Below are 82,046 nucleotides of genomic sequence, written 5' to 3' on the forward strand. Positions count from 1 at the left end.
AACGGTGCCGGTGGTTTTGATCGCGGGGTTGTCGAGCAGGTTGACGACCACCGTTTTACCCTCTGGTGGCTCTGTCAGCAGCGATTCGTAGACGTTGAACACTGCGTCGCGCTCGCCGTCCCGGGCCAGGCTGAAAATCGGCACGGTGGCCTGCACTACCTGGCCAACCTCGGCCTGACGCGCGGTAATCACCCCCGGCGCGTCGGCGACCAACGCGGTGTAGCTCAGTTGCTCACGGGCGTTGGCCAGTTGCGCCTGAGCAGCCGTCAGGGCGCTTTGGCTGCTGCGCAAGGCGGCTTGGGCGGAATCGTACTCGCTTTGGCTGGTATAGCCCTTGGGCAGGAGTTTTTGCTGGCGAACGAATGCGGCGGCGGTCTGTTTGACTCGGGCCTGTTCGGCAACAACCTGCGCCTGAGCCGAGTCGACGTTGGTTTGCAGGTCCTTGGGATCGAGCTTGGCCAGCACTTGTTTGGCCGATACCCGGTCACCGACATCGACTGTACGCTGGATGATCTTACCGGCAACGCGGAATGACAGGTCGGTCTGGACCCGCGCCTGAACATCACCGGTCAGGGTCACCGTCGCCGCGTAATCCGCAGGTTTTACCTCTTGCACGAATACCCGCGGACGGTCCTTTTCGACCGGTTTTTTATCGCCACAGGCGCTCAGCAGGACAAGGAGGCTCAGGCCAACCACTGTTTTCAATCCGGGACCCACCATGCAGACTCCTTTGCGTTGTACGAACGTGCCAATGGCGATACGACTGTGAGCTTAGAACAGGGTTCCAAGGGGGCGCCTCACGGTTTGAAATAAAGCGATCACGCCGCGACCCTTGTAGCAGCTGGCGAAGCCTGCGTTCGGCTGCGCAGCAGTCGTAAATCCGGTTTGCACGGTCTGCCTGATGCACCGTTAGTTCTGATTTTACGACTGCTGCGCAGCCGAACGCAGGCTTCGCCAGCTGCTACAGGGGCACAGTGTTTCCGACAATAAGGCAAACTGGCGAGCCATGCAGCAGGAAGCTTCCCATGCTCAAAACCCTCGCGGTCGCCAATTACCGCTCGATCAATAAATTGGTGATTCCGTTGGGCCGGTTGAACCTGATCACCGGCCCCAACGGCAGTGGTAAATCCAACCTCTACCGCGCGTTGCGCCTGCTGGCGGAAACCGCTCAGGGCGGCGTGGTCAATGCGTTGGCCCGCGAGGGTGGGCTGGATTCGACCTTCTGGGCCGGGCCGGAAAACATCACCCGACGGATGCGTAACGGCGAAGTCCCGATCGAGGCGAGCTTACGGCACGGCGCCAAACGCCTGCGCCTGGGGTTTGCCGGGGAAGATTTCAGCTACTCGATCGCGCTGGGTCTGCCGGAGCCGAGCCTTTCCGAGTTTTCTCTGGACCCGGAAATCAAGAAGGAATGCATCTGGTCCGGCCCGTTCTACCGCCCGGCCAGTCTGCTGGTGGATCGAAACGGCCCGATGATCCGAGCCCGGGCCGATCGCGGCTGGGAGGTGCTGGCCCAACACACGCCGAATTTCGACAGCCTGTTCGATCAGGTCGGCAGCTTTCGCACCTCGCCGGAAGTCCTGCAGCTGCGTGAATTCATCCGCCGCTGGCGGTTCTATGATCACTTTCGCAGCGACGCCGACGCGCCGGTGCGCCAACCGCAATTGGGCACCCGCACGCCGGTGCTGCATCACGACGGTCGGGATCTGGCGGCCGCGTTGCAGACGATCCGCGAAATCGGCGACCCCGAGGCCTTGCAGGCCGCCGTCAGCGACGCCTTCCCTGGCGCGCGATTGAATATCGCGCCACTTCAGGGTGGTCGGTTTGCGATCGAGTTTTACCAGGAAGGATTGTTGCGGCCCTTGTCGGCGGCCGAGCTGTCGGACGGGACGTTGCGCTATTTGCTGCTGGTCGCAGCGCTGCTGACGCCTCGGCCGCCGACGCTGATGGTGTTGAACGAGCCGGAAACCAGTCTGCACCCGGACCTGTTGCCGGCGTTGGCGCGGTTGATTATCCAGGCGTCGGAGCAGTGTCAGGTGTGGGTGGTTTCTCATGCACGGCGGTTGATTTCGGCGTTGCAGGAGGATCCGGAGTGCAATTGCATTGTGCTGGAGAAGAACCTGGGCCAGACCGGGATTGTCGGGCAGCGGATGCTGGATGAGCCGGCGTGGTATTGGCCGGATTGATCGGCGCCTGACAGAACCAATCGCGAGCAAGCTCGCTCCCACCTTTAACCGAGTTCGTTCAGGGAAATACGGTCAATTATGGGAGCGAGCTTGCTCGCGATGAGGACCGGAAGATCGCTGCAAAGGTTAGAGAATCACCCCTGCCACTTCCCACCCTCGACAATCACGCTCTCAGGCTTGGTGTCATCGCTCAGCTCTTTACGCACATATTGGTCATACAGCTTGAGCAAAAACTTCTCTTCACCCAGCTTCGCCAACTCGACATTCACCCAATCACGCAGCTCGATATTGCCCTTCTTCACCGCCGGCGCAATCGGTGCTTCAGCGCCCAACGTCTGGGTCAGCACGCGGTAGCCAGGGTTCTGTTTCGCCCAGCTGAACAGCACCAGATTGTCCTGCGCATACGCATCGCCGCGCCCATTGGCCAGCGCTTGCAGAGATTCGGAGTTTTTCTCGAACTTCAGCAGTTTCCAGTCCGGATGGTTCTTGGTCAGCCAGATATCGGCTGTAGTGCCGGTGGTGACGATGGTGGTGCGGGTCGCCAGGTCATCAAGGTTTTTCACCGAACTGGCCTGCGGCACCAGCGCCTGCACGGCAACTTTGAGGTTCGGGTTGGTGAATTCCACCGCTTCCTTGCGCTCCGGCGTCACCGTCATGTTGGCCAGGATCAGATCAACCTTGTCGCTTTGCAGGAACGGAATACGGCTCGCCGGTTCTACCGCGACGAACTCGACCTTGTTCTCGTCGCCCAGCAAATCCTTGGCAAACTGGCGGCCGATGTCGGTATCGAAACCCACGTAACGCCCGGCTTCATCGACGAAACCAAACGGCGGCTTATCGGTGAAGACACCGACGATCAGCTTGTCCCGTGCTTTGATTTTTTCCAGATAGCTGACACTGGTGGCCGCCGGTTTGGCGGGCTCTTCGGTTTTGTTGCAACCGGCCAGCAACGCGAGGCCGAGCAGCGGGAGTAGCAGCAGAGAAGACTTGGCAGTTTTCATAGCAGTTCCAGTTCCTTTGTTTGAGTCGTTTTGGGTAGTGCGGCGACGTAGGAGAACTTCTCCAGGAACTGCTGCGCTCGTGCGGTTTGCGGGTTCGTAAAGAAAATCTCGGGAGGGTTTTGCTCAAGGATTCGTCCGGCATCCATGAACACAATTCGGTCAGCCACGGCGCGGGCAAACGCCATTTCGTGGGTGACGATCAACAGGGTCATGCCTTCGCGGGCCAGGCCCTGGATGACTTCCAGTACTTCCTTGACCATTTCCGGGTCGAGGGCGGCGGTGACCTCGTCAAAGAGCATGACGTTCGGGTTCATGCACAGCGAACGGACGATGGCGATGCGTTGTTGCTGGCCGCCGGAGAGCTGACGCGGGAAGGCGTCGCGCTTGTCCGAAAGGCCCACTCGCTCAAGTAACGCTTCAGCCTGGGCACGGGCTTCGCGACGGTCGCGTTTCTGCACTTTGACCGGGCCGAGCAGCAGGTTGTCGAGCACGCTCATGTGCGGGAACAGGTGGTAACTCTGGAACACCATGCCGATCTTCTGCCGTACTTCGCGCCAGTCGGTGCCCTTGTCCAGCAACTCGCGCCCGGCAAAATTCAAGCTGCCGCTGTGGGCGACTTCAAGACCGTTGAGGCAACGCAGCAAGGTGCTTTTACCGCAGCCGCTGGGGCCGAGGATGACGATCACTTCGCCTGATTTCACTTGCAGGTCGATGCCGCTGAGCACCTGTTGTTCGCCGAAAAACTTGTTGAAACCCTTGAACTCGATCAATGCGCTCATGCTTGCGTCCAGCGCCGCTCCAGCACGCGCGAGGCGGCCGAGAGCGGGTAGCAGATGAAAAAGAAAAACAGGAACAGTGCGCCGTAGATCAGCACTGATTCGTAGGTGCGTTCGATGATCTGCTGACCGACCTTGATCACGTCAACCACACCGATCAGCACCGCCAGGGAGCTGGTCTTGATGATCCGCGTGTAGACGTTGATGGTCGGTGGCGTCATGCGTTTCAGCGCCTGGGGCAACAGCACGTAGCCGTAGAGTTGCGGGCCGTTCAAGCCGATCGACAACCCCGCTTCACGCTGACCGCGAGGCAACGAATGCAACGCACCGCGCACCACTTCGCCGACTTCGCTGGCGCCCCACAACGACAACACCAGCACTGCGCACCAGAAACTCGGAATGCTCAGACCGAAGAAAATCGGCAGACCAAAGAACAGCAAATACAGCCAGACCAGCACCGGAATTGCGCGGAACAATTCCAGATAAACGCGCAGGATTGCGTTCAGCCATTTCGAGTTCAGCGTGCGCAGCACGCCATAGAGCACGCCGCCAACGGTGCTGATGACGATGCTCAGGAAAGAGATCGACAAGGTTTGCGCAGCGCCCTTGCCCAATTGCGGCAATGACACCCAGAGCAACTCAAGACCCGAACTGGCCATGCTGGAGCCTCCTTTCCAGACGGCTGAGCAGCAGCGACAGCGGCAAAAACAGCAGCACACAGATCAACGTCAGCACGGCGAGCATTTCGTAGGTTTTGTAGTAGAGCGCGATGTAGCTTTTGGTGGTGTAGAGAATCTCCGGCACCGCCACCGCCGAGACCACGGTGGTTTCCTTGAGCAGGAAAATGAAATTGGCGAACAGCGACGGCAGGCTGAGGATGCCGGCTTGCGGCAGGATCACGTAGCGCAGCAATTGTCCGTGGGACAGGCCGATGGAGCGGCCGGACTCAAGCTGCGCCGCAGGCACCGCGTCGACGCCGGCACGCAGCACTTCGGTGAGGTAGGCGCCGCCGAGGAAGGTCATGGTGATGATCGCCGCCGCAAAGCCCGAGACCTTGATGCCCAGCGCCGGCAAGGCGAAGTAGACGAAGAACAGTTGAATCAACAGCGGGGTGTTGCGCGCCAGTTCCACATACAGCCCGACCAGGCGCTGCAAGTAAGGCGTGCGGAACACCAGAATCGTCGCGTTGATCAGCGCCACCAGCAACGACGTACCAATGGCGATAAAGCCGACCTGCAGCGTCACGCCCACGGCTTTAAGAAACGCCGGCAGGGTGCTGAGGATAAATGCGTAATCGAAGTTCATTGAACATCCTGGACGTCGCAGGGTAAGCGACGGTGGTGCAGTCCATGGGCGATGGATAATCACCCGGCAGGCACCGACTTTAAAGGTATAAAAAGAAGAATTTAAATACCGTTAAAGCATATTGATATCACGCAAAAAACTATCCTCCGAATTTGCTGCGGCAGCGGAAGACGACTATTTTTCTTTGCGCTGTAGGAAGGATCTTTTTTTCAGAATACCCCTCCAAGGATGCACAGCTTTTGGCCAGACTCCCCGGCCGAACCATCACAAGGAAGAGAAAATGGCTGACGTAAAAGTGCCACAGCGGCTGGATCCGCAGGACATCGTGAAGTTGTTGATGGCGTTGCGCAGGGCGTTGAAAGCGCGGGTGGCCTGAAACCTTAAAGCAAAAGATCGCAGCCTCGTTTCACTCGACAGCTCCTACAGGGGATACGCTTTTCAATGTAGGAGCTGTCGAGTGAAACGAGGCTGCGATCTTTTGATCCTGGCGCAATAAAAAACGCCGACGCTCTACAAGCCGTCGGCGTTTGAAACCTTGAAGGCGTTTACCTCGCGAATCAGAACGCCGGCAATACCGCGCCGCTGTACTTCTTCTCGATGAATGCTTTCACTTCAGGACTGGTCAACGCCTTGGCCAGCTTCTGGATGGCAACGCTGTCCTTGTTGTCCGGACGAGCCACCAGGAAGTTCACGTAAGGCGAATCTGCACCTTCGATCACCAGCGCGTCTTTAGCCGGGTTCAGACCGGCTTCCAGCGCGTAGTTGGTGTTGATCATGTCCAGGTCGACCTGGTCCAGAACACGCGGCAGCATGGCCGATTCCAGTTCCTTGAACTTGAAGTTGTGCGGGTTCTTGGCAATGTCTTTCGGGGTGGCCAGAGCGTTTTTCGGGTCTTTCAACTCGATCAGGCCGGCCTTCTGCAGCAGGATCAGGGCGCGGCCGCTGTTGCTGCCTTCGTTAGGGATGGCAATGGTTGCGCCGTCTTTCAGCTCAGCCAGGGTTTTGACTTTCTTCGAGTAGCCGCCGAAGGGTTCGACGTGCACGCCGATCACGGTCACCAGGTTAGTGCCTTTCCCTTCATTGAAGCTCTTCAGGTACGGCAGGGTCTGGAAGTAGTTGGCGTCCAGACGCTTCTGGTCAACTTGCACGTTCGGCTGAACGTAGTCGGTGAAGACTTTGATTTCCAGGTCCACGCCTTCTTTGGCGAGGGTTGGTTTGATCAGTTCCAGAATTTCGGCGTGTGGAACCGGGGTCGCCGCAACCACCAGTTTCTCGCCAGCCTGGGCCAGGCCCGCAGTCAGGGCAGCCGCCAATGCGGTGAACAACAGAACCTTTTTCATGCAGTGTCCTTATCGAAAATCACGGTCGTCATCGACGACGGCTTGTTTATTACGAGTGGTTTTTGTAAGTGCTAATGAAGTGCTATCGCTGGCGTGACGCGGACAATACCGGGATTTTTTATTCCCGAACAATATCTTTTATTCACTTTCATATTCCATTTTGTTCATACAGATCGCTACAGCGTCTGCGTCAGGCTTTCGAGCAAATGCTTGAGTGCGGATCGCTCGGCAGCCGTGCCGTTTTTAATCAGCTGAGCAGCTTGTTGCTCGATCTGCACCCATGACGGCGGCGCCTCGGGCAGATTCAAATGCTCCGGCAAAATCTCATCGCCGGTGCTGACCAGCAACGCAAAGTGGATGACGTTTTCCAGCTCCCGGGTGTTGCCCGGCCAACTGTGTTGCTCTAACAAATGCTGCGCGGCTTCGCTGATCAGCGGCACCGGCAGGTCAAGGCGCTGGCTATAGATGCCGAGGAAATATTCGGACAGCGACAGAATATCGCCCACCCGTTCACGCAAGGCCGGCAGTTCGAGCTGGCCTTCGCTGAGGTAGTGATAGAGCCGCTCATGGAATTTTCCAGCGGCCACCGCCTGGGCCAGATCGATACTGGTAGCCGCTACCAGGCGCACGTCCACCGGGCTTGGTTGGTGAGCGCCGACACGCGTGACTTCGTGGTTTTCCAGCGCCGCGAGCAATTTGATCTGGATCGGTAGCGGCAAGTCGCCGATCTCATCCAGGTAGAGTGTCCCGCCGTTGGCAGAACCGAACCAGCCAGCACGACTGCTGGCCGAACCGCTGTAACTGCCAGCGGCATAACCGAACAATTCCGCATCGGCGTAAGTCGGACTGATCGCGCCACAGTTGACCGAGACGAACAACCCGCCACGATCACTCGCGCGATGGATGTGCCGCGCAAGCAATTCCTTGCCGCTGCCGGTTTCGCCACGGATCAATACCGAGATCGAGCGCGGTGCCAGTAGCTCCAGCTCCTGGCGTAGTTGACGGGAACGCGGATCGACAAACACCAGCGCCTTGGCGCGAATGCTCAGGGGGCTTTTTTCTGCGTCGGGGAAGGTCAGCAGCGGCTGACCGAAGGCTTCAAAACTCATGGCAGACTCCCGCCCTAAACCGCCGGAAGACGGGGGGCGTTGTTTTAAAAAACAAAAGCAAAAAAGAAAAGGTTCAAGCGCGGCGCAGGGCGTGGTGTTCCATTCGGTTTTGCAGGCGATAGAGATAAGCAAAACCCTGCTCCCAGCGTTGGTGACCGGACTTCACGTTGATGTGCCCGGCACCCGACAAAATCCCCGCCTCGGCGCCCCAGTGACGTGCCAGTTCCAATGCACGCGGTGCGCTCACGGCGCTGTCGTTGTCGGAGCTGACAACCTGACTCGGGAACGGCAGCAGGTGGGTCGGAATCGGCGCGAAGTTGCGCAGGGCCGGTGCGCAGGCCGGACGTTCGACGTCCGCCGGGGCGACCAGCAAGGCGCCACGAACCTGACGCAAAAACTGCACAGGCGCAGTGGCCGCCCAATGCGCGACAGTGATGCAACCCAGGCTATGGGCGATCAGGATCACCGGCGTGCTGTCGGCGGCAATCGCCTCAGCCAGTGCCGCGACCCAGTCTTCACGACGCGGCGTCAGCCAGTCGGCCTGCTCCACCCGCGCGCTGTTCGGCAGGCTGTTCTGCCAATGGCTTTGCCAATGATCTTCTGGCGATCCTTGCCAGCCCGGCACAATCAGGTAGCGAATTGATTCGTTGCGCATGGGGGGAGCTCTCCTGCTGCGTGTCTGTTCCTGAGCAAGTATAGGGAGGAGAGTTATATTCGTTAAGGAATAAGAAGCTATTTATTAAGACCTATAAGGTATATACAGCAGTTTTGAATAGACAAAAAAAGGGACCGCACCCTGCCAAGGAGACGGCCCCGGAAACTCAAAATCTGCTAGCGCTAATCAACATCACTGGAGGCGATGATTGACTGAAACGGTTATCCAATAAAGGAATATTTAATTACTTTATTAGATCCAAAACGCATATATCAATCAGCGATACAGCAACTATCTAACCATCCTGCTTAGGTCATAACGTACCGCCCCTTTGGGTCAGATTGATGACGGGCGCCTTTGCCGTTTTGAGTTTTCGAGTGCATCGATCATGCCTGAGCGGCATGCACCTCCTGCGGTGCTGTCGTTTCCTTGCGCACAAACCGGTTCGCCCGCCCAAACGTCCCGAAATCATTGAACCGCACACCCATCTCACGCATCACCTTATGCGCCACCGGCACGGTCATCTGACGGATGTAAAACGGTTCCTTGACCACAAAGTGATGGATGCCGTGACTGCTGCCGAAGTTGAAGCAGAACGCCTGCAACGGCCACATCCACCAAGGGTTCAGCACCTGGGTCTGCTGGATCACGTTGCCCGGCTCCACGTCACCGTAGTAGTGCATGTTCGAGCTGACGAAATGCAGGCAAAAGGTACGCAACACGTTTGGCCCGATGATCACCACGGCAGCGATATCGATGACCTGCATCACCGACAAAGTAGTCGCCGACCATTCGATAGGCGTACCCAGCAGATGAGCGATGCCGTTCGCCGCGTGAACGCCGAGAAACATGTACCAAGCCCCCCAATGCACCAGCGCCAGCGGCGCGTAGACCTTCAGCGCGCGCTTGATGATGCTGATCTTGTGAGCCCAGGTCTTGGCCCGCAGCATACGGATGAACGCCGACATCACGTTGTCGCCGACCATCAATAGCCGCGCAAAACCCCAGGGTTCGCCGTTGGTGATGGCGCGCTCTTCCATGTCGGATTCTGTGCCGGAGACTTTGTGGTGATTGAGGTGCAGATGCCGGCGAATCCACGGATTGATCGTGCTCGGCCGCGCCAGCCACACCAGTCCCATCATCAGGTTGTGCGGCACGCGTTGTTTGCGGAAGTACATGCTATGAATCAGGTCGTGTTCCAACTCGTGGGTCAGCGAGGCGAAAAATGCATTGAGCAACAGGCACACCCACCAGGCCATGTGCCCAGTCATGTAGAGCGTCGCCGAGCCAATCATGCCGACCAGCGCGAAGGCCAGAATGCCCGCGCCCAGGGCGTCCTGATGGTTGAGAATCGGGTAGCGCTGACGCAGTTCGACCCCCTTGGCCAGCACCACTTGGCGAATATGCGCTGATCGCTCAGTTGCATTCAGTCGCTGGGGACTTGCAGAAGTACCGTGCATGCTTCCATCCTCTGGTTATTGATGTTCGCATCCTGCCTTGTGAACCCTCGCAAAGCGGTAGCCGTGAACGCCAACCTGTTGACCGGAAGCGCCAATCAGCATGACTGAACCGACCTCCCTCGCCAGCTGGACCCGAGCCCTGCGCAAGCAACTCGATGCCCTGGGCCTCGACAGCACCGCCCTGTGCCAACAGGCGGGGCTCGACCCGCAACTGATGGACGACCCGAACGCCCGTTACCCGTTGTCCGGCACCACGCGCCTGTGGGAAATCGCGGTGCAAGTCAGCGGCGACCCGGCGATTGGTTTGCGGGTATCGCGCTTCGTCAGCCCCACCACGTTTCACGCACTCGGTTATGCGCTGGTGGCCAGCGGCAGTCTGCGAGAAGTGTTCGAACGCATCGTTCGTTATCACCAGGTGGTCAGTGATGCCCTGGACCTGGAACTGACCCGCGCCGAGGACCGCTACCGCTTCCGCCTGAAGATCCCGCCAGGCAATCCGGCCCCGGCCTTCGAGGCCATCGACGCCTTCACGGCGATTTACGTACGCACCTGCCGCAATCGCCTGGGCCGCGATTACGCCCCGCTGGCGGTGTACTTGCGTCGCCCGGAACCGGCGGACCCGCATCAATGGCACAAAGTCTTCCGCTCACCGGTGTACTTCGCCGCCGATGAAGACCGACTGGAATTCGCCGTCGTGGACTTCGACAGCCACCTGGACGACGCCAACCCGGAACTGGCCGAGCACAACGAAGCCGTGCTCAAACGCACCCTCGCCCAACTCAAACCCCTGACCTGGGAACGCAAGGTCCGCGACGCCATTGAGGAGCAATTGCCGGAAGGCGAGCCCAGCGCCGAACACATCGCCCAGGCCTTGCACCTGAGTTTGCGCAGCCTGCAACGGCATCTGGCGGACGAGGGTTACCGGTTCGATACGCTGCTCAACGAGAGTCGCGAGAACCTGGCGCTGCTGCATTTACGCGATCCGCAATGCTCATTGAGCGAGATCAGCTATCTGCTGGGATTTGCGGACACGAGCAGCTTCAGCCGCGCGTTCAAGCGCTGGACCGGGATGACACCGGGGCAGTTTCGGGATGGGTTGCGGTAAAGGATCCGGGAGCTGGATTGTCTGGTCTGGCCTCTTCGCGAGCAGGCTCGCTCCCACAGTTGACCGCATTCCAATGTGGGAGCGAGCTTGCTCGCGATGAGGCCAGACCAGACACTACAGAAACGCCTCAGCGCCCCCGATCCCGCCGCAACAATTTACGCACCCGCTTCACCAGCTCACTCACGGCAAACGGCTTGAGCAGGTAATCATCCTCATGCAACTCCAGGTCGCGCAGGCGATCCTCGATGCCGTCCTTGGTGGTCAGGAACAGCACCGGCGTATCACCGAGCTTGCGGATCTGCTGCAGCAACTGCCATCCATTGAGCCCGGGCAGCATCACGTCGAGGATGATCAGCTCGTATTCGCCAGACTCGATGAAACGACGGCCGTCCATACCGTTGACCGCCACATCGACTGAGTAACTTGCCTCGTTCAGACCTTTAGCCAGGAGTTTGGCCGTCTCAGGTTCGTCTTCCACTAACAGCACACGCATGGCACACCTCGATTGTCGTCATCACAGGCTAGGCGCCTTCGCGTCCAAAGCCCACCACTAACGCCGGGTTTTAGATAATCGCCAACATCCGCAATCGTTGCGCATCCAGAATCTCGATCTCGCCGTACTTGAGATTCACAATCCCCTGCCCCTGCAAGTCCTTGAGAATCTGGTTGGTGGTCTGGCGCGACAGCGAAAGCATCGACGCCAATTGTTCCTGGGGCAGTTGCAACACCCGTCGCGGCGGGTCGATTTCGCCGTAACCCTCGGCGATCATCAGCAAGCGATGAGCCAGTCGAGCTGCGGTTGGCATGAGGCTCAGTTGTTCGAGATTGATGAAGGTCAGGCGCAGTTTCTGGCTCATCAGCAATGCCAGTTGCCGCCAGTACGCCGGTTGTTCATCAAGCAACGTCAGCAGCGCGGTTTGCGAGATGTGCAACAGGACGCAATGACCCAGACCGAACGCATCATGAGTGCGCGGCTGGCCATCAAACAGACAGATTTCGCCGAACCAGTGGGGCGACTCCACCAGGCTCAACAGCGCCTCCTTGCCCTGCTCGCTCACTGCGCCGATCCGCACCGAACCTTCAAGCACCGCGTACAGCCCGCACGGTGGATCGCCGCGCTTGAACAGCCGCTGGCCTGGCGACAACCGCCGCACCCTGGCGGCGGCCAGCAGACTATCCTGTAAGGAAACAGGTAAATGGCTGAACCACTGGCCGCTCATCAGGCGTGGACGCCAGACCTGCATATCCATGAAAACTCCTGGAGATTGTCGCCTGCCTGACAGAGCGAAATGTGGACCCGGGGCATGATCCATCACCCAACAGGAGGAACAACAATGAAAAGCCTCGTCGACCATCTCAGTCAATACGCCGCCTACCACCGTGACCCGCGCAATATTGCCACCCACTTTATCGGTATTCCGCTGATCGTTGTCGCCGTTGCCGTGCTGCTGTCACGGCCCGAGTGGCCGCTGGCCGGGGTTTGGGTGTCACCGGCAGTGCTTTTGGCGTTGGCTTCGGCATGGTTTTATCTGCGACTGGAGTTACGGCTGGGCGTGCTGATGACCGTGTTGCTGGGCCTTTGTGTTTGGCTGGGTCATGTGCTCGCGCAACAAAGCACGCTTGTCTGGCTGGCGAGCGGCATCGGGATGTTTGTGGTGGGTTGGGCGATTCAATTTGTCGGTCATCACTACGAAGGACGCAAACCGGCGTTTGTCGATGATGTGACGGGGTTGATTGTCGGGCCGTTGTTTGTGGTGGTTGAGTTGGCGTTTTTGCTGAGGTTGCGGCATGACCTCAAAGAGCAGATCGAGGCGCGGGTGGGGGGGGTGCGTCTTCGTCAGAAAAACGCTGCGGCGTAAGACGCGTTCGCGAGCAGGCTCGCTCCCACAGGGGAATTGTGAACGACACAAATCACTGTGGGAGCGAGCCTGCTCGCGAAGCTTTTGATCTTAGATGTTGGCGAGCTTCTGCCAGACCTTCGGCTTGAAGAACAGCGTCTCGCCCTTCGCCAACCCGATCAGGCTGTCGTGATCTTTCACCACTTCAGCTTCGATCAATTCGCTCTGGCCTTCGACCTTCAGCGTCACCCGTGTCGTCGCGCCCAGCGGACGAATATCCCGCACCTCGGCCGCGTGGTGATCCTCCAGCTCATGACGCGACAGCGACACTTCGTGAGGACGGAACAGCACATGGTTGTCTTCACCCAGATGCAACCGGTTCGAGTCACCCAGGAAGTGATAAACGAAATCGCTGGCCGGGTTTTCGTAAACGTCGCCCGGTGAGCCGATCTGCTCGATCACCCCCTTGTTCATCACCACGATGCGGTCGGCGACTTCCATCGCTTCTTCCTGGTCGTGAGTCACGAACACCGAGGTCAGGTTGATGTCCTCGTGCAGGCGTGCGAGCCAGCGACGCAGTTCTTTACGGACCTTGGCGTCGAGGGCGCCGAAGGGTTCATCGAGCAGCAAGACTTTCGGTTCAACCGCCAAGGCACGAGCCAAGGCAATACGTTGACGCTGACCGCCGGAGAGTTGTTCCGGGTAGCGATCCGACAGCCAATCCAGTTGCACCATGTTCAGCAGCTCGTGGACTTTCACCGCGATCTGGCTTTCACTCGGGCGCTGGTTTTTCGGCTTCATGCGCAGACCGAACGCGACGTTGTCGAACACGGTCATGTGGCGGAACAGCGCGTAGTGCTGGAACACGAAACCGACGTTGCGATCACGCACATCGTGACCGGAGACGTCTTCACCGTGGAACACGATGTTGCCCTTATCCGGGGTTTCCAGACCGGCGATGATCCGCAGCAGGGTGGTCTTGCCGCAGCCGGACGGGCCGAGCAGCGCCACGAGTTCGCCGCTTTGAATGTCCAGGCTGATGTTGTCCAGCGCCTTGAACGCGTGAAAATTCTTGCTGACGTTACGCACTTCAATCGACATGACTTATTCCTCCGCGGCGCTGGCGCGCAGGCGGTTAATACGGTTTTCGCTCCACTGCTTGAGCAGCAGGATGAAGAGCGCCAGGATCAGCAACAGGCTCGCCACGGCGAACGCGGCCACGTGGTTTTATTCGTTGTAGAGTATCTCGACGTTCATCGGCAGGGTGTTGGTCACCCCGCGAATGTGCCCGGAAACCACCGACACCGCACCGAACTCACCCATGGCCCGCGCCGTACACAGCACCACGCCGTAGATCAGGCCCCATTTGATGTTGGGAACGGTGACGTGCCAGAACATCTGCCAGCCATTGGCCCCGAGCAGGCGCGCGGCCTCTTCTTCCTGAGTGCCTTGCTCCTGCATCAACGGGATCAACTCGCGCGCCACGAACGGCACGGTGACGAAGATCGTCGCCAGCACGATGCCCGGCAACGCGAAGACGATCTGAATGTCGTGGTCCTGCAGCCATGGGCCAAAAATGCCCTGGGCGCCGAACATCAGCACGTAGACCAGACCGGCGATTACCGGCGACACCGAAAACGGCAAGTCGATCAGCGTTACCAGCATGCTCTTGCCGCGGAACGAGTACTTGCTCACGCACCATGCAGCGCTGACACCGAACACCAGGTTCAGCGGCACTGAGATCAGCACGGCGATCACCGTGAGTTTCAGTGCCGACAAAGCGTCGGGTTCGAAGATCGCGGTGAAGAACGCACCGATTCCGAGCTTGAGGCCCTGAGACACCACGATCACCAGCGGCAGCAACAGGAACAGGGCGAACACCAGCCAGCCAAGGCCGATCAGGATTCGCCGCGATGAAGCGCTGCCACGGCGGGCGGCGTTCGAGGAAGCAGCAGCAATAGACGATTGGGACATTTCTGCGCCTCCTTATGGGGTTTCGATGCGTCGTTGCAGCAAGTTGATCAGCAGCAACAGAACGAAGGAAACCACCAGCATCAGTACACCAATGGACGTGGCGCCGGTGTAATCGTACTGGTCGAGTTTGACCATGATCAGCAGCGGCAGAATCTCGGTTTTCATCGGCATGTTGCCGGCAATGAAAATCACCGAACCGTACTCGCCGACCCCGCGGGCAAAGGCCAGCGCGAAACCGGTCAGCCAGGCTGGCAGCAGCGCGGGCACCAGAATATGGCGGAAAACCTGCAACGGTTTTGCACCCAGGCACGCCGCCGCTTCTTCCACTTCACGCGGGATATCAGCCAATACTGGCTGTACCGTACGTACTACGAATGGAAGTGTCACAAAAGTGAGGGCAAGGGTGATACCGAGGGGGGTATACGCGATCTTGAAACCCAGATCCGCTGCAAACTGACCCACCCAACCATTGGGTGCGTATAGCGCAGTCAGCGCGATACCGGCCACGGCAGTGGGCAATGCGAAGGGTAAGTCGATCATCGCATCGATGACTTTGCGTCCAGGGAAGGTATAGCGCACCAGCACCCAGGCCAGCAGCGTGCCGATGATGCCGTTGATGATCGCGGCGTACAGTGCGGTGCCGAAGCTCAGCTTCAATGCCGCCAGCACGCGAGGCGCCGAGATGATCGCCCAGAACTGATCCCAGGTGAGTTGGGCGGCATGGACAAACATCGCCGCCAGTGGAATGAGCACAATCAGGCTGAGGTACACCAAGGTGTAGCCCAGCGTCAGCCCGAAGCCGGGTATGACGGGGGAGATGCGACGCGACATAAAAGTCCTTGGTTGAGAACGCGCAAAGCCTCGAATTGCAATTCGAGGCTCGTTTTATGGCTTATTTCAGGTTATTGCGCCTGATAAATCTGGTCGAACACACCACCGTCGTTGAAGAATTTCGGTTGAGCGGTTTTCCAGCCGCCGAAGTCCTTGTCGATGGTCACCAGGTCCAGTGTCGGGAACTGTTTGGCGTACTTGGCGGCAACATCCTTGTCACGTGGACGATAGAAGTTTTTTGCCGCGATTTCCTGGCCGGCCGGGCTGTACAGGTGCTTGAGGTACGCCTCGGCGATCTCGGTGTTGCCCTTTTTCTCGGCATTCTTGTCGACCATAGCTACCGGAGGTTCGGCGAGGATCGACAGCGAAGGCACGACAATGTCGAACTTGTCTGCGCCACCGTCTTCTTTCAGGGCCAGGAAGGCTTCGTTTTCCCAGGCCAGCAACACGTCACCCTGACCGTTGTTGACGAAGGTAATGGTCGAACCGCGAGCACCGGTGTCCAGCACAGGAACGTGTTTGAACAGGGTTTGCACGTATTCCTTGGCTTTCGCTTCGTTACCGCCATTGGCTTTCAGGCCATAGGCCCACGCCGCGAGGAAGTTCCAGCGTGCGCCGCCAGAGGTTTTCGGGTTCGGGGTGATGACTTCCACGCCGTTCTTGGTCAGGTCGCCCCAGTCCTTGATGCCTTTAGGGTTGCCCTTGCGCACCAGGAACACGATGGTCGAGGTGTAAGGCGTGCTCGCTTCCGGCAGACGCTTCTGCCAATCCGCTGGCAGGGTCTTGCCGAGTTTGGCGATTTCGTCGATGTCACCAGCCAGGGCCAGGGTCACCACGTCGGCACGCAGACCGTCGATCACTGCCCGGCCCTGCTTGCCCGAACCACCGTGGGACTGCTGGATTTTCACGCTGTCGCCAGCGTGGTCTTTCTGCCAGAACTTGACGAATTCGGCGTTGTAGTCCTGATACAGCTCGCGAGTCGGGTCGTACGACACGTTAAGCAGTTCGTAATCCTTGGCAACCGCGGAACCAGCAAAAAGGGCACTGGCCAGGGCGGCCAAAGCGAAATGACGAATCGACGACATGGTGAAAGCTCCTGGAATTCTGATTGTAATGGCTTTTTATGGTCTGGAATCGGGGTTGCCTGTCAAAGATCGCAGCCTTCGGCAGCTCCTACACAAAGCCCCCCGTAGGAGCTGCCGCAGGCTGCGATCTTTTGATCTTTGTTTCAGCTCGGTTTGTTGCTTGGGTTCTGCAACCGGAATTTCTCTTTGCGTTCGATCTGGACCACCTGGGCGTTGTGCACGGTGATTTCCACTGCGCCAAAACGCAGATCGCGCAAGGCGCTCTGGATCTCACGCAAAATGGTTGCCTCGTCCTGCCCGTCAACGCTACGTAGGGATGCGCTCATGGTGCTGCTCCTTCAACTAGAGGTTGCCTGGCAGTGGCGAGACTGCTTGCGGCGTGAGACCAATAGTAGATAAGCGCGGATATTCTTAAAAAGACTATTTAAGAATTTTAATATAACCAAAAGACCGATCAGTGTTGAAGAATCAATGGAGCACGCTTCCAATCCAGCTGCCCTGCCAGCACCGGCCGTCCAAACCAGTACCCCTGCCCCAGATCGCAGCCGTGTTCGAGCAGGAAACCCGCCTGCTCGACCTGCTCGATCCCCTCGGCATGAACCTGCATCCCCATGCTCTGGGCCAGCGCAATGATCACCCGCACAATCGCCGCGTCATCCTCATCCCACGGCAACCCCGCAACGAAGCCCTGATCGATCTTGAGTTTCTGTACCGGCATCCGCTTGAGGCGCAGCAACGACGAATAGCCTGTACCGAAGTCATCGATGGCCAGCCGCACGCCTAATTCACGCAACCTGTGCATCTGCTCCAGCGCGACTTCCGGGTCATCCATCACAGCGCTCTCGGTGACTTCCAGCTCCAGACAGGCAGGATCCAGCCCGGTTTCGTGCAGCACCTTCGCCACCTTCCCAAACAGCTCACGGCGGGCGAACAATCGAGAAGAAACATTCACCGCGACAAACGACAACACCACCCCGGCCTGCTGCCACCGGCACATCTGCTCACACGCCTGGCGCATAACCCAGGCATCAATTTCGGCGATCAGACCGGTGCGCTCGGCAATGGGAATGAATTCTGCCGGCGACACCAAACCCCGCTGTGGATGCTCCCAGCGCACCAATGCCTCGACGCCGATCAGGCGGCTACTCTTGAGGTCGTGAACCGGCTGGTAATAAACCCGCAACTCCTGCTGCTCCAGCGCACGGCGCAATTCGAATGCAGTCTCGACCCGTTGCTGGGCATGGGCGGTCAATTCTTCGGTATAGAGGGCGTAGCCGTTGCGGCCTGCACTTTTGGCCTTGAACAGCGCCGAGTCGGAGTTGCGCAACAGCTGCTCGGCGCTCAAGGCGTCGCCGGGGAACAGGCTGATGCCGACGCTGATATTGACAAACAACTGATGCCCGTCGATCTGGAACGGCTCTTTTAGGCCATCGATGATCCGCTGAGCCAGCGCCGCCGCGTGCACCATTTGCGGACAGCTTTCAGCCAGCACGGCGAACTCGTCACCGCCAAGGCGCGCCAGCGTGATTCCCGGTCCGACCATCGCTTTCAAACGCACGGCCACGCCCTTGAGCAGTTGGTCCCCAATGCTATGCCCGAGGCTGTCGTTGATCATCTTGAAGTGATCAAGATCAATCATCAGTAACGCACAGCCGCGCTTGTGGATCTGTGCCGAAGCGAGGGCCTGCTCGGTGCGGTCGGTGAACAGCAAGCGGTTGGGCAGATCGGTCAGCGGATCGTAGTGAGCCAGATACGTCAGCTCATGTTCGGAGTTCTTGATTGCGCTAATGTCGGAAAACACTGCCACGTAATGGCTGCGCCGCCCCCTCTCGTCGTCAATGACACGGATGGTCTGCCATTGCGGGTAGATCTCGCCGCTTTTGCGGCGGTTCCAGATTTCCCCGCTCCACTCGCCGGTGCTGGTGAGTGTCGCGAACATGGCCTGGTAGAAAGCCGGCGGGTGATGACCGGACTTGAACAGACTGGGGCGCTGGCCGAGCACCTCCTCGCTCTGATAGCCGGTGATGGCCATGAAGGCCCGGTTTACATGGACGATCAACCCTTTGTTGTCGGTGACCAGCACCCCTTCACGGGTGCAATCGAACACCGCGGCAGCCTGACGCAAACGCTCGCGGTCTTCGGTGCGTTCACGCAACTTGGCGCTGATCCCCAGGCAACGAAACAATCGCGCCCGAGCGAGGAAAATCAACCCGGAGCTGAACACCACCCAGGCGTAACCGTTGATCAGTTGCCAGCGCATTAGCTCTGCAGAGCTATCGAAGAAACTGTTCAATAAATGGCCACTGAACTGCAGCCAACCGACGGAAACCAGTAAGTAAAGCAGTGCTGCACGCAAAGCATCGCGATAGGTGGCAGACATTCGGCTGTCCATGTCCCTTCAAAAAGGATGGAATTATAGTTTAAAGAAACATCCAGCCACTCTTATCTGAAAGGGCGACTGGTTTTATCTGTGGGCTAAGTGATAATGCAACGGCTGTTTTTTTCTTTATCGAGGGCCCAATAGACTATGTGGTACGAAGGTTTTCTCGGCTTGTCGCCCTGGTCACTGGTGGCAGTCACCCTGCTGATGACCCACGTGACGATCATCGGCGTCACGGTCTATCTGCATCGTTATTCAGCCCATCGCTCGCTTGAGCTGAATGCCGGCCTGAAACATTTCTTCCGCTTCTGGCTGTGGCTGACCACGGCACAGAACACCCGTGAGTGGACCGCTATCCACCGCAAGCACCACGCCAAATGCGAAACCGTCGATGACCCGCACAGCCCGGTCATCAAGGGCCTGTCCACCGTTCTGCGCAAAGGCGCCGAGCTGTACCGTGCCGAGGCGGAAAACCCCGAAACCCTGCGCATCTATGGCAAGAACTGCCCCGAAGACTGGATCGAACGCAACCTGTACAGCCGTTTCCCGCTGCTGGGCGTGGCGATCATGGGCGTTATCGACCTGTTGCTGTTCGGCACCATCGGCATCACCATCTGGGCCATCCAGATGATGTGGATCCCGGTCTGGGCCGCCGGTGTGGTCAATGGCCTGGGCCATGCCATCGGCTACCGCAACTTCGAATGCCGCGATGCGGCGACCAATCTGGTGCCGTGGGGCATCCTGATCGGCGGCGAAGAACTGCATAACAACCATCACACCTACCCTAATTCGGCAAAACTGTCGGTGAAGAAGTGGGAATTCGATCTCGGCTGGGCCTGGATCCAGGTCTTCAGCTTCCTGCGTCTGGCCAAGGTTCAGCGGGTCGCGCCAATCGCCCATCGGGTCGAAGGCAAAGGCAACCTGGACATGGACACCGCCATGGCGATCCTCAACAACCGCTTCCAGATCATGGCCCAGTACCGCAAATTGGTGATCGCACCGCTGGTCAAACAAGAGCTGGAAAAGGTCGATCACTCGGTCCGTCACCAGTTCCACCGCGCCAAGCGCCTGCTCTCGCGGGAAACCAGCCTGCTGGATGACAAACACCACATACGCATCCAGGCCATGCTCGAACACAGTCAGGCGCTGAAGGTAATTTACGAGAAGCGCCTGGCCTTGCAGCAGATCTGGGTCAAGACCAGCTCAAATGGTCACGACATGCTGGCCGCCATCAAGGATTGGGTACACGAAGCCGAAGCCAGCGGGATTCAATCCTTGCGCGACTTCGCCGATCAATTGAAAACCTACTCCCTGCGCCCCGCCGCCGTCTGACGCCGTTGATCGGTGCGCCCCGTTCGTGGGCGCACCCTTCGGAACTAAGCTCCAAATCCCCTATCTCAAAGACACTTCGCCATCCAGGCGGGCTCTGGTATTGGCCGCTTTCGAACCTCGAGCGGCACACGCCCTTTGAGATTTTGTGTCGATGGTCAATAAAAGCCTACAAGACTCATCCCTCCCGCAGTGGCCCGAGGCCGCGCAAACCCTGCTGGCGCTAATGCATGCACAAGGCGAAGTGGCGCGCCTGAGCGAACGCGAACAGCTATTCAGCGCTCTGCTGGTGAGCGTCAACGCGGTGCTTTGGGCCTTCGACTGGGAATCCCGTCGGGTGCTCTATGTCAGCCCCGCGTATGAACGGATTTTCGGCCGCTCTGCAGGCTTGTTGCTGTCCGACTACAACCATTGGCGCGACAGCATTTACCCCGACGATCTGGACTATGCCGAACGCAGCCTGGGCGAAGTACTGGTCAAAGGCGCCGTTGAAGACCGTGAGTACCGAATCATTGCCGCCGACGGCCAGGTCCGCTGGCTCAGTGACAAGTGCTTCATCAACCGTCAGGCCGAGCCGGGGCAACCATTGATCATCGTCGGCATTGCCGAAGACATTACTGACAAGAAGCAGATGGAAACCGAGCTGCAACGCTTGGCCACCACCGACGTGCTGACCCAGAGCAGCAACCGCCGACACTTCTTCGAATGCGCCCACCGTGAATTCGAACAGGCACGGCACCAAGGCACGCCGCTGGCATTCCTGCTGCTGGACATCGATGACTTCAAAGTAATCAACGATACCTACGGCCACCAGGAAGGCGACAACGTGCTGCAACGAATCGCCGAGAGCGGTCGCGCGGCTTTGCGTCGGGGTGATGTGTTCGGGCGAGTTGGCGGTGAGGAATTCGCAGCAGTGTTTCCCGGCTGTGCGCCAGACATGGCCATGCAAGTGGCCGAGCGCCTGCAACGGGAGATTCAGCGATTGAGTTTCAGCCATGGCGACCAGACGTTCGGCATCACCGTCAGCCAGGGCCTGACCAGCCTTACCGCCGAGGACGAAAGCGTCGACAGCCTGTTTGCCCGCGCGGATGCGGCGATGTACGAAGCCAAACGCCAGGGGAAGAACCGCATCATTTCCAGCTAATGGGCTCGACACAAAACCAATGTGGGAGCGAGCTTGCTCGCGATGACGTACTGACATTCAACATTGATGCTGGCTGACAGTCCGCTATCGCGAGCAAGCTCGCTCCCACAGGTTTTGTGTGATGCCTATTTTTTGCGCAAACGCATCAATTCCGGCAACCCGATCTTGAGCAACCGCGCCGTCCGGCTCTTCGCCAACTCCTCAATGCCCTCATGCTCGGTCAGTCGCGCCAGTTGCGCAGCCATGTTCATCACCAGCGCTTCGCGGGAGTAAACCCCGCCACCGAGCTGGTAGACCGCCGCAATCAGCTCTCGCAGCTCCAGCGGCAGGCGCCAGCGGGTACGCAGCGCCGACCCATAAGCCGCACCGAACTCAGCCAGCGCCTCGCCAACCTCCTCCCACTCATCCAGCTCACCACCGGCCTGCTTCCATTCCTGCAAACACCGCAACAGCGCAAGGTCGCCGAGGCGATGCAGCATGCCGGCGCAATAACAGCGCTCCTGATCCAGATCCAGCAAGCGTGCCAAGGTCCGGCCATACTCGGCGGTGCGCAGCGACAGCTCCCAATAGCGCTCGGCATAATCGGCCAGAAACGGATCGCTGAGTCGGGCACTGCGCTTGAGGGCCAGCCCCAGAATCAGGTTCATGCTTTGCCCGGTGCCGAGGCGGTGCAGCGCCTGGGACAGGGTTTGTACGGCGGCGCCATGGTGCTGGGCCGCGCTGTTGGCGGCGGCGATCAGCACAGCGGTGACTTGCGGATCGGTACGGATCTCGTCATGCAGCAGTGTCAGGTCGAGGCCATTGGGATTGAGGCTGCGTTTGACCGCCAACTGTACGTCGGTCATCAGTGGTGCACCGTCGGCCAGCTCACGTCGACGCTCCAGGTAAACCGCCAACGTCATGCCTGGCGACAGCGAAGGCGTTTCGCAAGACAGCTCTTCACCGGCGTTCAGCAGCAAGTCCTGCAGGCGGTGGGTCAGGCTTCCCATGTTCAGGGGTTTGGTCAGGTACGCCGCCGGCGCCAGGGGCAAGACTTCGCGCACACTGGCGCTGTCGTTGCGGCTGCTCATCAGAATGAACGGCAGCGGTGGATTACGCTTGCGCTGGCGGACATTGCGCAAGACATTCAAACCATCGACGCCGGGCAGCTCCCAGTCGACGATCACCAGGTCATAAGGATTTTCCGCCAACAGTTGCAGCGCTTCCTGACCATCGGCACACAGATCCAGCCGCGCGTCGCAGCGCACATTCAACAAAACCTGCTTGAGCAGGTCGCGGGACCAGGGGTCGGCCTCGGCAATCAGCACACGCGGCGCAGCGGGTAACACCACAGCAGTCATTTACACACTCCAAAGCAGTGCTTGCACCTTAGTCAATGCTGGCCATTCGATACAGCGCATTTGCCATCGATGGGTTCCAGGGACACAAAAAAACCCGCCGAAGCGGGTTTTTTTGTCGATCAGTTCACAAATCGATCAGAGCCTGGAGATCACAGCTCGGAGAAGCACTCTTCGATGATCGCCAGACCTTTGTCCAACTGCTCGTCCGGCGAAGTCAGCGGTACCAGGACGCGCAGAACGTTGCCGTAAGTGCCGCAGGACAGCAGGATCAGACCCTTGTCGCGAGCCTTGGCCACAACGGCGGCTACCGCTGGAGCGTTCGGCTTGTGGCTGTCGCCATCAACGAACAGCTCGACCGCGATCATCGCGCCCAGGGCACGGACTTCGCCGATCACCGGATATTTGGCCTGAATAGCTTTCAGGCCAGTGACCAGACGCTCGCCGACAGCCTTGCAGCGGTCCAACAGGTGCTCTTCTTCGAACACTTCCATCACGGCCAGCGCCGCGGCGCAAGCGATCGGACTACCGGCGTAAGTGCCGCCCAAGCCGCCTGGAGCAATGGCGTCCATGTATTCGGCCTTGCCGCAAACACCGGCCAACGGGAAGCCGCCAGCGATGGATTTGGCGAAGGTGGTCAGGTCGGCAGCAACGCCCATCTGTTCCATGGCGAAGAAGGTGCCGGTACGACCAGCGCCGGTTTGTACTTCGTCAGCGATCAGCAGGATGCCGTGCTGGTCGCACAGCGCGCGCAGACGCTTCATGAACTCTTTAGGCGCGACGTAGAAACCACCTTCGCCCTGAACCGGCTCGATGATGATTGCAGCGATGTCACGCGGCTCGGCGTCGTTCTTGAAGATGCGTTCGATGCTGGCGATCGAATCGTCGATGCTCACACCGTGCAGTTCGTTCGGGTACAGCGCGCGGAAGATGCCGCCTGGCATCAGGCCCATGCCGGCCGAGTAAGGCACGACTTTACCGGTCAGGCCCAGGGTCATCATGGTGCGACCGTGGTAAGCGCCGGTGAACGCGATCACGCCGGCACGGCCAGTGGCGGCACGGGCGATTTTCACGGCGTTTTCGACGGCTTCGGAACCGGTGGTCACCAGCAGGGTTTTCTTGGCGAAATCACCTGGCACTTTGGCGTTGATTTTTTCGCACAGCTCTACGTACGGCTCGTAAGCCAGTACCTGGAAGCAGGTGTGGGTCAGCTTGTTCAACTGCGCGGTCACGGCGGCGATGATTTTCGGGTGCAGGTGACCGGTGTTCAGCACGGCGATACCGCCGGCGAAGTCGATGAACTCGCGACCTTCAACGTCGGTCACGGTGGCGTTCTTCGCGGACTCGGCGAAGATCGGGTGAATCTGGCCAACACCGCGTGGTACAGCGGCTTCGCGGCGTTTCATCAGGGATGCGTTAGTCTTGCTCATAAAGTCCTCATTCACCGCTCATCGGGCGGCGTGGTTCAAGGAAAATGCAGCGGGGAGGCAACTACGGCAGCATGCGATGATCGACTGCCACAGCGTTCCCGGCCACAGAGAAAATTCCGTTTGTTGCACGCAAAGGGACAGCGCTCTCGTGCCCTTTGCGTTTGAAGCAATGCCTGGCCGGGCTTAGATGCCCAGGCAGAGGTATTTGATTTCCAGGTAATCTTCGATGCCGTACTTGGAGCCTTCACGGCCCAGGCCCGACGCCTTGATGCCGCCGAACGGCGCGACTTCGTTGGAGATCAACCCGGTGTTGACGCCGACCATGCCGTATTCCAGGGCTTCAGCCACACGGAACACACGACCCAGGTCGCGAGCATAGAAGTACGAAGCCAGACCGAACTCGGTGTCGTTGGACATCGCGATCACTTCGGCTTCGTCTTTGAAGCGGAACAGTGGCGCCAGTGGACCGAAGGTTTCTTCCTTGGCCACGGCAGCGTTTTTCGGCACGTTGGTCAGGATGGTCGGCTCGAAGAAGTTGCCTTCCATGACCTTGCCACCGGCCAGAACAGTTGCGCCTTTGCTGATCGCGTCAGCAATGTGCTCTTGAACCTTGGCCACGGCTTTTTCGTCGATCAGCGGGCCAGTGGTGGTGCCTTCTTCCAGACCGTTGCCGATCTTGAGTTTGGCCACGGCCACTTTCAGCTTCTCGGCGAACGCGTCGTAGACCGAATCCTGAATGTACAGACGGTTGGCGCAGACGCAGGTCTGGCCGTTGTTGCGGTACTTGGAAATGATCGCGCCTTCGACGGCCTTATCCAGGTCCGCGTCGTCGAACACGATGAACGGCGCGTTGCCGCCCAATTCCAGGGACACTTTCTTGATGTCCTTGGCACATTCAGCCATCAGCTGACGACCAATTTCGGTCGAGCCGGTGAAGGACAGTTTGCGCACGATCGGGTTGCTGGTCAGCTCGCTGCCGATGTCGCCGGCGCTGCCGGACACCACGCTGAACACACCGGCTGGAATGCCGGCACGTTGGGCCAGTTCAGCCAGAGCGAATGCGGAAAACGGAGTTTGCGAAGCAGGCTTGAGCACCATGGTGCAACCGGCGGCCAGGGCCGGGCCGGCTTTACGGGTGATCATCGCGGCCGGGAAGTTCCACGGGGTGATTGCAGCGGTCACGCCGATTGGCTGCTTGATCACGATCAGGCGCTTGTCTGGCTGGTGGCCCGGAATCACGTCACCGTAGACGCGCTTGGCTTCTTCGGCAAACCACTCGATAAAGGAAGCGGCGTAAACGATTTCGCCCTTGGCTTCGGCCAATGGCTTGCCTTGTTCGAGGGTCATCAGGCGAGCCAGGTCGTCCTGGTTCTCGATGATCAGCTCGAACCAGCGACGCAGCTTGTTCGCACGGTCCTTGGCGGTCAGTGCACGCCAGGCCGGCAGCGCTTTGTCAGCGGCTTCGATTGCACGGCGGGTTTCGGCAGCACCCATTTTCGGCACGGTGCCCAGAATTTCGCCCGTTGCCGGGTTGTTGACCTTGATCGTCTGACCATTGTCCGCATCAACCCAAGCGCCATCGATAAAGGCTTGCTGGCGGAACAACTGGGTGTCTTTAAGCTGCATGTCGGCTTTCCTTAACAGCACCGCGGCAAGCGCGGAGCGAATTATGATTGTAGAAAGGCGCCTTATAGGCTGCCGTCAGGGAAATCATTCACCGGGCTGAAGCACATAAATAGCGCACTGATTGAAACTCGTGCGGTTCAGCACCCAGACAAGAGCGTTTGAAATCTCAAACGAATCCTAGGATCAAAGGGGGTAAAGGACAATAGCCTGTTCGAAAAAAAGAACGAAAACGCCGCATTTGCCTAATTTTTCTGATCAACGTAGCAACCGCAGGTTACGCTTTGGAAAAACGCAGGCGATTCAGCAGCATGGACGCCCGCAGTGCATATGAGTATCATGGCGCCCGCATTGCACCAGTAGCTCAGCTGGATAGAGTACTGCCCTCCGAAGGCAGTGGTCGTGGGTTCGAATCCCGCCTGGTGCACCAAACGTAGAAACGAGAAAGCCTCAGATCTTAGGGTCTGGGGCTTTTTTGTGTCCGTCGTTAAAGCCTCAGGACGGGCGCTGGATGCAGTTGTTCGGTTTAACCGAACAACTGAGTCTGAAAAAAACCGCCGAAGCGGTTGTTTACTCAGTCGTCCAATCAAACTCGTCGTATTCATCATCCTCTTCGTCCTCGACCACTTCATCATCAAGAACGTCTTCCTCAAACGCTTCCTCTTCCTGCTTCGCCAGCAGAAACTCCTTACGGCTCTCAGTCACCGCGCGCCGTAATTCCTCGCCCTTCTCGGGGCAGTTGAGCATTTGGGCGATGCGGTCGATTTTTTTCGCCATGGCTTCCTCCAACGCATCGGCTATAGGCCGATAGTGCGCGCTTTCGGGTGTCGATGCCAAATGACTGACCGCTCTGCCTCTCAGTTTTTCTGCAAATCCTTGAGTCTGGCCGTGAGATTTTCCTTGGGAAAGCGTTTGTGCAATGTCGCCATCAGGTCAGCGGCCGCTTGAGCCTGACCAGCCCTTTGCAGGCGGATCACTTCCCTTAATTGATCGTCGATAAACTTTACCGGAGCTATCGCCGGGCGTTTGCTGACCTTCGCTTCGTCAGCCATTTCAGCGCTGATCGATTCGCTCTGCGCGGGGGCGGGGGCGGACATCGCGCCGGCCGGGGCAGCCAACGAGCGGGCAACCGAAGGTGATACCTCTGCGGCTTCTTTTTTGGCGACCGGCGCAGACGCTTTGGGTGCAGTAGCGAAGTCGTAACTCGGCGATTGCTCCTCCGTGCGTTGCACCAGTGCAAGCATCAGGGCCACTCCGACGAGGCTGGCAAATGCAACTTGCCAACGGGGTTTCTGGCAGGTCTGGACCCAGCGTTTCCACAGACCTGGCTTCTGCACAGGGACTTCACGGTGTGCGGCAGTCAGGAGGAACGCGTCGAGATGGGCCGGTGGTTCGTCGGTCGCGTGTTCACGATAGTGCTTCACCACTTCGTCTTCTGGCGTAGGACGGGCGTCAGTCATGTCAGTACCTCCTCGGCCAGCAGCCGACGCAGTTTTTGCTGGGCGTAGCGCAAGCGGCTTTTGACGGTTTCCAGCGGTGTTTCGGTGAGGGTGGCGATCTGCGGCAGGTCGAGATCACCATGGGCGCGCAGCAGGAACACTTCGCGCTGATCAGCGGGCAGGTTTTGCAGGGCCGCTTCGAGGCGCTGGTTGTCGCGGCTCAGGCTCAGCAGTTGTTCGGGATCGGCAGCGTCATCGCTCAGCGCGTGGATCTGTTCGTCATAGCTGTCGTGCAAGGGGTTGTGGATTCCGTGTTTGCGCCAGTGATCGATCAGTCGATTGCGGGCAATCTGGTAGAGCCAGGTACGAAAATTCGCCCGGCCTTGTGGCTGACTGGTGCTGCGGATCAGGCTCAGCCAGGTGTCCTGGTAAACCTCTTCGGCCAGCTCGGACTTGCCGCTCAGGCCGAGCAGGAATCGGTAGAGCCCTTGGCGGTGACGGGCGTACAAAATCTCGAACGCCGGCCCGTCGCCTGCGCGATAACGGGCCAGCAGCGATTCGTCGCTCGATTCAGGAGCAGACATTTCAGTTGTAGCCTCCTTTGAGCGGCTCACTATTCGATGCGGTCGTGGTTCGCAGACTTTGCGCCAACTCCACCAACTGCACGAACTCTGCCCGCAGACCAAATCGATCTTCGCCCCGCGCACCGCGCGCCAAAGCCTCGGTGTCCTTCAGGCTGAAATCGCCGGTATAACGCCCGTCCTTGAGCTGCTGGGAAAACGCCGCCACGGCCGCCGCAAAACGCAGGTCTTCACTGGCTTTGTCGACCTGACCGTTGGCGATCGGCCGCTCGATCAAGCGACTATTCCCACCCTCAGGCGACTGATAGCGCACGCGCAACATCGCCAATTCCCCAGTCTTTTCGGAAACAGCGGCCCCAGGATTGCCATACCGCAACGGCTCCAGCCAGCCCTTCTCGCCCTTGGGCACAATTTCGTACAACGCTGTCACCGTATGCCCTGCGCCGATTTCACCGGCGTCGACTTTGTCGTTGCTGAAATCCTCACGCTTCAACGCACGGTTCTCATACCCCAACAGCCGATATTCACTGACCAGTGCCGGGTTGAACTCCACTTGCAGCTTCACGTTCTTCGCCACAACCGCGAGGGTCGAGCCGAGCTGATCCACCAGCACCTTGCGCGCCTCGCGCAGGTTGTCGATGTAGGCATAGTTGCCGTCGCCGGCATCGGCCAACTGTTCCATCAGGTGTTCATTGTAGTTATCCACACCAAAACCCAATGTGGTCAGGGAAACGCCGGTCTTGCGTTTATCCACAGCCATTTGCTTGAGGCTGTCGAAGTCGCTGATGCCAACGTTGAAGTCGCCATCGGTGGCCAGCAGGATGCGGTTGATGCCCTTGTGGATAAACGCTTGCTGCGCCATCTGATAGGCCAGTTCGATGCCTGACGCTCCGGCGGTTGATCCGCCGGCGGTTAATTGATCGATGGCTGTACGAATTTTCGCTTTGTCGCGTCCGGACGTTGGCTCCAGCACCACACGCGAATCGCCGGCGTAAACCACCAGCGACACCCGATCCTGCTCGCGCAATTGATCGACCAGCAATTTCAGGGTGCTTTTGACCAGCGGCAACCCCTCGCGTCGGTCCATCGAGCCGGACACGTCCACCAGAAACACCAGGTTCGCCGGGGCCAGTTCCGCGACCGCGCGGTCTGTGGCCTTGATGCCGATGCGCAACAATCGGGTATGCGGGTTCCACGGCGACGGCGCCAACTCTGTGGTCACGCCGAAGGGCGAGCCATCGGTGGGCAATGCGTAATCGTAGGGAAAGTAATTGACCATTTCCTCCAGTCGCACCGCACCTTCCGGTGGCAGGCGCCCCTGATTGAGCAAGCGGCGGACGTTGGCGTAAGCACCGGTGTCGACATCGGCGCTGAAGGTCGAGACGGGCGCTTCGGTCACGCTGTGAATCGGGTTATCCGCCAGCGCTTGATACTGTTCCCGCTGCTCATCCCGATATCCCTGCGCAGATGCCTCGCCCGCGGGCAGCGGCGCATAGCTCGGCGCCGGACGCACGCTGCGCTTGGCCATCGAGGAGCCCGCCATGACAGCCTCGCTGCGCACCACGACTTCAGACGGCAGCGCACCTTGAGCCGGTGGCGGAGTCGAGGTGGAATCAGGCTTGGATGAAACGCCGCAACCGGCGATGGCCAGCAGCATCCCGGCGGCGAAACCCTGGGCAACCGGGCGGAGGAAATGCAGAGGGAGGGACATGGGGGCTGACCTCAGGAGGAAATTGATCCATTCATCCTCTGAGACGGACAGCCCCGTCGATTCGGGTTAAGACGGCTGAAAAAATTTCAGCGGTGATAACGCCGCACCACGCTGCTGTTTTTCAGCACATGGCCTTTGATTTTTTCCAGTAGCTGGGCGCGTGTCAGGCCGGCGGGCAAAGCTTCCGGCGCCAGGTCCAGGGCGTAGAGCTGGATGATGTAGTGGTGCGCGCTGTCGCCGACCGGCGGGCAAGGTCCGACATAACCGGTGGTGCCTTTGCTGTTGGTGCCGCCGACGCCTTCAAGGGCGGATTTTGCGCCGACGCCGGCGGCAATCTGATGCGTCGTGGCTTTGATGCCGTAATGCACCCAGTGATCAACGCCTTGGCCTTTTTGGCCATCCGGATCGTGCATGACAATGGCGTAACTGAGGGTGCCCGCCGGGCCGGCGTTCCAATTCAAGGCCGGTGACTGGTTGTGCCCACCACAATTGGGCGCATCGCTGGCGGCAGCCGAGGTGAACAGTCGATCGTCGGTGACACCTGGGATGTTCAGGGTAAAACGCTCCTGGGCCTGCGCCGGAAATTGCACGCAAAGGACGACTGCAACGGCTGCCAGCCAAGGGTTCAGAGAGGTCAATCGGGTCATACCGGAGCACCTTGTGCGGGTGGGGCCGTCGTCGGCGTGCAAACTATAGCCGGACCGTTCATTCGGTGGCAGCGGGAATTGGCTGAACCTCGAGATAAGCGCCAAACTCTTAAGTGAAACGCTTGCCTGGAGAGTGATGATGGCACTGCACCGCGTTGCCAGTTTCGCCGACGTTCCCGAAAACCGTGGCCTGGAAGTGCGGATCGCGGACACCAAAATCCTCCTGCTGCGGGTTGGCGATCAATTGCGTGCCTATCAGGGCGAATGCCCCCACGCCGGCGCGCCGCTGGCCGAGGGTGCGCTGTGTCATGGGCGCCTGATCTGCCCGTGGCACAAGGGAACGTTTCGGATCGAGGACGGCGCGCTATGTGAACCGCCGGCCCTGGACAGCCTCAAGCGATATCCCCTTGAGGTACGCGAAGATGAGGTCTGGGTCGACGACCAGCCGTTACCAGACGGCCACACCCCTCCGGCCGACGATGAGCGGACGTTTGTGATCATCGGCGCCGGCGCCGCAGGCACGGCGTGCGCGGCAGCGTTGCGCGAAAAGGGCTTCGGTGGCCGGGTGCTGTTGATCGACCGTGAAACCGACGCCGGGTACGACCGCACGGTCTTGAGCAAATTCGTGATTGCCGGGGAGATGCCGCCGGAAGAAGTCCCGCCGCTGCGTGATGAAAACTTTTACCGCGAACAGCGCATTGAGCGAATAAACGCTGAAGTGGCGAGCCTGGACGCCGCGAACAAGACGTTGCGCCTGGCTGATGGTCAATCGCTGAGCTACGACGCTGCGCTGCTCGCCACCGGTGGCACACCTAATCCGCTGACGCTGCCTGGCGCCGACCTGCCGCAGGTGTTCGTGCTGCGGTCGAAGGATCAGGCGCAGCGGATTCTGGGCTCGGCAAAACCGGGCCAACGAGTGGTGATCATCGGCGGCAGTTTCATCGCCATGGAATCCGCGTCCTCCCTGCGTCAATACGGCCTGGACGTCACCGTTCTGGCCCGCCACGCAGTGCCTTTCGCCAAACAGTTTGGCGACGCCGTCGGCAAGGCGATTCGTGCCCTGCACGAGGCTAACGGCGTGGTGTTTCATACGGATGGCAATGCAACGCACATCGAAGGAACCGCCAGGGTTGAAGCGGTACGGCTGGACAATGGTCAACGTTTACCGGCGGATCTGGTGTTGGTCGGTATTGGCGTCAGCCCGGCAACCGGCGCATTTACCGGCCTTCCCATGGAAAAAGACCAGTCGCTGAAGGTCGACGGCGGGATGCGCGTGACCGATGGGCTTTGGGCCGCCGGCGATATCGCGACCTTCCCGCTCAACGGCCAGCCCCAACGGATCGAACATTGGCGCCTGGCCCAGCAACATGCACGGATCGCCGCGATGAACATGCTCGGCGGTGACGAGCATTACCTCGACGTGCCTTATTTCTGGACCTGGCACTTCGGTAATAACTACGACTACCTTGGACACGCCGCGACTTGGGATGAGGTCGAGTTCAAAGGTGATCCTGACCATCCGCCTTTCATCGGCCTGTTCGGCAAGGAGGGATTGGTGGTCGCCGCGGTGGCTTGCGATGAAGAACGTGCGATAGCGCTGCTCGCCGAACGGATGAAACAGCCGTTGCCGGTGGATGAGGCGTGGCGGCTGATTCGGGACTTGAATTAACGGCTGCTCCCCCCGTTTCAAACGCCAGACAGCAAAACGCCCGGCGTCTGCGTTGCGCAGACGCCGGGCGTCGGTCTGTAAGCCATGGTTTTACTGGACGGTGACATTCCCGCCGAATTTGCTCATGACAAACCCGACAAACTCTTCGACGGTCATCTTCTGGCCGTTGAAATCCACCTGATTATTGGCGTAGTGCAGTTTGGCGACGATGTTGCTGTCTTCCAGTTTTGCCAACTGCGTACCGACTGCCATGCTGCCAAACATGTCGGCGGTGGCGGTGGCCTGATCGGCGATGAGCTTGGCGTCGGTCTGACCGTCGATTTGCGACTGCACGCTCAGCAGGTCAACGAGCATTGGCTTGGACACTTTCACGTTGACGTCCAGCAGTGCGATCAACTGTTGGGTCAGTTGGTCGGGCGGCAGGTCCATGGATTGTGGTTTGGTCAGGTCGAGCACCAGGTTGGCGCGGCTTTCGCCATTGGGGGTGTTGAACGACAGATTCTCCAAGGCGACCTGCGGGCCGGCGGCCAGCAGTTTCTCCAGGCCGGTTTTGACCTGAGCCTCTTCGGCCGTGGTCAGGATCAGCTCTGGCGCCGGTTCACCCGCAGCGACGGCCTCAGCGGCGGCCCTCTCGTACGGTTGCAGTTTGGTCTGGTAAATCTGCATCAACGACATTGTTGCCGGGATGTCGAGGTTCTTCAGGCTCATGGCCATCTGCGCAGACCCGACAGCCTTGCCGTTCAAGGAAACCTCACCCACCTTGTAATCGGCACGCCCCGAAGCGCTGGTGCCGGATTCCTCGGTCTGGTTCTTCATTTCAAACTTCTTGACACCCAAGACCGACTGCTTGGCGCCGAAGGTGGTCTTGCTGTCGGTCAGCTCGACGGTATTCGAGCCGGTGTAGTAGCCGTAGGTACTTTTTGTCAGGTTGCTGGCCAGGGTCAGACCGTTCAGTTCGACCTTCACCGGCGTCTGATCTTCAGCCACCGTGCTCAGTGTCAGGCTGTCCATGTAGCCGTCGGCCTTGACCTTCTGCGCTTGAGCGCTGGCGGCGACATCGAGGTTCAGCCCGGAGAATTTCAGGCTGGACTTGTCGTCAAGCGCCACGTCCAGCGGCAGCAATTGCAGGGTACCGTTGGTGGCATTGTCGTAACCGATATTGACCACGCCCGTGAGGGGGGACTTGTCCTTGGCAGCGGCGAACCATTTCTCGGTGGTCGGGGTTCTTTCCAGTTCGTAGTGACTGGTGGCCAGGACCGGCAGCCACTTCAGCGACACCAAGCGCGAAAACGGCAGCGGGCCGTGTTCGATGCGATCGACGAACAGCAACTCCACCGGTGCTTCACCGAACATCTCGCCTTCGCCCTTGAGGCGGTAGTGTGCGGTGCTGCTGAACACATGGCACTCCAGCGACACCAGCTCCAGCGATGCCGTGCCGTTGGAACCGACCAGCGCGGCTTGCAGCTCTTTGTTGGCGTCGGCGATCGAGGTGTTCAGCACACCTTCGAGTTTGGTGCCGGTGTACCAGGCACCACCAGCGCTGATTGCACCGATGGCAACGACGATTCCAAGAAGCACGCCTGCAGATTTATTCATGAATGACCCGATCAATGTCCGTTGTTTGAAGGTGTGGTCGTCTTCCCTGAACCCATGACGGGTTACGGTCACGACTGCGATAAAAGTGCGATGGAGATTAGCATCAGGCGCACCAGCCGACCCAATGATTAAAGGTTAAAGAGTGTCTATGGAATGCCGCTGCTTGTGGACAGCTGGCAGGGGGTGAGAGTTTCAGTGCTCATTAGATCGCCTTCGCGAGCAGGCTCGCTCCCACAGGGTGTTGTGATCGACACATAACCCATGTGGGAGTGAGCCTGCTCGCGAAGGTGTCAGGTCAGGCAACATCCCATTCAGGAATACTGAACCTCGATCTCATCAAGCTGATGATCAAAGCTTTTGAGCCGTGCGGTCCATGTATAGACCAGCACTTCGAAGTCGCGATTGATCACCGCCGTGCCGCTTGGGGATTCCGAGCGCGGGTCGCAGAAGTCCAGTTGATAACGTCCGCGGGCCATGGCGTTGGCGACATCGGAGAGTTCACGGGCGTTGTTGAGCCAGTGCCAGCCGTCCTCGGACACTTGCTTGTCCAGCGCCTGGCATTGTTTTTTCAGGGTTTCGAGGCTTTTTTCCAGCGGCGTGCCGGTGAGTTCGCCCATGACTTCCTGGAACGTACGCCCCGGTTGCCAGTAACTGCCCCAGAAATACCGATCGAACACCGTTTCGACACGGCGCAGCGCGACCTTGGTGTCCCAGATCAGCACCAGTGTCTTGCCTTGTTCGAGCTGTCTTTTTTTGATGCGCTGGCCCTGAAGCGAAGCCCAGGCCACCACCACGATTGCCATCACGGCAATCAGCGCTGAAGCACTGTCGAGGAATACCAGCGCCTTGTCGATCTGGTGGGCCAGCATGATGCCGTAGAAATAGGTGGCCGACAGCAACACCAATGCCGCTATAGCGCACCAGAAGCCGGGAGCATAAGGGTTTTTCATTATTGGAATCCCCATGACCAACGCGAGCCTTGATTGATGAGTTCGACGCGCGACCTCATCAAATCAAAGCATAGCAACGGCCTCAGGGTTTGCCGGAGTTCGTGCCTTGCGTTCGTCCGCTTTCCCACCCGCCACCCAAGGCCAGGAACAAATCGATCTGGCTCATGGCAACCTGCGTGCTGGCAGAAGCCAGTTGCGCCCGCACGTCGGTGTAGGTGCGGGTCGCTTGCAAGTCCGCCAGGAACGATGCGCGACCGGCCTGGAAGAAGCGGTGAGTCTGGTCTGCCGCCAGTTGCGCCGATTGCTCGGCGTCGGCCAGTGCGTCGCGACGTTGCAGCAACGCGGAGTACTGGGCCAGGCCGGTTTGGGTTTCGCGGATGGCGTTTAGCACCACGCCATCGAAATGTGCCAGCGCGCCTTGGGTCGTTGCTTCGGCCTCGCGAATGCGTGCGCGGGAGCCGTTGGACGGCACGGTCCAGGTCAACAACGGCCCGAAGCCCCAGCGATTGGTCGCCGGTTTGCCGAGGTTTTCCAGGATGCCGACGGTACCGACGGTCGCGCCGATGCTGATGTCCGGGTACAACTCGCCGGTGGCGATGCCGATGCCGGCAGTCGCGGCAGCCAGTCGTCGCTCGGCTTGTCGCACATCGGGACGGCGCTTGAGCAACATCGCGCCGTCACCGACCGGCAACAATTGAGCAATTTTCGGCAGTTCCGCGCAGTCGCTGGTGCCTGGCGGCAATTGGTCGACAGGTTTGGCCAACAGCATCGACAAGCGGAACAACCCGGCCTGACGCGCGGCCTCATAACGCGGCATGTCGGCGCGCAGGGATTTGAATTGGGTTTGCGAGCGGGTGACCTGGGTTTCGTCACCGCGCCCGGCGTCACGCAGACGCTGGATCAGCGTGGTGCTCTGGGCTTGCAAGTCGAGGGAGTGCTGGGCGATTTCCTGCTCTTCGTTGGCTGCGCAGACTTGGGTGTAGGCCCGAACGACGTCGGCCACCAGAGTGATTCGTGCGGTATCGGCTGCGGCTTGAGTCGCATCGGCATTGGCCTTGGCCGCTTCGATGCCGCGCTGCAACGTGCCAAACAGGTCGAACTGATACGAGGTGGTAATGCCAATGTCGCCGACGTTGGCCACGGGCACTTTCTCCGGTAGCAAGAACGCTTCGCCGGACTCCTGCAATCGCTGGGCGCCCATCTTCACGCCGCCGCTCCAGCCACCGGCCGCTTGAGCTTCATCGACCTGCGCGCGGGCTCGGGAAAGGTTCGCCGCCGCCACGCGTAAATCAGTGTTGGAGGCCATGGCCTGCTCGACCAATTGATCGAGGCGCCGGTCCTGATACAAGCGCCACCAGTCGCCGGGCACCGGTGCCGAGACGACATTTTTGCCGTTCTCCGCCAAGTCGCCCTGCAAGTCTTCACGGTGTACGGCGGCCTCGTCCGGCAAGTGATAATCCGGCCCGACCACCTGACAGGCCGACAGCAACAGGCCTAACCCGGCGATAGCCAAACCCGAGGCCCTGCTCATTTCGCGGGCTCCTGCTGGTGGTCATCCATAATAGAAACCGTCGCCGTGCGACCGGCGATCATGCGGAAATCGGCCGGCACATCATCGAAGGCGATCCGCACCGGAATCCGCTGGGCCAGCCGCACCCAGCTGAACGCCGGATTGACGTTGGGCAGTAGGTTGCTACCGCTGCTGCGGTCGCGGTCTTCGATGCCGGCGACGATGCTTTCCACATGCCCGCGCAGGCGAGCTCGGTCGCCGATCACCCGAATATCGACGCTCTGGCCGACATGAATGCCGTCCAGTTTGGTTTCTTCAAAATAACCGTCGATGTGGAACGAATTGCTGTCCACCACCGACAACACCGGACGCCCGGCGGTGACGAATTCCTGGTTGCGCGGTGCACGGTCGTTGACGTAACCATCCACCGGGCTGCGGATGGTCGAGCGGTCGAGGTTGAGCTGGGCGCTGTCCACCGCCACCTGGGCCTCCATCAACGCCACTTCGGCGCGGGCCACCCGGGACTGGCTCTCTTCCAGTTGCTCACCCGGCACCAGATTGCCGAGGCCACGGTTACGCTTGGCTTCGCGTTGCGCCTGCGCCAGGGTTTCCTGACGGTCGGCGACCGCCGCCTTGGCCTGACGCAGGGCCAGTTTGAAACGGTCCTGATCAATGCTGAACAGCACCTGGCCACGTTTCACTAATTGGTTGTCCCGCACGTCGACTCGCTGGATCAGCCCGGACACGTCCGGTGCGATCTGCACGATATCGGCACGGATGTGGCCGTCCCGGGTCCAGGGCGCGAACATGTAATACATCACCATGCGCCAGACCACGACAACGGCGAAGGTCACGATCAGCAGGGTCAGCACCACGCGACCGAGGGTCAAAAAAGGTTTTTTCATGTCATCAGGTATCGACTGAGTGAGTCCACGGCGCCGAGCAGCACAGCGTAGAGAGCCACGTTAAACAATGCCCGGTGCCAGACCAGACGGTAAAAGTGCAGACGCGTCAGCAACCCGTGCACCAGCAGGAACAACACATACGTAATGCCCATCAGCACCAGCAGCGTGGGCAGAAACACCCCGCTGATATCCAGGTCACCGATCATAAAGGCGCTCCATCGATGCCATGGGGAAGCGGTTCTTCGAGCTCGCCGGTGCCGACGAATTCCACCCCTGGCAGCAGCGACAGGCGCAGGCCGCTCAGGGCGTGCAGCAAATGCAGACGCGCACCTTCATCGCACTCCGTGTTGAGGGCACGGCGGGTGCGGTCCAGGGTCATCAGCAACGGACTCGGCGCCGGCAAACGTTCGCCAGCCTTGAGGCAGGCCTTGAAATACTCACCCACCTCGGCCACCACCTGGTGCAGCAGCGCTTGCGGTACGCCGAGTACTCGCGGTGTATAGGCGAGCAAGTCCAGCAGGTTTAGCGCCACGCGCACTTCCCGCAGGGCGATGCCCGTGTCTTGGCCGGTCATGGCCAGGCGCGGTAGATGCTGCATCAGGCGATCGAGCATCTGCACACCCAAGTGCCGGTGCTCAGACAACGTCGCCGGCTCGGTCAGGCTGACAATGTCGCGCCAGCTGAAACGGGTCAGGCGCTTGGCCGCCAGTTCGGCGCCGAACGGCCGGGCGATCAGGGTCCAGACGAAGGCGAACAACAAGCCCACGGGACCGGCCAGGTTGGAGTTGGCGAAGCTGAGGAAATCCGCGTCGTAGGCGCCCTGAATACTGATGAAGGACGAGGTGTTGACGAGGGTCAGCAGCATGCCCAGATAGAACTGCGGCTTGACCGTCAGGGTGCCGATGCAAATGAACGGCACGGCAAACGCCAGCACCAGCATCGGGAAGTCATGCAGGTTGGGCAGGACCAGAAACAGATAAAGACTGGCGAATAACACCGACATCGCCGTCCAGAAAAAGAACCGGTAGATCTGCGGCGCCGGGTCGTCCATCGAGGCGAAAAAGCTGCATGCCACCGCCGCCAGAATCACCGCGGCGCCACCGTCGGTCCAGCCAAGCAGAATCCACAGCACCGAAGCGACGATGATGGCGGTGACCGTGGACGCCGCCGAATAGAGCATCAGCCCGCGGTCGAGAAACGGCGACAGCCGACCAAGCCGCCAGTGCCGATAGACCGCGCGCCAGCTGTCCTGGCTTTCGCACTGGATGGCGTACTGCAGACTGCGACAGTCCTGCCACACATCGATCCACTCGCCGAGGCGATACAGGGCGTTGGAGAACAGCAGCTGCTTGCGATCATCCAACGCTTCGGCGGACGGTTGCAGTGCTTCGAGTTGATCTTTCAGCGCTTGCCAGCGCTCGAGGTCGGCGTCTTTGTGGTCGAGCCATTCAGTGGTCGCGGCCAGCAGCGGCGCGAACTTATCCACAAGCTCGGGCGTGCGCCGCTCAAGGGCATAGAGCGCGTCTTCGAGGGCGTCGATCACTGGCAGCAGGTGAATCATGCGACCGCGCAGTTCCTTGGTGTTGCGCACCGTTTGCGGCCGCGCGCCTTCGTGGGGCAACTGGCCGATCATCAATTCCAGCGAGTTGAAAGTCGCGACCATCGACGAACGCAGCGCGCTCACTTCGTCCGGCAGCACGTTGCGGCTGAGGAAACGCAGGCTATACGTCGAGGCAGCGGCAAACCATGTGTTCACCGAATCGTTGAACACCGGCGCCAGCCGCCGGGGCCAGAACATGGCGCCGACCACTGCCGCCACCGCGATGCCGAGGAAGATTTCTTCCGTCCGCGCTTCGGCCACGTCCCACACCCCCAACGGGTTATCCACCACCGGCAGGGCGATCAGCGGCAAGGTGTAACCGGCGAGCATCAGGGCGTAACTGTTGGCCGTGCGCAGGTGCAGCGACAGAAACAACAGAATCCCGGTCCACAGCGCGATGACCACCACCAGCACATAGGGGCTCTGGACAAACATCGGCACGAAAAAAACCGCCGCGGCGGCACCGAGAAGGGTGCCGACTGCGCGGTACAGCGCCTTGGAACTGGTAGGGCCAACAAACGGACTGGAAACGATGTAGACCGTGGCCATCGCCCAGTAAGGCCGGGGCATTTGCATGAGCATGGCGATGTACAACGCGATCATCGATGCCGCGAACGTTCGTACACCGTAGAACCAGTCCCGCGCCGGGGGCATGCCGGTCAAAAATCCACTCAAGGGTTGATCACCGGCAGATGATTGGCCGATTCAAAAGCCCTCAGTACCCGCAACGCCGCTTCCAGATCACGCTGATCGATCCCTTCGAGCACTTCATGGCGCAAGCGCACCAGCTCGATTTCGACAGCTTGCACCAATTCACGACCCGTCTCGGTCAGGCTCAGGCATTTGGCGCGCCGGTCATGGGCGTCTTCGGTGCGGCAGACGTAGCCGGCATGACACAACTGATCCAGCAGGCGCACCAGGGACGGGCTCTCCATCCCGGCCGCCTGCGCCACCGTCACCTGCCGCACACCCTCGCCCAAACGCCCGATCATCAACAACGGAACGGCGCAGGCTTCGGAGATTCCATAGTTGACCAGCGTGGTCTGGCAGATCTTCCGCCAATGCCTGGCGGCCACCACCATGGAGCTGCTGATGTTCATCTGGAGAGCGTCGAGGTTCTTCGGCACGAGGGGAAACACACACTGTTAGTTTGCTAACTATCAATATGGCATTTGAAGGGAAAGTTGGTCAAGTTTTGAAACAAATTGGGGGTCATGACCCATGACTAGCTTCGGCAGGAATCACCGTAGCATTCGAAACTGCGTAACGCTTTGCGACCGGACCGAGACTTAACCAATGACTAAACCTCCTGAATCAGAATCTGAAAGCAACCTGGATTCTGCATACTCAAAGCAGTACCGCCATTTCCTGCAAAGGAAAGTGGACGCGGCACGGCTATCACAGCGTCAAGGCCAATACTTCAGCAATGAAGAGATCGAAACTGAATTTGCCGCCAAGCGCGCGCAGGCGGCGGAATAAGAAAGGTCGGAGACTATTAACGTTTCTTGGCTCGGTCGTAAACAGCACTACGTTCACGCTTGCCCACTGCCACCACAGAAACGACTACTCGCTCATCAATAACCTCGTACACCAACCTGTACCCCGATGACCGCAGCTTGATTTTGTAGCAGTCAGGCATTCCATGTAATGAATCTGAGGGCACTCGCGGGAGCTCAAGTCGCTCTGCCAGTTTCTTTTTGAATTGCTCGCGCAATGTATGACCCAGTTTGTCCCACTCCTTGCGTGCGGACGGCAGGAATTCGAGCTTATAGGTCATCCAGATTTACCGGGATCGGCGTTTCATGCCTGCGTGAGCGAACAATTTCCGCCAACTCGAGGTCATCGAGCCGCTCCATCATGGCCTCGAAAACATCGGCCGGGACCATGTAACCCATAACTCGATTGTGATTCAGCACCGCGACAGCCCCACCATGGGCGCCACTCAAGACCGCCGATGGATTTTTCTTCAACTCAGACACACTGACAGCCATGTCGGCCAGAACATTTTGCATAATTAAGACCTCAATTCAGGTCACGATTCTGGTCTATTCACACTTTATGAGCAACATAGAAAAAACCCTGAAATTGGATGTCCACCCAGATTTTTTACCACTCACCAGTTTTTTTTACATTTCGCCATTTTTCTCTCAGATTTTTTTACACCCCCCGCCCCTTCCGCAACAGCACATCCAGCTGATCCACCACCTCCGCCCAATCCGCGTCATCCAGAATGTCGTCACGCAAGAAATCTGCTTGGCTCTTGGACCAGAAGAACGCATCCGCCAAATGCAATTCAGGCTTGAGCGGTGAATGGGTGGCGATGAATTTGTCGATGCTTTCGGCGTCATCAGGCAGGCCGAGTTGTTTGAACAGGTTGGGGAGACTGTGGGTCGGGGATTCCATGGTGGGCTCCTTTGTAATGGCAAAAAATTGGGTGACTGCTGCGCAGTCAATCGCGAGCAAGCTCGCTCCCACAGGAATCGCGTAACCCTGTGGGAGCGAGCTTGCTCGCGATGACGGCGCCACTGACGCCGCAAAAACTACTGACTCAACTCGCACACTTCAGCATGCGGCACCATTTTCAGGAATTCCGGCATGCTCATGTGCACCAGATTGTTGTGGTTACCCGCCTCCAGGTAGATGTCTTTCTGCCGGGTCAGCAGTGGGTCGATGACCATGTCCATGCCATAGGATTCGCCCAACGCAGGCACCGCGCCGCGTTCGCAATCCTGGAACAGATGCGCCAGGGTGCTTTCCCGGGTGATCTGCCATTCGCCACTGCCGCGTACTTTGCTCAAGTCCAGGTGACGGCTCGCTGGCAGCACAGCCATCAGGAAATGACCGTGGTGGTCGTCGAGGATCACCGATTTGGCCACCCGTTCGGCAGGAATACCCGCGACCCGCGCCGTTTCAAGGCTGCTGGCCGAGTGCGGATGGGTGACGATGTCAAATTCGCAGTGAGCCTTATTGAGGCTGTCCTGCACAGTTCTTGCCATACGCATGATGCACCTCGGAGTCCGCAATAACGTTTCGCGGACAATGGTTAAACCTTTTCTCTCCACTAAAAGTCTAGGCCCGCTGGCGCAATCGCGCGGGAAATCTGCCCGCCGGAACAACGTCAACAACTGATCAAAATTCGTACAATTCAGAGCTCAGCTAGACTGTATAAAGAACCATCAATGACTCTCCCGGAGGGTCACGTGAACACTCGTTGTTGTGCAGTTGCGCTGCTGTTGGCCTTGAGCGGATCGGTATTCGCGGAGGACACCGTCGTCTTGCTGGTGCCCAACCCCATCGGGATCTGGCTGATCACGTTCGGCATCGCGTTTCTGATCGCCGAGGCAGCCCTGCCCAATTACGGCGTGATCGGTCTGGGCGGCATTGTAATGTTCGTGATCGGTGCGGTAATTCTGACCAACACCGAGGTGCCGGTTCCGTTGATGATCGGCCTGGGCCTGATCAGTGCCCTGTTGCTGATTTTCCTGCTGATCCACGCCCTCAAAACCCGACCGCGCGAAAACGTCAGTGGCGATGCAGGACTGGTTGGCAGCGTGACCCCGGTGATGTCGCTGACCGGCAATGCCTACAACGGTTGGGTGCACCTGCAAGGAGAAAAGTGGCAAGTGCTCAGCGCCACGCCGCTGCAACCCGGGCAAAGGGTCCGGGTGGTGGCACGCAAGGGATTATTGCTGGAAGTGGCCGCGGCTGACGCGGCGCCGGGTGGAGAATAACCATGGGCCTGCAACTGGGTTTTGCCGCGCTGCTGTTACTGGTGATTGCATTGGCGGGGTCGACCTTCCGCATCCTGCGCGAATACGAGCGCGGGGTAGTGTTCCAGCTCGGGCGCTTCTGGCAGGTCAAAGGCCCTGGTTTGATCCTGCTGATTCCGGTGGTGCAGCAAATGGTTCGCGTCGACTTGCGTACCGTGGTCCTCGACGTGCCGCCACAAGACGTGATCACCCGCGACAACGTCTCGGTCAAGGTCAACGCGGTGCTGTATTTCCGTGTACTCGATCCGCAGAAAGCGATTATTCAGGTCGAAGACTTTCTCATGGCCACCAGCCAATTGGCTCAAACCACGTTGCGGGCGGTGCTCGGTAAACACGAACTTGATGAACTGCTCGCCGAACGTGAGCGGTTGAACATCGACATCCAGCAAGTGCTCGACGCCCAGACCGACGCCTGGGGCATCAAGGTCGCCAACGTCGAGATCAAGCACGTAGACCTCAACGAATCGATGGTCCGCGCCATCGCCAGACAGGCCGAAGCCGAGCGGGAACGCCGGGCCAAAGTCATCCACGCCGAGGGTGAATTGCAGGCCTCGGAAAAACTCATGCAGGCCGCTGAAATGCTCGGGCGCCAGCCTGGGGCCATGCAGTTGCGGTATATGCAGACGTTGAGTTCGATTGCCGGGGACAAGACGTCGACGATCGTCTTTCCGCTGCCGATCGAGTTGCTCAAGGGGATGGCGGATTTGTCGTCCAAAGAGTGACCTTCACCACAGACACCAACGTCCGGTAGCCCCGTCGGAGATTTCCTTCAAGTTGTAGCGGTGTTGGTGAACTTGTTACGGCCCAAACCCAGGTCTAGTCTGGCCTTGTCACTGAAAAAACGGTGACACGGACGTGCAAGTCCGACGAAACTGTTTAGGGCGCAATTGCCATGGCTCATTGCTTTATGGCGGCTGCGCGCAGGAGATCCTCGGATCTGCTGGGTGTCCTAAACAGTCCCGGTCTTGCACACCTGCGCACGGCTGCCACCTAATTCGCGTGCAAACGAACGGTGACGGCTCCCACTTACTGTTTAGGGTATTTCATATGATCAAGGTAACTCCGAATCCTCCAGAGCACTCTGGAACCGATTCCCAAGAAGCTCTCGAAGCCGAAAAACTCAAAGAAGCCGCAGACCGCGCCTTCGCCCACTACTTCCCCCCGACCACCGAAAAACCGCCCAAGCACCGCAAAGGCAACCTCTTCACCGTCGCCCCCGATGTCAACACCGAAACCCTTCTGGCCAACGCCTCCGAAGACCTGCTGTCCATCAGCGCCATCGCTGCCAATCTGGCGGACGATGTGGACGGGACACGGCGCTCCGTAGCCCTGGCGCTCAGCCGCATGGCCGATGGCGTGCAGTTGCTCGTAGAGCGAGCGCTGGATCATTGGGAGGAGTCGGAGATCATGCAGGCTCGGGTCAAGGTTTAGCCGGGTAGGTTTGTGGTGAGTTGACCACCTATATCGCGAGCAAGCTCGCTCCCACAGGGGTTATGTGATCGACACACATCCAATGTGGGAGCGAGCTTGCTCGCGATGAGGCCATCAGCCCCGCAGAGAACTACCGCTCGTGCAACGCCTCGGCCCGCGCCCGAATAATCGGCTTAAGCAGATAGCTCAGCACAGTCTTCTTACCCGTGATGATATCCACCGAAGCCACCATCCCCGGGATGATCAGCAACGGCTTTTCATCCGTCCCCAGGTGGCTGCGATCAGTGCGCAGCTTGATGATGTAGTAAGTGGTTTTCTTGTCTTCGTCGGTAATGGTGTCGGCACCGATCTGTTCAAGCTTGGCCTTCAGCCCACCATAAACGGTGTAGTCATACGCCGTGAACTTCACTGTCGCCTCTTGCCCCGGACGCAGAAACGCAATGTCTTGCGGGCGAATTTTCGCTTCCACCAGCAAGGTGTCATCCAGCGGTACGATTTCTACCAGGTCGCTACCCGGCTGGATTACGCCGCCAATGGTGTTCACCAGCAACTTGTTGACGATGCCACGCACCGGCGATGTCACCAGCGTCCGGCTGACCCGGTCTTCCAGCGCCTTGCCGGTGGCCTGGGCCTTGTTCAGATCAGTGCGTGCCTCATTGAGTTGAGTCAGTGCTTCGCTGCGGAATTTGCCGCGAGTCTCGTCGATCTTGCGCTGCACTTCCTTGATCGCCGACTGGGCGCGAGGAATGGCCAGGGTGGTCGCGTCCAGTTGCCCGCGGGTTTCAACCTCGGCACGCTTGAGTCGCAGCACTTCAACCGGCGATACCGCGCCTTGGGCCACCAACGGCTCGGACATGTCGATTTCCTGACGCTGCAACGCGAGGCCGTTACGGTACTGCGACTGCTTGGAGGTGAACTCGCGCAGCTCTTGCTGACGCTGGATCAACTGCTCCGCCAAACCACCAATCTCATCGTGCAGTTGCTGACGGCGACTGATGTACAGCGACTCCTCGCTGGCCGCCTGACCAGGTACAGCCTTCAGCACGTCAGCGGGGAAGTTCAGCGGACGGTCATCGACTTCCGCGCTCAAGCGCTCTACTCGCAGCAGCATCGACAGCCGATCGGCTTCGGTTTCGCCGACGTTGGAGGCGAATCGCGTGTCGTCCAGGCGAATCAGCGGTGCGCCGGCCTCGACGATCTGCCCTTCGGTCACGAACAACTCAGAGACGATGCCGCCCTCAAGGTTCTGGATTTTCTGGATCTTGGACGACGGAATGGCTTTGCCGTCGCCCTTGGTGACTTCGTCGATCACGGCGAAGTTGGCCCAAAGCATCAGGAACACGAAGAAGCCGATGATCGCCCAGATGGTCAGCCGCACCACACGTGGGGCATCTTCGATCAGCGCTTTGTTGACCTCGGGAAGTGGCTGGCCATGCAGCGAATCGGAGCCTTTGAAATAACGGCCGATCGAATTCTTGAAACCCGACTTAAGCAACACTGATCTGCCCCTTCTTCAACGCTTCCATCACGGCGGCTTTCGGGCCGTCGGCGAGAATCTGCCCGCGGTCGATGACGATCAGACGATCCACCAGCGACAACAGCGAAGCCCGGTGCGTCACCAGCACCACGGTCTTGTTTTCAACCACCGCCGCGAGGCGTTGCTTGAGGCGTTCTTCGCCGGTGTTGTCCATGGCGCTGGTCGGTTCGTCGAGCAGCAGGATCGGCGGGTTGAGCAGCAACGCACGGGCCAGGGCAACGTTCTGGCGCTGACCGCCAGACAGGTTCTGCCCACGCTCGCCGACTTGCAGCTCATAACCTTGCGGGTGCAGACGGGCGAATTCGTGGACGCCGGCCAGTTCGGCAGCTTGCAGCACCATTTCGTCTTCAACATAGTGCGCACCCGACACCAGGTTGTCGCGCAGGGTCCCGGCAAGCAATTGGATGTCCTGAGCCACGTAGCCGATGTTGTGGCGCAATTCGCTGACGTCGATCTGACGGATATCGACGCCATCCACCAACAGGGCGCCGTCGTCCGGCTGGTAGAGGCCTACGAGCAGTTTGGCCAGGGAGCTTTTACCCGAGCCGCTGCGCCCGATGATGCCGATCTTCTCGCCAGGTTTGATGATCAGGTTGATGTTCTTCAGCGCCGCGTTCTGTTGGTTCGGGTAGGTGAAGTTCATCTGCCGGCATTCGATGGCGCCTTGCAGCACCTTGCGGCTCAGTGGGCGTTCCTCGAAGTTGCGCTCTTGCGGCAGCTCCATCATTTGATCGACCGAAGTCATGGTTACCCGCGCTTGCTGGTAACGCGTCAGCAGGCCAGACAGTGAGGCCAGCGGGCTGAGCGCACGGCCGCTGAGCATGTAGCAGGCGATCAAACCGCCCATGCTCAGGTGACCGTCGATGATCTGGTACACGCCGAAGACGATCATGATCACCCCCGCCAGTTGCTGGATCAGCAAGGTGATGTTCATCGCCAGACCGGAGAGCATTTTCACTCGCAACTCGAGGCGGCTGAGGGTGCCGATGGTCTGCTCCCACTGATATTGGCGCTCGCTTTCGGCGTTGTTGACCTTCACTGCATCGAGGCCGGCGAGGGTTTCGATCAGGCTCGACTGACGCTCGGCGCCCAGGGCCATGGTTCGCTCCATGGTCGCCACCAGCGGCTTCTGCAAGGCATAGCCGATGAGCAGGGCAATCGGGAACGCCAGCACCGGAATCCACACCAGATGCCCGCCGAGAATCGCGATGACCATGAAGATCAGCAGCGTAAACGGCAGGTCGATCAGGCTGGTGAGGGTCAGCGAAGCCAGGAAATCGCGCAGGCTCTGAAACTCATGGATGTTCTGGGCAAAGCTGCCGACCCGCGCCGGGCGGTACTTCATGGCCATGCCGACGATGCGCTCGAACAACGTGGCCGAGATGATCAGGTCGGTTTTCTTCCCGGCCAGGTCCAGGCAGAGGCTGCGCAAGCTCTTGAGGATCAGGTCGAACAGGTAAGCCCCGGTGATGCCGATGGCCAACACCCACAGGGTCGATTCGGCCTGGTTCGGCACGACGCGGTCGTAGACGTTCATCACGAACAGCGGCGCGGCCATGGCAATGATGTTGATCAGGAAACTGGCGGCGATGGCGTCGGCGTACAGCCAGCGCGACCGCTTGAGGGTGTCGCGGAACCACGAGCGTGCGCGCGGGATCAGCGTGCCGTGATTGACGTCGAATTTGTGCTGGGGTTGAGCGAAGAACACTTTGCCGATGTAGTCATCGGCCAGCAGCTCGCGGCTGACAACGCTTTCGCCGCCATCGCTTTCGCTGAGCAGCAGGCGCGCCTGGTCGTCACCGTGCCAGCCGAGCAGGACGGCACTGCGACCATCCTTGAGCAGCAACAGCGCCGGCATGGCAATCGCCGGGATCTGCTCCAGTTTGCGGACCAGCACCCGCCCTTGCAGGCCGGCGCGGGCTGCCGCGCGGGGCAGCAATTCAACGCTCAGCCGCTGCTTGGGCAACGGCAGGCCGGTGGTCAACATCGCGGCGCTGGCCGGTTTCTGATGCAAGGTGCAAAGAGCCAGCAAGCCGTCCAGTAGCGGATCGTCGTGCAGCGCGCGTGGATCATGAATGAGTTGAACTCGACTGACTTCTGATTCCACGCTCGGCACACTCTTGGCTAACAATTGAACAATGAAGGTTCTGCTCAATTCATACCGGGCAGTTGAACCTTGGGCTTCACGTCGTTTTGCACGACGGATGCCAACGGTGCGACCACTCCCTGGCTCTTGAGCAACTCGCCCATGGTCGCCTTGATTCGGTACTGAGTAAATAACTGAATGTTCTTGATCTCCGCCAGGCGACGAGAAGCCGAGAACAGCTCGTTTTCACTGTCGAGCAGGTCGAGCAAGGTGCGCTCGCCGAGACCGAACTGCTTTTGATAGGCGGTGCGCACGCGGGTGCTGTGATCGACATATTGCTGAGCGATCGGCACTTGGGCATTGGCGTTGTTCAATGCATTCCAGGCCAGGCCCAGCTCTTCGTTCAACACGCGCAAGGCGTTGTTGCGAATATCCAGTGCCTGGTTGGACTGGTAGGACTTGGATTCCAGATCAGCCTTGTTGCTGCCACCGGCATACAGATTGAAGCGCATGCGCAACATGGCCTGCCATTCATTGCTGTGACCGTTCTGGCCGTCGAGATCGTTGTCGGCAGAACGACCCAATTCGGCATCGAAGCGCGGGTAGAAGCTCGACTTGGCGGCTGCGTACTGTTTCTCGGCAGCGACGATGTCGGATTCGGCGGAACGCAGGATCGGGCTGTTCTCCAGCATCTGCGCCCGGGCTTCATTCAGGTTGGCGGGCAACAGCGCCATGAAATCGGAAGGACGCTCCAGCTGATCGGGCATCTGGCCGACGGCGCTGAGGAAGTTGGTCTCGGCGTCCGCCAGGTTGGTCTGCTCGGTGATCAGGTTGTTGCGGGCCTGGGCCATACGCGCTTCGGCCTGATCGAGGTCGGCGCCGCTGCCCACGCCACGCTGGGTGCGCAACTTGATCTGGTCGAAAATCCGTTCGTGGCTCTTCAGGTTCTCGGTTGCCAGGCGTACGAATTCGCGGCGGGTCAGTACATCGAGATACACCTGAGCGACGGTGAGCGCGGTGCGTTCGGACGTGCCCAGCAAGGAGTAAGCGCGGGAGTTAACGGTGGCTTGTTGACGCCCCACTTCACTCGACGTCGCAAAACCGTCAAACACCATTTGTGACAACCGCACGCTCGACTCGCTGCGGTTCAGGGTTTCCCAGTGATTGTTGTTGCCGGCGGCACGCGTGGTGACGCTGTCAGTGCCTTCGCGCCCATAGCCGCCCAGCAGATCGACCCGTGGGAGGTATCCACCTTTTGCTGCCTTTAACTGATAATCCGCGGCCAAACGACTGTTAACGCCTGCCTGGATTTCCGGATGGACATCCAGTGCCTGTTGCATGGCCTCCGGAAGGGACTGCGCCTGAACAAAACTGGCGGCAAGGGCGAAGGGTAAAGCCTTGAGCAGGTGCAAACGCATGGTTGGAGTTTCCAGGAATTACTTGTCTTGAATCACTGCAGAATGTGCCGCTGCATCGGATGATGACAACCGGAATGACCGTATGTCGGAAAGTTGCATTTTGGAACTGCGTCACACTCTCTGGCACGGGCCAGCGCTTAAATATCAATGTGACATTACAGGGGCGAGTGTTTAGGATGGCGTGCGCAAGGTCAATAGTTTGGCATAAAGTTTATAACGAAAAAATATAGCCAATTTGTTGACGAATAACTGCGTCAAAGTTGTGCCTCTAATAGCTTGAAAGAACGTCCAGACTGTTTGGCAAACACGCCGCCAGGATCATGGAAGTCAACTGAATGTGACACCCGGAGAGTCTTCAATGAGCAGTGTTGTGGCCATCGTCAAAAGCATTGTCGGTCAGGTTTTCGCGGTGTCCCCAGAGGGCGTCCGCCGCATACTCGTTGAAGGCGACCGGTTGTTTGTCGGCGATCAGGTAGACACCGGCGCGGCGGGCGCCGTTACGCTTGAACTGGCTGATGGCCGGACCCTGGACCTGGGCCGCGACACTCAGTGGAGCGGCAGCGATCCGGATTCCAGCACTGACCTTGCACAAGCCACTGCACAAGCCGCGCCATCAGTTGAAGAGCTGCAGCAAGCCATCGTTGCCGGTGCCGACCCGACCACCGATCTTGAAGCCACCGCGGCCGGCCCAACGGCTGCCGGCACAGGCGGCGCGGCAGGTAGCGGTCACAGCTTCGTGATGCTGGATGCAACCGCTGGCCGGGTCGATCCGACCATTGGTTTCCCGACTGCGGGCATCGGCACCGCAGCGTTGGCTGCACAGAACACCATCGGTGGCCAGACTGCGGATACCAGCGCCAACGTGCAGCGCGAGTCGACCCTGACCTTGAGCGCCACGCCGGCCATCACTGAGGCCGGTGGCGTGCTGGTTTACACCGCGACGCTGAGCCAGGCTCCGCTGACCGACCTGACCATCACCCTGTCCAACGGCTCAGTGATCGTGATCCAGGCTGGCCAGTTGATCGGTACCGTCAACGTCCCGCTCGCGCCGAACGACACTGTCTATAGCGACCCGACTCAAATCAACGTGTCCGTCACCGGCACCACAGGTGGTAGCGGCATCATCGTCACCCCGCCGACAACCCCGGCCGTGACCCAGGTCACTGACACCGTCGATACCACCACGGTCGCCTTGACTGCCGGCGCCAACGTTACCGAAGGCGGCCAGATCACCTACACCGCGACATTGACCAACCCGGCCCAGACGCCGGTCACCATCACGTTGTCCAACGGCTCGATCATCACCATCGACGCCGGTAACACGACCGGCAGCGTGAACGTGCCGACACCGGCCAACGATGTCTATAACAACGGCAGCACGGTCACCACCACCATTACCGGTGCCACCGGCGGCAACTTTGAAAACCTGGCGCCAAACCCGACCCCGGCCGTGACCACCATTACCGACTCGCCGGACGCCACCACCGTCACGCTGACAGCGGGTTCGACGGTCACCGAAGGCGGCCAGATCACTTACACCGCCACCCTGACCAACCCGGCTCAAACACCGGTCACTGTCACCCTGTCCAACGGCTCGACCATCACCATCGAAGCCGGTAAAACCACTGGCACCGTGAACGTCGATACCCCGGCCAATGACGTTTATCAGAACGGCAGCACCGTTAGCACCACGATTACTGGCGCCACCGGCGGCAATTTCGAGAACCTGGTGTCGAGCACCGCGCCAGCAGTCACCACCATTACCGACTCGGCCGACAACACCGGCCTGAGCCTCACCGCCACGGGCACCGTCGTCGAAGGCGGTCAGATCACCTATACCGCCACCCTGACCAACCCGGCGGGCACGCCGATGACTGTGACCTTGAGCAATGGCTCGGTCATCACCATCGAAGCGGGAAAGACCACCGGCAGTGTGAGCGTCGATACCGCAGCCAATGACGTCTACAACAATGGCAGCACCGTCAGCACCACCATCACCGAAACCACCGGCGGCAATTTCGAGCAGTTGACCCCGAGCATCGAGCCGGCGCAGACCACGATCACCGATTCGAAAGACAACACTGGCCTGAGCCTTACCGCCACCGGTACTGTCGTCGAAGGCGGCCAGATCACCTACACCGCGACACTGACCAACCCGGCCGGCACGCCAGTCACCGTGACCCTTTCGAACGGCGCGGTCATCACCATTGCCGCCGACGCGACTACTGGCAGCGTGACCGTCGACACCGCAGCCAATGACGTCTACAACAATGGCAGCACTGTCAGCACCACCATCACCGGAACCACCGGCGGTAATTTCGAGCAGCTCACCCCGAGCACCGAGCCAGCGCTGACCACCATTACCGACTCCAAGGATGAGACTGGCTTGAGCCTGTCGGCGTCCACCGAAGTGGCCGAGGGCGGTCAGATTGTATACACCGCAACCCTGACCAATCCGGCCGGCACGCCAGTCACCGTGACTCTTTCGAACGGCGCGGTCATCACCATTGCCGCCGACGCGACTACTGGCAGCGTGAGCGTCCCGGCACCGGCCGATGACGTCTACAAGGACGCAGGCAAGGTCGAAGCGACCATCAAGGACGCCAGCGGCGGCAACTTTGAGAACCTGGTCACCAACCCGGCGGCTGCGGTCACGGAAGTGACTGATACGATCAATACGTCGACAGTCAGTCTGACGGCCAACGACACTGTGGCCGAGGGCGGCACCGTGGTTTACACCGCGTCCGTGTCAGCTGAAGTCACCGGTTCTCCGGTTGTGGTGACCCTGTCCAACGGCCAGACCATCACCATTCCGGTTGGCGCCAGCAGCGCCAGCGTGAACTTCACCGCGCCAAACGATGCACTTGCCGGTGGCGGCTCGCTGAGCGTCAAAATCAACGACGCCAAGGGCGGCAATTACGAGAAGCTGGAAGTCGACGGCAAGCCTGCGAATACCGCGGTGACGGACTCTGCCGACACCACGACTGTTAGCCTCAGCGCGACTGAGTCGGTTGCTGAAGGTGGTTCGATCGTTTACACCGCGAACCTGACCCACGCGGCCGGTACTCCGGTTACCGTGACCCTTTCGAACGGCGCGGTGATCACCATCGCCGCCAACGCTACCAGTGGCTCCGTCACCGTCGAGGCGCCGAAAGACGACGTCTACAAAGACGCCGGTAAAGTCGAAGCAACCATCAAAGATGCCAGCGGCGGCAACTTCGAAAACCTGGTCACCAACCCGGCGGCTGCGGTCACGGAAGTGACTGATACGATCAATACGTCGACAGTCAGTCTGACGGCCAACGACACTGTGGCCGAGGGCGGCACCGTGGTTTACACCGCGTCCGTGTCTGCTGAAGTCACCGGTTCGCCGGTGGTGGTGACCTTGTCCAACGGCCAGACCATCACCATTCCGGTCGGTTCGAGCAGCGCCAGCGTGAACTTTGTTGCGCCGAACGATGCACTGGCCGGTGGCGGTTCGCTGAGCGTCAAAATCGACGACGCCAAGGGCGGCAACTTCGAAAAGCTGGAAGTCGACGGCAAGCCTGCGGACACCTCGGTTACTGATAAGGCTGACACCACAACGATCAGCCTCAGCGCGACCGACTCGGTTGCCGAAGGTGGTTCGATCGTTTACACCGCGAACCTGACCCATGCGGCCGGCACGCCCGTGACCGTGACGTTGAGCAACGGTGCGGTGATCACCATCGCGGCCGACGCTACCAGCGGTTCCGTCACCGTCGCCGCGCCGAAAGACGATGCCTACATCGACGCCGGCAAAGTCAGCGCCACGATCACCACCGCTACTGGCGGCAACTTCGAAAACCTGGTCAAAAGCCCGGCTGCAGCCGTCACCACCGTCACCGACACCCTCGACACCTCGACCGTCACCCTGACCGCCAGCAGCAGTGTGGCCGAGGGCGGCACCGTGGTTTACACCGTCTCGGTCGGCGCACCGGTCACCGGTTCGCCGGTGGTGGTGACCTTGTCCAACGGCCAGACCATCACCATTGGCATTGGCCAAAGCAGCGGCACGGTCAATGCCGTGGTCTCCAACGATGTGCTCAGCGGCCACGCGCCGTTGACCAACTCGATCACCAAAGTCAGCGGCGGCAACTACGAAAACCTGATCGCCGATAAAACCCCGGTCAGTACCAGCGTGACCGACACCGTCGACACCACCACCCTGTCGCTGAGCGCCACTGGCAACGTCAAAGAAGGCGGCCAGATCACCTACACCGCCACCCTGACCCATGCGGCCGGCACCCCAGTGACCGTGACGTTGAGCAACGGCGCGACCATCACCATCGATGCCGGTAAAACCACCGGCACGGTGAAAGTCGACGCGCCGAAAGACGACGTCTACAAGGACGCCGGCAAACTGGAAGTCACCATCAAGGACGCCGCTGGCGGCAACTTTGAAAACCTGGTCACCAGCCCGACCCCGGCCGTGACCAATGTGGCGGACACCACCAACACCACACACCTGACCCTCAGCGCTGAAAAATCGGTACTCGAAGGTTCGCACATCACCTACACCGCGACCCTCACCAACGCCGCGCAAACGCCGGTGACCGTCAAGCTGAGCAACGGCGAGACCATCACCATCGACGCCGGCAAAACCAGCGGCTCGGTCACCATCGCGGCGCCAAGCGACGACGTCTACAAGGATGCCGGCAAGCTCACCGTGACGATGACGGATGCCAGCGGCGGCAACTTTGAAAAGCTCGACATCAGCAAAGCGTCAGTGACTACCACCGTCAAAGACACGGTCGACACCACGTCCCTGTCGCTGTCGGCCAGCCATACCGTCAGCGAAGGTGGCCAGATCACCTACACCGCCACCTTGAGCAACCCGACAGACACGGCCATGACCGTGAAGTTGAGCAACGGCGCCGTGATCAACATCGCCGCCGGCGCCACCACCGGTTCGGTCAACTTCGCTGCACCGGCCAACACCCCGTACATCGACGGCGGCAAAGTCCAGGCTACGATTGCCAGCCAGAGCGGCGGCAACTTCGAAAAAGTCGTCACCGACCATTCGCCGGCGGTTACCACCGTCACCGATTCGGCAGACACCACCGGCCTGAGCCTGAGCGCCACCGGTTCGGTCGCCGAGGGCGGTTCGATCGTCTACACCGCGACCCTGACCAATGCCGCTGGCACCGCGATGACCGTGACGTTGAACAACGGCGCGGTGATCCACATCGCCAAAGGCGCCACCACCGGCTCGGTGAATTTCGCCGCGCCGAAGGATGACGTCTACAAAGACGCCGGCAAAGTCGAAGCCAGCATCACCAAGACTGCCGGCGGCAACTTCGAGAACCTGGTGGCCGACAAGACGCCAGCGGTTACCGACGTGACCGACACCCTCAATACGTCGACAGTCAGTCTGACGGCCAACAGCACTGTGGCTGAAGGCGGCACCGTGGTGTACACCGCTTCGGTCAACGCGCCAGTGACCGGTTCGCCGGTTGTCGTGACCTTGTCCAACGGCCAGAGCATTACCATTCCGGTCGGCGCCAGTAGCGCCAGCGTGAAATTCACCGCACCGAATGACGCACTGGCCGGCGGCGGTTCGCTAAGCGTGAAAATCGACGGCACCACCGGTGGCAATTACGAAAACCTGGTGGCGAATCAAACCCCGGCAGTCACGTCGGTAACCGACGTCAAAGACACCACCACCCTGAGCCTGAGCGCTACGGATTCGGTGGCGGAAGGCGGTTCGATTGTCTACACCGCGACGCTGACTCACGCTGCCGGCACGCCAGTGACCGTGAACCTGTCGAACGGCGCCGTGATCACCATCGCCGCCAACGCTACCAGCGGTTCCGTGACCGTCAAGGCACCTGCCGATGACGTCTACAAAGACGCCGGCAAAGTTGAAGCGACCATCAAGGATGCCAGCGGCGGCAACTTCGAAAACCTGGTCACCAGCCCCGCAGCTGCGGTCACCGAGGTGACTGACACGATCAATACGTCGACGGTCAGTCTGACGGCAAACGGTACTGTGGCTGAAGGCGGGACCGTGGTTTACACCGCGTCCGTGTCTGCTGAAGTCACCGGTTCGCCCGTGGTTGTGACCCTTTCCAACGGCCAGACCATTACCATTCCGGTTGGCGCCAGCAGCGCCAGCGTGAACTTCATCGCGCCGAACGATGCACTGGCCGGTGGCGGTTCGCTGAGCGTCAAGATCGACGACGCCAAGGGCGGCAATTACGAGAAGCTGGAAGTTAACGGCAAGCCGGCGGACACCTCGATTACCGATACGGCTGACACCACCACCGTTAGCCTGACCGCTACAGATTCCGTGGCGGAAGGTGGCTCGATCGTTTACACCGCGAACCTGACCCACGCTGCCGGCACGCCGGTGACCGTGAACCTGTCGAACGGCGCCGTGATCACCATAGCCGCCAACGCTACCAGCGGCTCCGTGACCGTCAAGGCACCTGCCGATGACGTCTACAAAGATGCCGGCAAAATCGAAGCGACCATCAAGGACGCCAGCGGCGGCAACTTCGAGAACCTGGTCACCAGCCCCGCAGCTGCGGTCACCGAGGTGACTGACACGATCGATACGTCGACCGTCAGCCTGACCGCCAACGGCACTGTGGCCGAAGGCGGCACTGTGGTTTACACCGCGTCCGTCACCGCGCCGGTGACTGATTCGCCCGTTGTAGTGACCCTCTCGAACGGTCAGACCATCACCATTCCGGTTGGCGCCAGCAGTGCCAGCGTTAACTTCACCGCGCCGAACGATGCCCTCGCCGGTGGTGGCTCGCTGAGCGTCAAGATTGATGATGCCAAGGGTGGTAACTACGAGAAGCTGGAAGTCGGCAGCAAGCCGGCGAACACCTCGATTACCGATACGACTGACACCACGACGGTTAGCCTCAGCGCGACTGAGTCGGTGGCTGAAGGCGGCTCCATCGTTTACACCGCGAACCTGACCCACGCTGCCGGCACGCCAGTGACCGTCACCCTGAGCAACGGCGCAGTCATCACCATCGCCGCCAACGCTACCAGCGGCTCCGTCACCGTCGATGCCCCGAAAGACGACGTCTATAAAGACGCCGGTAAAGTCGAAGCGACCATCAAAGGCGCCAGCGGCGGCAACTTCGAAAACCTGGTCACCAGCCCGGCGGCGGCGGTCACCGAAGTGACTGACACCCTCAATACGTCGACGATCAGCCTGAAGGCAACGCCCACCGCAGCCGAAGGCGGCAACGTGGTGTACACCGCTTCCGTGACCTCGAAGGTCACCGGCAAGGACGTGGTTGTCACCCTGGCCAACGGTGAAAAAATCACCATCCCGGTCGGTGAAAGCACGGCTTCGATCACCGTTAAAGCCCCGAACGACGCCCTGGTCGGCCACGAGCCACTGACCAATGCCATCAAGGATGTGACCGGCGGCAACTACGAGAATCTGGTCGCCGACAAGACCCCGACCTCGACCGCCATCAGCGACACCCTGGACACCACCAAAGTGACCATGACCGCCAGCGATCAGGTGCTTGAAGGCGGCAACATCACCTACACCGCCAACCTGACGAATGCCGCTGGCAGCGACATGACGGTCAAGTTGAGCAACGGCGAAAGCATCGTGATCAAGGCCGGCGACAAGTCGGGCTCCATTACCGTTCCTGCACCGGCCGATGACGTCTACAAGGACGGCAGCAAAATCACCGTCCGCATCGACAGCACCAGCGGCGGCGACTTCGAGAAGCTCGACGTCAACAAAACCGCGCACACCACCACCGTCAAAGATACGATCGACGCCACCACGCTGAAACTCAGCGCAGACGTGGGCACCGTCGGCGAAGGTGGTCAGATCAACTACACCGCGACCCTGAACCACCCAGCGGACACGGCGATGACCGTGACCCTGAGCAACGGTCTGGTGATCAACATCAAGGCCGGCGAGTCCAGCGGCTCTGCGTCTTTCACCGTACCGAACAACGTCTACACCGGCGCAGCGGACATCCTTGCCTCGATCAAGGAAACCACCGGCGGCAACTTCGAACAACTCGACACCGATCGCTCGGCCATCGTCACCAAAGTCACCGACACTGCTGACACTACCAGCCTGACCTTGAGCGCTAGCGGCTCGGTGCAGGAAGGTGGCCAGATCGTCTACACCGCGACCCTGTCCCAGGCCGCCGGCAGCAACATGACCGTGAAGCTGAGCAACGGCGCGACCATCACCATCCTCAAGGATGCGGTGTCCGGCCATGTCAGCGTGGCCGCACCGAAAGACGACGTCTACAAAGACGCGGGCAAAATTGAAGCGACTATCAAGGAGGCCAGCGGCGGCAACTTCGAAAACCTGGTGACCAGCCCCGCGGCCGCGGTTACCGATGTCACCGACACCATCAACACCTCGACGGTCAGTCTGACGGCCAACAGCACTGTGGCTGAAGGCGGCACCGTGGTTTACACCGCGTCCGTTACCGCGCCAGTGACCGGTTCGCCGGTGGTCGTGACCCTGTCCAACGGCCAGACCATCACCATCCCGGTCGGATCGAGCAGCGCCAGCGTGAACTTCATCGCGCCGAACGATGCCTTGGCTGGCGGTGGTTCGCTGAGCGTCAAGATTGATGATGCGAAGGGCGGTAACTACGAGAAGCTGGAAGTTAACGGCAAGTCGGCGGACACCTCGATTACCGATACGGCTGACACCACGACGGTTAGCCTCAGCGCGACTGAGTCGGTCGCTGAAGGTGGTTCGATCGTCTACACCGCGAACCTGACGCACGCTGCCGGCACTCCGGTGACCGTGACATTGAGCAACGGTGCGGTGATCACCATCGCCGCCAACGCCACCAGCGGTTCCGTGACCGTCAAGGCGCCTGCCGATGATGTCTACAAAGACGCCGGTAAAGTTGAAGCGACCATCAAGGATGCCAGCGGTGGCAACTTCGAAAACCTGGTGACCAGCCCCGCGGCTGCGGTTACCGATGTCACCGACACCATCAACACCTCGACGGTCAGCCTGACGGCCAACGGCACGGTGGCCGAAGGTGGGACTGTGGTTTACACCGCATCCGTCACCGCGCCAGTGACCGATTCGCCAGTTGTTGTGACCTTGTCCAACGGCCAGACCATCACCATTCCGGTCGGTTCGAGCAGCGCCAGCGTGAACTTCATCGCGCCGAACGACGCCTTGGCTGGCGGCGGCTCCTTGAGCGTCAAGATTGATGATGCCAAAGGCGGCAACTTCGAAAAGCTGGAAGTCAACGGCAAACCGGCGGACACCGCTGTCAGCGATACCGTGGACACCACCAAAGTGACCATGACCGCCAGCGACTACGTGGTCGAGGGCGGTACGATCACTTATACCGTCAACCTCAGCAACGCCGCCGGCACTAACATGACGGTCAAGCTGAGCAATGGCGAGAGCGTGGTCATCAAGGCCGGCGACAAGTCGGGCTCCATCACCATCCCGGCACCGGCCGATGACGTCTACAAGGACGGCAGCAAGATCACCGTTGGCATCGCCAGCACCGACGGCGGCAACTTCGAGAAGCTCGACGTCAGCAAGACCACCCACACCACCACCGTCAATGACACCACCGACACCACCACGCTGAAGCTCAGTGCCGATGTGAGCACCGTCGGCGAAGGTGACCAGATCGTCTACACCGCCACGCTTAGCCACCCGGCCGACACGGCGATGACCGTGACGTTGAACAACGGCCTGGTGATCAACATCAAGGCCGGCGAGTCCAGCGGTTCGGCGCCGTACACCGTGCTAAATGACATCTACACCGGCGCGACGCCCGTCAGTGCAGCGATCGCGGACAGCACTGGCGGCAACTTCGAAAAACTGGATACCGATCGCTCGGCCGTCGTGACCAAAGTGACGGACACCGCTGACACCACGACTATCAGCCTCAGCGCGACTGAGTCGGTGGCTGAAGGTGGTTCGATCGTTTACACCGCGAACCTGACTAACGCTGCCGGCACTCCGGTCACCGTGACATTGAGCAACGGCGCGGTGATCACCATCGCGGCCAACGCTACCAGCGGTTCCGTGACCGTCAAGGCGCCTGCCGATGACGTGTACAAAGACGCCGGCAAAGTCGAAGCGACCATCAAGGACGCCACCGGCGGCAATTTCGAGAACCTGGTCACCAACCCGGCAGCGGCGGTCACGGAAGTGACTGACACGATCAATACGTCGACAGTCAGTCTGACGGCCAACGGCACGGTGGCCGAAGGCGGCACCGTGGTTTACACCGCATCCGTCACCGCGCCAGTGACCGGTTCGCCGGTTGTGGTGACCCTATCCAACGGACAGAGCATCACCATTCCGGTTGGATCGAGCAGCGGTAGCGTGAACTTCATCGCGCCGAACGATGCCTTGGCTGGCGGTGGTTCGCTGAGCGTCAAGATTGATGATGCGAAGGGCGGTAACTACGAGAAGCTGGAAGTTAACGGCAAGCCTGCGGATACCTCAATTACCGATACGGCTGACACCACGACGGTTAGCCTCGGCGCGACTGAGTCGGTCGCTGAAGGTGGGTCGATCGTTTACACCGCGAACCTGACCCATGCGGCCGGCACGCCAGTGACCGTCACGTTGAGCAACGGCGCCGTGATCACCATCGCGGCCAACGCTACCAGCGGTTCCGTTACCGTCGATGCGCCAAAGGACGACGTCTACATCGACGCCGGCAAAGTCAGCGCAACGATCACCACCGCCACCGGCGGCAACTTCGAAAACCTGGTCCCGAGTACTGTCCCGGCAGTGACCGAGGTGACTGACACCCTCAACACCTCGACAGTCAGTCTGACCGCCAACGGCACTGTGGCCGAAGGCGGCACCGTGGTTTACACCGCGTCCGTGTCTGCTGAAGTCACCGGTTCGCCGGTGGTGGTGACCTTGTCCAACGGCCAGACCATCACCATTCCGGTCGGTTCGAGCAGTGCCAGTGTGAACTTCACCGCGCCGAACGATGCCCTCGCGGGTGGCGGCTCCCTGAGCGTCAAGATCGACGACGCCAAGGGTGGTAACTACGAGAAGCTGGAAGTTAACGGCAAGCCTGCGGATACCTCGATTACCGATACGGCTGACACCACGACGGTTAGCCTCGGCGCGACTGAGTCGGTGGCTGAAGGTGGTTCAATCGTTTACACCGCAAGCCTGACCCACGCCGCCGGCGCTCCGGTCACTGTCACGTTGAGCAACGGCAAGGTGATCACCATCGCCGCCAACGCTACCAGCGGTTCCGTCACCGTCGATGCGCCGAAAGACGATGCTTACATCGACGCCGGCAAAGTCAGCGCCACGATCACCACCGCCACTGGCGGCAACTTCGAAAACCTGGTCCCGAGCACTGTTCCGGCAGTGACCGAAGTGACCGACACCATCGACACCTCGACTGTAACCCTGAAAGCCACTGAGTCGGCAGCTGAAGGTGGCACCGTCACTTACACCGCGACAGTCGGCGCGCCGGTAACCGGTTCGCCAGTGACTGTGTCTCTGGCCAACGGCCAAACGATCACCATCGAAGTCGGCAAAACCACGGGCACCGTAACGGCCATCGCACCCAACGACGCGTTGACCGGTCACACTCCGCTGACCAACTCGATCACCAACGTCAGCGGCGGTAACTACGAAAACCTGGTCGCCGACAAAACACCGGTCAGCACCACCGTGACCGACACAGCCGACACGACCAATCTGACTCTGAGCGCCAGCAACTCGGTCGCTGAAGGCGGCTCGATCGTCTACACCGCCACCCTGACCCACGCTGCCGGCACGCCAGTGACCGTCACGTTGAGCAACGGCAAGGTGATCACCATCGCCGCCAACGCTACCAGCGGTTCCGTCACCGTCGATGCGCCGAAAGACGATGCCTACATCGACGCCGGCAAAGTCAGCGCCACGATCACCACCGCCACTGGCGGCAATTTCGAGAACCTGGTACCAAGCACGGCTCCAGCAGAGACCAACGTCACCGACACCTTCAACAAGACCGAAGTCAGCATCACCGGCAGCACCTCGGTAACCGAAGGCCAGACCGCCAGCTACACCGTCAACCTGACTAACCCGGCGCAGACCGAAGTCACCCTGAAAATCGTCTACAGCGGCACCGCCGCCGACGGTTCGGACTTCACCGGCGTGTACACCGTGCAGATCCCGGCGGGCGGGAGCAGTGCGAGCTTCAACGTCGCGACCCTGGACGACAGGATCACCGAAGGCACTGAAAACTTCGTGGTCAAGATCGATTCGGCTACCGGTGGCAACTTCGAGAACCTGGCGATCAGTGCGTCCAACGGCAGCGTCAGCACCTCGATCATCGACAACGACGCGCCGCCGGTGCTCGACCTGGATGCCAACAACTCCAGCGGCGCCACCGGTGCCAACTACAACGTGACTTTCACCGAAGGCACGACTGGCCAGAGCGTATCGATCGGCGACACCGACCTTAAAATCACCGACCCGGACAGCACCCTGCTGACCGGCGCGACGATCGTGCTGACCAACCGTCAGGATGGCGATGCGCTGAACCTGGGCAACAGCGTCAACGGCATCACCATCAATGCCAACAGCACGAATGGCACGGTCACGCTGACCCTGTCCGGTAACGCGACACTTGCCGACTACATGCAGCAGATCAAGAACATCAGCTTCACCAACAGTAGTGAAAACCCGAGCAGCGTGCCGCGGATCATCACCGTGACCGTGACGGATGGCAGCAACTACTCCAACACCGCGACCACTACCGTCAACGTAGTCGGTGTGAACGATGCACCGACCGCCGCACCGGTTAATGTCACCGGGACCGAAGACACCCCGCTGATCCTTGGCTGGTCGACCTTCGGCGTCAGCGATGTCGATAGCGCCGCCGCCAACCTGGGCGTGAAAATCACTCAACTGCCGGGCGAAGGCAAATTGCAGTTCCTGGCCACTGACGGCAAGACCTGGACCGATGTAGCGAACAACCAGACGTTCACCAAGGCTGATATCGACGCTGGCAAGTTGCGCTTCCTGCCGGATACCAACGAGTCCGGCAGCAACGGCTACAACGCCGGCCTGGGTAACAAACTGGCGGACTACGCACAGATCCAATTCCAGCCTACTGACGGCTCGCTACTGGGCAACACCGGCACGATCAAAATCGACATCACGCCAGTGGCTGACGCGCCTTCCCTGAGCGTTGCGGACAACAGCGTCAAATCCACCGGGCTGATCAAAGAAGTCTGGACCGGCCTGTCGGGCCTCGGCACCGATGGCAGCGGCGCGTCTTCGGGCACGCTGAAAAGCGTCATCGACGGCGCGGGCAAACCAAACTCCAGCGGCACGGTGAGCAACGTGCAGTCCGACGGCAGCGTCGCGGCTGGCACGGCGTCGAAAACCTCCGGCCTGATCTACCTCGAAGCCGGCAAGACTTACACCTTCAGCGGCACCGGCGATGACAGCCTGTTGGTGACCATCGGCGGTAAAAACGTGGCGGCCACGACGTGGGGCGCGGGCGGTAAACTGAGCGGTTCGTTCACCCCGACCACCAGCGGTTACTACACGCTGGACATCTACCACCACAACCAGAGCGGCCCGGGTAACTATGACGTCAACCTGTCGGTCAACGGCAGTGCCGCGGTCGACCTGAACAGCGCCGGCGTGCCGCTGTACCCCGGCGTGGCGGATCTCGCCGCTTCCGGCGTGACGGTGTCCGATTTGCACGGCACCAGCGGCGAAGGCTACTACGAAGGCTACAAACTCAATGAAGCCGCAGAAGGCACCAGCGTTCACCTGTCCGCAATCAGGACGGCCCTGACTGACACCGACGGCTCCGAAAGCCTGAGCGTGAAGATCAGCGGCATTCCGGCAGGTTCGGTACTCACCGATGGTGCAGGGCACACTTTCACCGCCAGCGCGACGTCCGGCGAAGCCAACGTCACGGGCTGGAACCTCGGGTCCCTGACCGTCACTCCGCCGCCGTACTACAACGGCCAGTTCAACCTGACCGTAACCTCGACCTCCACCGAATCGCTCGGCGGTTCGGCGCAAAGCAACGCGACGATCCCTGTAACGGTCTACCCGGCGGTCTACAACGCCGCCACCGCCACGGCGGCTGACGACACCATCAGCGGCACTGACGGCAACGACATCATGGTCGCCGACATCGGCGGGCTGACCGTGGTGCCGGGCACCAACTACAACATTGCGTTCATGGTCGACAGCTCGGGCAGTATGAGCCCGTCGTCGGTCAGCTCAGCCAAGGACTCGCTGACGTCGGTGTTCAACACGCTCAAGCAGAGCATGGGCGGCAACTCGGGGACGGTGAATATCTTCCTGGCGGACTTCGATAACCAGGTCAACAAGTCGGTGTCGGTCAACCTGAACGATCCGAATGCCCTGATCCTGCTCAAAGCGGTACTGGATTCGATGGCTTCCGGCGGCGGTACCAACTACGAGGACGTGTTCAAAACCACGGCCAACTGGTTCCAGAGCGCCGATGCCGTTGCCAACAAGGGCGCGACGAACCTCACGTACTTCATCACCGACGGCAAACCGACTTACTACCAGAACGATGAATCGACCAACCCGAATCTGTATGGCGGCGCCAAACTCGACAGCGTAATCACCACCAGCAACTACCAGTTGGGCAAAGCGATCACCCTGTACCCGGACAGCAACCACCAGATCGATATCACCGCTTCGGGCAACGTCACCGTCTGGACCAAGTCCGGTGGCAGCTGGTCAGATAAAGATTTCGGCACACTGCACGCCCAAGGCGATGGTACGTATGAGTTCTCGTCCCGCGACGGCAACGGCAGCAGCACCGGCTCCAACGCCATCGACAACTCCACCGACAGCTTCGCGCTGCTGAGCAAGGTCTCGACGGTAGAAGCCATCGGCATAAACAAGGACGTCACCCTTGCCGATCTGAAGCCGTACGACTCGGATAAAACGCCGCAAACCAACATCGATCCGAAAGACCTGGCCAACTCGATCATCGGGCACACCGAAGCGACGATGCCTGGCGCCGACACGGTCAATGGCGGCGACGGCAACGACATCCTGTTCGGTGACCTGGTGAGTTTCAACGGCGTTGCCGGCGAGGGTTATCAGGCGATGCAGGCGTTCGTCGCAAAAGAAACCGGCGTGGACGTCAGCAAAGTCACCACCAGCAACGTGCATCAGTTCATCACCGAGCACTACACCGTGTTCGATGTGTCCGGGGCGCATGACGGTAATGACTCGCTGCTGGGCGGTGCCGGTAATGACATTCTCTTCGGCCAGGGTGGCAACGACCTCCTCGACGCCGGCAAGGGTAATGACATCCTGCTCGGTGGCAGCGGTAACGACTCGCTGATGGGTGGTCAGGGCAACGATATTCTGATCGGTGGTTCGGGTGCCGACACCTTCGTCTGGAAGGCCGGTGACACTGGCAGCGACGTGATCAAGGACTTCAAGGCCAGCGAGGGTGACCGCATCGACTTGCGCGATCTGCTGCAGGGTGAAACCGGCAGCACCATCGACAACTTCCTGAAGATCACCACCGTGGACGGCGTGTCGTCCCTGCAAGTCAGCTCCGCCGGCAAGTTCAACGGCGCTGATGCTGCAGCGGCGCAACCCGATGTGACGATCAAACTGGAAGGCAACAACTGGTCCAGCGCCAGCATCAACTCGTTGATTGCCGGCAGTGACCCGACCATCAAAATTGATCACAACAACAGCTGATCCAACGAAAAACGGCCGCCCTTATGGGGCGGCCGTCACGTTTGCGTCCATCACCCCGGTGACGATTTCGTCGCCGCACCGCATACTCGCGTCCAGTTGGCCTATGCTGCTGACAGCATGACGCTGGTCCATTTCCGAGGGATGTTCAATGTTCTACGTGCAACGCGATGCGCAAGGTCAGTTAGTGCGCGTGGAAGCCGCGGCCTACGCCGAGGCCACGGAAACACTGCCGGCCGACCACCATGAAATCCAGGCCTGGTATGCCAATGAAGTAGTGGAAACCAGCCTCAAACAGCTCAAGCAGAGCGACCTGGAAATGATCCGGGTACTCGACGACTTGATCCAGGTGTTGACCAGCAAGGGTGTGATCCGCGTCACCGACCTTCCGGCCGCCGCCCAGGCCAAGCTGATGGATCGGAACCAGGCCCGTGAGGCGCTGGGTGGGTTGAGCCAATTGATCGATGATGATGAGACGGGGTTGATCTAAGGCCCCAACCTTCGATGTTGTCGGTACTGACGCCTTCGCGGGCAAGCCCGCTCCCACAGGTTTACGCATTGCCCTTGTGGGAGCGGGCTTGCCCGCGATGGCGGCATCAGCCTCACCGCCAAGGCTTCGGCTCACCAAACAACTGCCCCTGAACCCCATACAACCCCATCTCACGTATCACCATCAACTCCCCTTCCGTCTCGACCCGTTCGGCAATCAACGGCAGATCAATGCTGTGCGCCGCCCGCTGAATCGCCTCGATGAACAATCGCTTGTCACCCTCCTGATCAATCGCCCGAATGTAACTGCCATCAATCTTCAAATACGCCAACCCAAGCCGCGCCAGGTTGCCGATCATGCTGAAGCGCCCGCCAAAGCGTTGCAGGCTCAGGGAGAACCCGAGTTCGTGAAGGCGTCGCGTCAGTTCTTCCAGCATGGCTTGCTCCGGCAACTGCTCCTCACCGATTTCCAGGGTCAATCGCTCCCCGAGATTCGAATGCTGACGCAGGATTTCAAAGACTTTATTCAACGCCTGCGGATCGGCCAACGTCGCTGAAGACAGGTTCAGCGCCAGCGACTCTTCATGGTCGGCCATCTGCTCAAGTACCAGCTCCAACATCAGCCGGTCCAACCGCGCGGTCCAGCCAAAGCGCTCGAGCCACGGCAGGAAGCGCCCGGCGGGAATGGTCTGGCCCTCGTCGTCGATCAGACGCGACAGCACCTTGTAATGCAGCACCAACTGCGTGTCCTGAGCGGCCACCACCGGCTGGAAATACAGCTCGAAACGCTTCTGATCCAACGCCTGATCCAGCAAGTTGTGCCAGGCATGATGGTCATCACCGACGCTAGCCGAGGCGCTGTGATCGAGGCACGCCCAGCTCGGTTCACCCTGGCTTTCCGCCTGAGCCAACGCCTGATCGCCCAGCCCAAGCACCGCTTGCGGGGAGTCACCATAAACAAACGGCGCAAGCCCGATCGAGGCCACCGAGGCCACGTCGGTAGCGCCCGTCGCGTGCAGGCTTGCCAAGGCACTGTCGAGGTTCTGCGCCAGTTGCAGTGCTTCTTCGCGCACCAGCCCCGGCGCCAGCACGGCGAACTCGCCGCCGCGAACCCTCGTCACGAGGTTCAGGGTTTCCGGGTATTTGGCACACTCTCGGGACAGCTGCTCGCCAACCGCTTTCAACAACTGGTCAGTGCGTTGACCGCCCAACCGCTGGTTCAACCCGGCCAGGTCCTTGACCCGCAACAACAGCAGATAACCGGAACTCGCCTGCTCCGGATTGCTCACCCGGGCGTTCAACTGCATTTCGAAATAGCGACGATTAGCCAAGCCTGTCAGGTTGTCCTGATAGGATTCGACCCGCAGCTTCTCACTACGCAAGGCCTGCTCCTGAAACAACGCCTTGAGCTTCTCGACCATCTGATTCATGGCCTGCACCACGCGGCGCAGTTCGGGTGTGCGCGGCAGTTCCGGCAGGCTGAGGAATTCGCGGCGAGCGATGGCGTGGGATTGCTTGACCATGTAATCCAGCGGCTTCAGTTGCCGGCGCAACAACAGCGCACCCAGCACCGCACTCACCGCACCGCAGATCAGCAACCAGCCAAGACTGCCCAGCGCGCTCTGCCAGAGTTTTGCCAACGCGAACATCGGATGGCTGACCACCTCGACCCGCGCCGCCTGCTCCCAGCCACGGCTGACGAGGGCATCACCACCGGCCGCTTCCAGCCCGATCATTTTGACAAACCAGTCCGGCACGTTATTCACCGCTGGAATGCCGCTGCGCTCGACGATGGTCTGATCGGTCTTGAGATCGACCACGCGGATGCTCGCGTAATAACCGCTGTCGAAGATTGAACTGACTAGCAACTCGACCATCGCCGGGTCGTCGATGTTCGGCGTCAGGGACAGCGCCAATGCGGTCGCGGCGTCCTGAGCGTGGGAGCGCAACTGGTTGACGTATTGGGTGCGCGAGCTTTCCAGGCTGACCACGAAGCTACCGGTGAAGGCGATCACCAGGAACAGACAGATAGCGATCAACAGTTGTTTGAACAAGGACATCTGAGCGCGTGCTCCTAGTTAGTCGTCTCGACCGGGAAACCTTCGGCCTGCATTTTCTTCAACACATCCTGCCAACGAGACAGGCGTTTGGTGTCACCGACTTTCTTGTTGCCCTTGGCGCCCGGCAACCACAACCCTTCGGCATTAAAAGAGTACACCGGCAGCAAATCGGTTCGTTGGCTGGCCGGTTTGATCGCATCGATCAGGCTGTCGAGTACCAGCGGCATGGCCTCGGGGCTTGAGTAGTAGGTCAACACCATGTGCGCCCGATTCAGGCGCAAGGCCTTGACGTACGTGATGCGCAGCTTGTCACTGGCAACACCGAGATGACGCAGGCTGAAATACTTGGCGATCGCGTAATCTTCGCAATCGCCGGCGCCCTTCCAAAGGGCCTCGATGGGTGTTTCCCAATAATCGACCTCGTGCCACAGGTCGATGTCTTCCTCGTAACGCATCTGCTTGTTGAAGAACTGGTTGACCACTTTAAGCTGTTCGAGCTCGCCAACTTGCTTTTGCGTGACCAATAAGTGCTGCCAGGCATCAATGCGTGGCTGTCCTTCGCCCAAAGGCCCGTACAATGCCTGCGCGCGACGGCTGATCAGCGAAAAATCCCAATCGGCATGCAGCCCGCCCAGCATAACGCCGGCCAGCAGCAACGCGCAGCACAGCCAGCGCAAAGTCCGAGGGATCGCGAAACGTACCGCCAATGCGAGGCATCCAGGTCAGGCAGGTGGAAATCGGTCGATGGTGCAGGTTAGCCCGGTAAAAGACAATGGCACGGTGAGATCACTGCTGGCGCGCTAAACTTTGTATGGCAGGTGTCATTAAAAACATTGGGGCCACGGCAGGCTGCGATCTTTTGTCCGTTTGACAACCTGTCAGGCAGTCACTAGTGTCCTCTTGGATCCAAATTTATTTCAGTCAAACAGGGTGCGTAGTTGTGACACAGAAGCCCAATCCTCTGAACAGCATCAAGGTCAACGGGCCGATTCCCGCTCATCTGGCACGCTCGGTGATCGAAGAAACCCTGCGTTCGGCCATTCTCGACGGTCGCATTCCCTGCGGCACCGCTCTGCGTCAGCAAGATTTGGCTGATCTTTTCGGTGTCAGCCGCATGCCGGTGCGCGAAGCCTTGCGCCAACTCGAAGCCCAGGCGCTGCTCAACGTGATCGCTCATAAAGGCGCGGTCGTCGCGCCGCTGGTTCAGGGCGATGCCGTGGAAACCTATGCACTGCGGATCCTGCTGGAATCCGAAGCCCTGCGCCTGTCGATCCCGTTGCTCGAGAAGGAGAATTTCGAGCAGGCCGCCCGTCATATCGACGACCTGGAAACGGAAAACAACTACACCGAAATCGGCCGGCTCAATCGGCTCTTCCACATGGCGCTGTACTGCAAGGCGCCGAACCAACGGCTGTTGAGGCTGGTGGAAGACGGATTGAACGAAGAGGAGCGCTTCCTGCGCTTCAACCTGGAAGCCATGGGCCTGGGCAAACTGTCCCAGGAAGACCACCGGGCGCTCTTGCTGGCCGTCGAAGACCGGGACGTCGAACGCTCGGTGAAGTTGCTCGAACATCACCTCAACCGGGGCGTCGAGGTCATCACACGCTACCTCAACAGCCCCGACGCGCTGAACAAGAAAACCTCCAAGTAAACCGCGCCGGCAAGCCTGAGCGAGCAGATCGAACTGCTCGTTCTCGCTTGCTGCGCTGCGCTGCGCTTCTCCCCAAAGCCCTGCCCTCGATTTACCCCTCTCAAGACCCACAATGACTCCGAGTCGATGACGCGCCGGTGATAGCGGCTGTCGTGATTTACGCTCACTCTTGGGCTGCCAACAAATAATGAACGGGCGACGCACCGCACGAGCGGCGCAGTCCCCGCACCAAGAACCTACGGAAGGAGTCTTGCCACGGGAAAGGAAGAACCGGCGTTGATCCCAGTCAACTTCCGCCCCCTCAATTCACTTCAACGACTCAGTTAGAAAGTTGCTTCGAGTGAGGCATTCACTCTTTATTTTAATTCTGACTTATATAAGCCGGAAGGAGTAACTACATCCAAATGAAACTCAGATGAAAAGTTTTATTGGAACTTGTCGTGCGCCAGAAAGTTAAACTTTCAAATAATATAAAAATAACTTGCCCGACACTTTATTCGTGTATTAGTTTTTCTCCGCCGCCTTGAATACGGGCGCCAGACCGTCACTTAACGACTTAATGCAATTCACCATATCAATTCGCTTGAGGCATCCGCTCGCCAACAAAAGTTCACACTAACGACCGCTTACTTATCAAACACCCCCAACGGCATTTCCAGTTCACTTATAGGCTCACTCATGAAAACGAATAAAGACCGCCTCAACCAGAAGAAAGCAGAACTTAGTGCGCATCCGATCTTCTCCGAAATCCATTCGCTGTCGGTGCTTCAACGTTTCATGGAAACCCATGTCTTTGCGGTGTGGGATTTCATGTCGCTGACCAAACGTCTGCAACAGGAGCTCACCTGCGTGCAACTGCCCTGGTTGCCGCCAAGAGACCCGCAAGCGGCTCGGCTGATCAATGAAATTGTGCTGGGTGAGGAGTCCGATGATCGCCCAGCCCAGGGTCACTACAGCCATTTCGAGTTGTACCTGGATGCCATGCGCGAAGTCGGCGCCAGCACGGCGGTGGTCGAACGCTTCGTCGCGCTGCAAAAAGAAGGCGTGAGTTACGACGTGGCACTGCAAAGCGTGGACGTCGATCCGGCGGCAGCGCAGTTCGTGCGCAACACGTTGCACACCGCGTTGCATGCGCCGGGGCACAGCGTTGCGGCGGCATTTCTGCATGGTCGCGAGAGCGTCATCCCGCAGATGTTCCAGCGAATTCTTGATGACTGGGGCATCGGCATCGAACAGGCGCCGACCTTCCGTTACTACCTCGAACGCCACATCGAAGTCGATTCCGAAGACCACGGCCCCGCCGCTGAAAAACTCCTCGCCCGGCTGGTCGACGGCGATCCACAACGCGAAGAAGACGTCTACGCCAGCGCCATCGCCGCCGTCGAAAGTCGCATCGCCCTGTGGGACGGCCTGCGCCTGAGCATGAGCGAACCGGTTGCAGAGGTGAACGCATGAACGCCGCCGACTACCAATCCTTCGCCGATGCCTGGGAAAGCCGCGCGACCATCCGTACCCGCCCCCGGCGTGTGCTGGAGAACGACGACAAGCTGATCTACCCGTTGAGCCGCCAACCGTTGGTGCTGAGCGAAACGTTCCTGCGCGAATGCCCGGAGCAACGCGACTTTGCGCTGGTGCAGACGCTCTACAAATTCATCAACGACGTGGTGATTTTCGAAACCGAAATCGTCGACAAGACCGCCCGCAGCATCGCCAAGAATCGCTTCGCCGTGGCCTTCCCGTTTGCCTGCCGCTACGACGCCATGACCGTGGTGGTGGACGAGGATTACCACGCACTCGTGGCAATGGATTTCATGCAACAGACCGTCGCCATGACCGGCATCACGCCCATCGAACTGCCGGATGAAATCGAACTCAGCCGGGCCATTCCAGCGGCCGTGGCACTTGCGCCGGAACACTTGCGCAGCGCCGTGGAATTGATCTGCGTGGCCATCGCCGAGAACACCGTGACCGGCGATGTTGCGGCGTTCGCCAAGGACGACACGGTCAAGCAGTCGATCAAGGGCCTGATGGCCGACCACTTGCTCGACGAAGGTCGCCACTCCGGATTCTGGGCGCGGCTGGTGCGCATCTACTGGCACACCGCGAGCGAAGACGACCGCCAATGCATCGCGCACATCCTGCCGGTGTTCATTGGCCATTACCTGACCAACGACATCCAGAAGTCGTTCGACTTCCGCCTGATCGAGTCTTTGCAGATCAGCGATGGCGCACGCCACGCCCTCAAGAGCGAAGTGTCGGGGCTGGCCTTCCCGATCAATCGCCATCACCCGCTGGTCGCCAACATCGTGCGGTTTTTCCGCAGCAGTTCGCTGCTCGATTCGCCGTGCGTGCAAGACGCCCTCAGCGATTACCTGGTTTAACGAGGAGCCCATCATGAGACGTCTCGACATTCTGCTCATTGGACAAAGCCAGTTCTTGACCGACCTGGCGCTGGAACTTGAACAACACGGTCATTCTCTGGTGCGCCTGACAGCCGTCGACGAGCAGCCGTTGGGTAACGCTGATTTGCTGATCGACGACGCCAGCCTGCCTGTTCAAGACGTCGGCGATGCACCGCGACTGACGCTGCAACTGGGTATCGGTGTGCCTGGGATTTCTGGCCTGCCGCCGCTGGACATGCTGTGCATGTACGGTTCGACGCTGTTCACTCGCGTGCCGATCACCGACGAACCTTCGGGCAATGGCCAGGCATTGCGTCTGCGAGCAGTGGAGGAGCTGGTCGATCACGTGGCGCTGCTGGTCAGCCGTTACTCCCGCGATGCCGACTATTTTCTGCTGGCCGACCCTGCTGTTCCCGCTCGCTTCGAGCACGTGGAAAACTTGCTCTACTTGGAGAACCTCGCGTTTTTCCATCGGCTCAACCTCACGGCGGCGCCCGCGCTGCTGGAGCTCAGCCAAATCCCGATGATCGAGCGCCTGGAGCAGCGCTTCATCCAGTGTGCCGAACGACCCGCGCTGAACATTGCCGGCACGTCCCTGAGCTATCGGCATTTGCACACCCACAGCCGCGCCATCCAGCAGCGTTTGCAGCCGTTGCTCGCGCAGCATCGCGGGCCGTTGGTGATCGGGATCTGCCTGCCGAAATGCAGCGCGTTGTATGCGGGGATTCTCGCGATTCTTGGCAGTGGCGCAGTGTACCTGCCGCTGGAGCCGAGCCATCCCCTGCAACGCCAGCAATACATTCTGGAAAACGCCGGGGCAGTCTTGCTGCTGCATGACGGTGAGCACCCGCTCGCGGCGCAAATGCCGGGACTCGACATCAGCCGCATCGACATCGGTGATGTGGATCTCGATCAACCCTTGATGCGCCAACGACCCGACCCAGATGCGCCGTGCATGGCGCTCTACACCTCGGGCACCACCGGACATCCCAAAGGCGTGTTGCTCAGCCAGGCCAACCTCGCCCATTTCACCGCGTGGTACGCCGACTACGTGCAGCTGACCGAGCAGAGTCGGGTGCTGCAATTTTCGTCATTGAGTTTCGACTCGTCGCTGATCGATATTTTCCCGACCCTGCTCCAGGGCGCCGAACTGATCGTGCCCGGCGACGATCAGCGCCGCGATCCGTTGCAACTGGTCGAGCTGATCCGCCATCAACAACTGAGTCACGCCTTTTTACCGCCGGCGTTGTTGAGCATCCTGCCGCTGGATCAATTGCAATGCCTCGATCATGTGATGACCGGCGGCGATGTCTGCGAACCCTACGTCATTGAGCAGCTCACCCGTCAGGGCAACCTCTACAACCTCTATGGCCCGACCGAAGCGACGGTGTTGATTACCGCGCGGCAACTGCGCACCGGCGACAGCAACCGCACCCTCGGCGCGCCAATCGCTAACAGTCAGGTGCTGATTCTCGATGAGGATTTTCAACCGGTGGCCGAGCAAACCGTCGGTGAGTTGTACATCGTCGGGCCGGGCGTGTGCCTGGGCTACCTGAACAACCCGCAGCAGACCGCCGAACGTTATCTGAACCTGAGCCTGCCGAATGGCCAGAGCCTGCGCGCCTACCGCACCGGCGACATGGCGAAGTGGACTCGCGACGGCATCGAGCTGTGCGGACGGCGGGACAATCAGGTGAAGATTCGCGGCTTTCGCGTCGAGCCGGAAGAGATCGAACGCTGCCTGCGCGACAGTCAGTTGTACCGCCAGGTGGCAGTGGTCATCGACAGCCATCGACGGATTCTGGCCTTCCTCGCGCAGCCTCAGGAGGATCAACCCGGCACCGCTCGCGAAGCGCTGAAGGCTCACGCGAAACAGTTTCTACCGGATTACATGCAGCCCACCGCGTGGACCGAACTGCCGAGCATGCCGTTCGCCAGCAACGGCAAGGTCGACCGCAAGGCGCTGCTGGCAATGCCCGTGAATGTCTCCGAAAACACGTTGCGGCGTTTGCCCGCCAGTGCCGATGAGGCGCTGCTGCTGGATATCTGGGCCGAGCTGCTGGAGCTGCCGGCCAGCGATATTTCCACCGACGAAAGTTTCTTCAACCTGGGCGGCCACTCGATCCTGCTGTCACGCATGCTCTTGCGTTTGCGGGAAGAGTTCGGTCGCAGCATCTCGATTAACCGCTTCATCGAATTGCCGACCATTGCCAAGTTGGCGACCTTGGTGCGCGGCTCCGGCACCGAAGAAGTATTGAGTGAAAAGGCCTTGGCCGATGCCTTCCGGGAACTGGATATCCAGACGTTGCCAGTCAACCGCATGGGCGATGTGCACAAGGTAATCGTTACCGGCGCCAACAGCTTTGTCGGCGTGCACATCGTCGAAGCGTTGCTCGCCTGGGGCGCCAGCGAAGTCGCCTGCCTGGTGCGCGACGGCGGTGGGCAATCGGCGGCCGAGCGTTTTGCCCATGCGCTGCGAGAAAACCGCCTGGACCATCTGGACCTGAGTCGGGTACGGGTTTATGCGGCGGACATTACGCGTCCGTCATTGGGGCTCGAAGCGGATGTTTACGAGCGACTGGATCGGCAGTTCGGCGCGTTGGTGCACAACGCCGCCAACGTCAATCACGTACTCGATTACGAGTCGCTGGCGCGGGACAACGTCGAGCCGATTTTCGAGTGCCTTAGGTTGTGTGAAGGGCGCAGCAAGAAGATCTTCAATTTCGTCTCGACGCTTTCGGCTTCCAGCACGATTGCCGCCGATGGCCGGGTGCTGGAATTGCCCGCCGCGCAGACCCCGCCGATCTACATCAAGAACGGCTACAACCTGTCCAAATGGGTCGGTGAGCGGATCCTCGAACGCGCTCGCGAACGTGGCGTACGGGTCAATCTTTATCGCCCCGGCAACATCAGTTTCAACAGCCTCACCGGTGTCTGCCAGCCTCACAAGAATCGCTTGATGCTGATGCTCAAAGGCTCGATCCAGCTCGGCCAGGTGCCGGAGTTCGCGCTGAATTTCGACCTGATGCCGGTGGACTTTCTCGCCCGGTTCATCGCCTTCCATGCCAGCCGTTATTCACCCGAAAAAGCGGTGTTCAACCTGCACAACCCCGAACCTCTGAGCTGGGATGCCTACGTCGCATCATTTCGTGAGGCGGGTCGGGAGTTTTCCATGGTCAGCGTCGCCGACTGGCAGCAGCAACTGGGCCGGGTCGACAGCGACAACGCGTTGTTCGGCGTGCTCGGTTTCTACCTCAACGGCTTCGAGGAAGACATCGGCGACATCTCAATGATCGGCCACGCCAACGCCCAGGCGGGCGTGCGGCAGATGGGCGCGCATTACCCGGAAAAATCCCCGGCGCTGCTTCGTCGCGGCTGCGACTACCTCAAAGAAATCAACTTCATCTGATTCAACCCAACCCCAAGAATGGAGCAAGACCATGAGCACTCTGCAACCCGATACCCTGATCAAAAACCCTCAAGGCTGCCACGTGGTGTCCTCGGTGGAAGTGCCGGCCGATGCCAAGAAGGTCTGGGCGGTGGTCGGTAACTTTGCCGGCTTCGATCAATTCATTCCGGCGCTGTCGCACATCGAGATGACCGGCGAAGGCGTATCGTCCCTGCGCAAGAAATTCTTCAAGGACGGCAACCTGGTGGTCGAGCAACTCAACTCCCGGGATGACCAGGCGCTGAACATGACCTGGACCACGATTTACAACACCTTGGGCGTGGCCAATTTGTGGGCGGCGATGAGTGTTGAACCGCTGGGGGAAAGTCAGTCGCGGGCGACCTGGACCATCATCGCCGAACCCGCACAGGGCGGCGCCGAGGCACTGCCTGGGTTCAAGGATTTCGTGCAGGGCTTTGCCGATGACTCTATGAACAATGTGTTGAAGCTGTTTGCGTAAAGCATGAAAAAGCCCGCTGTGGATAACTCCACAGCGGGCTTCTATAACATCGTTTGATCAGATTTTGAAGCTGTCGACCAACTGCTTCAATCGGTTCGCCTGCAGGGACAACGCATCGCAATCCTTCAACGTTTCATTGAGGTTGGCCACGCTCTGCTGGTTCAGCAGGTTGATCTGGTTAACGTCCACGTTGAGGGTTTCCACGACCGCCGTCTGCTCTTCGGTCGCCGCGGCCACCGACTGGTTCATGCCGTCGATTTCGCCGATGCGCTGGGTCACGCTGACCAGTCGCAGACCGGCCTGGTTCGCCACTTCGACGCTCTGCTCGCTGGAGACCTGACTGGCGTTCATGGTGGTCACCGCTTCGCGAGAACCGATCTGCAGCGAGGTGATCATCTTGTGGATCTCCTCCGCCGATTCCTGAGTGCGGTGAGCGAGGTTACGCACCTCGTCCGCCACCACCGCAAAACCACGACCGGCTTCACCGGCGCGAGCCGCTTCGATGGCCGCGTTGAGCGCGAGCAAGTTGGTCTGCTGGGAGATGCCTTTGATCACATCCAGAATGTGCCCGATGTTGTCGGTGCTGGCGTTCAGGGTTTCGATTTGCGTGCAGGACAGGCTGATTTTCTGCGACAACTCGGTCATCGCCAGAATGGTTTTCTCCACCACCTGACGACCATCATCAGCCTGCTCGCTCGCGCCGCTGGCGTGCTGGGAAGCATCGGCGGCGTTGCGGGCGATTTCCTGGGTGGCGGCGCCCAGCTGGTTGATCGCCGCGGCCACGCTGTTGGTGCGGGCGCTTTGCTCGTCAGAGCCGACGATCGAAGCGTTGGACGAAGCCATCACCCGTTGCGACAGGTCATGAACCTGACGGGTGGCCGACGACACTTCGGAAATCGACGCGTGAATTCGCTCCACGAACTGATTGAAAGAACCGCCCAGCTCGCCGAATTCGTCTTTGCTTTCCACGGCCAGACGTCGAGTCAGATCGCCCTCACCTTGAGCAATGTCTTGCATCGCACGGCCCATGGTGGTCAGCGGACGCATCAGCACGTTGATCAGCAGGCTCAGCAGCACGGCAATGGCCGTCACGGCGATGAACATCGCGATCAGCGCAGAAGTGCGGAACTGGCTGAGTGGTGCGTAGGCCTTGTCCTTGTCGATCGACAGACCGATGTACCACTCGGCATTCGGCAAACCACTGACCGGCGTGAACGAAAGGATACGGTCCTGCTTGTTCAGGGTGACTTCCTGATTGCCCTTCTCGATGCGCACGCCGGCGTTCGGGTAGATGTCCTTCAGGTTTTTCATCACCTGATCCTTGTCCGGGCTGACGATTACCTGACCGTCGGCGCTGACCAGGAATGCGTGGCCGATGCCACCGAAGTCCACCGAGTTGATGATCTTCACCAGCGTTTCCAGGCTCAGGTCACCACCGACCACACCGAGTAACTCGCCGTTCTTTTTCACCGGCAGGGCGATGGTCACCACCAAGCCACCGACGGCAGCCATGTAAGGCGGGGTCAGCATGGTCTTGTCGGCAGCCACGGCCTGTTTGTACCAGGGACGCTGACGCGGATCGTAACCGTCAGGCATCTTCGCGTCCGGGCGCTGAGTAAACACGCCGTTGGCCTGGCCCACGTAGGTGAACTGGAAGTTCGAGGTCAGGGCCGGTTGATTGACCAGCCCCGGGAGGTCGGCATTGGCGCCTTGATGGGCGACGTTTTGCGCGAGGTTTTCCAACACCAGCACGCGGCCGCTCATCCAGTTCTGCACGCTGCTGGCGGTCAGATCGCCGGCCTGCTGGACGCTCGATTCAAGGTTTTGACGGATGGTGTTTCGCTGCAGATAGTCGTTGTACAAAGTGAACAACGCAAAAGCCAGCACCACGACGCCGGAGGCGGCTAGAAGGATTTTATGGCTGAATTTGAGATTCATTTCATGGGACTTCTTATGCAAAAAGTGGGGATGCGTTCCGGGTTGCAACATTCCATGTAACAGCGCAGGCAGGATCTGTGGCCGCTCTACTTTGGTGCACGCATGTCTCATCAGGCTGTCGGCACAAATCGGAGAAAACTTAGGCGTTTGTACGAAATGGTCGGCATTCGTGTCAGATACCCGCCGAACGGCGTGCCAGAGCGCCGGCTCAGTCTTTTTGTGATGACGGTTGTTCGTACGGCAGTTGCAAATTCCCCAACCCTTGATGACAATGCGACTAATTATCATTTGTGGCGTTCGGGCTGTCGCGTTCATGTCCTCACCTGAGTTTGCAGTACAGGCGCTTTACAGTAGCCATCACGGTTGGCTCAACACGTGGCTGCGCGCACGATTGGGTAATGCAGCCGATGCGGCGGACCTGGCTCAGGACACGTTTGTGCGTCTGCTGCACAGAACCGAACGCTTGGAGCTCAAGGCTCCCCGCGCCTTTCTTCGAACGATCGCCCGTGGGCTGGTGATCGACCATTGGCGCCGTGAAGAAATCGAACGCGCCTACCTGGAAACCATCGCCCATTTGCCCGAGTCCGAAACCCCGAGCGTCGAAGCGCGGGCATTAGTGCTTGAGTTGCTGGAAAGCATCGCGCGCATGCTCGAAGGCCTGAAGCCGAAAGTTCGTCAGGCGTTTCTGCTGGCGCAGTGCGAAGGGCTTACCCACAAACACATCGCCCAGCAGATGGGCTTGTCTCTGCGTTCGGTGGAACGCTATGTGGCCGACGCGCTGTATCACTGCTATGTGCTGCGGTATGAAACGTGATGCCTGTGGATAACTTGTCGCTGAATCGGCGCGGTGAACCGCACCAGCAGGTGGTCAAACAAGCCATCCATTGGCTGCTGCGTCTGCGTAACAACTCGGCTAATTCCAGGCTACGTCAGCAATGCGAGGTCTGGCGGGCCGAACACCATGAACACGAACTGGCCTGGCAACGGGTGCAGTCGCTGCAAGCTGAATTGAGCAGCAACCTGCGGGCAGTACCCGGTGCTCAAGTGGCCTTCAATACGTTGGAAAACAGCGCTCAGGGACTGGGACGCCGCCAGGCCTTGAAGCTGCTGTCGGGGGCGTTGCTGATGGGGTCGGCGGCGTGGCTGGGCAAAGATGCAGTGGGCTGGCAACAGTGGTCCGCCGATTTCGCCACCGCCACGGGCGAACGGCGCGGTTTCCAATTGCCCGACGGCACACGACTGGAACTCAACACCGCCAGTGCAGTGGATCTGGATTACAACGCGCAGCAGCGGCTGATCAAACTGACTCGCGGCGAGATCATCGTGACGTGCGGCGGGATCGACGAAGGATCTCCGTTTGATCGACCGCTGCGGGTGCAAAGTCGCCAAGGTGTGTATGAAGGCGTGGGGGCACGTTTCATCCTGCGGCAGGACGACGACTGCACGCGGCTCAGTGTTACCGGCGGCAGGGTCCTCATACATTCACCACTTGCTGCGGATGGCACGCCGACCCAGGTACAGGCCGGGCAGAACTATCTGATCGATCACCGCCGAGCGCGTTTGGCACCGCCGCTGGACATGGATGCCGGCACTTGGATCGATGGGCTGATCGTGACTCGCAATATGCGGCTGGGGGATTTCCTTGATGAAGTCGGACGCTATCGCCACGGGTATCTGACGTGCTCAGCGGACATTGCCGACTTGCGGCTGTCCGGGGTTTTCCGACTGGAGAATACCGACAGGTTGCTGGCCATCCTGCCGCAAACTCTGCCGGTGCAACTGCGCTATCGCACTCGCTGGTGGGTGACGCTGGAGCGACAGGCCTGAATTATTTTTGGCGGGTTTTCCGGGCAAGTCCGGCTTAGTCAGCAAGCACTTCAATCCTGACCTCAGCGACTTCCTACGGAAACCTACAATGACTGTGCGCGCCACCAGTAAGAACCCTCTTCATTTCGCCGCCGATTCAGGCGTCCTGCGCTACGCCGTACGCGTTGCGTTGTTCTCTACCGCGCTGGGTGTCGGCGTGTTGCCGACACTAGGCCTAGCGGCAGAGGGCAGCGAGGTCAGCAGTCACCGCTACACCATTGCCGCGGGCCCCTTGAGCGATGTGCTCAACCAGTTTGCGCGTCAGGCGGGGATTACCTTGTCGACGACGCCTTCGCAAACCGGGGGCCTTCAGTCACCCGGCGTGCAGGGCGAGTATTCGGCGGATCAGGCACTGCGTCGTTTGCTCAGCGGTTCGGGTTTGGAGGCCGTGAGTCCGGATGGCAGTAGCTACGTGTTGCGCCCGGTCGCCGATACCGAAGCGCTGGCATTGCCCACTACCGACATCAAAGGCTTTGCCCTCGGTAACGCTCTGGGCAGCATGGACGGCTACAACGCGACGCATAGCCAGATCGCCACCAAGACCAGTACCTCGTTGCTGGAAACTTCGCAAAGTGTCTCCGTGGTGACCCGCGAGCAAATGGACGATCAAGGTTCGCAAACCGTGTCCCAGGCCATGCGTTACACCCCCGGCGTGCTGACCAACCCTTACGGCGCAACCCACCGCTATGACTACGTGGCGCTGCGCGGCTTCAACGATGGTTCAGTGGATAACATCTATCTGGATGGCTTGAAGTCCATGGGGGACAGTGGCACCTACAGCACCATGCAGGTAGACCCGTACTTCCTGGAGCGCGTCGATATTCTCAAAGGGCCGTCATCGGTGCTCTACGGTCGCAGCTCACCCGGCGGCCTGGTGGCGCTGACCAGCAAGAGGCCGCTGTATGAGGCTTATCACCAGGTCCAAGCCACAGTGGGCACCCAGGGTCAGCGCGGTATGGGTTTCGACTTCAGCGGCCCTGTGGATGATGACAAACGCATCGCCTATCGCCTGACAGGGCTGGCGGATCAGTCCGACACACAGTTCGATCACAACAAAGAAAAACGCTTCGCCCTCGCGCCTACGGTGAGCATCGATTTCACTGAAGATACCTCGCTGACCCTGCAAGCGTATTTGCAACACGATCCGGACGGCGGTTATCACGGTGGCGTGCCGGCCGACGGCACAATTCATCAGCGCAATGGGAATCGGATCTCCCCACACTTCTTCGAAGGTGAACCGAGCATTGACGGCTTCCAGCGTGATCAGCAGTCCTTCGGTTATCAGTTTGAGCACCGTTTCAATGACGTGTTTACTGCACGGCAGAACTTCCGTTACCTCGACTCCAAAGTGAAGCTGGATCAGGTCTATGCCTATGGCTGGACCACACCGACCAGTAGTGAGTTGAATCGTTATTACACCGGTGGCGACGAGAAACTTCACGCGGTCATTGTCGATAACATGCTGCAAGCAGAGTTCTTCACCGGTGCAACCAAACACACCGTGCTGATGGGCGCGGACTACCAGCGTCGCAAAACCGTGGTCGACTGGACCAGCGGTGGTCTGGCACCGATTGATGCGTTCAACCCGGTGTATGGAAATTCGGATATCGAATTCTACAGTCCGACCAGTTATCTGCGTCGCCTGGAACAAACCGGTGTGTACCTGCAAGACCTGATCGAGATGGACAAGTGGCGCTTCTCGCTCGGGCTACGCCAAGACTGGGTCGAAACGTCCGATGAGAATCGGCTGGCTGAAACCGGCCGGCCGGTGGGCACTGAAATCAGTGACAAACGCACCAAGCTGACTGGTCGCGCCGGGGCGCTGTACCTGTTTGATAACGGCATTGCGCCTTACATCAGTTATTCCGAGTCGTTCAACCCGAACTCTTACTCGGACAGTGCGGGTAATCCCCTGGCACCGACCGATGGCACTCAGTGGGAGGTGGGCCTGAAGTACCAACCGCCGGGCACCGATAACTTGCTCACCGCGTCGCTGTTCCGCATCGATCAGGAGAACCTGGCGACCAAACTGCCGCAGGAAAACTTCTATCGCGCCGTAGGTGCAGTCCGCTCCCAGGGCCTGGAACTGGAAGCGCACATGCAGCTGACTGACAACTTTAAAGTGCTCAGCAGCTACACCTTCACCGACATTGAGTACTCGAAGTCGATGATCAGCACCTTGAGCACGGCCACGGACGTGATCGAGAACAAGGGCAACTCGCCGACCCAGGCGCCACGGCATATGGCTTCGATCTGGGCTGACTACAAGTTCGACAGCGCGGCACTCGATGGTCTGCGATTGGGTGGTGGTGTGCGATATGTCGGCTATAGCTGGGCCGACGCGGAAAACACCATGAAGGTGCCGTCCTACACGCTGTTCGATGCGTCTGTTGGTTACGACTTAGGCAAAGTAGGGTTGAAGGACGTGGATGTTCGCCTGAATGCGAACAACCTGACGAATGAGTCCTACGTGGCCTCCTGTGCCAGCCTGAACTTCTGCTACTTGGGCGAAGAACGGAATGTCGCCGCGACAGTGAGCTACCAGTTCTAATCACTCATCACTCCAACAAAGCCAGCGCCTGAATCCGGGGGCTGGTTTTGTCGTTTTTGCGGGAACATTTTCCTGGTTTGGCGATGGCGTTTCTGAGCGTTTAGCGAGCCCAGAACGACAAAACCCCTGTCTGCGTTAGCAGACAGGGGTTTCGGAATTCAATCTTGACGATGACCTACTCTCACATGGGGAAACCCCACACTACCATCGGCGATGCATCGTTTCACTGCTGAGTTCGGGATGGGATCAGGTGGTTCCAATGCTCTATGGTCGTCAAGAAATTCTGTGACCAGCCCGTTACAGCGTAACGTGCCAGCAAAATTGGTGACTTCTACTAAAACAAAACCCCTACCTGCATACGCAGATAGGGGTTTCGGAATTTAATCTTGACGATGACCTACTCTCACATGGGGAAACCCCACACTACCATCGGCGATGCATCGTTTCACTGCTGAGTTCGGGATGGGATCAGGTGGTTCCAATGCTCTATGGTCGTCAAGAAATTCGGTAGCCAGGTCGTTCTCCTTGCGGATCACGCTCCAGCGAATGGGTATGCGATAGTTTGGTGTTTTGTGAGTATCTCGAACTTTCGGTTCGTTTCGTCTTCACACACCGCAATCTGGCCTCTTTCGAGTTCGCAAATTGCTTGGGTGTTATATGGTCAAGCCTCACGGGCAATTAGTATTGGTTAGCTCAACGCCTCACAGCGCTTACACACCCAACCTATCAACG

General features: G+C 59.6%; 61 protein-coding genes, 1 tRNA gene, 3 rRNA genes and 1 pseudogene (1 of these 66 cut by a window edge). 21 read left to right on the forward strand and 45 right to left on the reverse strand.

The features are described from left to right. Window positions 1–720 carry the 5' portion of an efflux RND transporter periplasmic adaptor subunit gene (locus tag ACIQU2_RS05770; RefSeq protein WP_403139337.1) on the reverse strand. The gene continues 384 nt to the left of window position 1, outside the view, so 720 of the gene's 1,104 nt are visible here — the first part of the coding sequence; it begins with the start codon at window positions 718–720; its stop codon lies off the left edge, out of view. Window positions 721–1,025: 305 nt separating this feature from the next. Here ACIQU2_RS05770 and ACIQU2_RS05775 point away from each other — a divergent pair, with 305 nt between their 5' ends. Beyond that, window positions 1,026–2,186 (forward strand): AAA family ATPase, encoded by a 1,161-nt coding sequence (locus ACIQU2_RS05775; RefSeq protein WP_403139338.1) that lies wholly within the window; start codon window positions 1,026–1,028, stop codon window positions 2,184–2,186. A gap of 134 nt (window positions 2,187–2,320) precedes the next feature. On the opposite strand, the gene ACIQU2_RS05780 is transcribed toward ACIQU2_RS05775, so the two are convergent. The 8 genes from ACIQU2_RS05780 to ACIQU2_RS05815 all read right to left on the reverse strand — a co-directional run bounded on the left by ACIQU2_RS05780 (window position 2,321) and on the right by ACIQU2_RS05815 (window position 9,832). Further along, the gene (locus ACIQU2_RS05780) at window positions 2,321–3,187 is read right to left on the reverse strand and encodes a transporter substrate-binding domain-containing protein (protein WP_403139340.1); all 867 of its coding nucleotides are present in this window, start codon (window positions 3,185–3,187) and stop codon (window positions 2,321–2,323) included. Further along, window positions 3,184–3,966, reverse strand: a complete 783-nt coding sequence (locus ACIQU2_RS05785) for an amino acid ABC transporter ATP-binding protein (protein WP_403139342.1) — start codon at window positions 3,964–3,966, stop codon at window positions 3,184–3,186. The genes ACIQU2_RS05780 and ACIQU2_RS05785 overlap by 4 nt, the downstream gene beginning before the upstream one ends. Beyond that, window positions 3,963–4,622 carry an amino acid ABC transporter permease gene (locus ACIQU2_RS05790; protein ID WP_008040219.1) on the reverse strand — a complete coding sequence of 220 codons (660 nt, stop codon included), beginning with the start codon at window positions 4,620–4,622 and terminating at the stop codon, window positions 3,963–3,965. The genes ACIQU2_RS05785 and ACIQU2_RS05790 overlap by 4 nt, the downstream gene beginning before the upstream one ends. Further along, window positions 4,603–5,268: an amino acid ABC transporter permease gene (locus ACIQU2_RS05795; RefSeq protein ID WP_403139343.1), complete on the reverse strand. Its 666-nt coding sequence runs from the start codon at window positions 5,266–5,268 to the stop codon at window positions 4,603–4,605. Before ACIQU2_RS05795 ends, ACIQU2_RS05790 begins: the two co-directional genes overlap by 20 nt. Window positions 5,269–5,825: 557 nt before the next feature. Next, the gene (locus tag ACIQU2_RS05800; protein WP_010464830.1) at window positions 5,826–6,608 is read right to left on the reverse strand and encodes a MetQ/NlpA family ABC transporter substrate-binding protein; all 783 of its coding nucleotides are present in this window, start codon (window positions 6,606–6,608) and stop codon (window positions 5,826–5,828) included. 176 nt (window positions 6,609–6,784) lie between these two features. Further along, window positions 6,785–7,717, reverse strand: coding sequence for a sigma 54-interacting transcriptional regulator (locus ACIQU2_RS05805; protein ID WP_403139344.1), 933 nt, complete (start codon window positions 7,715–7,717; stop codon window positions 6,785–6,787). A 73-nt stretch (window positions 7,718–7,790) separates the two neighbouring features. Beyond that, complete coding sequence (locus tag ACIQU2_RS05810; protein ID WP_347803101.1) at window positions 7,791–8,372, reverse strand: alpha/beta hydrolase; 582 nt, start codon at window positions 8,370–8,372, stop codon at window positions 7,791–7,793. A 386-nt stretch (window positions 8,373–8,758) separates the two neighbouring features. Beyond that, a complete protein-coding gene (locus tag ACIQU2_RS05815) occupies window positions 8,759–9,832 on the reverse strand; it encodes a fatty acid desaturase (protein WP_403139346.1) in 1,074 nt (357 codons plus the stop codon). Window positions 9,833–9,932: 100 nt separating this feature from the next. Between ACIQU2_RS05815 and ACIQU2_RS05820 the strand changes: the two genes are divergently transcribed. Then, window positions 9,933–10,937 (forward strand): AraC family transcriptional regulator, encoded by a 1,005-nt coding sequence (locus tag ACIQU2_RS05820; protein ID WP_283182474.1) that lies wholly within the window; start codon window positions 9,933–9,935, stop codon window positions 10,935–10,937. 127 nt (window positions 10,938–11,064) lie between these two features. On the opposite strand, the gene ACIQU2_RS05825 is transcribed toward ACIQU2_RS05820, so the two are convergent. Both ACIQU2_RS05825 and ACIQU2_RS05830 read right to left on the reverse strand, forming a co-directional pair. Further along, a complete protein-coding gene (locus tag ACIQU2_RS05825; protein WP_008148221.1) occupies window positions 11,065–11,430 on the reverse strand; it encodes a response regulator in 366 nt (121 codons plus the stop codon). A gap of 70 nt (window positions 11,431–11,500) precedes the next feature. Next, entirely contained in the window at window positions 11,501–12,187 is a 687-nt protein-coding gene (locus tag ACIQU2_RS05830) for a Crp/Fnr family transcriptional regulator (protein ID WP_403139349.1), read from the reverse strand. 84 nt (window positions 12,188–12,271) lie between these two features. Between ACIQU2_RS05830 and ACIQU2_RS05835 the strand changes: the two genes are divergently transcribed. After that, window positions 12,272–12,796 carry a DUF962 domain-containing protein gene (locus ACIQU2_RS05835; protein WP_403139350.1) on the forward strand — a complete coding sequence of 175 codons (525 nt, stop codon included), beginning with the start codon at window positions 12,272–12,274 and terminating at the stop codon, window positions 12,794–12,796. A 90-nt stretch (window positions 12,797–12,886) separates the two neighbouring features. Here the strand turns inward: ACIQU2_RS05835 and ACIQU2_RS05840 are convergent, their stop codons facing one another. The 6 genes and pseudogenes from ACIQU2_RS05840 to dibA all read right to left on the reverse strand — a co-directional run bounded on the left by ACIQU2_RS05840 (window position 12,887) and on the right by dibA (window position 19,045). Next, complete coding sequence (locus ACIQU2_RS05840; protein ID WP_046047288.1) at window positions 12,887–13,876, reverse strand: sulfate/molybdate ABC transporter ATP-binding protein; 990 nt, start codon at window positions 13,874–13,876, stop codon at window positions 12,887–12,889. 3 nt (window positions 13,877–13,879) lie between these two features. Continuing rightward, window positions 13,880–14,749, reverse strand: a pseudogene (gene cysW, locus ACIQU2_RS05845) (sulfate ABC transporter permease subunit CysW). 12 nt (window positions 14,750–14,761) lie between these two features. Further along, window positions 14,762–15,580, reverse strand: a complete 819-nt coding sequence (cysT, locus tag ACIQU2_RS05850; protein ID WP_007899634.1) for a sulfate ABC transporter permease subunit CysT — start codon at window positions 15,578–15,580, stop codon at window positions 14,762–14,764. A gap of 71 nt (window positions 15,581–15,651) precedes the next feature. Beyond that, entirely contained in the window at window positions 15,652–16,665 is a 1,014-nt protein-coding gene (locus tag ACIQU2_RS05855) for a sulfate ABC transporter substrate-binding protein (RefSeq protein ID WP_403139352.1), read from the reverse strand. Window positions 16,666–16,808: 143 nt separating this feature from the next. Then, complete coding sequence (gene oscA / locus ACIQU2_RS05860; RefSeq protein ID WP_007945260.1) at window positions 16,809–16,991, reverse strand: sulfur starvation response protein OscA; 183 nt, start codon at window positions 16,989–16,991, stop codon at window positions 16,809–16,811. Between the two features lie 128 nt (window positions 16,992–17,119). Beyond that, a complete protein-coding gene (dibA, locus tag ACIQU2_RS05865; RefSeq protein WP_403139353.1) occupies window positions 17,120–19,045 on the reverse strand; it encodes a phosphodiesterase DibA in 1,926 nt (641 codons plus the stop codon). A 147-nt stretch (window positions 19,046–19,192) separates the two neighbouring features. Here dibA and desA point away from each other — a divergent pair, with 147 nt between their 5' ends. Together desA and ACIQU2_RS05875 are read left to right on the forward strand one after the other, a co-directional pair. Beyond that, window positions 19,193–20,377 (forward strand): delta-9 fatty acid desaturase DesA, encoded by a 1,185-nt coding sequence (gene desA, locus ACIQU2_RS05870; protein ID WP_347803093.1) that lies wholly within the window; start codon window positions 19,193–19,195, stop codon window positions 20,375–20,377. A gap of 151 nt (window positions 20,378–20,528) precedes the next feature. Then, complete coding sequence (locus ACIQU2_RS05875; protein WP_403139354.1) at window positions 20,529–21,518, forward strand: GGDEF domain-containing protein; 990 nt, start codon at window positions 20,529–20,531, stop codon at window positions 21,516–21,518. Window positions 21,519–21,643: 125 nt separating this feature from the next. Here the strand turns inward: ACIQU2_RS05875 and ACIQU2_RS05880 are convergent, their stop codons facing one another. The 3 genes from ACIQU2_RS05880 to gabD all read right to left on the reverse strand — a co-directional run bounded on the left by ACIQU2_RS05880 (window position 21,644) and on the right by gabD (window position 25,911). Continuing rightward, complete coding sequence (locus ACIQU2_RS05880; RefSeq protein ID WP_403139355.1) at window positions 21,644–22,858, reverse strand: HDOD domain-containing protein; 1,215 nt, start codon at window positions 22,856–22,858, stop codon at window positions 21,644–21,646. 149 nt (window positions 22,859–23,007) lie between these two features. Continuing rightward, window positions 23,008–24,285 carry a 4-aminobutyrate--2-oxoglutarate transaminase gene (gabT, locus tag ACIQU2_RS05885; RefSeq protein WP_134419251.1) on the reverse strand — a complete coding sequence of 426 codons (1,278 nt, stop codon included), beginning with the start codon at window positions 24,283–24,285 and terminating at the stop codon, window positions 23,008–23,010. 183 nt (window positions 24,286–24,468) lie between these two features. Continuing rightward, a complete protein-coding gene (gene gabD, locus ACIQU2_RS05890; RefSeq protein WP_008148203.1) occupies window positions 24,469–25,911 on the reverse strand; it encodes an NADP-dependent succinate-semialdehyde dehydrogenase in 1,443 nt (480 codons plus the stop codon). A 350-nt stretch (window positions 25,912–26,261) separates the two neighbouring features. Here gabD and ACIQU2_RS05895 point away from each other — a divergent pair. Next, window positions 26,262–26,338, forward strand: a tRNA-Arg gene (locus ACIQU2_RS05895). Between the two features lie 140 nt (window positions 26,339–26,478). On the opposite strand, the gene ACIQU2_RS05900 is transcribed toward ACIQU2_RS05895, so the two are convergent. From ACIQU2_RS05900 to ACIQU2_RS05920, 5 genes are all read right to left on the reverse strand, one after another. Beyond that, complete coding sequence (locus ACIQU2_RS05900; protein ID WP_403139356.1) at window positions 26,479–26,745, reverse strand: hypothetical protein; 267 nt, start codon at window positions 26,743–26,745, stop codon at window positions 26,479–26,481. Between the two features lie 20 nt (window positions 26,746–26,765). Continuing rightward, window positions 26,766–27,368: a hypothetical protein gene (locus ACIQU2_RS05905; RefSeq protein ID WP_403139357.1), complete on the reverse strand. Its 603-nt coding sequence runs from the start codon at window positions 27,366–27,368 to the stop codon at window positions 26,766–26,768. Beyond that, window positions 27,365–27,931: an RNA polymerase sigma factor gene (locus ACIQU2_RS05910; protein ID WP_056745690.1), complete on the reverse strand. Its 567-nt coding sequence runs from the start codon at window positions 27,929–27,931 to the stop codon at window positions 27,365–27,367. The genes ACIQU2_RS05905 and ACIQU2_RS05910 overlap by 4 nt, the downstream gene beginning before the upstream one ends. Before the next feature lies 1 nt (window position 27,932). Then, window positions 27,933–29,639: a von Willebrand factor type A domain-containing protein gene (locus ACIQU2_RS05915; protein WP_403139358.1), complete on the reverse strand. Its 1,707-nt coding sequence runs from the start codon at window positions 29,637–29,639 to the stop codon at window positions 27,933–27,935. An 86-nt stretch (window positions 29,640–29,725) separates the two neighbouring features. Beyond that, on the reverse strand, window positions 29,726–30,286 hold the full coding sequence (locus ACIQU2_RS05920; protein ID WP_347803072.1) for a YbhB/YbcL family Raf kinase inhibitor-like protein: 561 nt from the start codon (window positions 30,284–30,286) through the stop codon (window positions 29,726–29,728). Between the two features lie 139 nt (window positions 30,287–30,425). On the opposite strand from ACIQU2_RS05920, the gene ACIQU2_RS05925 reads away from it, so the two are divergent. Then, window positions 30,426–31,955, forward strand: a complete 1,530-nt coding sequence (locus ACIQU2_RS05925; RefSeq protein WP_403139359.1) for an FAD-dependent oxidoreductase — start codon at window positions 30,426–30,428, stop codon at window positions 31,953–31,955. A 90-nt stretch (window positions 31,956–32,045) separates the two neighbouring features. Here the strand turns inward: ACIQU2_RS05925 and ACIQU2_RS05930 are convergent, their stop codons facing one another. From ACIQU2_RS05930 to ACIQU2_RS05960, 7 genes are all read right to left on the reverse strand, one after another. Then, on the reverse strand, window positions 32,046–33,551 hold the full coding sequence (locus ACIQU2_RS05930) for a YdgA family protein (RefSeq protein WP_403139360.1): 1,506 nt from the start codon (window positions 33,549–33,551) through the stop codon (window positions 32,046–32,048). Window positions 33,552–33,862: 311 nt separating this feature from the next. After that, the gene (locus tag ACIQU2_RS05935) at window positions 33,863–34,501 is read right to left on the reverse strand and encodes an NADH:ubiquinone oxidoreductase subunit N (RefSeq protein WP_403139361.1); all 639 of its coding nucleotides are present in this window, start codon (window positions 34,499–34,501) and stop codon (window positions 33,863–33,865) included. A gap of 82 nt (window positions 34,502–34,583) precedes the next feature. Continuing rightward, entirely contained in the window at window positions 34,584–36,032 is a 1,449-nt protein-coding gene (locus ACIQU2_RS05940) for an efflux transporter outer membrane subunit (protein ID WP_403139363.1), read from the reverse strand. Beyond that, window positions 36,029–36,916, reverse strand: coding sequence for an efflux RND transporter periplasmic adaptor subunit (locus ACIQU2_RS05945; protein ID WP_403139364.1), 888 nt, complete (start codon window positions 36,914–36,916; stop codon window positions 36,029–36,031). Before ACIQU2_RS05945 ends, ACIQU2_RS05940 begins: the two co-directional genes overlap by 4 nt. After that, window positions 36,913–37,122, reverse strand: a complete 210-nt coding sequence (locus tag ACIQU2_RS05950) for a DUF1656 domain-containing protein (RefSeq protein ID WP_033058629.1) — start codon at window positions 37,120–37,122, stop codon at window positions 36,913–36,915. The genes ACIQU2_RS05945 and ACIQU2_RS05950 overlap by 4 nt, the downstream gene beginning before the upstream one ends. Next, the gene (locus ACIQU2_RS05955; protein WP_403139365.1) at window positions 37,119–39,191 is read right to left on the reverse strand and encodes an FUSC family protein; all 2,073 of its coding nucleotides are present in this window, start codon (window positions 39,189–39,191) and stop codon (window positions 37,119–37,121) included. Before ACIQU2_RS05955 ends, ACIQU2_RS05950 begins: the two co-directional genes overlap by 4 nt. Then, the gene (locus tag ACIQU2_RS05960) at window positions 39,188–39,616 is read right to left on the reverse strand and encodes a MarR family winged helix-turn-helix transcriptional regulator (protein ID WP_056745708.1); all 429 of its coding nucleotides are present in this window, start codon (window positions 39,614–39,616) and stop codon (window positions 39,188–39,190) included. Before ACIQU2_RS05960 ends, ACIQU2_RS05955 begins: the two co-directional genes overlap by 4 nt. A gap of 196 nt (window positions 39,617–39,812) precedes the next feature. Between ACIQU2_RS05960 and ACIQU2_RS05965 the strand changes: the two genes are divergently transcribed. Continuing rightward, complete coding sequence (locus ACIQU2_RS05965) at window positions 39,813–39,995, forward strand: hypothetical protein (protein WP_347803066.1); 183 nt, start codon at window positions 39,813–39,815, stop codon at window positions 39,993–39,995. Window positions 39,996–40,011: 16 nt separating this feature from the next. Here ACIQU2_RS05965 and ACIQU2_RS05970 read toward each other — a convergent pair whose 3' ends face one another. The 4 genes from ACIQU2_RS05970 to ACIQU2_RS05985 all read right to left on the reverse strand — a co-directional run bounded on the left by ACIQU2_RS05970 (window position 40,012) and on the right by ACIQU2_RS05985 (window position 41,518). Further along, window positions 40,012–40,293, reverse strand: a complete 282-nt coding sequence (locus ACIQU2_RS05970; protein WP_008148142.1) for a type II toxin-antitoxin system RelE/ParE family toxin — start codon at window positions 40,291–40,293, stop codon at window positions 40,012–40,014. After that, entirely contained in the window at window positions 40,283–40,528 is a 246-nt protein-coding gene (locus ACIQU2_RS05975) for a type II toxin-antitoxin system Phd/YefM family antitoxin (protein ID WP_347803064.1), read from the reverse strand. The genes ACIQU2_RS05970 and ACIQU2_RS05975 overlap by 11 nt, the downstream gene beginning before the upstream one ends. Before the next feature lie 145 nt (window positions 40,529–40,673). Beyond that, window positions 40,674–40,919: a DUF2789 domain-containing protein gene (locus ACIQU2_RS05980; protein ID WP_046047265.1), complete on the reverse strand. Its 246-nt coding sequence runs from the start codon at window positions 40,917–40,919 to the stop codon at window positions 40,674–40,676. A gap of 137 nt (window positions 40,920–41,056) precedes the next feature. Then, window positions 41,057–41,518, reverse strand: a complete 462-nt coding sequence (locus ACIQU2_RS05985) for an aminoacyl-tRNA deacylase (protein WP_403139368.1) — start codon at window positions 41,516–41,518, stop codon at window positions 41,057–41,059. A 198-nt stretch (window positions 41,519–41,716) separates the two neighbouring features. Here ACIQU2_RS05985 and ACIQU2_RS05990 point away from each other — a divergent pair, with 198 nt between their 5' ends. The 3 genes from ACIQU2_RS05990 to ACIQU2_RS06000 all read left to right on the forward strand — a co-directional run bounded on the left by ACIQU2_RS05990 (window position 41,717) and on the right by ACIQU2_RS06000 (window position 43,717). Continuing rightward, window positions 41,717–42,247 (forward strand): NfeD family protein, encoded by a 531-nt coding sequence (locus tag ACIQU2_RS05990; protein ID WP_403139370.1) that lies wholly within the window; start codon window positions 41,717–41,719, stop codon window positions 42,245–42,247. A gap of 2 nt (window positions 42,248–42,249) precedes the next feature. Continuing rightward, window positions 42,250–43,008: a slipin family protein gene (locus ACIQU2_RS05995; protein WP_403139372.1), complete on the forward strand. Its 759-nt coding sequence runs from the start codon at window positions 42,250–42,252 to the stop codon at window positions 43,006–43,008. Between the two features lie 325 nt (window positions 43,009–43,333). After that, window positions 43,334–43,717: a DUF6124 family protein gene (locus tag ACIQU2_RS06000; protein ID WP_403139374.1), complete on the forward strand. Its 384-nt coding sequence runs from the start codon at window positions 43,334–43,336 to the stop codon at window positions 43,715–43,717. 130 nt (window positions 43,718–43,847) lie between these two features. Here ACIQU2_RS06000 and ACIQU2_RS06005 read toward each other — a convergent pair whose 3' ends face one another. The 3 genes from ACIQU2_RS06005 to ACIQU2_RS06015 are packed head-to-tail and all read right to left on the reverse strand — an operon-like array spanning window position 43,848 to window position 48,758. Then, window positions 43,848–45,215, reverse strand: a complete 1,368-nt coding sequence (locus ACIQU2_RS06005) for an HlyD family type I secretion periplasmic adaptor subunit (RefSeq protein WP_403139375.1) — start codon at window positions 45,213–45,215, stop codon at window positions 43,848–43,850. Further along, the gene (locus tag ACIQU2_RS06010; RefSeq protein ID WP_347803059.1) at window positions 45,205–47,361 is read right to left on the reverse strand and encodes a type I secretion system permease/ATPase; all 2,157 of its coding nucleotides are present in this window, start codon (window positions 47,359–47,361) and stop codon (window positions 45,205–45,207) included. Before ACIQU2_RS06010 ends, ACIQU2_RS06005 begins: the two co-directional genes overlap by 11 nt. Window positions 47,362–47,405: 44 nt before the next feature. Beyond that, the gene (locus ACIQU2_RS06015) at window positions 47,406–48,758 is read right to left on the reverse strand and encodes a TolC family outer membrane protein (protein ID WP_403139376.1); all 1,353 of its coding nucleotides are present in this window, start codon (window positions 48,756–48,758) and stop codon (window positions 47,406–47,408) included. Between the two features lie 358 nt (window positions 48,759–49,116). Here ACIQU2_RS06015 and ACIQU2_RS06020 point away from each other — a divergent pair, with 358 nt between their 5' ends. After that, complete coding sequence (locus tag ACIQU2_RS06020; protein ID WP_403139378.1) at window positions 49,117–64,452, forward strand: LapA family giant adhesin; 15,336 nt, start codon at window positions 49,117–49,119, stop codon at window positions 64,450–64,452. Window positions 64,453–64,600: 148 nt separating this feature from the next. Continuing rightward, a complete protein-coding gene (locus ACIQU2_RS06025) occupies window positions 64,601–64,939 on the forward strand; it encodes a tryptophan synthase subunit beta (protein WP_403139379.1) in 339 nt (112 codons plus the stop codon). A 112-nt stretch (window positions 64,940–65,051) separates the two neighbouring features. On the opposite strand, the gene lapD is transcribed toward ACIQU2_RS06025, so the two are convergent. Both lapD and lapG read right to left on the reverse strand, forming a co-directional pair. Then, a complete protein-coding gene (gene lapD, locus ACIQU2_RS06030; protein ID WP_403139381.1) occupies window positions 65,052–66,998 on the reverse strand; it encodes a cyclic di-GMP receptor LapD in 1,947 nt (648 codons plus the stop codon). A gap of 14 nt (window positions 66,999–67,012) precedes the next feature. Then, entirely contained in the window at window positions 67,013–67,705 is a 693-nt protein-coding gene (gene lapG, locus ACIQU2_RS06035) for a cysteine protease LapG (RefSeq protein WP_033056174.1), read from the reverse strand. A gap of 233 nt (window positions 67,706–67,938) precedes the next feature. Between lapG and ACIQU2_RS06040 the strand changes: the two genes are divergently transcribed. From ACIQU2_RS06040 to ACIQU2_RS06060, 5 genes are all read left to right on the forward strand, one after another. Continuing rightward, window positions 67,939–68,649, forward strand: a complete 711-nt coding sequence (locus ACIQU2_RS06040; RefSeq protein WP_403139383.1) for a GntR family transcriptional regulator — start codon at window positions 67,939–67,941, stop codon at window positions 68,647–68,649. Between the two features lie 678 nt (window positions 68,650–69,327). Continuing rightward, window positions 69,328–70,104 (forward strand): DUF3050 domain-containing protein, encoded by a 777-nt coding sequence (locus ACIQU2_RS06045; protein ID WP_347805330.1) that lies wholly within the window; start codon window positions 69,328–69,330, stop codon window positions 70,102–70,104. After that, entirely contained in the window at window positions 70,101–71,030 is a 930-nt protein-coding gene (locus tag ACIQU2_RS06050; RefSeq protein ID WP_403139385.1) for a diiron oxygenase, read from the forward strand. The genes ACIQU2_RS06045 and ACIQU2_RS06050 overlap by 4 nt, the downstream gene beginning before the upstream one ends. A 13-nt stretch (window positions 71,031–71,043) precedes the next feature. Next, entirely contained in the window at window positions 71,044–74,460 is a 3,417-nt protein-coding gene (locus ACIQU2_RS06055) for an amino acid adenylation domain-containing protein (RefSeq protein WP_403139387.1), read from the forward strand. 31 nt (window positions 74,461–74,491) lie between these two features. Then, complete coding sequence (locus tag ACIQU2_RS06060; protein ID WP_403139388.1) at window positions 74,492–74,959, forward strand: SRPBCC family protein; 468 nt, start codon at window positions 74,492–74,494, stop codon at window positions 74,957–74,959. Between the two features lie 57 nt (window positions 74,960–75,016). Here ACIQU2_RS06060 and ACIQU2_RS06065 read toward each other — a convergent pair whose 3' ends face one another. Continuing rightward, a complete protein-coding gene (locus ACIQU2_RS06065; RefSeq protein WP_403139389.1) occupies window positions 75,017–76,897 on the reverse strand; it encodes a methyl-accepting chemotaxis protein in 1,881 nt (626 codons plus the stop codon). Window positions 76,898–77,210: 313 nt separating this feature from the next. Here ACIQU2_RS06065 and ACIQU2_RS06070 point away from each other — a divergent pair, with 313 nt between their 5' ends. The 3 genes from ACIQU2_RS06070 to ACIQU2_RS06080 all read left to right on the forward strand — a co-directional run bounded on the left by ACIQU2_RS06070 (window position 77,211) and on the right by ACIQU2_RS06080 (window position 81,314). Continuing rightward, window positions 77,211–77,711, forward strand: a complete 501-nt coding sequence (locus ACIQU2_RS06070; RefSeq protein WP_403139390.1) for a sigma-70 family RNA polymerase sigma factor — start codon at window positions 77,211–77,213, stop codon at window positions 77,709–77,711. After that, on the forward strand, window positions 77,711–78,724 hold the full coding sequence (locus ACIQU2_RS06075) for a FecR family protein (protein ID WP_347805324.1): 1,014 nt from the start codon (window positions 77,711–77,713) through the stop codon (window positions 78,722–78,724). Before ACIQU2_RS06070 ends, ACIQU2_RS06075 begins: the two co-directional genes overlap by 1 nt. An 88-nt stretch (window positions 78,725–78,812) precedes the next feature. Beyond that, window positions 78,813–81,314, forward strand: a complete 2,502-nt coding sequence (locus ACIQU2_RS06080; RefSeq protein ID WP_403139391.1) for a TonB-dependent siderophore receptor — start codon at window positions 78,813–78,815, stop codon at window positions 81,312–81,314. A gap of 162 nt (window positions 81,315–81,476) precedes the next feature. On the opposite strand, the gene rrf (ACIQU2_RS06085) is transcribed toward ACIQU2_RS06080, so the two are convergent. From rrf (ACIQU2_RS06085) to ACIQU2_RS06095, 3 genes are all read right to left on the reverse strand, one after another. Then, window positions 81,477–81,592 (reverse strand): 5S ribosomal RNA (gene rrf / locus ACIQU2_RS06085). 106 nt (window positions 81,593–81,698) lie between these two features. Beyond that, a 5S ribosomal RNA gene (gene rrf, locus ACIQU2_RS06090) occupies window positions 81,699–81,814 on the reverse strand. Window positions 81,815–81,971: 157 nt separating this feature from the next. Further along, a 23S ribosomal RNA gene (locus tag ACIQU2_RS06095) occupies window positions 81,972–82,046 on the reverse strand; the annotation flags it as partial.

It is taken from the genome of Pseudomonas sp. NPDC098740 (assembly GCF_044760065.1).
Taxonomy (GTDB): Bacteria; Pseudomonadota; Gammaproteobacteria; order Pseudomonadales; family Pseudomonadaceae; genus Aquipseudomonas; species Aquipseudomonas rossensis.

Excerpts from the sequence above, each read along its gene's own strand:
- ACIQU2_RS05775 (WP_403139338.1), top strand. The coding sequence starts at position 1,026 with ATGCTCAAAACCCTCGCGGTCGCCAATTACCGCTCGATCAATAAATTG.
- ACIQU2_RS05780 (WP_403139340.1), bottom strand. The coding sequence starts at position 3,187 with ATGAAAACTGCCAAGTCTTCTCTGCTGCTACTCCCGCTGCTCGGCCTC.
- ACIQU2_RS05785 (WP_403139342.1), bottom strand. The coding sequence starts at position 3,966 with ATGAGCGCATTGATCGAGTTCAAGGGTTTCAACAAGTTTTTCGGCGAA.
- ACIQU2_RS05790 (WP_008040219.1), bottom strand. The coding sequence starts at position 4,622 with ATGGCCAGTTCGGGTCTTGAGTTGCTCTGGGTGTCATTGCCGCAATTG.
- ACIQU2_RS05795 (WP_403139343.1), bottom strand. The coding sequence starts at position 5,268 with ATGAACTTCGATTACGCATTTATCCTCAGCACCCTGCCGGCGTTTCTT.
- ACIQU2_RS05800 (WP_010464830.1), bottom strand. The coding sequence starts at position 6,608 with ATGAAAAAGGTTCTGTTGTTCACCGCATTGGCGGCTGCCCTGACTGCG.
- ACIQU2_RS05805 (WP_403139344.1), bottom strand. The coding sequence starts at position 7,717 with ATGAGTTTTGAAGCCTTCGGTCAGCCGCTGCTGACCTTCCCCGACGCA.
- ACIQU2_RS05810 (WP_347803101.1), bottom strand. The coding sequence starts at position 8,372 with ATGCGCAACGAATCAATTCGCTACCTGATTGTGCCGGGCTGGCAAGGA.
- ACIQU2_RS05815 (WP_403139346.1), bottom strand. The coding sequence starts at position 9,832 with ATGCACGGTACTTCTGCAAGTCCCCAGCGACTGAATGCAACTGAGCGA.
- ACIQU2_RS05820 (WP_283182474.1), top strand. The coding sequence starts at position 9,933 with ATGACTGAACCGACCTCCCTCGCCAGCTGGACCCGAGCCCTGCGCAAG.
- ACIQU2_RS05825 (WP_008148221.1), bottom strand. The coding sequence starts at position 11,430 with ATGCGTGTGCTGTTAGTGGAAGACGAACCTGAGACGGCCAAACTCCTG.
- ACIQU2_RS05830 (WP_403139349.1), bottom strand. The coding sequence starts at position 12,187 with ATGGATATGCAGGTCTGGCGTCCACGCCTGATGAGCGGCCAGTGGTTC.
- ACIQU2_RS05835 (WP_403139350.1), top strand. The coding sequence starts at position 12,272 with ATGAAAAGCCTCGTCGACCATCTCAGTCAATACGCCGCCTACCACCGT.
- ACIQU2_RS05840 (WP_046047288.1), bottom strand. The coding sequence starts at position 13,876 with ATGTCGATTGAAGTGCGTAACGTCAGCAAGAATTTTCACGCGTTCAAG.
- cysT (WP_007899634.1), bottom strand. The coding sequence starts at position 15,580 with ATGTCGCGTCGCATCTCCCCCGTCATACCCGGCTTCGGGCTGACGCTG.
- ACIQU2_RS05855 (WP_403139352.1), bottom strand. The coding sequence starts at position 16,665 with ATGTCGTCGATTCGTCATTTCGCTTTGGCCGCCCTGGCCAGTGCCCTT.
- oscA (WP_007945260.1), bottom strand. The coding sequence starts at position 16,991 with ATGAGCGCATCCCTACGTAGCGTTGACGGGCAGGACGAGGCAACCATT.
- dibA (WP_403139353.1), bottom strand. The coding sequence starts at position 19,045 with ATGTCTGCCACCTATCGCGATGCTTTGCGTGCAGCACTGCTTTACTTA.
- desA (WP_347803093.1), top strand. The coding sequence starts at position 19,193 with ATGTGGTACGAAGGTTTTCTCGGCTTGTCGCCCTGGTCACTGGTGGCA.
- ACIQU2_RS05875 (WP_403139354.1), top strand. The coding sequence starts at position 20,529 with ATGGTCAATAAAAGCCTACAAGACTCATCCCTCCCGCAGTGGCCCGAG.
- ACIQU2_RS05880 (WP_403139355.1), bottom strand. The coding sequence starts at position 22,858 with ATGACTGCTGTGGTGTTACCCGCTGCGCCGCGTGTGCTGATTGCCGAG.
- gabT (WP_134419251.1), bottom strand. The coding sequence starts at position 24,285 with ATGAGCAAGACTAACGCATCCCTGATGAAACGCCGCGAAGCCGCTGTA.
- gabD (WP_008148203.1), bottom strand. The coding sequence starts at position 25,911 with ATGCAGCTTAAAGACACCCAGTTGTTCCGCCAGCAAGCCTTTATCGAT.
- ACIQU2_RS05905 (WP_403139357.1), bottom strand. The coding sequence starts at position 27,368 with ATGACTGACGCCCGTCCTACGCCAGAAGACGAAGTGGTGAAGCACTAT.
- ACIQU2_RS05910 (WP_056745690.1), bottom strand. The coding sequence starts at position 27,931 with ATGTCTGCTCCTGAATCGAGCGACGAATCGCTGCTGGCCCGTTATCGC.
- ACIQU2_RS05915 (WP_403139358.1), bottom strand. The coding sequence starts at position 29,639 with ATGTCCCTCCCTCTGCATTTCCTCCGCCCGGTTGCCCAGGGTTTCGCC.
- ACIQU2_RS05920 (WP_347803072.1), bottom strand. The coding sequence starts at position 30,286 with ATGACCCGATTGACCTCTCTGAACCCTTGGCTGGCAGCCGTTGCAGTC.
- ACIQU2_RS05925 (WP_403139359.1), top strand. The coding sequence starts at position 30,426 with ATGGCACTGCACCGCGTTGCCAGTTTCGCCGACGTTCCCGAAAACCGT.
- ACIQU2_RS05930 (WP_403139360.1), bottom strand. The coding sequence starts at position 33,551 with ATGAATAAATCTGCAGGCGTGCTTCTTGGAATCGTCGTTGCCATCGGT.
- ACIQU2_RS05935 (WP_403139361.1), bottom strand. The coding sequence starts at position 34,501 with ATGAAAAACCCTTATGCTCCCGGCTTCTGGTGCGCTATAGCGGCATTG.
- ACIQU2_RS05940 (WP_403139363.1), bottom strand. The coding sequence starts at position 36,032 with ATGAGCAGGGCCTCGGGTTTGGCTATCGCCGGGTTAGGCCTGTTGCTG.
- ACIQU2_RS05945 (WP_403139364.1), bottom strand. The coding sequence starts at position 36,916 with ATGAAAAAACCTTTTTTGACCCTCGGTCGCGTGGTGCTGACCCTGCTG.
- ACIQU2_RS05950 (WP_033058629.1), bottom strand. The coding sequence starts at position 37,122 with ATGATCGGTGACCTGGATATCAGCGGGGTGTTTCTGCCCACGCTGCTG.
- ACIQU2_RS05960 (WP_056745708.1), bottom strand. The coding sequence starts at position 39,616 with ATGAACATCAGCAGCTCCATGGTGGTGGCCGCCAGGCATTGGCGGAAG.
- ACIQU2_RS05965 (WP_347803066.1), top strand. The coding sequence starts at position 39,813 with ATGACTAAACCTCCTGAATCAGAATCTGAAAGCAACCTGGATTCTGCA.
- ACIQU2_RS05970 (WP_008148142.1), bottom strand. The coding sequence starts at position 40,293 with ATGACCTATAAGCTCGAATTCCTGCCGTCCGCACGCAAGGAGTGGGAC.
- ACIQU2_RS05975 (WP_347803064.1), bottom strand. The coding sequence starts at position 40,528 with ATGCAAAATGTTCTGGCCGACATGGCTGTCAGTGTGTCTGAGTTGAAG.
- ACIQU2_RS05980 (WP_046047265.1), bottom strand. The coding sequence starts at position 40,919 with ATGGAATCCCCGACCCACAGTCTCCCCAACCTGTTCAAACAACTCGGC.
- ACIQU2_RS05985 (WP_403139368.1), bottom strand. The coding sequence starts at position 41,518 with ATGCGTATGGCAAGAACTGTGCAGGACAGCCTCAATAAGGCTCACTGC.
- ACIQU2_RS05995 (WP_403139372.1), top strand. The coding sequence starts at position 42,250 with ATGGGCCTGCAACTGGGTTTTGCCGCGCTGCTGTTACTGGTGATTGCA.
- ACIQU2_RS06000 (WP_403139374.1), top strand. The coding sequence starts at position 43,334 with ATGATCAAGGTAACTCCGAATCCTCCAGAGCACTCTGGAACCGATTCC.
- ACIQU2_RS06015 (WP_403139376.1), bottom strand. The coding sequence starts at position 48,758 with ATGCGTTTGCACCTGCTCAAGGCTTTACCCTTCGCCCTTGCCGCCAGT.
- ACIQU2_RS06020 (WP_403139378.1), top strand. The coding sequence starts at position 49,117 with ATGAGCAGTGTTGTGGCCATCGTCAAAAGCATTGTCGGTCAGGTTTTC.
- ACIQU2_RS06025 (WP_403139379.1), top strand. The coding sequence starts at position 64,601 with ATGTTCTACGTGCAACGCGATGCGCAAGGTCAGTTAGTGCGCGTGGAA.
- lapD (WP_403139381.1), bottom strand. The coding sequence starts at position 66,998 with ATGTCCTTGTTCAAACAACTGTTGATCGCTATCTGTCTGTTCCTGGTG.
- ACIQU2_RS06045 (WP_347805330.1), top strand. The coding sequence starts at position 69,328 with ATGAAAACGAATAAAGACCGCCTCAACCAGAAGAAAGCAGAACTTAGT.
- ACIQU2_RS06050 (WP_403139385.1), top strand. The coding sequence starts at position 70,101 with ATGAACGCCGCCGACTACCAATCCTTCGCCGATGCCTGGGAAAGCCGC.
- ACIQU2_RS06055 (WP_403139387.1), top strand. The coding sequence starts at position 71,044 with ATGAGACGTCTCGACATTCTGCTCATTGGACAAAGCCAGTTCTTGACC.
- ACIQU2_RS06060 (WP_403139388.1), top strand. The coding sequence starts at position 74,492 with ATGAGCACTCTGCAACCCGATACCCTGATCAAAAACCCTCAAGGCTGC.
- ACIQU2_RS06065 (WP_403139389.1), bottom strand. The coding sequence starts at position 76,897 with ATGAATCTCAAATTCAGCCATAAAATCCTTCTAGCCGCCTCCGGCGTC.
- ACIQU2_RS06070 (WP_403139390.1), top strand. The coding sequence starts at position 77,211 with ATGTCCTCACCTGAGTTTGCAGTACAGGCGCTTTACAGTAGCCATCAC.
- ACIQU2_RS06075 (WP_347805324.1), top strand. The coding sequence starts at position 77,711 with ATGCCTGTGGATAACTTGTCGCTGAATCGGCGCGGTGAACCGCACCAG.
- ACIQU2_RS06080 (WP_403139391.1), top strand. The coding sequence starts at position 78,813 with ATGACTGTGCGCGCCACCAGTAAGAACCCTCTTCATTTCGCCGCCGAT.